Raw genomic sequence first — 104,895 nt, forward strand, 5'->3', positions numbered from 1 at the left:
AGCAAGAACTTATTCTGATTTAGCGAAAGCGATTGAAAATGCTTTTAGCCAAGTCTCATTAAATGACATTTATAATTGGTTTACACATTCTTGTTACTGCACCTCACCAGAGTAGAAAACGCTATATAAGTTCAATAGGCAATAGGAAATAATACTATTGCCGTTTACTGTCTCACTAGGGATTTTGTAATAATTAGAGACATAACCCCTAAGTTGTTCTTGACGACCTATGACCCCAGATGAGATTAAAACAGCATTGCAAACAGCCTTTAAGCGTTGTGATGTAGCCAGCTGTCCTCTCTCTGAAACGCAGAAACAGATATTACTGCAAGTAGTCAAGCAAATTTCTCAAGATTCCACATACGATATTGCTAACCCTTTAGACGAATTAGATTCCGAAGAACTGTTAGCATTCTTAAAATTTGTCAAAACAGAAGAACAACAAAACCGCACATGGAAAGTGCAACTACTCAATGATTGGCTGCATAGTCAAGACTCAGGCGCAGTCCAATTCATCCGCGAACGCTATGGTTTGCAATGGTTGAATCGAGTCGAGTCATATCATTTTGATAAATATGCTGATTTTGAAGATGCACTCAAGTTAAGAGTAGGCGATCGCATCGAAGTTTCCAACGCCCTCTGGGAATGGGTACAAGACAATGGCCCTTGTCCACGAGAATGGTTTCTCTGCACTGTAATTCACATCGATGAAATCAGCGATACTAACAACTCTTCTCAAAATTGCATTATTCGCTTTTATAACGGTTCTGAATTTGAAATTCAAGGCATTTATGATTGGAACCGCTATAATTGGCGCTGGCCTCAAAATCAAAAATGAACTCAATTTTTGTAGTATGTAGCAATCCTAAATCATTTGTGAAATTCTCTTTCTTTTCTTTCTTTTCTTTCTTTGTGTCCTTTGCGTCCTTTGCGGTTCGTTAAAAAGAATACTTTTTCACAACTCAGATAGGATTGCTATATATATTTGTTGCACTCCTCAACTTTCCTCCTGAAGCCTACGCCGTAAATCATCCAGTGATGATTCTACTTCAGTAATCTCTAAATCTTGACTATTATTTATTTCCACATCCTCTTCAATATAAAACTCAATGCTGAGTTTAAATTTTATTTTGCCATTTTTCCAGTTTTGCGAACCTAGTGTTAGGATTTTGCAGTCTATCCCTTTATGAGAGAAATAGTCACCTGATGGAAATTGAATTTTTTGATTATTTAATCCTTGTTGTAACTGATTTGATAAATTCTGATTAGATGATTGACTTGTTCCAGACTTAATTCGGCGGATTTTATAAATGTTATCTCCAATTTCTACAACGTCATCATCATTACATTCTATAAGTTTGAATATATCTTCCATATCACCCTCGATTTTAAAATTAATCATCGCTTTGATGGTCACAGATACCCAACTTTTCAAATAAGTCAGGTATCTTCTGATTCACCAATAAATTAGGCAGCAAATATCTCAAGTTTTACCTTGTTTTCATCGCGCTTAATCAATCTTGAATTTGTACCATCCCATCCAACAAACCATCAGAAATTACTACACCATTACTTGCAGCAATCTTTTCTACAGCATCTAATTCATTTAGATTAATTACTGGCAATAAATAGTCATATAATTGCATTGCCTGTAAACAACTATTCATTCCCGATACTGCTGTGTTATAACTCTCTATTTTTTGTTCCACAGCACTTAGCAAGCGGCGATTCTGCAAAATTTTCTCTTCTGCTTCGTGTTGTAAAGTCTGTTCTAAATAAACACGCGCTTGGGGATATTGCTGTAAAATATCATCCGCTTGTTGTTCCGCCATTGGTAACAATTGTGTTTTGAGAATTTGATTGATAGTTTGGCGAAAAGATGTCCGAATAGTATAGGAAACTTTAGGTTCAAAATCTAACTTTAACAATTGCCGAATTGCTGGTTCAGCTTCAATCATACTTTCACAGTCATAACTTTGGGAAGTTTGCTGCAAAGTTTGGCGAAATTGATAGATAGAAAAAGTGCCTTCATCATAAAATCTCGGACTTTCGCGCACGAAGCGATCGCATTCTACACTAGCTGCACTTACTAAAGCTAACGTTACCTGTTTTTCGATGGCTTTGATGTTTTGTTCAATCCCACCATCATTCCCCAATAAACGATATAACTGACGATAGTATTCAGTTTTGCGAATTGTCTCAATTAAGCGTTGAAAGAAATTAGCAACTAATTGTTCAGAGGAATTGACTAAAATATCTTCCAACTGATTGGATAAATAATAAAATGCCTCGACTAAAATCGCTAGTAATGGTGCAGTTGCATTCCGCAGATGACTCAAAGTTGCACGACGATAAGCATCAGCTACAGAAAACGTATCTAGCAATTCATCTAAACGCCGAATCATCCGTGATTGCAATTGACGGAAATCAGCTTCAAAGGTATCACAACTATTATTAATGACTTGGTTGATTTCTGCGATAATATGTTGATTAAAATCTTTACCAATTTCCTGTAGTTGTTGGTTGAGTCGCTGTAATTCCTGCGACTTCATCGCCTCAATTTCCCTTGGTTGACTGTCTAAATCTCGATAAACTGACTGATAATTTTTTTTCAGTTTAATACAAATGCCTTCTAAATCATCAGCCAGGTTTTGAAACAACATCGGCCGCTTTTCTTCTGTGAGATAGCGGGTAATAGCTGTGCGAAATTCTTCAATTCCACTATCGAGAATTAGTTGATTAATTAAAGGTGTACCTTGTTCAGCTAAGATACGCAAATAATTTTGATTGGGAGTTTCAAACCCATTCAAAGAAATCCGAAAGTTAGTATGAGAAAGCTTACCAGAAGTCACACAATAGTTATTAAATGCGTAGACAAACTGTGGTGTTTCTTCTTCTCCATTCAAACCTTTAACACTTTCTGCAAAGATAGAATCTAAACCAAATCTATTTTGTATGCTTGTCTGTTTAATTTGACTACCATAAAAACCAAGTAAGCCACTGGTTTTATAAACTCTGCTGGTATCACGGAACTGGCTGCTAATTAAATCATCCAATCGCTGCCTTAATTGGGTATTGTACCAAGTTTCGTCGATGCGGTTGAAGACATAAAAGACGCGATCGCGGATTCCACCATTTTCCCGCATTGTTTCTAAAAGCAGCGTTTCTTCTTTTGTCATATCACCAGCCGATGCAGGTTTCAGCACACACACCACTGCTGAAGTATCTGGATGTTGAATTTTAGCGTAAGTTAACTGTGCATCTTTCTCTACAGGTGCATCAATTCCTGGTGTATCAATAATAACGTTGCCATCTTCTAATAAAGGATGATTGCAATAATATTCAATTCGCTTTAAAACAGCACTATTACTTCCGCGTCTTGCATATCCTGCGGCTTCTTTTAAATTGGAAAAATTAAATGTCTCCATTGAATAAGTTGCATTATTAACTGTATGAATATGCTCCCGGTTTGTTTCATAACCTGCTAACAATAAAATTAATGCTTTGGCTTGTTTCGCTCGTTCCGAACGACTTTCGCCACCTTCCTGTTGTAGAATTAATTCACAGCCTTGATTGAGCAAAGTAATCACTTCATCTTGATTGATATTTACTGCTGTGGTAAATCCTAGTTGCTGACATAAATAACTTGCTTGTTCTCGAATTTCCGCTTCACTTAAAAACGTCAGTACGACTCTTTCTTGATCTAGTTCTGCATATTCAATTTTGCATTCTGTCCCTGTGGCATGACCTTCTGCACTATACAGTAATTCTCTCTCCAAGAGTGCATTAATTAGCATAGATTTACCTGCACTAAATGCACCTGCAAATACAATTTCAAACTTTGGAGAAATAGCCTTGCCTAAAGAAGTTTGTACAGGTGTGATATCCTGAGAACGTAAAGCAGGTTCTTGCTGAAAAAGTTGTAAGATTAATTCAACTTGCTCTTTTAAATTTGCACATTGAATCGGCAAGCTAGTCATTTTTAATACCCCGAAGATTACATATATATTAGTAATGATTAAATATGCAAAACCTCAGTAAATCTACTTGCATATAAATGACTTGACAAATCATCTCCTGACTGATTGAAGAAGTCGCAGCAAAAGAAACTAGAAACGAATATTATGTAGTCTTGAAGTAGGAAATCACCTTTGTCTCAGGTACTGATATGAGTCTTATCTTGATATCTGTATTCTGTTTTGGTAAATAATTTTGTTTGATATTTTAAATGAATGTATCAATTTTTGGGATGCTAACTAAATTGTCTACCTTCAATCTGAGCTAGTAATAAACTCTATCTAAAGAGAGATGAAATAAAGCGTATTATGATATAAGCAAATGCCGTTTTTGTTTATGTAATCAACGTCAACTATTGCCATTAACTCTGAGCGATAGATTTCATTTTGTTAGCAACCAACATCTTCTAGACTGCTAAGTTGAAAACTTAACTTAAAGTAACAGTTTGTATTTTAATTTTAACGAGCGCGGCAGGGTTCGAACCTGCGGCCGATTGCTTAGAAGGCAATTGCTCTATCCACTGAGCTACGCGCCCAAGCTAAAGTCATGGCTGTGACTAGAGCCATCAATAACAATTATATCGTTATCGCCCCTAAGAAGCAATCAAAAATTGCAGATTTGCCATAGCAAGGCTAAGATGCTAGTCGAACAAAGCAAATCAGTTATTGATTAGCTATATTGGGTGGTCAAGGCAAGTTATTTGCATTTTAGTGGAGATATCCTTTGGGTAGCTTACACTAGGGTGGCTAAAGAGCGATCGCGCCACTGACCCTAATTACGTACTAAGTAATCGCACTCTTGGCGATGTTACTAAATCAGATTATAGATCGCATATCCACAAAGCCCCTGTGAGGAGTTATTTTAGCGTGCCATGTTTATTCTCAAACGGCAGGATGTTGAAATATCAAGCATTCAGCACCCAAAAAGGGATCAGCAAGTGCCGATCCTCCATTATCAGGGGCAAACCTTTCGGTTGATTAGTTTATTTAAAGCTAATCAAGAAGAAGAAGCTCGCGCCTTGTGGAGAGATTTGACAGATAATCGCGGTAAAGCTTGTGTCTTACTAGAAGAGCCAGATCGTTTTAGCATCTGGGGTAAAATCCGCTTAGAACAGCTAGATGGTGATACTGGTGGTCATGGTAAGACAGACATACTCATTCAAGCCAGTATTTTGCTACTACAAGCGGTACATCTGGATATTGAAGAGTTTTTAGGCGCTCGTCAATTAACATTATTTGAAAAAGATATGGGGGAAGTTTTTCGACAGCAGAAATTTCCTGAAGCTTCTTCCCCCGAATCTGTTAAGCATTTAGTGACCATAGATCCCTTAGAAGACACCAAACTTCCAGCTTGGCAAGAAAATCATGTAACTACGTTTTTACAGGAACTGCACAAGCTAGGAAAAACTTATTTTGGTAATGCCAACTTTGCCAATAAAGTAGCCGATAGGTTACAGGATATGGCAGAAGGCGAGCGATCGCTATTTATCTCTTGGCTAAATCAATCTTCCCTCAACAAACTCTGGCAATAGCCAGCAAAACCATGAATTGTAAAGTATGAAGCCTGAAAAACTCACTTATATCCTGAATTTTTGCAAAAAAAGCTTTTTTGCTCCCATAGCGACCAAGGCACATACCAATAAATTCTCACTTTATCTTCAGACTTCAGACTTCCAACCTTCCAGCGTGCATATACATAGTCAATTCCTATGAGTAGCTCTTACAACAATTCTCTGCGTTCTAAATCTATATTCAGTAATCGTAATATTATCTTGGCCGGAATTGCCTGGGCGGTAGCGGCACTATTATATTTTTTGCTATTTAGTGCTAAAATTCCAGGAGCCAACGGCGTAGAAAGTCGTGCCGAATGGTATGTAATTGGCACAAATATTTTTGAAGCGTTAGCTTACTTGGGTGCTGGTATTTTATGCTTAAGGAATTGGCGTAGCCCCCAAATCGTCAGTAGTCGAAATGTGTGGTTGGCAATTGCCATTGGTATGCTTTCTTATTTCCTGGGAGGGATATTTTTTGGCTATACAGAAATAATTTTAAAAGAAGAACCGGATGTATCCATTGGCGATGTATTTTTTGTATTGACTTATATTTCCCTGGGCGTAGGCATGATCTTAGCTGTGGCATCAAGACGTATTAATCTCGAAAAATGGCAATGGCTGATTGTTGCAGCCATCGGAGTCTTTGGTAGTTTGGTGGCATGGTGGATTTCAATGCAACAAACAACACCAACAGAACTACTAGCCGCAATTTTGAATTGGTTTTACGTTGTGAGTGATGTATTGTTGCTGATTATTGCAACAACCTTACTCTTGGCTTTTTGGGGTGGACGGGTAGCTCAATCTTGGCGAATGATTGCAGCGGCCGCGTTTTCGCTTTACATTGCAGATATGTGGTTTAAATTCGCTCAAGGGCCTAATTATCAAAGTGGAGACATATTAGAAGTGTTTTGGGTGTTTAGTGGAGTGTTATTCGGTATGGGCGCAGTCCTAGAACATGACGCATCATTGAGCCGGACTCGCCGGGAGCGTGGACGTAAACGAGCTTAGATTTGGTGTCTACCGTGAGAAAACTAACAGAATCAGATAAACAAGAAATTCTTAAGTTATATCGAGAAACTGCTGAAACGACCTCGACTTTAGCAGAACGTTATGACGTGAGCAACTCAACCATCAGTCGTCTGCTCAAAAGTACCTTACCGGAAGATGAGTACGAATACTTAGTTTCTTTGAAACGGGCAGCTCGGACTCCTGAAGGCAGGGCGCAGGTAAATTATGAGCAGTTGCCTTTGCTGGTACCAAAAGAGCCAGAAATCGAACCGCCTCAGAGCGAAAGCAAACCAATAGAGTTGCCCAAGCTCAAGTCACAAGAGCCAGTCATTGAAGCCGCATCAGAATCAGAGGATGATGAGGACTCAAATTCTGGTGTTAGAAGAGTGCGGCGGCGTTCCTCGGCAACTACAGAAAAACCAAAGCCAAAATTGGTGAAAAAAGCTGAAATTCCGCCAGAACCAGCACCGGAAATTGCCAGCATTCCTAGTCCGATACCGGAAGAAGAACGTCCCAAAGTTGTGGCTTTTGCCGATATTCTGGGCGAAGAACTGCTCGATGAGTCTGAAGATTTAGATGATCTAGACGATGATTTAGATGATGACGATTTAGATGATGATGATTATGAGGAGGATGACGATGACTTTGACGAGCCAAGACCTTTAGTTACAAGACGCAGGTTAGGTGAAGCACCAGTCCAAGTTTTGCCATTGTCGGCGGCTAATTTACCGAGAACTTGTTATTTAGTAATTGACCGTTCTGCCGAGTTAATTACTAGACCACTCAAAGATTTTGGTGATTTGGGGCAAATTCCGACTCTGGAAACTCAACAGCGCACTCTGCCGATATTTGATAACCATCGCGTAGCCAAACGTTTCTCGACAAAGCGCGATCGCGTAATTAAAGTTCCTGATAGTAGAATGCTACACAAGACACGGACTCACCTCCAAGCCAAAGGCATCACTCGCCTGTTAATTGATGGTCAAGTCTACTCTTTGTCTGCACTTTAACTAAAAGGCAGGAGACAGGAGGCAGCAGGTAGAAGGACAATATTACTTACCTGTCACCTGTTCCCTGTTTCCTAATTGTGCGTGTAAACAGCAGCAGTAAAACGCTTCGCTAAATTCACAATGTCTTGTTTGCGAGCAACTTGATTTACCCAGAGTTGAGGTATACCCTCAATACCGTAGTAAATTCCCGCTAACCCACCCGTGACAGCCGCAGTTGTATCTGTGTGTCCGCCCAAATTTACAGCTTTTAACACTGCTTCTGCATAAGATGAGCTATTTAACAAACACCATAAAGATGCTTCTAGGGTATCAATGACATAGCCGCCAGATTTAATCTCTTCAATTGGTAAGCTGGCTATTTCACCACTGAATACTCTAGCAAAATGGGGCATTTCTGCCAGGAATTGCGGTGCAGAATAAATACTTTGAATTTTCTCTAAGCCTTGAGCGTAAGCGGTGGGTAAATTAGCGCCTTGCAGCAGTTCAATGGCGATACTAGTATAAATGCCGCAGGCCATTTGCGATCGCACATGAGCATGGGTAATGCAAGACACTTGATGCACCCGCGAAATCAATTCCGGGAAATCTAAGGTTTTATGGCAATAAGCCATCGGTAAAGTTCTCATCAAAGAACCATTACCATTACTCATTTCGCTGGTTCCCCCAGCCTCTAAAGGTGGAACCCCTTGGTTAATTCGCATAATAGCCGCATGAGTACTCTGGCCGATGCCAAATATTTCCCCTCTGGGAGTCCAGTAAGCTTGCTTGTACCACCGCCAAAAAGACAAAGCAATAGCATCCAAAGAATACCCTCGACAAAGGCTTTCTGCCAAGCAAAACGTTAGAGAACTATCATCAGACCAAGTTCCCGGCGGTTGATGCCATGTGCCGTAACCCAGCATCTTCGTGACAGGGAATTTCATTCGTTCAGCGCGGCTTGTAAACTCCACCGGCACACCCAAGGCATCACCGACACATAAACCCATCAAACCCGACAATGTTTGTGTAGCGGTTTGCATTATGCCATCTCCACGAAAATTGCCAAAACTTCATAGCCAGAACACAAGCAGCCCAATATCCACAGGACTTACGCATCAAAATTTTCTGTGGGGATTGGGTGTGAGGGTGAAAGGGGATGGGGTGTAAGGGTTTTGAATACTTACACCCTTACACCCTCATACCCCTGCACCCTGTTCTAAAACCTTATTTTTTCGTTTTTTTGCGTAAGTCCTAATCCATAAATCACACCCAACCCTGATAATCGCCTTTGGGTACTGAATTCTGATGAATTTACTTTATATATTTCTGCCATAGCTTATTGCTATTACTGCTACAGGCAATTGTTAGGCATTAGTTGAAATTGCAAAATTATCAATTTCCATTGAATCGTTCATGTAAGAAAAAATTCACTTTTCTTCCGTTTCTGTGCCAGTTTTTTAAGCGCCTACTCGCAAAAGTTCCGGTTGCGATAAATCTTGCTGCGAATATCAGCAAATTTTATGCCAGCTAAAATAGTAAATCTACTATTAGCTTTTGGGCATTAATCATCACAGCTTTTTTTGGGGAATCAAAAATTATTTGGAACTTTCATACACAATTTACGACTTAGAAAATAACAGTAATAATTAACAAAATTGAACAAAATTATGAAAGGTTTACTTCGGTCTTTCGTGGCAATTTCAGCATTGTCCTCTTTAGTTATTGCACCCTTGATGATGAATGCCGGACAAGCAGCAGCTCAAGATAAAAAAGGGACTGATGCTAGTTACATTGGTGCTGGTGTTGCAGCAGGTGTTACCAATGGCGGACTCAACAACGATGCGGCTAACTTAGGTGGTAATCTCACAGGTAGAGTCAAATTAGGCAACCTCCCAGTTTCTGCACGCGGTAATGTTCTCTGGAATGATCAGACGACTAGTATTATTCCAGAAGTTTCCGTAGACGTGCCTATTGCTAATAGAACTAATGCCTATGTTACTGGTGGTTATTCTTTTGTCGAAAAAGATGGTTCACCCAGTCCTTTAGGTAATAGAGATTCTGTTGTGGTGGGTGCTGGTGTCGAATCAGAAGTTGCGAATAATTTCTTGATTTACACAAATGCCAAAGTGGGACTACGTGCTTATCAAAATAGTCCAGCTTCTGCTGTTAGCATCAATGGTGGTATTGGCTATCGTTTTAAATAACTAACTCTCTCGGAAGTGAGAAGTTAATCTTTCAATAGACGTAATTTTTGTGAGTAGTTCTAACATTTATAAATGTTAGAAAATAAAGATTTATTAGCTACAACTCATACTTAAGGATGTTGGGATAATTCCAGTTCAACATGGTGAATGGTGTTGTTGAACTTTGAAGGTTGACGGAATATCAGACTTTATCCGTAAAAGTCAACGAAAACCAACAAACTTAAAGTTGATTTATACCACCTACTTCTATATGCTGGTTTTGTTAAGTGTAAAACTATCGACAAAGCCGGCTTTTCGCCGTGTTACAATTGTCGTATTCCTCATATTTCCGACCGAATTACCGGGAATCACTGAGCCAAAAACTTAGCCTTGGGTTTCATCCCTGCTTTATTGAGAATACTATACAACTCTCATGGTTAAATCTGCTCCTCCTCCACTCGCCAACCGTAAGCCCTCAAAAGTAGAAGGCATCAAAGAAAATAGTAATTTTTTGCGTGAACCTGTAGCAACGCAGATTCTTGAGGATACTACTCACTTTAGTGAAGATGCGGTGCAAATTCTCAAGTTTCATGGCTCCTACCAGCAGGATAACCGCGATAATCGCGTCAAGGGGCAGGAGAAAGATTACCAATTTATGCTGCGGACAAAGAACCCAGGGGGGTTTGTACCGCCACAATTATATTTGGCTTTAGATAAGCTGGCTGATGAATATGGCAACCACACATTAAGAGCTACTACTCGTCAAGGGTTCCAAGTGCATGGCATCTTAAAGAAAAATCTCAAGGCTGCCATTGCGACTATTGTTAAAAATCTAGGTTCGACTTTGGGCGCTTGTGGAGATATTAACCGCAACGTCATGGCTCCACCAGTACCTTTCAAAAATCGCGCTGATTATCAGTATGCTTGGGAATATGCCCAAAACATTGCTGACTTGCTATCTCCTCAAACTGGTGCTTATTACGAAATTTGGCTAGATGGCGAAAAAGCTATCAGTGCAGAAGAAAATCCAGAGGTGAAGGCGGCGCGGCAAAGTAATGGTAGCGGCACAACTTTTACTGACAGTGAAGAACCTCTGTATGGTACTTACTATATGCCGCGCAAATTCAAAGTTAGCGTGACAGTACCGGAAGATAATTCCATTGATTTATATTCCCAAGACTTGACTTTGGTAGTTATTACCAACTCTCAAGGGGAACTAGAAGGATTTAATGTCTTTGCTGGTGGCGGTTTAGGCAGAACCCATAATAAAGAAGAAACATTTGCCAGGTTAGCAGACCCCATTTGCTATGTAGATAAAGCAGATGTTTACGAAATTGTCAAGGCCATTGTGGCGACTCAGAGAGATTATGGCGATCGCACTGACCGCCGTCACGCTCGTTTAAAATACTTAATCAATGATTGGGGTGTAGATAAATTCCGCGCCAAAGTTGAGGAATATTTTGGTAAGCCAGTCGCCCCCTTTAAACCACTGCCAGAATTTAAATATGAAGACTTTCTTGGTTGGCAAGAACAAGGCGATGGCAAGTTATTTTTAGGTATCTCCATCGACAATGGGCGGGTAAAAGATGAAGGTTCATTGCAACTCAAAACCGCCTTGCGGGAAATTGTCGAAAAATTTCACCTACCTATCCGCTTAACACCCCACCAAAACCTGATTTTCTGCGACATTGCCCCAGAAAACCAAGCAGCCATCCAAGAAATTCTCGACCGTTGCGGTGTTGTCTCTGACCCCGGTAAAATTGAACCTCTGTTTCGCTATGCAATGGCTTGTCCAGCTTTGCCTACCTGTGGCTTGGCTATTACCGAATCAGAACGGGCAATACCAGGAATTTTAGAACGAGTCCGGGCGTTATTAGATAAAGTTGGTTTACCAGATGAGTCTTTTGTCATCAGAATGACAGGCTGTCCTAATGGTTGCGCTCGTCCTTACATGGCAGAATTAGGTTTTGTTGGTAGTGCGCCAGAATCTTATCAAGTTTGGTTGGGCGGTTCACCACATCAAACAAGATTGGCACAACCAATAGTCGAAAAGTTGCACCACAACGACATTGAAAGCTTTTTAGAACCAATTTTTGTTTTCTTCAAGAAATCACGCCAAGCAGAAGAAAGCTTTGGCGATTTTTGCTCACGGGTTGGTTTTGATGCTATTCGTGAATTTTCAGCACAGTATCAGCCGGAAACTATCGCCGTCACCACCGCAGAAACTTCAGCACCAGCCAAAAAGAAAGCTGCACCCAGCCGCTCCCGTCCCCGCATTAGCCTTTATGATGATGTTTACAGCAAGTTGAAGGAAACTGCTACCAGTCAAGGTAAATCAATGACAGAAATCGTCAATGAAGCCTTGAAGATTTACTTGCAGATAGATAAGTAACTAGGACTTACGCACCAAAATTGTCTGTGGAGATTGGGTGTAAGGGTGAAGGGGTATGAGGTGTAGGTATTCAAAACTCCTACCCCCCTACGGTGAAGTCAAAATTCAAAAGAAATAGAATTTTTGAATTTTGACTTGATTTTGCCCCTAAACCCTGCTCTAAAAACTTCATTTTTCGTTTCTTTAAACAATTAACTTGATTTCAGGATTACTCTATTTCTTCACAACGAATTAATAACTTTTCCATCGCCTCTGCTAAAGAAATTAAATCTTTCCAAGAAGAACCAGTGACTAAATTTTGCGCGTGTGCTAGTCGGTTGCGTAATTGTTCAGCAGATTTAAGGAAGCGTTCACCAAATCGTTTTGACTTTAATTCCAGTTGTTCCAGCAGTTCTGGTTGATTTAACACTAATTCTCGTTTGTCACAAAACTGGAGATAATCTAATAAATCTGTGGCTTCGTTTCTTTCTTGACTTTCTCGCCACAGCCGTTTAGCAATTTCTACCCGTTCTGGTTTGAGGAATTTTTGCCAAGAATCTTGGGGATAATAAAGCCTTACCAGTCGGAGTAAGTTCATTTCTAGCAATGTGACCAAGCCAAATAGTAGCATTCGCACTGGTGCTTTTTGTAAGTCGCCACAAGTCACAATTCCACTAACTTGATTGCAATCTAAGACAAATAAGCGAGGAGTTTGCCGCAAAATCGGTAATAACTTCATCAGTGGCGTAGAAATGGCTATCAGTTCTTGGGAATGAAACACTCGTTGATAGTCGCCGCATTTACCCGATTTTGCTTGGATTAAACAAGAGCGTTCAATATAACCAGTGATATTGTCTCCCGTTTCAATACCGACCACATCAAAATCCTGTGCTTCCATCCATTGCAAAACCTCTACTACCTCTGCTTGGGAGGACACAGCTTTTAGAGGTTCTGCTACATACTCGATTGTAATGTTGTTCTCAAACAAACTCCGCAGGTCTTGCGATCGCGATTTTAGGTGTTTCATCTACCTTGAGCCATAAGACATCCGCAGGATTAGTATTTCACTCTCGGCGGCTTTCTGTCAGTGCAAGCTAAGAACCAATCCTCTAATCAGTAGTTGCACAAAACTCAACTCATTCGTGGAGGTAGGGAACAGGTAACAGTTCGACAAGCTCAGGGTATCACTGGTAACAGGACAGGAATATGCGTAAATCTGTCTAAAGATATTAATAATAATTAATTGTTATATCACTTGATAGATACATCAAAATAGAAAATCCTGATATTTTTTCCTTAGTTTACAAATAGTCAAGGTAAAAAATATGAGTATCGAAAATCGCATCGAAGCAACTGCTAAAAATATTGAAGGTAAAGTACAGGAAGTAGTTGGTGAAGTTACAGGTAATCCCGCAGATAAAGCTGAAGGTAAAGCTAAACAAGCGGAGGCGAACGTAATTCACACCACAGAAAACATCAAAGATGAACTTAAAAAAGCTATAGACTAAGTTATAGAGTAAGTTCTGAGTGCTGAGGAGAAAGCTAGTATATTCAATGCTTTGAGTAATCAATACTGTACTCAGCTATGAGACTAAGGCTATAATTTTGTTGTTCAGCTTTTATTTTTATACAAAAAACTCCACTTTAGATACAAGTGGAGTTTTTGATATATTATGATTGATTGTAACAACAAAATCAGCCTAACCATAATTTTTTATTCAACTAATAACTGGGGCGATTAGTAAGTAAACTCCAGATAAAAATAGCAATAATTGCGCCAATAATGGCAACAATTACCCCCGGAATACTCAGTGTTGCCGCAGTAAATTGGAACCTGCCAGTTTCTAACAATGTCACCAGAGTTCCACCAATTAAAGCACCGATGATTCCTAAAACCATAGTTGCCAAAATGCCACCACCTTGACGGCCAGGATAAATAGCTTTAGCAATGGCTCCAGCAATCAAACCTAAAATAATCCAAGCAATAATATTCATAATTAATTCTGCAAAGATTCTCCCAGTATGTTATTGAGAGCTACTTGCTTTTCCTTCTACCTCAAGAAATAAGTATTATGGCAAGATAAGTATAATGTCTTCTTTAATCTACTTTTGTTGACAATCTATGTCGGATAATTTATGAATAAAACCCCCCGGATTCGGATACCACCTGAAGTTAGGCAATATGTATTTCAACGTGATAAATGTCAATGTCAAAGCTGCGGTAAGACTGATTTAGAAACTAATTTGACCATTGACCATATCATTCCTTTGGCGCGTGGTGGTCAAAATGATATCAGCAATTTACATACTCTTTGCTTGACTTGTAATCTCAAAAAATCCGACAAAACAGATCAGCGTTTTCGACGACATTTTCAAAGTTAGGCTAATCTAGAAGAGGCTGTTAGTTTTGAATTTGTATGTCTCGTAAAGTCAACAGCAATTCTCGTAGATTTGGTAAACTTAAAACCCCGGCATTGTATTTATTAGCTGCGATCGCTATTTTAGCGGCTGCCTTTCCTAAACTGTATGAAATTAAAACAAAAGCGGGGATTAACATCTCAGGTAGTTATCATGCTGGCACATTTTTAGAAAAGCACACGTTTGGTTTATTTAGGTGTGAATGGCTTTATCCATATCGCTGCGATCGCCGCAATGGCAAAGTTTAACAGCTAAACTATATTAGCCGTAAATCACTCCTCACAAACAAGATACCCGACTGATGAAATAAGTCGGGTATTTGAATGAGTATATTGTGACAAATTTAAAATTAGATTTTTACTAAACAGCGCCACTCTTTTTGTTAAACAAAATAGCAACAGTTTTGAAAATTAACTTTAAATCGTACAGCAAACTCCAATTTTTTTGATATTGCAAATCCAAGCGAATTACATCTTCAAAACTGCGGACTGTAGACCGACCATTAACTTGCCATTCTCCAGTCATTCCTGGTTTGACATCTAAACGTTGCCACTCTGGTACTTCATAACGTTCAACTTCATCAGGTGTTGGTGGTCTAGTACCTACTAAACTCATATCACCTTTGAGAACATTCCAAAATTGTGGTAATTCATCTAAACTTGTGCGCCGTAAAAATCGCCCAACCTTGGTAATTCTGGGGTCGTTGTCATTCTTAAAAAATGCCCCCTGGACTTGGTTTTTGACTAAAGCTTTTTTGGCTTCCGCATCTACACACATAGAGCGAAATTTCCAAATTTTAAATCGCTTACCCATCCAGCCACATCGGGTTTGACTAAAGAAAATCGGGCCAGGATCATCAATTGTAATTGCAATAACAATCGGGATCAGCAACATTCCTGTAATTACTAAACCCACTAGTGAACCCACTATATCAATCAAGCGTTTCATCCAAGAGGCTATAGAGGGGTGAGTAGTAGGAAGTTGCTCTAGTTTACGAGAACTATTTTTAGAGACTTCTATATCATTTTCTGCTGCGATAAATGCGGCTTCGCCACTAGACTCCATCGGAAAAACTTGATCTAATCCTGTCAGAGTTAGTACCGCCATAACTTGGGGGGTAACATCTCGCAGAATTAGGGTAATTCCTCTTTCTTGAGCAATTTTGTAATTACTAACCAGAGCGCCTAAACCACTACTGTCCATAAAAATCGTCTGGTGAAAATCAACGATGATTTTCTTCAGGTGTGGGTTAGTTGCGATGAGGTCTTGGCAGGTTTGTTTAAAGCCGACTGCTTCTATCACGCTTAACCGCGCCGATACCTGCACTATCGCCGTTTCATTGAGGGAAGTAACTGGGAAATTTACCTCTGTGGGTTGGCTAGTCATGAAGCTCTGCACTTTCGTTGCCATGTAAATTTAATCTGCCAAACATTATTTTGTCCTAGAAAATCACTGAACCTCAAATTTCAGGGGTAGGAACAAAGACTGAATTGTTTGCTGTAGTTGGAGTGGTGAGGACGTTTTAAAGCATAAGGCCAAGAAAAGTAATATTTTTACCTTCTGCTCCTTTTTGCTTTTGACTGTAGTTATCTAGGTTTAGAGCCGAGATTGCCAAGGACGATTCACAATAGAACAAGAACACAAAAATGTACTTGTTTTGATATCGCCACGGCGCGATCGCTTTGCTACTATCCCATGACTGCTAACACTACAGAACCTACCGCACGACTGATTGAGGTCTTTTCTGCTATTCAAGGGGAAGGATTGAATGTCGGGACACGTCAAATTTTTATTCGCTTTGCTTTGTGTGACTTACGCTGTCATTTTTGCGATAGCTCCCACACATGGAATGCACCCACTACCTGTAAGGTAGAACGATCACCTGGATCACGAGAGTTTGAAATTCACTCTAATCCCGTCCCCTTAACCATATTACTCGACTGGATTAAACATCAAAATCTACCGTTGCTACACGATAGCATTAGCCTGACTGGCGGTGAGCCACTTTTACATGCCCCTTTTTTGCATGAATTTCTGCCCCAAGTGCGATCGCTTACTGGTTTACCAATATACCTAGAGACTGGGGGACATCGCCCAGAACAACTGGCGATGATTTTGCCTTACCTAGACTCTGTGGGTATGGATTGGAAACTGCCTAGCGTTAGCGGCGAGACTTATTGGCAAGAACATACAAAATTTCTCCAATTATGCCACAACAACCCATCTTTAGATATTTTTGTCAAGATAATAATTTCGCAAAGTACCAATCCTGATGAGTTGCAAAGAACAGCTTTACTGATAGCAGATATCAATCCCAAGGTTCCTGTTTTTTTACAACCAGTTACCCCCTTACCGGCTTCTGAACAGTTCACTACTACCCCCTTACTCGCCCCAAATCCTGACCAAGTGCTGATGTGGCAAGCTTTAATGAAAAAGTTTGTGCCTCATGTCCGGGTTGTGCCGCAAACTCATAAAATGCTCAATCAATTGTGAAGAAAAAGTGTTGAGTGCTAAGTGCTGAGTCGTGTGAAACTTTGATGAAGATTTTCCTGTATCAAAACCGTATTCTATTAAGTAACAATGTGATATTGACTACCTTAATTTTTCGATAACCTTTCTTTAATCTAGAAGTCCAAAGCTGAAACCACTGTGTCTTTTTGCAAGGTATACATGATTTCTGTCAAGCATTGGATTTCTGGATTTAGTCTTTCCCTGGTCACTGCCATAGTTAGTGTTACAGGATCAGCCACAACTGCTAGTGCAGTTTCTTTGGTTAATGGCATCACAATTCCTGGTGGTAGTACAGATTTATCTGCTTCTAGTACGAATAGCGCCAACACTAATCGCCTGGGATTTTTCTCTGACCTGTACTACGATCGCTCCAATAATGTGTACTATAGCCTCGCCGATCGCGGCCCCGGTGGTGGTGTCATCAGCTACAACCCACGAGTGCAGAAATTTTCTTTGGATGTTGACCAAAATACAGGAGCTATCAGTAATTTCCAGTTACTAGACACGATTATCTTCACCCAAAATGGTCAAAATTTTAACGGATTAAATCCCGGAATCCTCAATGGAAATGCCAGCCTTCTTGGTCGCAGTTTTGACCCAGAAGGATTTGCGATCGCCCCGAATGGGAATTTCTACGTTTCCGATGAATATGGCCCCTCTGTCTACGAATTTAGCCCGACTGGTTCTTTTATCCGGGCATTTAACACCCCCAGTAATCTGATCCCCAGACAAAGTGACAATACAATTAACTACGTTGATGGTCGTCCCACAATTGCCACTGGTCGTCAAGACAATCGCGGCTTTGAAGGCGTAACCCTCAGCCCAGACGGTAGCCGCCTATTTGCCATGCTGCAAGACCCGTTAGTTAACGAAGGTTCCCCCGATGGACGGCGCAGTCGCAATTTACGGATAGTTGAATTTGACACCAACACCGGGAATAGTACTGCTCAATACATCTATCAATTAGAAAGCTTGACAGATATTAATGCTCGTATTCCTGGAACAAGTGATGATTTTGGAGCTAATTCTCAAGGGCGCAATATTGGTATTAGCTCCATTACAGCCTTGAACAATAACGAATTTTTAGTCCTGGAGCGGGATAATCGTGGTGTGGGTGTGGAAGATCCCACAGGTGCGACTCCTGTTGCTAGTAAACGCATCTACAAAATTGATTTGACTGATGCAACCAACGTGGCTGATATTAGCTTGACAGGCATCAATGATTTACCTACTGAAATCACACCAGTCACTAAGATTTTGTTTGCTGATATTGCCGAATTTCTGAGAAATGCTGGACAACCCATTCCCGAAAAATTTGAAGGTTTGGCAATTGGGCCGCAACTTGCTGATGGTTCTTACGCCTTGATTGTGGGGACAGATAACGACTTCAGCGTGACCCAAAATGGACAGAATGTACAATTTGACGTGTGTACAGATGGGACTAACTTCTCTCAAGTCCCCATTGATAGCGGTTGTCCTACAGGACAGTCTTTAATTCCGACCTTTGTTTATGCCTTAAAAGCTAGTCAACAGGAATTAGCTGGATTTGTACCACCAAAAAAAGTTCCTGAACCAACCACAACGGCGGGACTAATTTTACTGGCTGCTAGTAGTTTATTTGTGAAGCGACAGTTTAAATCTTTGCAAAAGTAAATAAATTATTTTTTGGGTGGGTACTGCCCACCCAAGATAATTCTTTGTAGTTACAGTCCGCTATCTTCGGGAGTGCGAGATTTAGCTTTTGCCTTGTTGGCGCTGCGTTTGAGGGCAGAAAGTCGTGCTTCATAACGAGACCGTTGGCGTTTGCTGGGAGTAGTATCAATTAAGGTTTTCAAGGCACTACCGAGACTCTTGTAAGCATTGGGGAGACTGTAACCAAAACGAGTTGCTAGTGCGATCGCTTTTTCATCAGCATCCAGCAATTCTCGCATTTGCTTTTCACCATTATTTTTTTGATAAAGTCGCCAACCAGAAACGCCACATAGCGCCAAGGCTAACACCAGCAACAATCCATCTTGTACCCACAATTCACCCACAGCACCGCCTAAACCAATAGCCAATGCTGCCATTTCCCAACCATCTTTGGGAATTGTGTCCATTTGAATGCGGGCAACTTCATGCCAGAACAGCAGATTACGCTGATCCATTGCGAGAGCATCCCATTTCACCAAGTCAATTTGAATTTCTACTTGGTCTTTACCAATTTCTTCGCTGCGGATCAGGGGTGGATTGACCTCAGTTGTGCCTTCAACTGTGACCCAGCTTTGCAATTCTGGTGGTAATAAGCCTTTTAATCGCCGGAGTTCACTCATTTCTGCTTTGGCAGAGGAGGTTGCATAGGATGTCATAAAATCCAGCCCTAGAAAATTTCAGTATATAGAGAGGGTATCACTTTGGAGTATAGCTATTTAAGTGGTGATCCGCCTCAGTCACTTGGAAAAGTCCCCCGCTTTTTTCTGGCCTCCATCGCCTTTTCTAACAGTTCCAGTAAACCGGGTGCTTCTTCCTGAATCGTGAGTAACATTCTTTCGCCAATTTCCACGTTTCCAGGATCTTCCCCTGTAGCCATTACTTCTTTCAACCGCGGAATAGCTATACCATCAACAATTTGAATTAATCCACTCAAACAACGTTGAAATTGCTTTTCTGTCAAAATCGAGTCTTCCAGGGGAAATTCAATAATCGCCCGGATTTCGCCATCAGATGGGTCATATTCCCATTGCAGCATTTTGGTTTCCCAAGAAATGGCTAACATAGTCTGGAGAATTACCGCTTTGTAAGGATGGTCTTGCACTCCAGCCAAAACTTGAGGCGCAAAAATGCGGAAAAACTTTCCCTCCTCATCCAGTTGAACAACTATCAGAAAATCTTCTAGGTTATCAGCTTCCACCCCTGTGATAATACGGTCTTCTTCATCATCAAAGCGGTAGTCCCAACCTAGTTTGTCTAAGTAACTGGCAATCTGTTCGAGATTTGCTCCCATAAAAGCCTCGTAAGAAATGGTGGAGCGGCTGTCACCAAAACTAGTGTAACCTGCTAGGGGTCTATGTTTAGGTTGATGTGGCGACTTCTGCTTGTTGAGAAGTATGCAATAAATTACTGCATAATTTCGCAATTTTTCGACTGATATGTCTAAATTCTATGAAATAAGAAAATGATGTTCGAGAAAGTACCCATAAGGACAAAATATTTTGCAATTTTTGTATCTCAATAATCAGTCTTTCAAGTAATAGCTAAAAACTCCAATATCATGAGTCATAAAAAACCAGATAAATTGCCAATTTTTAGTAAAAAATATACCCCATTATTTTTTAATAAGTCGGTGTAATCAAGCTTAATGATCACCAAAATCAAATAAAACTGCTCTACAACACAGGTGCTAAAAAACCTCCAAAAAGTTTTATATTACAAACATCGACTTATTTTTTACCAAAATATTGTAGTCGTCAACACATTTTTTAGGGTTTAATATTCACGAAAGTTTATGTGGAAATCAGCTTGGATTCTGGCGATCGCACCTTTAATCTTGACACTTGCTGCTTGTAGTAAAGAATCAGGCCAAACAGCAAATACAGCCACTACTCCTAGTAGTAGTTCTGCAACACAAGCAACTAGCAATCGTTGGAATACAATCAAAAGCCGTGGTCAATTGATTTGTGGTGTAAGTGGGGAAGTTCCAGGATTTAGTTTTGTAGCTACTGACGGTAAATACAGTGGGATCGATGTAGATATTTGCAGAGGTGTAGCAGCAGCTTTGTTTGATAACCCAGATGCAGTAGAATTTCGCAATCTCAATGCTAAAGAGAGATTTACAGCCCTCCAAACAGGCGAAGTCGATATTCTTAGCCGCAATACCACTTGGACACTCAGTCGTGATACCTCAGTAGGTTTAGAATTTGCACCTGTTGTCTTTTATGACGGTCAAGCCATTATGGTTCGCAAAAATAGCAATATTAAGTCCTTGGCAGACTTAAAAGACAAAGCAATTTGCGTGCAAACTGGTACAACTACCGAACAAAACTTAGCCGACCAGATGCGGAAACGCGGTATTACTTACAAACCCGTTGTTTTTGAAGATGTGAATGTTACCTTTGCGACCTACGCTGAAGGTCGTTGTGATGGAATTACAGCCGACCGTTCTGCTTTAGTTGCACGAGGTTCACTCCTACCTAAACCGGAAGATAATGTCATTCTTGATGAAGTTATCTCCTCAGAACCTTTAGCACCAGCAGTCGCCAAGGGAGATACAAAGTGGGGTGATGTTGTCAAATGGGTAGTTTATTCCCTTGTTAAAGCCGAAGAATTGGGTATTAATTCTCAGAATGTCGCTCAATTTGCCAATAGTAATGATCCAGATATTAAACGCTTTTTAGGTACAGAAGGCAACTTAGGTGAAGGACTCGGTTTAACTAACGATTTTGCAGCTAGAGTGATCAAACACGTTGGTAACTACTCAGAAGTATACGATCGCAACCTCGGCCCCAAAACTAAACTCAATCTTGCTCGTGGCCAAAATCAACTCTGGTCAAAAGGCGGGTTACTTTATTCTCCACCATTTAGATGAAGTATCAAGTGTGAAACTGCATATAACAAACAAGAATTTCTTGTTAGGTCGCTATGACGAAGGTTACACCAATCCCTAGTTAATTCTCACTGAATTTACCGCCTGAAGTTAGGAATTGAAACAGATGCTTATCCAGAGTCGCCCAGATCAGTAGACGTTCTGTTTGGCTACTCTTAAGCTACCTTCGTCATCACCGCCACAGTTTACAAATACCCCAGCATTAACTGTAAATCTTCAGGTGGATTTAGGTGGTGTGGATGAATAGTTAGCGATCGCCGCAATATAAACTAAATGCACTAACAACACTATTGCCCAACCTGCTGTTAAAAACGGCAACCATTCCCATTTAGCGGCTTTCAGGTTATGGAAGAACCACAGACCAGAATTAATTGTCGCAGCTACAGCAACATGAACAGCAAAATTCATCCGGTCATCTATTCTACGAAATTCAGGATCATTGCGATCGGGTTTGCGAGGCCAACGAGGAGGCATAAATATTTGTTACAAATTTGAATACACTTGATTATTTTAAGGTGTCAGGATGCAAAGCTGTTAAATCTTTGTGAGATCAACCACAATAAATTTAACTGAAAGAACTTTTGTAAGCAGACTCTATAGTTCTTAACAACTCTGGAATGTCATAGGGTTTAGCAATAAAATGAGCAATTCCCAAAGAAGAAGCTAATTCGTCTAGATAACCATGTGCTGTGGCTAAAACCACCGCTATTTTTATCCCCTGCGCTTGGAGGCGTTGATATACTTCAATCCCTGAGAGCTTGGGCATTCTATTATCTAAAATTAGTAAATCTGGTTGCTCCTGAATCACTGTTTCTAAGGCTTCTTCACCATTTCTTGCTTCTTTTACCTCCCAACCTTCCTCTTCCAACAGAAAACTCAGCATAGCTCGACTATCATCATCATCATCGGCAATGAGGATTTTGCGTTTATCTGTATTGTTACTGTTCATCTTTGATTTTTGTGATTGGTAGATAGATAACCTGGGAAGTTGATATTGATGGAGAGATATTTAAGCCAGAATTAACTATGAAACTGATTTGCGCTAATTCAGAGTGAGAAATTACCTTAACTACTACTTTTACTATTCCATTCTTCCCAGCAGAATCAAAAGCTTGCAGAAAATAATGTAGCAATTGGCGTAAAAGGCTTCGGGGATCAGCCACTACTGTGATTGGTTCATACCAGTCAGTAACTACTTGTACCTGACGAATGACAGCTTCGTTAGAAAGAAGATCCACTAAATCAGATATATAAGCAGTTAAGCAAACAGGTTGGAGTGTACCAATCTCGAAGGATGCTAAATTGCGCCAAATTTCCGCACGACGGCGAAATATTTGAATTGATTGTTCAGCTTGACGTAGCAATTGTATCGCGTAGTCTAAACGGTTAACTGCTACCATCCGCGAAATGACTTCCATTTTTAAGCGTGCAGCCTGATTTGCTTGGATGATATCTTGACGTAATTCTTCGAGTGGTTGGTATTCGTTAGGGTTAGACTCTAAAACTCGCCGCACATCTTTTTCTAAGTGGGCGATTAATAATTCTGCTTCAATACCATGAGAAGCACATAGCAATATTTCTTTTAAGCGTTGTCTAGCATCTGCACGCCGGAGGGAGATACTCAAAACTCCAATAATTTCTTGTTTGTCATCCCGTAGAGGAATTCCCTGACAAGTGAACGGATGAAACCCATCAATAAAATGTTCGGCACTAATAATTTCTATATAATCTGCTTCTGCTAATGGCGTACCAATACCATTGGCACCTGCTACAGCTTCTGATAGCAAGGAACCAGGCCCCGGAAAAGGTTCTGGCCCTTGTACAGTTTGTTTATCACCCACAACATCGAGTAAAATCGCATCACTGTTACCCAACATCACTGCATGGCGATCAGTCCCAGCTGCTTGTGAGAGCATCCGAATATAAGGTGCAGCAATTTGAATTAAAGTTTGCTTTTTCTCGATTAAACGCTCTGTATCTAGGATTGATAGTTTTTCCGCTTGCAGAGCCTGAGAGTTAGCACCTTGGAGATGCGATCGCTCCCAAGCACGATAAATGTTCGAGCGCAACATTTCAGCGGGAATCGCACCAGTCGATTTGTATATGCGTCGAGCTTCTAAGACATCAATTTCTAGAGGGGACATAAACAGTCAACATCCCTTAGCTGATCAATTTCAGCTTGATACTTTTATCTTAAGTTGTTATAGCAACTTTTTGATAACGCGCAAATTCTCTTACTAACCTCAATACCAAAGTAAACTTCTGTAACAGAAAGGCTTAATTGCTGATTTATTCTTGAGTTTTTTGTGATTAATTTATTATCAAAAATATTTAAAAATCTCTATTTTGTTGAGAAAAATTAGGAATTTTATAGTTCACAAAAACAAAATTATTTAATATTATATTTGCAAATTTTTATTTATAAATCCAATAAATATCTTAAAGTCCAAATATCCAATATTATCAGTAATACATCAACCATTTGGGTGACATCTGAATTTATTTGTGTCAGCAATCATTCTCCTATTTGATAGAGGAAGCCAATAAATCAAGTGGTGAATATGGTAATAACCATAAAATGTAGGTAGGTGGCAGCAATGGCTAAGGCAAACCCAGTAGAAATTCAAAAACACTTAAAGGGAATGGATTATCCGGCAAGTAAGCAAGAATTAGTTCAACATGCTCAAAAGCAAGGAGCAGATCGCAAAGTTCTATCATTATTAGAACAACTGCCAGATAATGAAGAGTTTGAAAATCCCACCGATGTCAATAAAGCCATAGGTGAGATTGAATAGACTAGTATTCAATGATTTGTGCAAGACTTTTTTGGCTGTCATTAGTGATTTATTCTGTGTAATTACAAATGACTAAGAACAACTGACTAAAGACAGCCATAACGCAAAATCTCTCTAATTTATAGTTCCGATGCAGAATAATCTCCAGATTTCCCACCACTTTTACTAATTAAATAAATTGACTCAATTTGAATCGACTTTTCTAAAGCTTTCGCCATATCGTATAAAGTCAACGCCGCAACAGACACAGCCGTTAAAGCTTCCATCTCCACACCAGTTTCCGCTTTGGTTCTAACCGTAGCTTGGATGTGATAACCAGGTAATTGAGAATCGGGGGTAATTTCCACAGTCACCTTCTGCAATGGCAGGGGATGACACAAGGGAATTAAATTCGATGTTTGTTTGGCAGCCATAATCCCAGCTATCCGCGCCGTGGCTAACACATCGCCTTTAGGCGTATTACCCTCCTGAATGGCATTGAACGTTTCTCGCAGCATCCGCACCTTGGCAACGGCAACAGCTTGGCGGACTGTAGACGCTTTGCCAGAAACATCTACCATCTGTGCTTGTCCTTGGGAATCTAGATGACTTAACTCGGCAGAAAAATTTTTTTGAGAATTGTCTTGCATTGTTAGGGAAGATGGTGCTAATATATTTTTCTGGCAGGGGCGTGTAGCTCAGTGGACTAGAGCACGTGGCTACGGACCACGGTGTCGGGGGTTCGAATCCCTCCTCGCCCGTTAAATAAAGTAAAAGAGCAAAAGGCAAAAAGATTATATTCTATTGCCTTTTGCTTTTTTTAATTCATAATTTATTATGCCTTAAGAGATAAGGTATATCTGCAAAATAGTGGAATAATATTAATGAATTCTAATAAGAATGCGGTCTATTCAATAGAGATGTATACCAAAAACTCAAGTTGTGATATTATTTATCGTGTTTAATAAAAATTAAAATTTTTGATTTTACAATAGAATTTAAACTTAGGCAAAGCAAAAAAATACGCCTAATGCTTACCCCCTGAAAACCAAATTTATCGAAAAATTAAATCACTAATGCCAAAAAAATTGGTACTTACTTTTTTTATTTATATAAATATTCTTTATAAAGATTTCATCATATAGTTAATATTTCAAGAGGCATAGTGTGAAACAGTTTCTTTTTATCACGGATCTGGACTATACACTTGTAGGTGATGACGATGCAATGGCAAAACTAAATCAGCAGCTAGAATTGCATCGTCAGCAACACGGTACTAAAATTGTTTATTCAACTGGTCGCTCACCTTTTCTTTATCAAAAACTTGCAGCAGAAAAAACCCTATTAGCGCCAGATATACTTGTTTGTTCTGTAGGGACAGAAATTTATATCAATGGTAGTCAAGACCCAGATGCCAGATGGTCTGATAAACTGTCTCAAGCTTGGGATAGAAATTTAGTAAAAACAATATCTGCAAATTTTACTGAATTGAAACCTCAACCAGAAAGTGAACAAAGAGATTTTAAAGTTAGCTATTTTTTGGATGAAAAAATAGCTGGAAAAATCGTACCAGAGTTAGAACGTGCTTTGTTAGAGCAAGGATTAGATATTCAAGTTATTTATAGCGGTGGACAAGATGTAGATATTTTGCCACGTCATGCAAATAAAGGTATGGCAATGACCTTTGTACGACAACATTTAGAAATAGATGTAGCAAAAACCGTTGCTTGTGGAGATTCGGGTAACGATATTGCTTTGTTTGCTAACAGGAAAGAGAAAGGTATTATTGTCGGTAATGCCAAACAGGAACTTCTAGATTGGCATAAGGCTAACCCAAATCAAAATCGTTATTTAGCAACAGCCAAGTTTGCCAGTGGTATTGCAGAAGGATTGCAGCATTTTGGATTTCTGGAGTGATTAACTGAAGAATGAAAAAACTGATTTTGGCAATGATGTCTGAATTTTAATTTTTTAGAGATTTGTAGAGAAGCAAAATTTTGCTTCTCTAAACTTCAAAACTTTTCAGCGACAAACATTTAACTCACGTCAACATTATTCAACGAAAAGGCATCTTCACCGCGGCCAAGAGCAAAGCGTAAGGAACTAGTGAGATTTTTGTTGGATAAGGTGAGGAAAATTAGTAGTGCTAAAAAGGTGAGTGCTGCACTATAACCAAACATATTACGATAGCCGACAAACTCACTGACATAGCCAAAAATCGGAGCAGCGATCGCAATTCCTAAGTCAAATCCAGCCATACAAATGGCAAAAACTTGCCCTCGTTCTTGGGGTAGTGAACGGTCTGCCATCATCGTGACGATCATTGAAATCATCGTACCACCACCGCAACCTTCGGCGATCGCAGAGATTAGAAAAGCATTGGTGCTGTTAGCTTGCCATAGTAATGCACAAGCCAAGCTGTAAGCTGCAATCCCAAAGGTAATAAACAAACCGCGACCGAAGCGATCGCTGGCTTTACCTGCAAACACCCTGATTGCAAAACTAGAAATGGCCGCAACTGTGAAAAACCAGCCGCCATTAAAATTTACTTCAGTAGATTTAATAAATAACGATACAAAGACATGCACCGCACCAACAGAACTACCCACCAGTAACATCACCAACGCGGGAACTCTTACCCTGGGACTAACCAAAATTTGCCAAAAATCAATGTGTTGGCGTTCTGATTGTGGTTGTGTGATGACGGGTGGATTGATAACTTGTGATGCACACAACAGTCCAATTACAGCGACTGCGGCGGTAAACAAAAATAAAGGTGAGTAGCCAAAACTGTCTTGTAAATATCCTCCCAGTGCTGGCCCAATGGCTAAACCAACGGGTGCGGTTAAACTCATATAACTAATAATTTCACCACGAATTGCCACGGGTGCTAAATCAGCTACCAAAGCACTGTAACCCGTGGTAAATGCTGCAATGCTAATGCCATGAAAAATCCGCAGGAAGAATAATATAGGAATCGACGTAAAGGCTAAATAACCAAAAGGTGCGATCGCTGCTACTGTGAGTCCAATCAATAAAACCAGTTTACGTCCACGCTGGTCGGCTAGTTTTCCCAGCATTGGACGAAACAGCAATAACCCAATGGCAAAGCTACCCATAACTATGCCAATTTCTTGCTTACTACCACCCACATCTTGAATGTATAGCGGTAGCGTCGGTAAAAAAGCAGCAGTGCTTGACCAGAATAACAAACCTGCCGTAAACAAAATCAGCAGGTTTCGCCGGAGTTCGGCATTAAATGTATTAAAAGCTTTCAAGGGAGATGCAAAGAACGCTAACTATCATTGTTCTAATATTTTTACGTAAGTTAAAATTTTTCGCCAACACTTCCCGTATTTGAGTAGGTATCAAAGCACATTAATACAAACGTGGGAGTATTAATGCAGAAGCAAGTAGGTTGGGTGAAGGCACATATAGAGATAGTGAAGACAAAACAGTAAATCTATATCGTGTCTTCCACCAACACCAAATCATGTTTTTTAGATGATTTCTTCTATAAAGAAAATAATTGTAGCGTTAATTTTACTCAGCGTTCTTCAAACACGACATCTTCGTAAAGTTCTGTAATTGTTGCCTCAAAATTAATACTCTTGAGTTGAACAGTTTGTTCTTGGGAAGTGTATGTTTGTAGAACCCAAAAACCATCATCATTCAACCGAAAACACTCAACTCGTTGGCGTTTTGTATTAATTAAAACGTATTCTTTTAAGGTTTCTATGGTTTGATAATCTGCGAATTTATCACCCCTGTCAAATGCTTCTGTAGAGTCAGATAAAACTTCAACAATCAAACAGGGGAATCTTTTATGTCCGGGTGTTTCTTGGTCTCTTGAATCACAAGTTACCATCACATCAGGATAGTAATATCGATTCAAAGATTCAATTCGAGCTTTCATATCAGCAATGTAAACCCGGCAACCAGAACCACGCACATGATTTCGCACAAGAGCAAACAGGTTGCCTGCTATGGTCACATGAGGGTCACTAGCTCCAGCAATTGCGTAAATGTAGCCGTCGATATATTCATGTTTAATGGAGCTTTTTTCCTCCATTTGCAGATATTCTTCGGATGAAATGTAGTTGGGTGAGGCTATCATAATCAGTTAAAAGATAAAACAGAAAAACCTACTCTTAATGTTAATTACCCATTAATCAAGTTTGGTTATTTTTATTTTCAACTACTTCTCTGACTCGATAAATAGGTCTTCCCTGAGATTCATGGTAGGTACGCATCAGTAACTCTGCCAACAGACCAAAACAAAACAGTTGCACACCAGTTACTAATAACAAAACTGCCAAAATCAACAATGGGCGATTGCCAATCATTTCACCCATTGCTAACTTGAGAAAAGTTAAATACATTCCTATCCCCACGCCCAAAACCATTGAACTCAAACCCAATAACCCAAAAACGTGCATTGGGCGGGTGAGGAACTTTTTCATAAACAAAATAGTTAACAAATCCATCAACACGCGAAAAGTCCTGGAGATACCGTACTTACTCCGACCAAATCGCCTCGCGTGGTGACGTACAGGCATTTCGGTAATTCTTGCCCCTTCAATATATGCCAGTGCTGGCAAAAATCGGTGCAGTTCCCCGTAGAGATTCATATCTGCTACCAATTCTGAGCGATAGGCTTTGAGGGAACAGCCATAGTCATGAATATAAACGCTAGTAGTGCGACGAATCAGCCAGTTAGCAATTTTAGAAGGAAGTAAGCGATTAACTGCCCCATCTTGCCGTTTTTGCCGCCAACCACTAACTAAATCGTAGCCTTCATCTAACTTAGCCAATAACATCGGGATATCAGCCGGATCATTTTGCAAGTCAGCATCTAAAGTGACAATTGCTTTACCCACCGCATAGTTAAACCCGGCAGACATCGCTGCGGTTTGTCCGTAATTGCGCCGCAGAATTACCGCCTTTAAATCACTGCGAATTTGCGCTTGTTGTTTGAGAAATTCTGCCGAACCATCTGTAGAACCATCATCAACACAGATGATTTCATAACTAATTTGACTATTAGATAAAATAGATGCGATCGCCTCGATTAAATGTGGTAAACTCTCTACCTCATCACGTACCGGCACCACCACCGACACCGCAGGTACATTTGCAGAAATCGCCTGATTTTCCTCACTCATTCTTTCTGGAATCAACCCACTCCTCATAACTCTCTGCGTCCTCTGTGTCTTTGTGGTTCGTAACTTTGCACAACTCGGCCAGCACCGCGTAGTTGCTGATAATATGACCGACTCACCGCATCTCCCTGTTCCGAGAGAACATCAATACCTATACCATTACGTCCTTGTGCTTTACCTGAACTATGAATATAAGCACCATGACCTAAATAAAGTCCGACATGGGTGGCTTTTTCTGGAGTACCAAAAAATACCAAATCCCCTGGTTCTAATTCCGTTAACTTGACTGGTTGGACAAAAGCTTCTTGCTGATAAGCGTCTCTTGGTAGCCAAATTCCCACCGAGACAAACGCCGCCTGCATCAAACCAGAACAATCATAATTTGGCCCCACTGTCCCGCCCCAAAGATACTCATTAGATTGCTCCATCGCTTTTTGGGTAAAAGCAATAATTTGGGGAAGTAATTTTTTAATTTCAGTTTCCGCCCATCTTGTAGCTTGATACTGTACAGTAGCAGGTTGTAATAAACCCAAATCTGCCAACGACACCCAGCCTGGATAATCATCCTCACATAAATACACCTCTACTGCTTGCCCTTGATGATTTGATGTTACCTGTAAATGTCGCCCAACAGCAGCTTGAGTTGCCAGACGTTGACACTCAGGAGAATCATATAAGTTGAGGTTAGCGAGACATTGATATTCAGAGGCTGTCAAATTGAGGATTTGGAATTCTGAATTAGAGAGCATTATTCGATGGTTTTCTTTAGAAAAGACGAACAACTAGAAAATTTGGGTAATGGCATTTTAGAAGCAACTTGGGCAACATTTCCGACATTAGCCCAAAATCAAATTGCTTTGACTTGGATTGTCTATGATCCACCAGCACCTGTAAATACTGGTGGCGCTTTAACTCCTGATGCCTTTTGGAATCACCCAGTCCGTGGTTTTACTTATCGCGGTGTAGAACGGATTTATCCCGCGAGTGTGGTTAAGTTATTTTACTTGGTAGCTGTAAATGAATGGTTAGAAAAAGGCATGATCCAAACCTCGAAGGAATTGGAGCGAGCCTTGGGCGATATGATAATTGATTCTAGTAATGATGCCACAAGTTTAGTTGTAGATATTTTGACTGGTACCACTTCGGGGCCAGAGTTACCACCAGGGCCGTTTGAAACTTGGAAGCAACAACGCCATATTGTTAACCGTTACTACCAATCTTTGGGTTGGGAAGAAATGGAGACGATAAATGTTTGTCAAAAAACTTGGGGTGATGGCCCTTATGGACGGGAACGGGCTTTTTATGGGGAGATGTTTGATAATCGCAATATGTTGACTACCCATGCGATCGCTCGTTTACTACATAGTATCGTGGGTGGGGTCGCAGTTGCGAGTGGGCGATCGCAAGCCATGATGAATCTACTCAAACGCAGTATCAACCCCGAAGATTTACCTAAAGATGTTGAAGAAGACCAAATCACAGGCTTTATCGGTAGTGGTTTACCGCAAAATTCCCAAATTTGGTCAAAAGCTGGTTGGACAAGTCAGGTTCGTCACGATGCAGCGTATATCGAAATACCTGATCAACGTCCTTATTTACTAGTGGTGTTTACTGAAGGTAAAGCCAACGCCAAAAGCCGCGAAATTCTCCCCTTTGTCTCAAAACTCATTGCCGAAGCCATTAGCAATCTTTAAAGTTTCTAGCAGTCTTGAATCAATTCCCAACCATTCTTCCCTACTCCCCACTTCCTACAACTTAATTTTTTCATATTTCACTTTCATCACCTACGTCCTTCTCAGGATGTAGCAAATAAATTTGTGCGTTAAAGTCTAGCCATTGCCGGATTTTGCGGAGTATAACCGTAAAATTCAGGATTTTGACGGCAATATTCTGTTAGGAGTGAATGTGAAAACTATTTTTCTGCGTAAAAGTGTTGTTTTATTACCGGGGTTAGTTACTTTTGCGGTCTTGAGTTGGATTTTTTCTGCTAATGCCCAGACAGTAGACACGGCAAATACTCAGCAGTTGACGGATTCTTCTATTACCTCATCCCAACAATTTCCCAGTACTTACACTCAAGAATCTTCGAGTCCCGTCCTCACACCGATTCCGGGAACAGTCGCCACCTCATCTACAGCCTTGATTCCTCAACCTGTTGAAGCCACTACTCAACCTTCAAGTGTTCCAGAAGTTGCCCAATCAGATGTTGTAAATGTCGGTAGACGTACTCGTGGCGGTAGAAGTTACATAGGTGTTGGCGCTAATATTGGCTTAAGTGGGGGTGAGACATCTTTAGGTGATGGTAACTTTGCCGTTCTGAGTAAGGTTGGAATCACAAATGCCTTTTCTATCAGACCTTCAGCCGTATTTGGTAACAACACCACAATTTTGATTCCCGTCACCTACGATTTTTCTCTGCAACAAGACGAATTTACTGAGCCTTTACCCATCGCTCCCTATGTAGGAGTTGGTGCTGCTATTAACACTGGTGATAATTCACAAGTTGCTTTCTTAGTATCGGGCGGTATTGATGTACCCCTAAACGCCCAATTTACAGCCACAGCATCTGTAAACGCCGGATTTTTTGATCAAACCGATGTGGGTTTGTTGGTAGGAGTTGGTTACAATTTCAGCGGCTTCTGATTACTGAAGTTAAAAGTAAAAAGGCAAAAGGCAAAAGAATTTTTTCTTTTGCCTTTTTATAGCCGTAGTCACTGAGCTTAGGATAATGTTAATGACTCAGAGCCTTATATTTACTGGTTTTATACTCAGCACTCAGCACTTTGCTACTTAGGTGTAACTTTATCAATGGCGGTGATTTTGCCGTTGTCTCCTACAGTCCAAACATCATACACACCAAGAACATCGCCGTTTTCGTCCACATCTACGTTACCGCTTGCACCTTGGTAGTTGATTGTTTTACCTTCTTTGAGTAGCTTTAACCCTTCACAAACATCAGTAACTTCGGTACCAGAGCCAGCGGCAACTTCTCGGATTTTACTGGAAATGCCCACACCTGTGTTTTCTTTAGCGGCTTGTGCTGCTAAGACTAGTAATGCAGCTGCATCCCAGGCTTGGGGTGCATATTCTCCAGGTGAACCGCCTTTTTTCTCTTTCCACAATTTGTTGAATGCTTCTAAGGCTTTACCATCAGAACCCGGTACTGTCCCTAACGCCCCGGTTAAGATAAATTTGCCATCGCTACCTTTACCCACTTGTTCAGGGAAGGTAGGTGATTTCACGCCATCGGTGAGCAGAATTTGTACGCCTTTGGTCAAACCTTGTTGATAGGCTGCTTTTAACAGCAGACTACCTGTTTCTGCATAAAGTACAGCGACTACTGCATCTGGCTTACCAGCAAACGCCGCCGCTGCTTCAGTATCAAAGGTTTGGGCTTTGGGGTCGTAACGAACTGGGTTATTTTTATTAACTACTGTGCCGCCTAATTTTTCAAAAGTTTCGACAAAAGCTTTTTCAAAACCCACACCGTAATCGTTGTTAATCACGACTGTAGAAACGCGTTTAAAACCTTTTTTGTTAGCTAATTGTGCTAGTGCTAATGCTTGGTAAGTATCGGGGGGTGCAGTCCGCGCCCAAAAACCTTTAAAGTCGCCTTTTTTCGCTTTATCCGTAAAGACGGGACTGGTGCTACCAGGAGATATAATCATGACTTTATTCGGTACAGCAACGGAAACTGCTGCTGTGGAAACACTACTAGCAAAGGAGCCAACTACACCAGCAACTTTATCTAGTGTTGCCAGTTTGGTCATCCCAGCCGCACCAGCTTTGGGGTCAGTTTGGTCGTCTACCTGTACGAGGGTGACGTTTTTACCATTGACTCCGCCACAGGCGTTAACTGTATCAACTAGCAATGGTACAGAACCTACCATCTGCTGTCCAATAGAAGCTAAGTCACCTGTTGTTGGTAATAGAGTGCCAATTTTTAACCCGTCAGTACTGCTGGTGGTAGTTGAGTTAGCAGTTGGGCTGGTGGTACTAGTGCTATTGTTGGTGTTGGCATTTTCGCAAGCTGCCATCAAAAAGCCTGTGGCTATGGTAGCTACACTCAAGGCTAGGGCTGTAGTAATTCTTGGCATAATTTACTTTCACTCCTCTGAAATGCGGGAGCCTGAAAGTCAGATTCAAACTATGTTTCAGATAGCTCAATCTTAACAGACTCCAAATGTTAAATAATAACATCTACCATGAGGAGTATCTGTGTTAATGCTGACATTAATATTAATATTTGTTTAATACTTAGCAGTACTGAGTGCAATTTACTGCCGAAAAACGGAGAGGGAGGGATTCGAACCCTCGGTACGGAGTTGCCTGCCGTACAACAGATTAGCAATCTGCCGCTTTCGACCACTCAGCCACCTCTCCAGGGTCACGAATATTTATGATAGCAGATTTTTTGGGAAAGTCAAACAATTTTTAGAAGGCAGTGACCAGGAGGCAGAAGGCAGGAGATAAAAACATTACTTTTCCTAATATTTAGGCTCTGAAAATGTCTTAATTTATGTAACTACAGGTATATGGTCAATAGTCATAAAAACAACTATTAACCATTGAATAGAAGGGCTGAAAGAAACCAAACTAAAAGCCTCTTAACTTCTGCTTTCTGCCTTACCTTAACGATCAATACTCACGCCAATTACTTATAGTACTTGCGATCGCATCCAAGCCAAGGGTAAGGTGCGGAATTTTTTCAATTGCGGCACATAAGCCCGTTGGCTGAACACATCATAATCATTGCGTTCAATTGCATCTAAAATCTGCCCGTAGAGCATGGAAGCTGCCCACACTGGCCAACGAGCATCGGGTGACAGATGACTAATACCTTCTTCGGCTTTGGTATAGAATTGCCTCGCCCGGTCAATTTGAAATTGCATTAAGGCACGCCAACGGTCATCGACTACACCTTGAAAGAATTCTGGCTCGGTGTAGTTAAATCGCGCTAAGTCTTCTAGGGGTATGTATATGCGTCCGCGTCGGGTATCTTCCCCCACATCTCGCAGAATGTTGGTGAGTTGATTGGCAATGCCGAGGGCGATCGCTTCTTCTGTGGGAATATACTGTGGTTTTTTCTGATTCCAAGGTGCCGTATTAGCTTCAGTATCTACACCCATTATGGCTGTTGACATTAACCCCACAGTCCCAGCCACACGATAACAATAGAGGTATAATTCCTCAAATGTTTCGTAGCGGCTGCGGTATAAGTCCATACGCTGGCCAGCAATCATATCCCGAAAGGGCTGGATGTCGAGGGGAAATTTTTGTAAACTATCCACCAAAGCAACATCGTAATTTTCTTGTGGGTGTCCTGCAAAAATCGATTCTAGTTGCTGCTCCCATAGGTCTAGGGTTTCTGGCGTGGTGATGGCAGATGCAGGCCCATCTACTAATTCGTCTGTACGGCGACACCAAGCGTAAATTGCCCAAACGGCTTGACGCTTTGCCGGACTCATCAGCAAAGTACCAAGGTAAAAGGTTTTGGCATACTTGGCTGTAAGTTGCCGACAAAGTTTATATGACTCGTCTACAGAGACCAGCGTTTTCATGCGCGGGGGGGAATCAGGCAGTTGCAGCATTCGTTGCAGGCGGTCGGGTTAGCGTTTGTAAGTTTGAGGCACTGGCCTCTGGCAGCGATTCACAAATCGCCTGCGCTGTTAGCTTACCAGAAAGTACGGCCCCTTCCATACTGCCTAGGTAGCGTTGCATGGTGTAACTCCCACTCAGAAAGAAATTGGCGATGGGCGTTTTTTGGGGCGGACGGTACTGTTGACGACCAGGAGTCGCTTTGTAAACTGAACGCGGCGTTTTCACTACATGAGATTTCAACAGTTTGGCTGGATTTTCTTTCCCAAAGTGATCGGGGAAGAGTTTTTCCAACTCGGTCATAGTTGCAGCCACAATTTCCTCGTCAGATTTGCTCACCCAATCTTTTGCCGGAGCTAAAACTAATTCCAGCATTGAGCGATCAGGGTTAGCATATTCTCGACAAGTGTTGCTCATATCAGCATAAACGCTGAGGAGGGGCGATCGCGAGAAAAGTAGGTGATCAATGTCTGTTAATTTCCGATCAAACCATAAATGAAGGTTAACTACTGGCACCCCTTCTAAGCCTTCTAGCTTTTGAAAGAATTCCATTTGCTGCCAAGGTTCAGGCAACATCACTTTTAACGGATCAACTGACATCGCTGATACGTAAAAGTCTGCCGTCACCACTTCATCAGGTTCGCCATTTAACCCACGCAGCAAAAATTCTTTGACTGTGCCATCAGGGTTCAGCACAATTTCTTTGAGGGGGGCATTGAGCCGCACTTGGCCACCACGTTCGGTAATGTAATCAACGATGGGTTGACACAATCTTTCTGTGGGCGAACCATCTAAAAAGGCGATTTTGGAGCCGTATCGCTCTTGCAGGAAGCGATTGAGGGCTGTTAATAAAATTGTTGAAGAAACTTCATCAGGGTTAATAAAGGTGAGGGCTTTAGAAGCAGCAATAAACACGTCACTTGCTACTCGTTCACCAACGCCTTGTCTTTTCAGCCATTCAGAAAAGCTGTACTTGTCCATCTCCTCAACATACTTTTGACCCCGGACAATGGCTGGCAGCAGGCCAATAGCAAACCTAATCTTCTGCTCCCAAGTCAACATATCGTTGTTACGCAGAATCGAGGCAATGATGTTAAACGGAGATGGAATGTCAGGAACATCAAACCGTGAGAGTGTTCCGGGCTTTTCTGGTTGATTAAAAATTAGTGTATGTTCTTTCCATTGGAGGCGGTCTTCAATGCCTAATTCCTTGAGCAATTGCAGCATATTGGGGTATGCCCCAAAGAAGGCGTGTAACCCGGTTTCGTACCAGTCGCCGTCAGAGTCTTTCCATGCCGCTACTAGGCCACCCAATACGTCCCGACGCTCTAAGACAATGGGGGTGTAACCTGCGTCTACAAGATATTTCGCGCAGGAAAGTCCTGCTAGACCAGCACCCGCGATCGCTACTCGCATTTAAACCTACTGTTGTTCAATATTTCTTAATGGTTTTGTCGTTCTCATTATACGTTGCAATCCGTTACATTTGGCAGTAATTGTGCGGTTGCTTGGGAAAAAACTTCTGTTAAGAGGTTACAGGTTATAGGTTATAGGTTACAGATTACAGGAAAAATTTGTATAACACCTTATTGCAAAGGTAGATTTTTATACAAAATTTTATTTAGAAAAACAGGTACAAAATTATGTCAATCTCACGAGAGCTAGAACTATTTGGAAATCACGTAATTTTGGGGGTTTCCGGCACAACATTGAGTGATGATGATAAGCGGGCGCTGGGTGAATTAAAACCAGTCGGAGTCGTATTTTTTGGGAAAAACTTTATAGATGGCGTTCCTTATGAGATTTGGTTAGAAAGTTTTCAAGAACTCATCGACCAAATTCGAGAATATGCGGAACGTGATTCGATGTTCATGAGTTTAGATCATGAAGGTGGGCGTGTAGTTCGCACACCTTTACCTATTACACGATTTCCTTATGCAATGCTATTGCGATCGCAAGCTAGAGAAGTAGCAAAAGCAACAGCTAGAGAGTTGAAATCACTGGGAATTAATATCTCTTGGTCGCCTGTGGCCGATGTTTATTCTAATCCTCTCAACCCAGTAATTGGGGCGCGTGCTTTTGGCAATACACCAGAAACCGCAGCCCAATATGCGTTGGAATATTATCTAGGGTTGCAAGAGTCTGGTATTTTAGGATGCGCCAAGCATTTTCCGGGACATGGAGACACCAGCACCGATTCTCACGTTGAGTTACCAGTGCTGAATTTAACTGTACAAGATTTGCGCGATCGGGAACTGATACCTTTCAAAGCTTTGATTGCAGCGCAAATTCCCTTAATTATGACAACTCATATCTTGTTTCCTCAAATTGACCCAGATGTGCCAGGCACTATCTCACAACCAATTCTGAAAAATATTTTACGAGAAGAACTAGGGTTTGAGGGTGTTGTCGTATCTGATGATTTGGATATGAAAGCAATTTCCGATATGTTTACCCAAAGCGGTACTGTCGCACGCGCCTTTAACGCTGGGTGTGACTTGTTTATTTTGTCGCGGAATATCAATTCATCGTCTTTGGAACGTACTTATTATATGGCGAAAGATTTTGCTGATGCTCTCAGTCAAGGTAGCTTGCAGCAAGAGGTAGTAACAGCCGCTAGACAGAGAATTGAAAATTTATTAGCCCAAACACCACAATATATTGTTCATGCTTTGGATAAAGCTACATTACTACGACACGCAGAATTAGCGATCGCTTGTACTTTCCAATAAAGCTATTTCAAACTCTTATCCTCTCTGCGACTCCGCGCGGCAGTCGCTTCAAGTCGGCAAAGCCGCCCAACGCGCTGCCTTGCCTCTGCGTGAGATAAATAATAATGACCAGATTCATTCACGACCAATTCGCTAAAGATTATCTAGAAGAATTACTCACCCCTTATGGCGAAGTTCAAGCAGCACGACGAGTTGCAGGCGAAGTTAGAGAAATAGACGTTTATTTCATTCCCCGACAACCTGGTAACATCTCAGAAACCCTTGGTTTATTGGGAAAATTCGCTACTACCTCAGCTTTATTTGAACCCTTTCGGAATCCTGCGGCGGCTACAGAAATCTGTGATTGTCTTTTAAAATTATTAGAGGTACGTGGCGATTTACAACGGCAAGCAAATCGAAACAACACCCGCATTCAAGAATCTGATTTACCAAAATTATGGATTCTTACGCCGACAGCATCAGCATCACTTCTATCAGGATTTGGTGCTAACCCCAAAGCTGGTTTTCTGCCCGGTGTTTACTTCATGGCAGAATACTTACGTACAGCCATAGTCGCAATTCATCAGTTACCTATCATTCCCGAAACTTTGTGGTTGAGAATTATTGGCAGAGGGAATGTACAGAAACAAGCAATTGATGAACTAGAAGCACTTTCTCCTGATAATCCTTTCCGAAAAGCAGCATTAGAATTACTGTACAACTTGCAACAAAATTTACAATTTACGCAAAATCAAGACCAAGAAGATAGGGAGTTAGTTATGCGGTTAACACCACTTTATCAACAAGATAGAGAACAGGCTACACAACGAGGAATTCAGCAAGGTGAACGCTTAGTTGTGGAGAATTTGCTGAAGGTTCGCTTTGGTGAATTAGATAATCAATTGCAAGCAATTATTGAACCTTTATTAGCTTTATCTCCAGAAGAATTTACTCCTTTGCTGTTGCAATTATCGCGGGAAGAATTAATTGCTAGGTTTTGTTAGGTTATACTAGATAAGGCTTGTAAATTTACTTTTAACCGCAGAGACTCGTGGAGGTAAACGCAGCGAAAAGTTGCGTGCGGGGGTTCCCCCCGTTGAGCAAACTTTTAAAGACAAAGGTATGCAGAGTCTTTTTTCTTTTTTTTGATATAAAAATTGGGAACAATCTAAAATCTAAAATTGCATGACATCATCTGTATTTGCTGCTGAACGACTTTTATTTACTCCTACTACTCCTGATACTGATGCGATACCTTTAATTTTTGCTTTTCCTAATGAGTACAGTGTGGGTATTACTAGCCTTGGCTATCAGATAGTTTGGGCAACTTTGGCAATGCGCGATGATGTGCAGGTGAGTCGTCTATTTACTGATATTCATGAACAACTTCCAAGACAGCCGGAAATTATTGGTTTTTCGATTTCTTGGGAATTAGATTATGTGAATATTTTAAATTTACTGGAATCTTTAGATATTCCGATTCGGGCAAAGTTACGAAATGATGCTCATCCGGTAATTTTTGGTGGTGGCCCAGTTCTCACGGCTAATCCTGAACCTTTCGCTGATTTTTTTGATATCATCTTGTTAGGAGATGGGGAAAATCTGCTGGTTAATTTTATTGAAGCTTATAAAGAAGTTAGACACGCTCCTAGACAAATTCAGCTAAAAAGATTGGCACAAGTACCAGGAATTTATATTCCGAGTTTGTATGAGGTGGAATATCAAACGTCTGATGGTGAGGTAAAGTCAATTCAGCCAATTGATGCAGATGTTCCGGCAATTGTGCAGAAGCAAACTTATCGTGGAAATATTCTCTCAGCTTCAACGGTGGTAACTGAAAAAGCTGCTTGGGAAAATATTTACATGGTGGAGGTAGTAAGAAGTTGTCCGGAAATGTGCCGCTTTTGTTTGGCAAGTTATCTGACTTTGCCATTTAGAACTGCTAGTTTAGAAGGTTCATTAATTCCCGCGATTGAACGAGGTTTAAAAGTTACAAATCGCCTGGGATTATTGGGTGCTTCTGTTACTCAACATCCAGAGTTTGAGGAGTTGTTAAATTATATTAGTCAGCCAAAATATGATGATGTGCGGCTGAGTATTGCTTCAGTCAGAACTAACACAGTAACGGTGCAGTTGGCGGAAACTTTGGCAAAACGAGATACGCGATCGCTTACCATAGCTGTAGAAAGTGGTTCTGATCAACTGCGGCAAATCATCAACAAAAAGCTGCAAAATGATGAAATCATCCAAGCGGCGATAAACGCCAAAGCTGGCGGACTCTCAAGCTTGAAACTCTATGGGATGGTGGGTATTCCTGGGGAAGAGGCGGAAGATTTAGACGCAACTGTGGCGATGATGCGGAGTATGAAAAAAGCTGCGCCTGGATTAAGGTTAAGCTTTGGCTGTAGTACCTTTGTCCCGAAATCTCATACACCATTTCAATGGTTTGGGGTAAATCGTCAAGCAGAGAAGCGGTTGCAGCTTTTACAAAAACAACTCAAACCGCAGGGGATAGATTTTCGCCCAGAAAGTTATAACTGGTCTATCATACAGGCTTTGTTATCGCGGGGCGATCGCAGATTATCCCAACTTCTCGAACTCACCCGCGGCTTTGGCGACTCATTGGGTAGTTATAAACGCGCCTTCAAGCAACTTAAAGGACAAATCCCCGACTTAGATTTTTACGTCCATACTAACTGGTCAACATCCCAAGTCTTACCTTGGAGCCACTTGCAAGGGCCGCTACCGCAGTCTACACTACTAAAGCACTTGGATGAGGCGACAAGTCATTTCCGTTCATCCTCTAAAGAACTACAACCGTTAAATTCGTAGTCAAAATTTGAATGCAAACCACTGCTGAGTATTACTGCGCCTTTTGCGGCGAACCAAACTTAACCTTTATTGACTTGAGTGCGGGGGGACAACAATCTTATGTTGAAGATTGTCAAGTTTGCTGTAACCCCAATATTTTGTATATCCGGGTTGATGAAGACACCTTAGATATCGAAATCGATACCGAATACGACGAAGGCTGATATATTTTGGATTTTAGATTTAGAATCGCTGTGTATCCCTTGGGTGAATCACTACCATCTGTCACCATCATTTTTTCTTGGTATGAGTTTTAGGTTTTGCTGTTCATGCTGCACTTCAACCATTCATCTGTAATTAATGCGCCAATAGAAGTAGTTTGGCAATTTCACGAAAGACCAGATATCCTGCAAATGCTAACTCCACCTTGGCAACCAGTCCAAGTAGTCCGGCGAGAGGGAGGACTGCAAATAGGTGCTATTACAGAGTTTCGTTTGTTTCTGGGATTAGTACCTTTAACTTGGTTAGCGCGTCACACCCAATGCGAACCATATCACCTATTTGTCGATGAACAAATATCTGGCCCCTTTGAAACTTGGATACATCGCCATGAATTTCTCTCCGAAGATGGTAAAACCAAGTTAACAGACGCAATTTCCTACTCTATGCCAGGGGGAGATACAGTTGAATTTATTAGTGGTTGGCTAGTACAAAGTCAACTAGAAGCAATGTTTCGCTACCGCCATTATGTAACGAAGCGTGAATGCGAGGGCAAAGGTAATAATTGGTGGTAAAAATAGAGATTAGAGGCTAGATCCTAGAAGCTATAGTAAGTTTTATCCTAATTTATGGAATTTCTCTCAAAATCGGTCAACTGGTAGAAGCAGAATCTATCTTATAAGAGAGGTTGAATTTTCCTAGATTGTTAATGATAGTAGCAAGACATTCAAACAAACTATCACTGACTTTTTAGGTAAAAAAATGTTGGGAACATTTCTTATAACTCTAGCTACCGCACTCAGCTTACTAATTGTTGACTTAGTTGTGCCTGGTGTTAATATTGCTAACTTTCCTTCAGCGTTAATTGCTGCTGTTGTTATTGGCTTACTCAATAGTTCTGTCAAGCCAGTACTTTCTACCCTATCTTTACCATTAAACTTGTTAACCTTCGGCGCATTCTCGTTGGTTGTAAATGGTATTTGTTTCACATTAGCAGCATTTTTAGTACCTGGGTTTAGCGCACATGGAATCCTCGCGTTTATTCTCGGCCCAGTAGTTTTATCTTTAGCTAACACCTTCATTGGTAACTATTTTGCTGAAAGAAATCTGTCTTTAACAGGCAACACTTCAAAAACAGGTGAACTACCTCAAGGTAATCCTCAGCAATAGTAGCAATATTATCGGCGGCAAAAACTATGCAGAATTAACATAATTCCTGAGACAGAGTTTGTCATGAAGTTAATTCTGGACAATATGAGTTAATCAATTTGAAACAGTAACAACAAACCCATGAAACTATTACGCTTTTTACTGGCTCTTTTATTGCCTCCTTTGGGCGTTTTCCTGACAGTTGGTGTTGGCCCAACTTTAGTAATTAACATTCTGCTGACTTTGCTTGGTTGGCTTCCTGGCAGCATTCATGCACTATGGGTAGTTGCTAAGAGAGAAGAAGCATTTAATAGCGGAACTTACTAAATTTAGTTAGGCAAGAGGATTTACATCTTTCTATCGAACAAACCTCTCTCAATAAGGACAATCAATTAAGGGTAGACTATGGAAATCTACCCTTTTTATTATGTTTTTCTTAATATTTAGATAGCTCCACTTACTTAAGCTAATATAATGTTGATTGCATATTAAATAAGACATATAATTAGATGCTATGCAAGCAAGCATAGTAAAGGTTTGTCAAAAGATATGCTCCAGTCAAGTACTAAGATTTCGCTTGCAGAGTTTCTTTCCCAACCTCAAATAGAAGCTTCTCCTGCATTGGAACTAATTGATGGGCGAGTTGTTCAAAAAACAATGCCAACCTTATTTTATTCCAGGCTACAACGTAACCTAGTAAATTATATTAACGATCGCACCGATAAATTTGAAGCTGTGCAGGAGCTACGTTGTATTGTACCGCCTTACTCACCAGTGCCAGATATTGCGATTATTGCTTGCGATCGCCTGAGTGATGCAGATGGCCCATTTAATGGAGCGCCAGATTGGTTAATTGAAATTCGCTCACCAGACCAAAGCACTTTAGACTTACAAAATAAGATTCTCCACTGTCTTAGTAATGGAACACAACTTGCTTGGTTAATTGACCTGGCTCGTCAGCAAATATGGGTTTGGCAAGGAGATGACTTACCGATAATTTTTGCAGGAGGAGATTTCCTCCCAAGTTTGGGTATTCTCCCAGAAATTACAGTTAATGCTGTTATGGCGATGACTAGGGGAAAATAGCTGTTGTATGAGTACGTTGTTAACTAAATCGTACTTACTCAGAACCCCGACTTCTTCAAGAAGTCGGGGTTCTTATGATTTTGATGTTGGTATCTAGTTTTTATCTGCGGGTTCTTTGTCTTTAAACAAATCAGCAGTTGCAAGGAGTAATTCGCGTAAGGTTTGTTTGAGTTGGAGTTCTTTTTTAGCGATGGCTGTACCAGCTTCGCCTAGTTTATCTTCTAACTGCGATCGCTTCTGTGATACCTGTGTCGCTAAAACTTCCGCTTGGGGACGAGCTTGGTCATACCAACTTCTGGCATCATTGAGATAATTTTGAATTTCGTCGGAACGTCCGCCATAACGTGCGGCTAAATTTGCGCGGACAATGGCTAATTGTGCTTGCAACTGAGCGTAACGTTTTCTTAGTAACGACACTTCATCACTATTTTTGACAGCATTCACAGCCGAGTCAATCACATTTTTGGTATCAGCCGTATTTTGTTTACCTGTTTCCTCAATCTCGGCTAATATTACATCTACGTCTTGCTGAAGTTTTTCTTCTTCACTATCTAATTGCGCCTGTAACCTTTGCAGTTCTGACTGAGTTTGAATAATAGTTTCGTGTCTTTTGTGGTTCACACCTTCCAACGCACCTTCTATAGAAGCTGTTACCTCTTCCTTGATTTCAGTTCCTCTTTCTTGCAGAGTTTCAATCACAGCTGCAACCGCATCTTTAACCAGTCCCCGTAATTCAGTTGAACCTTCTTTCAACTCAGACGCTACTTGCGAAACTGCTGATTTGACAATTTCTCTTACTCTTTCAGTCCGTAACTGACCAGTTTCTTTAGCTTGTCTCAAGTCAGTTTGAATTTGTTCTTTGATATTTTTAACCATTTTCAACTCGTGTTATTTAGCTAATTTGGATAAATTTATTTAGTTTAGTCATCTCTGACATCTAAATTCTGACGTATTCTATTGGGAATAGGCACTTCCTTTAGATAGAAAATGATAAATTATCATTATGTATCCGTAGTTTTATTGATATAGCAAATGTCGGGTATCACTATGCACATAATTATGAGAAGATAAACTTTGAAATTACAGTTACTCTCAAGCAATGATTACCGCCAAAGCACAAATTAAAGTGATGAGAACTAACTTGCTCAAAATGCTGCAAATCTTATGTTTAATTCTCTTGTTATTTACTACCACTTTTACCTTGCCAGCAAATGCGAGTGACACAGCTGACGGCGCACAAATATTTAGCGTGCATTGTGCTGGGTGTCATATTAACGGCAGTAACATTATCAGACGCGGAAAAAATTTAAAAAAGCAGGCACTCAAGAAATATAATATGGATTCCATAGAGGCAATTACATCTATTGTCACCAATGGCAAAAGTAATATGTCTGCTTACAAAGACCGCCTGAGTGAACAAGAGATTCACGACGTTGCGGTTTATGTTCTAGAACAAGCAGCCAAAGATTGGCGTTAGATAATTATCAATTCAATTAAGTAAGTCGGTGGGAAAAACATAAATATATCCATAAAAGTTACTTAAACTAAAACCCTCTTTCCTTCTGCCTTCTGCCTTCTGCCTCCTGCCTCCTGCCTTTTCTCAACTACAAATATTTACGTCGCTCTACTTATATGGTGCTACTACCTACAGAAAGTCGTTTGCAACTAACTCCTGATTTAAACATTTGTCGGATATTAAATGGAATGTGGCAAGTATCTGGCGCACATGGACATATTCAACCACAAGCGGCAATACAAGCTATGTTTCAATATATGGATGCAGGTTTTACTACTTGGGATTTAGCCGACCATTATGGCCCGGCTGAAGATTTTATTGGAGAATTTCGCCAGCAACTAATTGCGACTAGAGGGAAAGAAGCTTTAGCCAACTTACAAGCTTTCACAAAATGGGTTCCTCGTCCTCGGAAAATTACGAAAAAAGTAGTTGAGGAAAATATTAATATTTCCTTGCGGAGAATGCAGGTTGAATCTTTAGATTTAATTCAATTTCACTGGTGGGAATATAATGATAAAAATTATTTAGATGCTCTGAAGTTTATGGCAGAATTGCAAACTGAGGGCAAAATAAAACATTTAGCTTTGACAAACTTTGATACAAAACACCTGCAAATTATCGTCAATGCAGGAATTAAAATTGTTTCTAATCAAGTGCAGTTTTCTTTAGTTGACCGCCGTCCAGAAGTGGCAATGGTGGAATTTTGTCATGAACATAACATTAAACTGTTAACTTACGGGACAGTTTGTGGTGGTTTCTTATCAGAGAAATATTTAGGTCAGTCGGAACCCCGAAACTTTGATTTAGGTACAGCCAGCTTACGCAAATACAAAAATATGATTGATGCTTGGGGTGGTTGGCAATTATTTCAAGAATTGCTAGTGACACTGAAAGAAATTGCTGATAAATATGGTGTCAGTATTGCGAATGTTGCTGTACGTTATATTTTAGATAAACCAGCCGTAGGAGGTGTGATTGTTGGCGCAAGGCTGGGTGTATCGGAACATATCGAAAATAACGCTAAAGTATTTGGTTTTAGTTTAGATCAGGAAGATTGCGATCGCATTGATCAAATTTCGCAAAAATCCCGCGATTTATATAGAATTATTGGCGATTGTGGCGATGAATACCGCAGATAATTGGTAATTCTGAATGATACGTCAAGGCGATATCTGAAAAGCTGAATATACTAGTTATTTTATTTCAGACTTCAGATTTCATACATTTGTTTATGCCTAGCTAAAAGCTGAAGATATTTGGTATTTGTCTTCGCCTCTAGCCATTTAGCTTTAAAAATAGCGGCTGATTCTGCTTTTACTGGGTCTACTTCTAATGGTAATACTTCTTTGTTTGAACTTCCGCCGCCGGAAGTTTTTTTGTATTTTCTGCCGCTTTTATGATTAGCATAACGGCGAGAACGAGTATAACCCATTTGAATAAACTTCCGCGCCATATCTGCTCCCACAAAATCGTCTTGTTCGAGATAATGTAGAAACATCTCATAGATTTTTTCACTGGACTGTCTAGCAATTTCAGGTGTTTTGAACCGCCAATAAGGGAGAATTTCAGATTTATAAGGTTCAACCAAAAGTACACCCTGTTCGCCTTTACCAACGCGGTATAATTCAGGGTGTTGGCGAAAATCAATTTTTTGGAAGTCTAAAGAATAATCAAAATCCATAATAATTTAAAGTAAACTCTGTTTAAGAGTTCAACTTCTACCCTAGTAAGGAAATTTATTCTGCCCTCTTATCTAGCTGTCGTATGAAAAGTATCCTTGCGCCTGGACATTTGCGGAAAGTGCATCACATTGCTCTCAATGTCAAAGATATGCAAGCTTCCCGTCACTTTTACGGTAAGATTTTAGGCTTACATGAATTGACGGGTAAGCAAGTCCCCGCAACTTTAGTGGAACTTGTCGCTGAAGGGAAAGTTGCCAACTTTGTTACTCCCGATGGTGTAATTTTAGATTTATTTTGGACACCTGATCTCAATCCACCCCATCCAGACCCAGAACAGAGTTTTACAAGAGCCTATCATCTGGCGTTTGATATTGATCCGCGATTATTTGAGACGGCACTAGCAGTTTTAGAGGAGAATAAAGTAGCGATCGCACATGGGCCTGTTTCTCGTCCTACAGGTAAAGGTGTGTACTTTTATGATCCTGATGGATTTATGATTGAAATTCGTTGCGATCCTCAACCTGAACCAAAAGTACCGAGTGCTAATTACTAATTCAGTATTTCAATAATTCCTTTTCATTTAACAATGCAGATATTTCAAGTCATCGAAGCAGCACTCACAAAACCACCAATTCCCCACGAACCATACAAGCAATCACTCAAAGCTTGGGCGATGTATTGCTTGCGTGATAGAGGTTTCAAAGTTGTTTATGCTCAAAATGCTGATTTTGCCATTGAACCCAAAGGCGGAGATAAAATCTATTTTAAAGTGACCAATAATGCCGATGATGTAGATAAGTCCTGCGCTTGGATAGTTTGGGATAGTGTCGCTAAAACCGCCAGCTTGATTCCACCATCATCTTGATGAGGTTGACAAGGGAACAGGGAACAGGGAAGTATTTTTCCACACCACTTGAAACCCATGATTCTCAAAGGGTTTAGTAAGGGTTTTTGTTCATTTAGGGATCTGCGGGTTAATAGGGTTGCAACTAGACGGGTTTCGACACTTCGACAAGCTCAGTGCATCGCTTCGCTCAACCCTCGACCCTTGGGAGTTGAGCGAAGTCGAAACTCGGTTTACTGGTACTTTATTTTCATGCAAGTCCCTTACACCCTTACACTCTCCCCATAACCCAAAGCTAGAAGTTCTAAAATTACGCCATTAGTCCAACCGAAACCTATTTCATTGGAACTGTAACCAAAACAAATTTCATCAGAAACTTGAGCAGAACAACGCTCAACGTCATATTTTTCGACGAAGAAACCAAATCTAGTAAATTCTTTCATCGCCATAGCGAGGAATTTATCAGCAATATCTTGGCTTTCCGTATGATATCCATAGCGGCGCAGTCCCAGGACAGCAATTAATGTGAGGGGAGACCAGCCAAAAGGTGCGTCCCATTGATTTCCGGTGACATGAGAACTGGTAAAAATTCCCCCTGGCGCGGCGAATATTGGCAAATTCTGCACAATTCTTGCGGCTTGTGTGGGTGAAGCAAGTCCTGTCCAGAGAGGATAAAAGGTGGTAGCAAATTCATAATGACGACGATCGCCACTATGAAAATTATAGTCTAGGTACAGTCCTGTTTCTTCATCCCACAAGTATTGATTGATACGCTCACGGCGAAGACTGGCGCGATCGCTCCATTGTTTTCGCAGGTCTGGATTACCTAAAATCTCGTGAATTTGCGCTAAGTCTTGCTCTATTTGATACAGCAAACAATTTAAACAAACAGGCGCATAGTGGATAATATCAACACTGAAGGGGCCAAAGCGGTTGGAAATATCAAATCCAGACTCACGCATAGAGCGATCGCCTTTGTAAAATAAGTCTGTGAGTTCGTCTTTTTCGCGGTCATAATACAAATTCACATCATAATCATCAATCTCAAATTTTTGATAATACTCCTTGACACGTTCGTAGTGGCTGCGTCCGGCTTCATCCCGTTCCGAAAACAAAACTTCGGGGGCTGGCCCTTCTCCTAAAGCAAAATATCGGGATAAACCTGTGGCGGGATTGAGATGTGGCGGTACTACCCAGTAGTAATAAAACTGTTCTAATAAGGGCAAGGTTGATTTTAACCATGCTATGTCTTGGGTATGTTGAAACAACGCCAGCACCATCAAACTGAGGACAGGGGGTTGCGATCGCGTCAGCATATAGGTACGGTTGGCATTAAGGATAGTGCCGTAATGCTGGACTTGATAAAGTAATTGATCAACTTGACTTTGAGCTAATTCCCATTCTTCATCCCGCAGTAAGCCCAGCAAAATAAAATAACTGTCCCAGCCATACATCTCGTTAAAACGTCCACCAGGAACGACATAAGCGCCGGGGAGATATAACAAGCCGTGTTCTTGAATATCTGCAACTTCGTTGGGTAAGGTGCGAATTTCGATTTGCTGCATTTCGGTTGCAGATAGCGATCGCTCTAACACAGACTTGACTGTATTACAGTCTTCTTGGGGAGATATGTAAATTAACCACGGGGTATTGGCTTGGTGTTCTAGTTTGGTGTCTTGGGCTGATTCTAGTAAGTGTTGATGGGAACGGGTGAGGGTTTTCCAGGTTTGTTTGATGTAGGTGCGGACTTGTGTTTGTGTGGTGAGTTGTATAGTCATATTTATTTCACGCAGAGACGCATACTTCGACTTCGCTCAGTAACCAGAGGCGCGGAGAGGAATTAAGAGGGATTTTATTTGTATATTTAGAGATTGCTTTAACCTCTTGTGGGGTGGGCATCTTGCCCGCCACTGTTTTATTAATCACTCAGTAATTAGTAAGGCTACGGGGAAGTGGGAGAGGGTTTGGGAGATGGGGAGAGTGTCTCCAGGTTGTAGGGTTTGGTGGGTGAGGAGGTTTTGCCAAGTTTTGGCGGGGAGTTTTAGGTGTGTATCTTGCCATACTGACTCGCCTAGTGGGGGTTGTCCGGGTGGGGTGAGGCTGGTGAGGAAGCGGGGGACAATGGCGATCGCGGTTTGCTTGCCGTGTTGGCGGGCAAAGGCGATGATATGGTTGGCGTGAGTTCCGTGGACTTCTAGTGGTTGGTATTCGCCGTTTTGGAATAAGGAGAGATATTTTGTTCTGGCTTTGAGTGCTTGCAGTGTTAAAAACAGTTTGATTCTACCGTCGGTTTTCTGAGTTAGTAGTTCGGGAATGCAGTCGAGAATATCTGTTTTGATTTGTGCTTGGATGGTACTCAAATAACTACGTCGCAATTCAAAATCTACGGGACGGCGGTTATCGGGATCAACTAAGCTGAAATCCCACAGTTCTGTTCCTTGGTAGAAGTCGGGAACTCCAGGTGCAGTAATTTTAAGAAGGGTTTGAGAAAGAGAATTAAATATGCCATATTCGGCAATTTTTTCTTGAAAGGGACGGAACTTATCTAAAAATTCCCGTGATAAGTTGGGGTCTAGTATTTTCTGTACAAAGGTTGTACAAGCTGCTTCGTATTCGTTATCGGGGCGTAACCATGCGGTGTGAACTTTCGCTTCCCGGATGGCTTTAATCATGTATTCTTGCACTCGTTCCACGAAGGAGGCTTGTTCATGTTCTGCAAAGGGAAATGCGCCAACTAGGGTTTGATAGAGGAAGTATTCATCGTTGCGATCGACTAAGCTACGATGTGATTGATTAAGTTCACTCCAATGATTTACTTGTTGTTCCCATTCTTGAGGAATTTCTGACAACACATTTAACCTCGCTCTCACATCTTCGCCGCGCTTGGTATCATGGGTGGCGGTGGCGTTCATGGTATGCGGCCAGTTTGCTTGGTGCTGGTGGTTAAAGTTATGAAATTGCTCAATATTAATTCCAAAATGGCTGGGGTTTCCGCCGACTTCATTCAGTGAAATTAGACGGTTGTAAACATATAAAGTAGTATCTTCTACACCTTTAGCCATGAGTGGCCCAGTATATTGCTGCATTCGCAAAACAAAATAAATCCACTGTTCTTTTTCTGTTTGGCTGAGAGATTCATCAAACTGCAACAGCAAGACTTTTTCTAAAAAGTTCATTTCATGTTGCAACAGAGGTACTTGTTTTCTCGCTGTGTTAATTACTTGTTGAATGCAGGCTTTATCTGTGTCGGAAATTGCATCGGGAGTAATATAAGTACGGTAGATGGGGAATAATGTCAGAAGTTCTGCGATCGCTCGTTTCAAACCATTCAATGTAAAATCATTGCCATAGCGATATTTGCTGGCAATATTCTTCAGCAAACTAGCTAAATTATCCACATCACCCGCTAAATTCTTTTCTAATATGAGATGCTTTTTCTCTTTAACCAGTGATGGATAATTGACCCTTGCACCGATAAATGAATGGTAAATTTTATTAAATACAGCTTGATTTTGTGCTTGACAAAATACACCATTGACATAATTCAAAAAGTCATATCCCGAAGTACCTTGAATCTGCCAATTATTTGGTAAACCTTCTGTAAGTTCTAAAATCTTTTCCACTGTAATATAAACATCACCCATTTTTTCGCGCAGTCTTTCTAAATACTGCGTTGGGTTATATAGTCCATCAATATGATCAATTCTTAAGCCAGTAAATACACCGTCCTCTACCAGCTTATGAATCAAACTATGAGTGTTGTTAAACACGCGCATTTCTTCAACTTTCACTGAGATGAGTTCATTAACAGTAAAGAAACGGCGATAGTTCATTTCCTCTGCGCCAACTTTCCAGAAGGCGAGACGATAAAACTGGTCGTTGAGTAAGTCATCGAGTAAGTTAAAACTTTCCGAATTACCAGGTTCACCATTAAAACTTTTTAGGTTTTCGTCAATGAATTCCCGGATATCACCATTAGTGCTGTAGAGTTCCCAAATCAAACCTTTGATAAAAGCAATTTGGTCTTGACGCTGTTTACCAGTAACTTCCGAAGGTACACTTTTGAGAACGTAGAGAACGCCTAAAAGTTTAATAAATTCAGGATGATTTCTCCCCAGTGTGCGGGTGAGTTTACCAAGATTGTAAGTCAGAAATTTGCTATAAGACTCTAACCGCAATGGTAATTTTAAGCTGTAATAGTTAACAGTTAAACCATTCTGCTCATATTGAATTTGAATATCTCCCTTTTCTAAAGCTTCACCATAAAAATCTCCTAATAGTGGTGCAAGAATGCGCTCTTGGCTATTAGCAAAAGGCGAGTTCCAACAAACATCAAAATAATCGGTATAACTCGAATCTACACCATGTTCTAACACATCCATTAAGTAGGGATTTTCGCTACTATAAGCCATGTGATTCGGCACAATATCTTGTAGCCAACCCATCCCCAAAGCTTGTAATTCTGCCACTAAAGCTGCAAAATCGTCCGTAGTTCCCAATTGCGGATTTAACTGTGCAGCATCCACCACATCATAACCATGTGTACTCCCAGTTCTCGCCTTAAAAATTGGCGAAGCATACAAATCAGAAATGCCTAAATCTGATAAATAAGATGCGATCGCTCTAGCATCCTCAAAGCCAAACTGGGGTGTAAACTGAATTCTATAAGTTACTTTTGGGATTCGCATCATATTTTTACTTGATATAAATAGGTTGAAAAAGAGGTTCAGGGGAAAACACTCTGCGCCCCTCCGCGTTGACTTCACGTAACTCTGCGTTATAGTAGTCCTAAATCATTTGTAAAATTTCTATATCTTTTAGGACTTACGCAAAATATCTCTCAAACTCTCATTTCTCCGTGAACTCTGCGCCTCTGTGGTACCCTGCGGGAAGCCGCTTGCGCGTCTACGATTTTCCGTAGCTTGTGCGTAAGTCCTGTCTTTTTCTTCTTTCTTCCCTTTGCGTCCTTGGCGTTCTTGGCGGTTCGTTTCCATATCTATGTTTTTCACAACTCAGATAGGATTGCTATACAAAACTAAACTCATAGCCGCCAACACAACCTCCTCCCCCACAGAAAGTTTGTCAGGCGCTTGATAACCTGAGTCTAATAACTTCCGCGCACTTTGCTGAATTGGTAAACTCACCGCCACCGATGACGAATTAAAATTCATCGCAAATACCACCTCACCCGACTCGCACCAACGCCGGACAACAACTAATTTTTTCTCTTCATCACTAGTTGCTGCAATACTGTCGCGGTCATAATTCAATAACGCAGGATGAGTTTGGCGTAAATGAATTAACTGACGATACCAATTCCATAAAACCTTGTGTTTTCCTTGGTGACGCAATTCCCAGTTAAGTTTACACCGCAGAAATGTCTGTGCAGATTCGGGATCTGGTGGATCTTCCGCATAGTGGAACGCCTCAAACTCTTGCTTACGTCCAGCACGCACAGCTTGAATCAACTCAGGGTCAGAGTGACTGACAAAATAGATGAAGGGTGCAGTTTCGCCATATTCTTCACCCATGAATAGTAACGGTAAGTAAGGTGATAACAATACAGCACCAGCCGCTAATTTCAAACCTGCAAAGGAAATTCGCTCAGATAAGCGTTCCCCCTTCATTTGATTACCAATTTGATCGTGATTTTGAATACAAACTGAAAACTGAGATAATGGGCGATCGCGGCAAGATATCCCATGAAAACGCTTACGGTGGGGTGCATATCGCCAATCATAGACAAAAGTATCTTGGTAAGCTTTAGCTAAATCGGCACACTTACCGAAATCTTGATAATACCCTTGGCGATCGCCTGTTAACAATGTATGCAATGCGTGGTGGAAATCATCACTCCACTGTGCATCAATTCCATATCCTCCCAATTCTGGCGGACGTACAATTTGCGGGTTATTCAAGTCACTTTCTGCAATTAAATAACGTTTCCATGTCCCCCCTTGGCAAAAGTTATGCACAACTTCCGCCAATTCCCATAAAACATGCTTTGCACCCAAATCATAAATTGCTTGAATTGCATCCAGCCGCAAAGCATCTATATGAAAGTCTCCCAACCAATACAGCGCATTTTGAATAAAATAATTTCGCACACCTTGGCTATAAGAATCATCGAAATTCATCGCGTTGCCCCAAGGTGTCTTATAAGTTTTAGTAAAATAGGGCGCAAATTGACCCATATAATTACCTTCTGGGCCAAAGTGGTTATAAACCACATCCAGCACTACAGCAATGCCATTTTCGTGACAAGCATTCACAAACCGTTTGAAATCGGCTGGACTACCGTAGGAATTTTGTACCGCATACAGGTAAACGCCATCATATCCCCAGTTACGATATGCCAAATCAGGCTGAATATGATCATCGCCCGGAAATTGGGCAATGGGCATAATTTCAATCGCGTTAATTCCTAACTCCCGCAGTTCTGGTAAACGGGGAATAATTGCAGCAAAGGTTCCTTCTGGGGTGAATGTCCCGACATGAAGTTCATAAAAAATCATCGATTCTAAGGGAATACCCGTCCAGGTTGTATCTGTCCAATCAAAATGATGATCTACAACTTGAGAAGCACCGTGAACTCCTTGGGGTTGAAACTGCGAAGCTGGGTCAGCAAAAGCTTCTTGCTCATTTAATTTATATCGATACAGTGTACCTGGATACACATCATTGATTTTTACTTGCCAGTATCCTTCTGCTTGCGGTTTTAGCGGAATTAACTGCGGTTCTGGCGTTAAAATCTCTATCTCAACACTGTTTAATGTGGGAGACCAAACAGTAAACTCACACTCGCCGTTACCTAAGTAGTGAGCGCCAATTTTCACACAGCATCCTCCGCTTAAATGATGTTCTGGATAAGTGTTTGACAACTGTAAATGTCATCAAGTCAACATTTTTCAGTTATCTGCCAGATAGCATCATGGTATTTTTCTCAGTTATTCCACCAGTGCCAAAAGATATATTTGGTAGTAAGCATTTGGAAATAAAAAGACCAGCCTCCCACAGCTGGTCTATTAAATGTTTTTCGCGTTGTCTTCTCAATAGAGTTAAAACCCGATTGCGCGTTCCCAAAATGCAACGGGCAACTTTTCTTAACAATATTGTAACAGCCAACACAGTTTTTTCTTAAAAATTCACTAAAAAAAGATAAAGCCCGTTCAGATGGGCTTCCATCTTTGAGAATATTTCAACTAACCCGGAAGGTAGAGGGGATTTAGGGGACAAGGGGGACAAGGGAGACAAGGGAGAAGAATAGCAATTGATAACTTCTGCCTTCTGCCTCCTGCCTCATTCAATGACTATTGACTAACTGCGGTTTTCCCCAGAGAATGCGTTCTTGTTTATAAATAGCAATTCCTGGTTTGGCTCCTTTGGGTTTGTAGACGTACTTGGGCTGAGTATAGACTACTGGTACTTGGTCGCTTTGACGAGCGCGGCTGTAGTAGGCGGCGAGGTTGGCTGCATATTGCAGATCATCTGTGTCGGGGACAGCGCCCGCTTCTAAACGCATGAGAATATGGCTTCCGGGAATTTCTTGGGCGTGGAACCACAAGTCATAATCTCCCGCCACCCGAAAAGTTAATTGGTCATTTTGGCGATTATTGCGACCAATTAAGATTTCCCAACCGTTAGGAGTGCGATAACGACGGAAGTTGGCGATAGCAGTTTCGTTAGTGTTACGATCGCGGTATTGTGGATCTTCTAAATATTTTTGTCCAATTAGCTCATCACGGATTTCTTCTAAAGCTTGCAAATCTTCGGCTGTTTCGTAGTTTTCAATTTGCGCGATCGCAGCTTCTACTTGTTCTAAATAATCAATCTCTGATTGTACTTCTAACAATAACGGTTCCACTGCTAAACGAGCGCGTTTGAGTTTTTGGTGCTGCTTGTAAAAATTTTGAGCATTCTGCACACCGTTTTTATCTGGCTGAAGTGCGATCGCTACTGGTTCACCTGTTTCAAAATCAGGTAGGGTGATTTCTTGCATTCCCGGTTGCCAATTTTGCAAGTTAGCCATCAACAAATCTGCTTTTTGGCGATAATCATCCGCTTGATCTGATTGCTGCAAACGGGTGGTAAAGGCTTGGGCTTTGATTTTTAACTTCGTCAGAATATTTTGTAACTTCTGACTTAGTTGATGGCGCAATTGAGCAAATACCTGTTGGTTGAGTTGGTCGGTGTAATACTTATTCAGCAAGGCTTGGGTATCTTTGACTGGCGCAACCGCACCCCAACCCATCACGGTGTAACCAGTTGCTGTCCAAGCTGGTTGGAATTTACCAACATTTAAAGCTTGTAGCCATTCTTGCCAACATTCAAAGAGTTTTTGCCAATCGTCAGAACTTAGTTGATCAGTAGTTGTGTCTGGTGCAATACTCGCAGCTAACAGCAGAGAATCTACCAGTGATGCACTTAACCCGCTATAACTTTTGATGAGTTGACGCTTAATTGCACCGGGAACTAAACTCACCCTTTCTTGCCAACGTGCTTGAGATTCGCCCAAATTGGGAACCGGGCCTGTAAGTTTGGGGGGAAATTCGTAAAGCTGTCCAGTTTGAATTGGTCGGACACTCGATTGCTGCTCACTAACTTGATGGGCAGCCGTAATGATGAAATTATTGGCATCAGTCAAAATCGCATTACTGTATTTGCCCATAATTTCCACATACAAGTGATATAGGGCAGATTCTCCCGGACGACGGGCAAATTGTAAATCAATCGCCCTCTCCCAAGGTGCGATCGCTTCAATCGCAATTAAAGCCAAGCCACCCAATTGATGTACTAGTTGCTGGCTAAAAGTAAAAGTATCAGGCGATCGCGGCGGCGGATCACCGATGCAAATCCGTGCAGCTTGGGGATGCCAAGAAATTTCCAGCCAACCCCGTTGTTTCAGGGTGCGTAATGCGATAGAAATAGTGTAGCGATCGCGCTGATAAACTTGTTCTAAACGCGATGGCAGCCAGTAAGCGCGTAGTTCGCTACAAGCAGAAGTCAGGGTGGTAAAGTCAACTGGTTGCACAACAAATCATTGGCGTTCAAACGTCGATGCTCAGTATATGCTATCTTGTCTAGCTCTGATTGGCATACTATGAAAAAGATAAAATCTTCCACATCCTCCCGCCTTCTCATAGCTACAGTCGTCACTACAGGCGTATTGTCATTAATCACTCCAGTTAATGCTCAACAAACTCCTGAAACTGTAGCTAACGGCATTTACCATCCGCGAGAGGCAGAATTTTTCCGTGAGGGAAGGGACAAATTTGAACGAGAAATAGAATTTTTATCAACAAATAGCATTTCTGCTCCCGAAAACATCCTCAAAATTACTCCAGCAAAAACACCCGTAATTCAGCAACCAACTCTAGAAAACCCTCAATCTTTACCAGGTAAAAAAGCTCTACCGTCAAATTAATCACAACCTCATCTACCTGGATATTATTGCAGACAAACAAAAGAATTACCAAATTTATATCCCCGACTTTTTTAAAAAGTCGGGGATATTTTTTCTGATGAATACTTTCACCAGAATTTATAACTTTAAATACAATGCCATCTTTCTAGAGATACTAAAATTTTCCCTAAAGTTTGTCTATATTTTGAGCATAATTTTGTTGCTAAAAGGTAGCAAAAGTTAACTAGTGATTTCTAGAGGATTAAAGTATGAGTTTGCTACTTACAACATTCACCCAACACCTAAACTTTTCCCAAACACAACTAGAATCTATCCTGTTAAAATCACTGAATGAAGTACTAAATTTGCCGGAATTGCAACAAGAATTAGCAAGTTTAGATATTAAATTACTCAAAGAAACATTACCCACAGCCGGAGCAGTTTTAGCCCAAGAATTACCACCTTTTTATAACTGGTTAAAAAATGAGTTGGGTGTTAAACGTGTTCCCGAAAGTCCAGATCATGCAACTGCGTGGGTAATTGGTTTTGTGAACAATCAAGAAAGTTTAACTCACTTAGTTGAATTACACCGTCCAGTACCACGTCTAGCTTTAGAAGCTTCAGTTCCTCGCCTGATAGGGTTGTTTGACGGTGTAGAAAATGCAGCAGTTAGAAAAGAATGGCAAAAAGCGATCGCAGCTTTATGCTTAGTCTTAGTAGTCGATGCTCGTGAACAAGAGAAAATCTCTGTCGCAGCTTAAAAACTTATGCCGTGAACAACAAGAACCCCGAATTCTTCAAGAAGTCAGGGTTCTTGGTGCTGTAACCTGTCACCTACAACCTATCACCTACTACAATTTACCGCTTAGGCGCACCAAATCCACGACGCTCAAGCACACTCCGCACCTCTGGGCTAGGTGTGTAATTGTACCCGTAAGAAGAATTTTCCGAATCATCCATAACTTGAGGTGTAAGTAATACAATTACCTCATTACGCTGATTATTTTTGTTTGTTCTTCTAAACAATGAACCAATCAGTGGTAAATCTCCTAAAATGGGTATTTTAGAAACAGTTACCCGGTCTTGGTCTTGAATAATCCCTGAGAGAATTAAAGTCTGACCATCACGTAAACGAATCAAGCCAGAATTGAGCGATCGTTCAGAAACTAAGAATATACTTTGACTATTACCACCAACATTAATTTCTGCGGAAGATTGAGGAGCTTTAACAATAGGGGCTACAGATAATGAAACAAAACCATTATCATCAATTCGGTCAACTTTGACAGCTAATGTTAAACCCACACTTGTTTTTTCAGCAGTAACAGTTTGTACAGCAGTATCACTACCACGAGTTATTTCATTTCTAATGTTTCCTACTACTTCTTGAGTCAGGTTAACATTGGCAGTCTGACCTTCTTGCACAATCAATGTCGGGTCGGTCAAAATTTTGGCATTGCCACTTGTCACCTGAGCTTGCAAACTAGCCAAGAAACGTTTAGGGAATTGATATAAAGAAGGTAGTCCGTATGTGTAGGTATCTGGTGTCTGACCAGTGACTTGGCTAGTGTATCGAGTTGGTTCGCCAGTAACAGGATCAAATGCAGTGGGGACAGCAGTAACTGTTCCAGGAGTTCCTTGTGTAAATGCTGTCAGTCCCGGTTGTAATGGATTTGTACTTACACCAGCACTGGGAGTTCCTGTATTTGGGTTATTTTGGTTAAGGAAAATATTTCCTCCTTGAAGTGGGTTACTAGTAACGGGAGTACCAGTCACGTTATTTGCTACTTCAGCACTAGTAGCTGGTCTAGAACCACCAAAATTTAGAACTGCTGCACCACCATCATTAGTAAAGTAATTATTGCCAACCCCAAAAGAGAAACTAGTGTTAGTGTTATGGGTGTTTAAAAGGTTAACATCAATAATTTTGACATTGACTACTACTTGACGACGGCGAACATCAAGTTGAGTTAGTTGAGAAATTGCTATATTAATTTGTTTGGCAGGGCCAATCAATGTTATGGAATTTGTCCGCTCATCACCTAATGCTTGTAAACCTCGTAGCAAAGGTGTTGTATATTGAGAATCAGCAAGCGTGAGACGTTCAATTCTTGTTTCAGTGGTTGTCTGACTTTGAGTTACTGGAGCCGCACTACTACCCACAGGCACAGCAGTCACATTGGTTACTTGCCGTTCTCTGGTGACAGCACTTTCAGCCCCCATCCCTACTAAAAAGTTCAAAGCAACTCCGACATTGACCTGATTCAGCCGCAAACTACGTACAATCACATCACGGGTTGAATTAGGTAATTTCGCTCCTACAAAAACTGTACGACCATTTCGATTCGCTTCTAACCCACTTAAACGCAAGACATAGTTAAACACATCTTGCACAGGCTCGTTCTCTATGTCCAAAGAAATTGTTTGAGAGCCAGCAGCATTAGGAGCAGCACCTTGCTGACCTCCAGCAGCATCACCACTGATATAAGCCAAATTCAAATTAGCTGCACGGGCCAAAAGTGATAATACTTCGCGCACTGGTGCATCTCGCAACACCAGCCGTGGCACACGTTCTTGGGTTCCTAAATCAATCACACTCGGAGAAGCATCTGTAGCAGAAATAGCGATGTCTCCGACCGGTGGCGCAACGGCTCTGGGCAAGAACGGCGGTGCTTGGCTGACAGGTTGACCAGGCCCAGCCGCTTGGGCTGGTCTGCCATCAATACTAATTTCTGGGTTAGGAACCAGAACATCTGGCCTTTGGCTTGGTTGCACTGGCACAGACACATTTGTTGCAGGTACTGTTGGTGTTGTAGGTGTTGCCGCTACTGTACCTGTGGATGGTGTAAAGCCAAGGGTGATTCTGTCATCTTTGCGTACTACTGGTTGACCACTAGGTGCATCGTTATCACCAGTGACGATGACTCGAATGCTATTAGCATCTAGCTGCACAACTTCGACAGAGGCAATTCCTGATGCAGGTTTATCTTGACGGAAGTTATTACCACCTGCCAATCGTAGTTGAGCGTTAATTACATCAGAAACTAAAGTTTTACCCCTTTTGGTTGTAAAAACCTGGGGGCGAGAAGTTGAAGATGTTTTTAAAACTACGTTAATGCCACCATCAACAGCATTTAACTTAACATCATTAACTTGAGTTACCTGCGCCCATCCTGGTTGAGCTGCCAAAAATGTTAAAGCAGCAGCACCCAATATTAAGCTATTACCGTGAAGCTGTTTCACAGTTCATTCCTCACTTTATAAACATTTTTAAGCAACAATTTTTGAGAAAAAGCACTTTAGCACTGCTATTACTTTTTAGGAGGCTCTTTCGGAGCAAGTGCGGCTAAGTCTTCTGGTGTAAGTGGCATCAAAGCCTGTAATTGGAAAGATGTAGTTAAAGGTGGCGGCCCTACCTGACGTATGGCTTTACCTGTTTGGGATGTAGCTTGTACTGGAGCTAGTACTGACTGATAATCTCTAACGATTAACAAAGGCTGCAAACGCTCTATATTCCGCAAAATTGATTGGGTTTGTTCATAAGTACCAACAAATTCAACATTAATACTTATGCGTTTAAGTTTGTTATTTACTGCTACACCTAATGAACCATCTATAATTGGTTCGGCTTTAGTAGTAGCAGGGGCAAACTTCTGGAGTTTAGCTTTGACAGCATTGGGAGGAACTTGAGCATTGCCAGACTCAATCAACCGATTTAAATCTAAGAGCAGAGTATCTAAAGTTTTTTCATTAGCAAACAAACCTAAAACCTGAATTTGCTGTTGTTTGGCATCAGCTAAATCTTTTTTTACTTGGTCAATTTGTTTGAGAGTAGCTTTTTTCTGGTCAATTTGCCCTTGTAATTCTCCACTTTTGGCTTGCTGTTGCTGATAGGTATCCCATGCTGGCATAACAAAGTTCAGCACTATAAATAAGGCTCCAGCAAGACCTACTACCCCCGCTATACCTCCAATAATTTGGGGAGTGAAGGCAATACCAAATAGGACGGGGTAGGGCGATGCTCCTGAGTCAAATTCCTCACCCTGATCTGCAAAATTCAAATCTTCACTCAGCGTCATTTTGGGATGACTCCTGTTTGTTGCATAGTGCGAATTCGAGCTACTAATCCTACCGTGCCTTTTTGTTCCAACTCCCGAACTAAATCGGAAGCAGGAACATCGCTTAAACTCGATTGGATTGTATATTTAACTATTTGTGGCGGTTTGATGGGAACTTTAGATGTACTCGCAGTTGGTGGTAATGGTGCATCTACTAAGTTGGCAGTGGTAATTCTGCTGTCGGAAGCTTTCAAAAATTGAGACTGTTGCAGACTCAATAAGAAATCGTTGACATCGTTAAAAGTCCGCGCGACTCCGGTGATTTCGATACCACCAGCCGGGTTTGCGGGTGGCTGACCTTCTGCGGCTGGAGTAGGTGGAATTTGTTTGACGTTTTCTATTTGTACTGTAGCTGGAATGCGATCGCGCAAATCTTGTAACATCGCTGACCAAGGTCGAATTTGGTCAAATACAGTGACTAAACTTTGAGTTTCCCCTTTAACAGCATTTGTTTCTTCCTTGATTTTGTTAATATTTCCTATTTCTGTATCTAATCTAGTGACTTCTTGCTGTAACTGTGCTATGTTCTGCTCTAGTTCACCGTTCTTCCCTTGCAGTATCCACCAACCAGCCCCAGCAAAAATCGGTAAACATAAACCCAAACCAACCCCTAAGAAAATTGGTTTCGGATCGCCCACCGAAAGCTTTTTACCGGCTTTTTTGTCACTCTTGTTTTGGTAAATCGGTCGGTCTTTGAGAAAGTTAACATCTAAACTGTACATTCTGTTACACCTCCCGCATTCCGAGGCCAAGTACGATCGCTAAACCAGAACGTTCCAAAGCTGGATATTTTTGTTCATCAACCTGCAAAGACAATGCCCCAACTGGGTCTATTTGTACAGTTGGCAAGCTTAAGCGTTGTGTGAAGAACTCGTCTAGCTGTTGCAGTCCGCCACCTGGCCCAGCCAAAAGGATCTGCGCGATTTCCAAATTTTCACTTTGATTTAAGTAAAAATCGATAGAACGGCGCAGTTCATCCGTTAGTTCTCCTACAACTCTCATCATCGCTGCCATCCCAGGGTTGATTCCTGTCACCCCTGTTTGTCCACCATCCATAGGAGTCGCAGGAATAATCATTTCCCGTAAAAGTTCCATATCTCGTGATGTAGGTACACTCATTGCCCTAGCTAGGGCTTCTTGCATTTGATAAGTGCCAATTGGCACAGTCCGCGAAAATTGAGGTACTCCGTTCACAATGATGGCTATTTCTGTACTGTCGAACTCAATGTCAACTAGTACCACCGCTTCCTGTGGCCCAAATTGCCGCAGTTGGTCGCGGATTGTCCGAATCAGCGCAAAACTGTTAATCTCTAAAACATCGATTTGCAATCCAGCTTGCTCAAAAGTACTTAAATATGTATCAGTTACCTCCTTGCGGGTGGCTACTAATAATACCTGTACTTTTTCGATGCCGTCCTCATCTACAAAGTACCCAAGTTTTTGGTAATCTACATCAGCTTCTTCACGAGGATATGGTAAATACAAACCAGCTTCATGATTTAACACCATGTCCCGTAATTCTTTGTCATCTAACTCAGCTGGCACTGGAATCAGACGTACGATAGAATCTCGTCCAGGTACGCCGGTCGCAACACGAGAAGCTTTGATTTTACTTTCAGCTAATCCTTGCTGAATGATTTGCGCCATTGTCGGGGGGTCAGTAATTTGACCATCTGTCACCACACCTTCGGGAACTGGAACAGATGTAAAAGATTCTAGTTTTAAACCTTGGCGTTGCTTGCGTAACTGAACGATATTTACCCGTTCTGATGCAAGTTCGATGCCAACCCCTTTATTAGATTTGCCAAACAGACTATTGAAGCTTTTCACCACAGTTCCGCCGGACTACTAAATAGAAAATTTCATTTGTCAACGCAGTATATTGCGTTTTTACGGGTAATTGATTTAGCCTATAATCTCGTTAATTCTCCATAAGCTTTTCATTTCTATCAAGGGTGAAAATACTGGTAAAATGATTCGATTGCAAAAATTCAAACAACTAACAGCTTGGGCAATAATTGGTTTATTGACTAGTTGGATTGTTAGTTGCAGCACAGGTAACGTTGGCACAAGTCCAAAAACAGGCACAACAGAAGCAGCCAACATTGAGTTTTGGACAATGCAACTCCAACCTCAATTTACTGACTACTTTAAAACTTTGATTTCTGATTTTGAGTCACAAAATCCCGGTGTAAAAATTAACTGGGTTGATGTGCCTTGGGCAGCTATGGAGAACAAAATTCTAACAGCTGTCTCTGCAAAAACGCCACCTGATGTTGTTAACCTAAATCCAGATTTTGCATCCCAACTGGCGGGGCGAAATGCTTGGTTAGACTTAGATACAGCAATTCCAAAAGATGTGCGTTCGACTTATTTACCAAACATTTGGAAAGCCAGCACACTCAATGGCAAAAGTTTCGGAATTCCCTGGTATCTCACAACAAGGCTAACTATTTATAACACTGAATTATTAAAACAGGCAGGTATCAGTAAACCACCAACTACCTACGTAGAATTAGCACAGGTAGCACAACAAATCAAAAATAAAACTGGTAAATATGCCTTTTTTATTACTTTTGTACCGCAAGATTCCGGCGAGGTGATGGAGTCTTTGGTACAAATGGGGGTGACTTTAGTTGATGCTGAAGGTAAAGCCGCTTTTAATTCACCACAAGGTAAAGCTGCATTTCAATATTGGGTTGACTTGTACAAAAAAGGACTACTACCAAAAGAAGTGTTAACCCAAGGTCATCGTCATGCTATTGATTTATATCAATCTGGTGAAACTGCATTTTTAGCTTCAGGGCCAGAATTTCTCAAAACAATAGCTAACAATGCTCCAAAAATTGCTCAAGCTTCCGCTATTGCACCACAAATTACTGGTGATACAGGTAAGAAAAATGTGGCTGTGATGAATATAATTATTCCTCGCGCCAGCAAACATCCTGAAGCAGCCACAAAGTTTGCTTTATTTGTCACAAATGACGCAAATCAATTATCGTTTGCAAAAGCAGCAAATGTTTTACCTTCAACTACTAAAGCATTATCTGATAGTTACTTTAAAGATATGCCAGCTAATGCTTCTACTGTTGAAAAAGCCAGAGTTATTAGCGCAACTCAATTACAGCAAGCTGAGGTTTTAACCCCGACCCTAAAAGACTTTAATAAATTGCAAAAGGCAATTTATGAAAATTTGCAAGCAGCTATGTTAGGTCAAAAAACTGTTGATCAAGCTGTTGAAGATGCCGCCCAACAGTGGAATAATCGCTAAATTTTGAAAGTTTCAGATTCCCGACTTCTTCAAGAAGTCGGGAATCTTTTTATTTATGAAGGATTTAATTTTCCTAAAAAGTGTCCAATTAGATAAAGAGAACCACACAAAACCACTAAATTATTTGTATTAGTAAAAGCTGATGCCAGTGATGATGATACATCTGGATATGTTTGACACAAGTTTAGTTTTGGGCAAATATTATTAGCCAGATTTGCTAATTCTTGAGGATTAGCTGAATTATTATCTGGTACTGGTACTAAATATAATTTATCGTTTGTTTGTAGCAGGGCTTGGAAAATTTCGGTATGGTCTTTTGTCGAAAGCATACCAATTACCCAAGTTACATTTTGGGGATTTAGACTATCTACGTAATTACGTAAGACTTGGGCTGCTGCGGGGTTATGTGCGCCGTCAATTAATAATTTATGATTCTTCCAAGTTAGCCATTGCATTCTTCCTGGCCATTTGGTGTTTGCCATCCCATTGATAATGGCTGATTCCAGAATTTGCCAACCTTGTTGTTGGAGAATTTCTAAGGTTGCTAAAGCTAAAGCTGAATTAGTTAATTGAATTTGCCCTTGTAATGGTAGAGGGTATTGAATGAAATTTTGAGGATATTGAAGAAGTGTTTGATATTCTGCCCAGCCTGGAGAGATTTGTTGTGCAGCTTGGGGTGTAAATATTGGGCATTTTAATTCTTCGGCACGCGATCGCACAACTTTTTCCGCATCGGCTGGCAATGAACCCATGACAAGCGGACATCCAGGCTTGATAATTCCGGCTTTTTCTCTAGCGATATCAGCCACAGTGGGGCCTAGTTGTTGCCAATGTTCGCGGCTAATGGAAGTAATTACTGTCACCAAAGGTTCAGAACAAACATTAGTCGCATCTAAACGTCCGCCTAGCCCAACTTCTATTACTGCAATATCAACTTGCTGCTGGGCAAAATACAACCAAGCAGCCGCAGTAATAATTTCAAACTGAGTCGGATATTCATCATCACCAGAAACAGCCGCTTGGACTTTTTGTAAAAGCTGACTTAATTCCTCAGCCGAAATTGCTTGTTCATTGATACAAATCCTTTCTGTCCAATCAATTAAATGCGGCGAAATGTAACGTCCTGTCCGATAACCAGCTGCGGTAAGTACTGAAGAGAGGTAAGCGCAGACAGAACCTTTCCCATTTGTCCCAGCAACGTGAATGACTGAGATGCGTTCATGCGGGTTGCCCAGGTTTGCCAATAGTTTGACAATACGTGACAGTCCCAGATTTACACCAAAATGTTGTAAAGGTTGAAGTACAGAATCGATATTCACTGGAAGGAGTGGGGAGTGGGGAGTGGGGAAGTAAGGGGGCAGGGGTGCAGGGTGCAGAGGAGTTTAACTAATGACAAATGACAAATGACAAATGACAAAACCGACTGCCCAGATTTCCTAGAAACAGTCGGTTGTAAGGTGATAATGTAAATTTATGTTTATGCTTCTCTGTTCAAAAAGTTTTGCACTTGTCTTAAAGCTGCTGCACCGATGTTAAAAACAGCCCAGCCAGCCGCAACAGCAATAGGCGCTAAAACGATCGCTACACGAAAATCGATATCCATAATTTAGAACCCCTCTGTTAAGTAGAAATTAAAGTTTTATCAACTCTTCTCATCTTTATTTTTAGCCCAAGTGGGCATTTTTTCCAACTAGGTATGTAAAGAAAGATTACAGTGGAGTCAAGAACCATTTGTTCATCTTCCTTGTCTCCCTTGTCTCCCTTGTCTTCCTTTCTCCTTCACCCAGCATTAAAACCCAAATCACTGCCTTTCCCCGCATGAACCAAAGCTAACTTTTTGTAACGTTCAGCGTGTTCTATGAGTTCGGCGGCTTCGGTGGCGCTAATTTGACGCAACACTTTGCCAGGAACGCCGACAACTAAAGATAAAGGCGGTACATCTTTTGTCACAACTGCGCCTGCACCGATAATACTGCCACTGCCTACTCTGACACCATCTAAGACTACTGCCCCAATACCAATTAAACAGCCGCGCTCAATATGGGCAGAATGTATCACAGCACGATGTCCGACAGTCACATAATCTTCTAAAATGGTGGGCAAACCAGGATCACCGTGCAGAATGGCTCCGTCTTGGATATTTGTGCATTCACCAATCTCAATCCGCTCTACATCAGCTCTAACTACTGCTCCATACCAAATGCTGGCTCCGGCTTGGATGTTCACAGCACCAATGACAACAGCATTGTCGGCAACGAAGGCTGCTGGAGAAAAATCAGGAGATGGCCAGTAAGAAGCGGTAGACACGATAGAATAGGAATATGGTACCCAGGAACACTGGAGAAACTCCAACCTTTGAGAAACTGGTTGCACAACCAGAATATCATGTTGTTAGGCCTCTACACTGAGGAAAACACAGTTTACAATTGTTCTAAACTGCAACTACGTTTCCGTGCAGTTACGAACAATTAACTTAAAGTGGAGGAGCCGAAGTGTAAAATCGAACCTAATGGTGCTAGTGAAGAAGAAATTATGTTTGTACGCACTTCATGATGAATCCAGGTTTGCAGTACCCAATATTTGGTCACGAAATTCAGTGTCCCCACTGTCGGCAGACTATTCCGGCTTTGACACTTACTGATACTTATCTTTGTCCTCGTCATGGCGCATTTGAAGCCAACCCTAAGACTGAGGAGTTAATTCATCTACAGTCAGGTCGTCATTGGCGCAGATGGAATGGGGAATGGTATAGACAACACACTCATCCTGATGGGATACGGTTTGAAATTCACGAAGCTTTAGACAAACTGTATACCCAAGGCTACCGAGCAACAAAGGTAATTATTGCCAGACGTTATCAGGAATTGATGAGTGGTTATTTAGAACGCAGTACCCCTTGGCGTTCTGGACAGCCAGAGACGACATCGGCGCGACTTTATGGCTTACCAGTAGAATTTAGTCCCGATTCCTCAGAAGAACCTTCCTGGGAAGTGATTAATTTCGATTTGGAAAAAGAGCCAGGAGTGCCTGTGCGCTACCCTTATTTCAGGTTGTTTGAGTAAAAATCAATGGTCAATGGTCAATTCAAATGACTATTGACCATTGACAAATGACTATTGACAAATTATGCACCACGCCTCTATCCGCACTGCGAATATTCATCGCGCGATCGCTTTTTATGAATTGTTGGGGTTTACCGTATGTGAACGCTTCACTACAGGCTATACCCTGGCTTGTTGGATGGAAGGCTTAGGCGGACGCATTGAACTGATTCAAATTCCCCAACCCAAACCTGCGCCTGATGCGTTTGATGATGAGCATTATGTTGGGTATTATCATTTGTCTTTTGATTTAACGGCAGTCACACCAGATTTACCTAGCTGGTTAATAAATTTAAAAACCAGCTTTGCATTAGCAGCACAAAACCAGCCAGAACAATTCTCACCCCTGAAAATCCTTTTAGAGCCGACACAACAGCAAATAGGCGATCGCATCTGGGAAGTTGCCTTCATTGCAGACAGTGATGGTTTACCTCTAGAATTTATTCGGACTTTAACTAAACTCGGTTAAATAAACTTGGCTCTTTATATAATTTTTGTTACTAGACTAAATATACTCTTTGTTACTAGACTAATTTTTCTCTGGTAGTGTCTCTGATTTCAGTGATCCCGAAGAAAGAATAGACTACTAATAATCACGCTTATAAATATATAATTGCATTTAATAAAAACATCTACCAAAAAATGTCTCTGTTTTTTATAGGGTATAGATATCGTTGGTCATTCTTATTTTTAAGTCTGTGGATAATCACAGTATTTTGCTTAAGTACTCAACCCGCTGATAGCAAATATATAGCTAAAATCAAATCAGACAATACTCACACACAATTGATTGCAACTCATATAAATAACCCAACAATTACAGCCAACGTTCGTAAAACAGTATTAGAAAATGGTCTGACTGTTTTAACAAAAGAAGTGCATACTGCGCCAGTTGTCAGTGTGCAAATGTGGTACAAAGTTGGTTCACGCTATGAAGCACCAGGAACTAACGGGATTGCACATCAACTTGAACACATGATGTTTAAAGGTACAAAAAATCGTCCAGTGCAATTTGGTCGATTATTTAGTGCTTTAGGTAGCGACTCCAACGCTTTTACGAGTTATGACCAAACAGCTTATTACAACACTGTAGAACGGGAAAAACTCAAAGCACTGCTAGTTTTAGAAGCAGATAGAATGCAAAATTCTCTGATGGAACCAGAACAACTAGCAACAGAAAAACGAGTAGTAATTTCAGAATTACAAGGTTACGAAAATAGTCCAGAATACCGCCTCAACCGTGCTGTTATGCACGCCTTATTTCCCAATCATGCTTATGGATTACCTGTGGGTGGTAACAAAGCAGATGTTGAGAAATTTCAAGTTGAGCAAGTCAAGGAATATTACCGCAAATTTTATACTCCTGATAATGCTGTATTAGTAATTGTGGGAGATTTTCAAACGAGCAAAACCCTAGAAACTGTCAAAGAAATATTTGGTAAGTTACCGAAGAGGCAGGAGGCAGAAGGCAGAAGGCAGGAGGCAGAAGTAGATAGTTTATTACTCAGCACTCACACTTCAAGTTCGCTCAGTGTACAGCACTCAGCACTCAACACTCCCCTAATATTAAGAGAACAGGGAGCCGCAGCGATGCTGCAAGTGGTTTATCCACTGCCTAATTTGCATCACCCAGATATTCCTGCTTTGGAAGTGCTGGATTACATTTTGACAGAGGGGAGGAACTCACGGCTTTATCAGACATTGGTGGAATCTGGTTTAGCAAGTGAAGTGACTGCTTCGGTTTCTAGCTTGCAAGAGGCTGGCTGGTATGAGTTGTTAGTGACAGCAGATGATCATCAAGATTTGAAGAAGATTGAAAAAATACTAAATCGTGCGATCGCTAATTTAGTCCAAAAAGGAGTCAAACCAGAGGAATTAACCAGGGCTAAAATGCAGGTAGAAGCTGGGGTAATTTTGAGTAATCGGGATATCACTAGCCAAGCAATGCAATTAGCTAATGATGAAATAACTGCTGGTGACTATCGCTATACTGACTGCTATTTAGAGGCTGTTAGTCAAGTGACAGATGCGGATATTGTCAATGTAGCCAAAAAATATCTTCAACCAGAAACCCGCGTTGTTGGATTATTTCAGCCGACTGAACAAAATGTAACGGAAACGGGTAAAAAATTTAACTTAAATCAAACTAAAGAAAATTTATCTGCTGCTACACCTTTGGCTGTATCAGAAATAGATAAATATTTACCACCGCTAGAAGAAACAACAGATATTGTTAAAAAAGTCTCCCACAACGCGAGTCAAAAAAATTCTACTCTGGCGTTACCAGAGCAATTTACTTTAGCTAACGGTTTAAAAGTATTACTATTACCTGATAAAAGTACACCCACAGTAACTTTAAACGGTCACATCAAAGCCGGAAAAGAATTTGATGCGGAACATCAAGCAGGATTGGCATCTTTGGTGGCTGATAACTTAATGAGTGGGACAAAAAGCAAAAATGCTTTAACTCTGGCGAAGGCTTTAGAAGAAAGAGGCGCATCGTTGGATTTTACAGCTTATCGTGAAGGTGTGCGAATTGAAGGCGATGGTTTAGCCGTAGACTTACCGATTCTGATTGAGACTTTAGCAGATGCGGTGAAAAACAGTACATTTCCCAAAAAAGAATTGGAATTAAACCGCCAGCAAGCTTTAACTGACTTGAAACAGGAATTGGATGATCCCGCAGAAGTCGCAAAAAGAATTTTTGTTCAATCTCTTTATCCGAAACAACATCCTTTACATACTTTTCCGACAGAAAAGAGTCTGAAACAAATTAAGCGAGAGGATGTAATTGCGTTTAAAGCTAAATATTATCGTCCAGATACAACAGTGCTGGTGATAGTAGGAGATTTTGAACCTACCCAAGTGCGATCGCTCATCGAAAAATCATTAGGCGATTGGCAAGTGAGTGGTCAACCACCAACAATCCAATATCCAAATGTAAAATTACCAGATAATCTCTTACGTGTAAACCCGGTGATGGCAGGGAAAGCGCAAGCGATTACTTTTATGGGTAACACAGGTATTAATCGTCAAGACCCCCGCTATTATCCGTCTTTAGTCTTAAATCAAATTTTGGGAGGCGATACATTATCTAGTTATTTAGGTGCAGAAGTGCGCGATCGCCAAGGGCTAACTTATGGTATTTATAGTTACTTGCAAGCGCAAAAAAATGCTGGGACATTTTGGATAGAAATGCAAACTAGTCCAGAAGATAGCAACAAAGCGATCGCTAGTACCCGCAAACTTATACAAGAAATTCATCAGCAAGGTGTCACAGCCAATGATGTAGAAACAGCTAAAAACACCTTAGTTAGTAACTACAAAATTTCTCTCGCTGACCCTGAAGAATTAGCACATACAATGCTGATGAATCAGGTATATGGAATGGACATTACAGAACTAAATTCCTTTGCTGATAAAATCAAACAAGTTTCTCTTACTCAAGTAAATCAAGCAGCTCGTGAATTACTCCACCCAGATAAAATTGTGGTGGTGACAGCAGGCCCGGCTGTAATTGCAGATAAAAATCATGAGTGATTTGAGGAATGCAAAAGTAAAAAGGTGAGCCATTGCGGTGGACGGGTTTCCCGGCATAAAGCAAATGGTGAACCCGAAGGGCAAAAGTAAAAAGAAAGAATATTTATACCAAAATCCCAACCTGTACTAGAGGCTAGGGGTTAGATATTATGAGTAATTAATAATTTTATACAGGGGTTAAAAAACTAATGAAAATTTCTTTAATAACAAAATTCAGACCTCAGACTTTATACTTCATATTTCAATTTTCTTTGCTACTTAGCCTGAGTTTTGTTAATTTTATGCCATCAGCCATTGCAGCAAATATTCCTAGCGATTTGCTCAAGCAACCAGCTACAGAAATTACAGTTAGCTTGGGTAATGCTGCTAACGAACTCAAATTTGAACCAAATCATTTAGAATTAATCGCAGGTAAACGCTATCTACTGCAACTCAAAAATCCTAGCCAATTAAAGCATTATTTTACTGCTAAAGATTTTTCTGATGGCATTTGGACGCAAAAAGTAGAAGCCGGAAAAGTAGAAATTAAAGGGGCTATTCACGAATTAGAATTAAAACCCGGTGCTGAGGCTGAATGGGTTTTTGTTCCTTTAAAAAGCGGCAAATATAACTTACACTGTACTATACCAGGACATACAGACGCTGGGATGACAGGGGAAATCATCATCAGTAATTCATAATTACTTTTGCCAATCAGTTATCTTTCCTTAGTTAGATATAGCTTGTCCTCTTCTACTCAGGGAAAAAATTTATCTGCGTCCATCTGCGGTTAATAACTCTAATCCTCCAACCACAGACACTAACAAACTTTCAAACCTATTAACTGCTATAACTTAAATATAGATATAGTTTCTCAATTATTCTATAAAAAGCACGGAATCCGTAGCGACAAAGCATCAGCAATTATTATCAGCACATGAACATTTTTAGCAACTTGCTTTCTCAACCAGTTAAAGTCACACCGTCACCAAAACAGCGTCGGGGAATTGAAATCAAATCGCCGCGTGAAGTGGAAATTATGCGGCAATCTGCGAAAATTGTCGCAACGGTGCTGAAAGAAATTTCTGAATTGGTCAAACCAGGGATGACAACAGCCGACTTGGATGCTTACGCGGAAAAGCGCATCCGGGAAATGGACGCAACACCCAGTTTCAAAGGATATCACGGATTTAAAGGCTCTATTTGCTCCAGTATTAACAATGAAGTCGTGCATGGTATTCCTAGTCCGAAAAAAGTCATTCGTGCTGGGGATGTCTTAAAAGTAGATACAGGTGCTTATTACCAAGGTTTTCACGGCGATTCTTGCATTACAATTGCTGTGGAGGAAGTCACTCCAGAAGCCGCTAGACTGATTCGTGTAGCTGAGGAAGCTTTGTATAAAGGTATAGAACAAGTGAAAGCAGGTGCATATCTGCTTGACTTAGCTGGCGCGATCGAAGACCATGTAAAAGCCAATGGTTACAGTGTGGTAGAAGAGTTCACTGGACATGGCGTTGGTCGGAACTTGCACGAAGAACCATCAGTGTTTAACTTCCGCACCAGAGAAATGCCAAATGTAAAATTGCGTGCGGGAATGACTTTGGCAATTGAACCAATTTTAAATGCAGGTTCTAAACATACACGTACATTAGCTGACCGTTGGACTGCGGTAACGGTAGACAATTCTCTATCGGCTCAGTTTGAGCATACGGTGTTGGTGACGGAAACTGGTTATGAAATTTTGACCGATCGCACTAAAGTATAGTAGGTAATAGGTGACAGGTGACAGATTTAAAAGTCTTTTGCTGTCGTTGATATGTCCTAATTTCCTAATTATTGCTATAAGTTACAGCGATCGCAATTCATCCCAACAGCACAGTTGATAAATTAACGTTGGGATGAATTTTTGCTGTTTAAGTTCTAATACGGTAATGAGAGTTGATTTCTCAATTTTTGTTTTACCTGTTAGAGAATGAGTAAGATTTGGGGGATTCTCCCCCACACCCCCGATTGGGGGACGGTTGCGTCCCCCAAACCCCCTCCAAAATCATTTTTTCGTTTTTTATTAGTTTTGTTGTAATTTAGTGTTCTTTAGGACTTACGCAACTGGCATATTTTTTCTGTAGGGTGTGTGACGCAACGAGAAAATTTGAACGTAGTCATCAGATTTATAGCGTCACGCACCAACCACCAATTTTGACACTTACGTAAGTCCTGTCTGAACTGTATTGGTATAAGTCCAATATCGGAAAAATTCATCCCACAGGAACTAAACACAGAAACTAGAAATGAGTTCAATCAAGAAATAGGTAAAACTTTAGCATTTGCGAACATGACCACCATTGAATGTCAAAATCTAGGTAATCAACAGCGATCGCCTCAAACTATTCTGCCAAACTTAGGTTTAGTTTGTATTACAATTTCTCAAAAAGTCCGCTTTAAAACAATCACACGCACACGCTATTTAAAACTATCCCTAAAAGAACGGGAAAGTATCTTACGAGAGCTTTATCAACATAACTTACAGCGATTGCATGATGCGTTGACTTTTTGTGAACAGAATCAAATTCGCCTTTATCGTATGACTTCTAATTTATTTCCGATGAATGATTTAGAAGACAAAATTGGCGAAAATATCTTAGAAGAAATGGCTGATGAGTTGAGTAAAATTGGTCAACGTGCAGTCGCCCTTGGTATCAGAATGGTATTACATCCTGATCAATTTGTAGTGCTGAGTTCCGATTCACCAGAAGTTGTACAAACTAGTATCAATATCTTAGCCAGACACGCGCGAGACTTGGATTTACTGGGTTTACCTCGTTCGCCTTGGTCGTTGATGAACATTCATGGTGGTAAATCGCAACGCGCCGAAAAGTTAATACAAGTAATTTCAGAATTACCAGAAGCGATTAAAAGTCGCTTAACTTTGGAAAACGACGAATACGCCTATAGCGCCAGTGAAATTTTAGCAGTGTGCCAAGCCGCGAAAATTCCCTTGGTATTCGACGCTCATCACCATATTTGCCACGAAAATTTAGACAGCTACAATGAGCCGAGTGTGGCTACGATGTTTGAGGCGGCGAGGGAAACTTGGAAAAACCCAGATTGGCAATTAGTTCATATTTCCAACGGTGAAACAGCCTTTAAAGATAGAAAACACAGTGATTTCATTAATGCTATGCCTGATATCTATCATCAAGCACCGTGGATAGAAGTGGAAGCTAAACGCAAAGAAGAAGCGATCGCCCATTTGCGTAGTTGGTGGCTTGTGGGACAATAATATTTTTGTTGAGAAAATTTTGCCCTACCTTGCCTTGGCATGGAATAATTAAGAGACTATGGCGATCGCAATCGATTTTGGTACTAGCAACACAGTCATTGCCCGTTGGAATCCCGTCACCCAGCAGGCGGAAACTCTGAGTTTACCTGGTTTATCAATTCAACAAAGTCTCAATCCTCCACTTATTCCCAGTTTGGTATATGTGGAGGATGCAGCCCAGAGTAAAGTTTTAGTAGGGCAGCAAGTACGCGATCGCGGTTTGGATCTCAAAGGCGAATCTCGATTTTTCCGTAGTTTTAAGCGTGGTATCGGTGCAGAAATTCAAGGCTTCTTACCAGAATTAGACGGAGAAACCGTCACCTTTGAACAAGTTGGACAATGGTTTCTCAATCAAGTAATTGAAAAACTAGCACCCTTAGAAGGTGGATTGGACTCACTGATCTTAACCGTCCCCGTCGATAGTTTTGAAGCTTACCGCCACTGGTTAGGTCAAGTTTGCCAAAGCCTTCCAGTCGAACAAGTGCGGATGTTGGATGAACCCACAGCCGCCGCCTTGGGTTATGGTTTGGCTGATCAAGAAAATCTCTTAGTGATTGACTTTGGTGGCGGTACTTTAGATTTATCTTTAGTCAAGTTAGATAAAGGCGCACAAGGTAATACTAAACCCATCGGATTTTTGCTCAAATTTGGTAATAAATCCCTAGCGGAAAATTCCAAGCAAAAAGTCAAAATGGCGCGTGTGTTGGCAAAAGCTGGGCAGAATTTAGGCGGAACAGATATTGATAATTGGTTAGTTGATTACTTTGCTAAAACTCAAGGCTTGCTAGTAAGTCCATTAACAACGAGATTAGCGGAAAAAGTCAAAATTCAGCTATCAACTCAAAACCAAGCCAGCGAAGTTTATTTTGATGATGAAACATTTGAAAGTTACGAATTAAATTTAGACCGGGATAATTTAGAAAATATCCTTAAAGAACACGCATTTTTTGAGCGACTAGATGAGTCAATGACAAATCTGTTGCAACAAGCACGCCGCCAAGGAATTGAATTAGCAGATATTAATGCTGTGTTGTTAGTTGGGGGAACTGTCCAACTACCAGCAGTGCAGACATGGGTAAAACAGTATTTTGCGCCAGAAAAAATCAGGTGTGAAAAGCCTTTTGAAGCGATCGCCCAAGGTGCATTACAGTTATCTCAAGGCGTGGAAATCAAAGACTTTCTCTACCACAGTTACGGGATTCGTTATTGGGATCGACGCAACCAGCGCCACAGTTGGCATCCGATTATTAAATCAGGGCAAGCTTACCCGATGAATCAAGCTGTAGAGTTATTTTTAGGCGCATCTGTGGAGAATCAACCCAGCATTGAGTTAATTATCGGAGAATTAGGCGCAGACACAGGTAATACCGAAGTTTATTTTGATGGCGATCGCTTAATTACCCGCCGTCTGGATAGCGGTGAAACCACTGTTAAACCTCTGAATGATAGCGCAGGCGCGAGAACCATTGCTCAACTCACACCGCCAGGGTATCCGGGGAGCGATCGGGTAAAAATCCTCTTTCAAGTTGATGAACAACGCTTTTTACGCATCACTGTTGAGGATTTGTTGACGAATGACACCTTGTTAGAAAATCAGCTTGTGGCGCAGTTGAGTTAAAGTATTTATACGATAGCGATCGCATAAATACTTTAAGACTGTTTTGGATATTTGGCGAAAGAAACACTCATTTTATATTTTTAAGAAGAGATACGATGATTTCATTTCAAAAGAATAAACCACCAACTGAACCACCGATGGAAGCCCTAAAGGCATATTTTAATGTAGCCTTCAAAGCTACTACAGCAACCTGCATAGCCAATTTCTGAACTTCTTTTTCTAATTCCAGCCATATCTCGTCATTCAGAAATTCTCCACTGTATAACGATTGCTCTTGATCATCAAGCTCATCTTCTATACTCTCTAGCTCAAATTCCTCATTTTTTTCTACACAAGCACTTTCGGCTTTTTCTATTTCATAAGAAAGTTCAATTTCCCGCTTCAACCATTCAAGTGCTTTCTTAGTTGCTTCATCTTTAGTATGACCTACTGCTGTTGCTTCAAATTCTTCATAACTAAGTGTTGCCTGGAACAATCCATTAACAATTGGTTTGATTTTTAGCTTCATGTCTACAAATTTTGTCTCTTAACAGTTTAAGCTTGGATATTTCAAAAGCATAATCTTAGTAAAGTGACCCTTCCTATTCTTTGCAGTCCATTTTTAGCGATCGCCATTTTGTCTCATTTCCCGTTCAATAATTTCCTTGATAAATTCAGGAATTTCTTTTTCCAGCCTGATAGCCTGTTGTTTTAATTTTTCATAAATCTCAATGTCATCTCCTTGCCACATTAAATCTATTCTCCTAATCTCTTGCATTGCGATGTGTGTGTAATTTTCTGGATACGCCCAATAACATGACAAACAAATAGATTTATCCTTAATGCTATTCCAATTTTCACAATGCTCACATGACCAAGACTTAGCTCGATTAGCCGAACCACAAAGTAACATAAAACTTTCTGGTGCTAGTTCTGGTTCTCCATCAACTTCAAACGGAACACGATGATCAATCTGTAACTCACGCTCTTCAACTTTTTCTAAATAGATGAAGCATTTACAACCATATCTCCTGATTAATTCGTTTTTAATCTGTTTTGATAAGCCTGTTCTACCAGATAATCTAGAAAACCTTGCCTTACTAACATCTCCAAATCTGTAGGCTGCTATCTTTCTTCCATCACTTCCTGTTACACGGAAAGTTTCTAGAGGAATTCCATGTTCTCGAACATCTCTAGCTGCTCTTGGAGGATGATTGTAACCATATCTTTCCTTCAGTTCTTCCGTTGTAATAAAACCATATTGCAAAATATGATCAATAACAGCTTTTGGCCTTTTGGCTGTTACTGACTGACAAAGTTGTATGAAATCATTAGGTAACTGCTGAGAACTGTCCATACATTTCCAAAAGAGTAAGCTGTCTCGCTGCTTTGCTAATATAGCTCTCTAGCTCTGAAGATTGTCCATTTAGTAGATTTGGCGACAAGTATAAAGACTCTATTGTTATTTCTGCTCTTCCTAGTAGTGTTGCTTGCGATGATCTACCAACTTCAATCTCAACCTTCCTGAGTCCTAACTCTTGAGGTAATGGCATACCAAAAGTTTTGTTGCCAAGTTTGCCATCATAGCTAATTGCAAACGGTACTCCACGTTGATTTAATTGTTCTATAGATATAACAAAATCATCAAAATTAATTCCTGAGAAATATCTTGAATCTCTATTTCCACACACGCCCTGATAGGGAGGATCTAGATATACAAAATCACTGCTCTTTACGGTGGTTAAAACTTCTCTATAATCCAGACTGGTAAATTGACATTTACCTTTTAATAATGCAGAAACTCCTTCAATATTTTTCCGCATTTTGTGAGGCTGAGTTCCCCTGCGCCTCTTATCAGGACTTTGATTAAATAAACCTTCAGAATTATATCTAACAGAACCTTTCACACATCGAGCTAACAAATATAAAAAAAGCTTTGGGTCATTAGTTTGATTAAATTTATTTCTAACTTCAAAGTAATGCCCTATAGAATCATGATTTTGAGCATTCCATATATTTGTATAGTAACTTACTATCTCATCTGATTGTTCTACAATTATCTCTAATAATTCAATAAGTGGTTTATTAATATCATTCAGCCAAAAGCATTGAGAAATATTTTTAGACGCAACAGCTATACTAATTGCTGCTGTACCTGCAAATGGTTCTACAAATCTTTCTATTTTGTTAGGCAGAAAACTGAGAATTTTTGACGCAAGCTTTCTCTTACTACCCTGATATTGAATAGGATGCGGCAAGTTAACCATCTCAACAGCAAAACAAATGATATTAACTTCTTAGCTTATCATAAAGGTTAAATTACTCCGAATTATACAATGTAGCCTGATTGAGATGGCTGAGTGCGATCGCCTCACTTAAAATTACGATTCTCAATTAGTTGCTGAAACGCAACTAAAGTTTTTTGATGTTGTTCGTTTGCAACCCAAGTAAAATCATCATGACCTGCACCATCTACCCACAATGACATTTTAGGATCAGGTGCGGCTGAGTATAGTGTATATCCATGTTGGACAGGGATAGTTTGGTCAGCTTGACCGTGCATCACTAAGATTGGACAGTTAACCTGCGGAAGTTTTTTCAGGTTAGAAAACTTATCGAAGGGAAGTAAGGGAAAAGGTACAACAACGCGAAAAGCGGATGTAAATGTACTTTCCAAAATTAAACCAGCCACAGAATGACGAGTTGCTAAATCAACAGCTGATCCTCCACCAACAGAACGTCCATAGACGATAATTTTCTTCGGTGGTACTTTTAGCTGCTGTGTGAGATAAATGTATGCGGCTTCAGCATCTTGGTAAGCATTAGATTCGCCAGGTTTACCATCGCTTGTCCCAAAACCGCGATAGTCATAGGCAAAAACGCTAAATCCCCATTGATGTAGACGTTCTAAAAACGGCTGAATATCACCAATATCTTCGGCATTACCGTGGATGTAGAGGATTGTATACTCTCCCCTGGGATTAGGTAGATGCACAGCCGAAATCTTTTGTTTGTCAGTAACGGGTACTTTCAAAATACTGGCACTGTCTTGATAAGTAGCAGGTTGAGGCAGAAAAATCATGCTATCTGCTCTAAAAAAAACATAAAACGCGAAAAAGCCGTAAATAAACAACAAGGAGCGAACTAGCCGTTTCCAACTGAGTTCACCAATCAATAGCTTTCTAAGTTGCGATCGCTGCATGAATTTATGAGAACTTTATAGGGTAATAATCAATTTTTCCCAAAACCTCTCGTCTAAACAACTATGAAGAGCGTTATTTAATTTACGTTCGTTTCTTTGCAAAAGTGGGTAACTTGAGTAAGTAACACACGGAAATGAATCCATGCTCATGTTACTCTTTAAAATTGGCAATGAGCGGTATGCGATCGCATCTCAAGAAATTGTAGAAGTTATACCCCTGCTTGTCCTCAAAAACTTGCCACACACACCAGAATATCTAGCTGGTGTATTTAGCTATCGTGGTCATGTTGTACCAGTCATCGATTTATGTCAATTGATGCGGGGTAAAACCTGTGGCAATAATTTGAGTACACGAATTATATTAGTTAACTATTGTAGAGATAATCATACTCAACATATTTTGGGTTTGATGGCAGAACAAGTAGTCGAAACACTACATCTATCTACAAATAAATTTGTTGATTCTCATCTTCCAATAGAGGCAGCGTCATATTTGGGCAAAATGACTGTAGATGAACGTGGAATAATTTATTGTCTTGATATTAAATACTTGTTATCTGAAACAGAGCAAATAAATTTATCTTTTAAATAGAGTCTAGGGATTAGAAATTGTATCAATATTTTTGTTAATTGATATTAATAATTCTAAATGAGAAACTCTAATCTCTAGCCATAGTGGATGTAGGTTAAAAACATTAATAATGGTGCAATCTGTAATTGAAGCTTTACTGAGAAGTAAAATTGGTTTAGATGTTAACTCAATTGGTTCTGGTGCGATCGCTAGTGCTATTCATCACCGAATGGCAGATTGTGGCATATCAGAAATGTCTAACTATTTGGGGTATTTACAAGATTCTCCCCAAGAATGGGAAGCACTAATTGAGAATGTAATTGTCCCAGAGACATGGTTTTTTCGTGAGCTGGAATCATTTGCGCTGCTCAAGAGCTATGTATTATCAGAATGGTTGCCCAAAAAACCGCAAGGTGTGTTGCGGGTTTTAAGTGTACCTTGCGCCACAGGTGAAGAACCATATTCAATTGCGATCGCTTTATTAGAAGCAGGTTTAACATCTACTCAATTTCAAATTGATGCTGTTGATATTAGCAAACAATGTTTGTCAAAAGCCCAAACAGCAATTTATGATCAACACTCATTTCGTGGATATAATTTTGCTTCTCAAGAATACTATTTTCAACTAATTAATTCAAAATATTACCTAAAATCATCAGTAAAAGAAAGGGTAAGGTTTATCAATGGCAATTTAGCCGATGCTGATTTTAGCCTTAGTCAACAAAAGTATGATATAATTTTTTGCCGCAATTTATTAATTTATTTTGATAGTATTACTAAAGAAAAAACTATTAAAATTTTAGAAAATTTACTAGCTATTAGAGGCTTATTATTTGTTGCATCTGCCGAAGCTCCATTACTCATGAAAACTCAATTGGCAGCTATACGTCAGTCTTCAGCTATTGCTTATCAAAAGTTGAGTAACCACCAAAATTTTATAACCGACACATCAATAAATTTTCCTCAAATAAAAACACAAAAATCATTTGAATCGGCTATCAACAACAAGGTAAAAATTTCGCCAACCCAGCAGCTAAATATAGCCAATCCTAACAGCAATTTATTAGATTTAGCTAAAACTGCGGCTAATCAAGGTCGCTTAGAAGATGCAGTTCAACTATGTAACAACTATCTCAATCAAAATCAAATCAATGCAGAAGCTTATGTTCTGCTTGGTGAGGTACAGCAAGCAATGGGAAAAAATGAACCAGCTGGAGAATCTTTTCGTAAAGCCATTTATCTGCAACCTAATCACGAAGCCGCATTGACTCATTTAGCCTTACTCAAAGAACAGCAGGGAGATAAAACCAGTGCTGATTTACTTTGGCAACGCATCTACAGATTACAGCATGAGAAATCCCTGAATCAAGAACAGGGGTGAGACACTAGTATTGCAAGGCAAAAGGCAAAAGTAAAAAGAAGAAATATTTATACCACAGGTCTTTTAGCGATTTATTATGGTTAATAAGCGTGGTCGAAGTGTGGTCTGTTTATTTACACCACAACCTATCTAGGCAGAAAAAATTGATCTAACAGGCTTTTCACTTCTTTAGAATAGTTACTTGATTTACTAACCTCAAGTCCCTAGCCTCTCTTATCCAGCTTAATTTGGCAAATCTTCACACTTATTTAAGTAAATTAATAACATTAGAGGAAATTTAAATATCTTAATTGTTAGTTTGCTTTTTTATTGGGGAATTTTAGTATTTGTGAGCTTTGATGAGATAAATCCAAAATAACAATGCTAAATAATTGGAAGCTTAAAGATAGAACCTTATTAGGATTTTCTATCCCGACAATTTTAATATTTGTTTTTAGTGTGATAGTTTACGCGACTAGTAATCAGACAAGAATTATTTATAAGCAAGTGGGAATGTCAAATGAAGCCATTATAGCGACAAATAATATGGCTTTGAGTATGGCAAACATGAATCTCGCAATTCGGCGATATTTATATAATCCTAAAAAGTATCCAGATGCGCTGGAAAGATATGATTTCTTTTATAAACGCTTTCAAGAGGGATTGAATATTGCCTCTAAGGTTGCTGAAGACAAATTGCAGGAACAAAGATTAAAAATAATGCAAAATATGTTCGATGAATTTGATAGGTTGGTTAAAAGTACAATCACAAAACCAAATTTTGAGAACAATAGATTGTTAATTGAACAATATCTAGAAAAATCCGGGGATATGAGCTATGAATTTCGCCAAATTCATGAGCAGTTTGCTAAAAACCAAAAAGAAATTATGCAAAACCGGATTGAAGGCACAAAAGCAATGCTCAACTTAATGAGTTTATTAGCTGTGTTAGTAACTCTATCAACTATAGCGATCGCATTTTTTGTAACTTCGGTCATTTCGCGGTCTTTGGGTAGCCGAGTATCTACGGTTGTTGATGTCGCAGATCAGATTTCTGCTGGTGATTTCACTTTATCTTTGCCTGAGAGTGAATTGAAGAGCAAAGATGAAATTGGTCAAATCATGGCATCTTTTCAGATTATGTTGCAAAAGTTGAGTACCTTAATCCGTCAAGTCCAAGGTTCAGGTATTCAAGTCACAACCTCCGCCACCCTGGTAGGCGCAGCCGGTACACAATTAGAAACAACACTAACAGAACAAGTAGCATCAACAAACCAAGTCACAGCAACAGCCAAAGAAATCGCCGCCACCTCAAAAGAACTAGCACACACAATGGAACAAGTGGTGACAATGTCGCAAGCAACAACCACAGCAGCGAACATCAGCCAAACAGACTTGCAGCGGATGGAAACAAGTATGCGCCAGTTAGCAGAAGCGACAAACACCATTGCCATGAGACTAGGAATTATCAGCGAAAAAGCTAACAACATTAATAATATTGTCTTAACAATTACCAAAGTCGCTGACCAAACCAACTTGCTCTCGTTAAACGCCGCCATTGAAGCGGAAAAAGCCGGAGAATATGGCTTAGGTTTTGCAGTAGTCGCCAGAGAAATTCGCAGATTAGCAGACCAAACCGCAGTCGCCACATTAGATATTGAACAGATGGTTAAACAAATGCAATCTTCGGTATCAACAGGGGTAATGGAAATGGACAAATTTGCCGCCGAAGTCGGGCGGAGTGTGGCAGATGTCAGTCATATTAGTAGCCAAGTTGGACAAATTATCCAGCAGGTGCAAGACTTAAACCCACGTTTTGCCACGGTGAATCAAGGAATGGAAATGCAGTCATTAGGAGCGCAACAAATTAGTGATGCAATGGTGCAGTTAAGTAGTACCTCAATGCAAACTGCCGATTCACTGCGGGAAATTAATCAGGCGCTTGCCCAACTTAATCAAGTCGCCCGTGGTTTACGTCAAGAAGTTTCTGTGTTTAAAGTTAACAACAATGCTATAGCACCGCCTTTATCGTAATTTCAAAATAATTATCCTCGAATTACGGATGCCAATCTCCCTCAATAAAGGCTATGAATGGCTAATTAACAGCGATTTAGCTGTTGTAGCAGAATCAAATTCCTCAATTATGAATCTTTTGATTTTTTAGTTATCGGTTTCTATTTCTAGAATAGCAAATAATTACAAAGGAAAATAATATGCCGCGAGGTATAAAAATCAATCATTTTGTGATGGGTGGATGTGCGATTATTGTTAGTTTAACAGGGGTTGCCAGCTATATTTCCAACTCAAATACTAACTCCCTTATAGAATCGAATAATTGGGTAAATCAGACTTATGCTATCAAAGCTCAGTTAAAAGAACTGGAAAAATTCTTACTTGATGCCGAAACAGGACAAAGAGGCTTTCTTCTTACTAAAGAAGAAAGATATTTAGAACCATATAAATTAGCCAAGGTTAAATTAAAAGATACTTTTATTCAAATCAGAAGCAAAATTATAGGTAGTTCTCAACAAATTAAAACTCTAAATGAAATTGAAAAATTAAGCCAAGCCAAAATGGCTGAACTAGAAACAACTATTAATCTGAAGCGAGTTGGACAAGAAAAGGAATTATTAGCTCTGATTTTATCCGATAAAGGCAAAAGTGTAATGGATGAAATCAGATTTAAAATGAATGAGATGTTAGCAGTGGAAGACCAAAGTTTAGTCGAAAGAAAAAATCAAGCTAATCAAATTCAAAGCGTTGCTGTCTTGGTAAACTGGGGAAGTTTTTTCGGGATTGTGAGTGTGACGATCGCTGTTTGTTTAGGAATTATCTTAATTCCAAGTCGGGAGTTAGCGCGGTCTTTGCAAACAGCTTTTCATTTAGCTGACAAAGTAGCGACTGGCGATTTTACCAGTAATGTAGAAATCACTGCCAATGATGAGATTAATAAGTTAATGGCAGCACTCCAAACAATGAAACAGAAATTGAGTACCTTGATTCGTCAAGTCCAAGGTTCAGGTATTCAAGTCACAACCTCCGCCACCCAAATAGCCGCAGCTGGCAAACAATTGGAAACGACAATTTCTGAACAAGTAGCATCAACAAACCAAGTCACAGCGACAGCCAAAGAAATCGCCGCCACCTCAAAAGAACTAGCACACACAATGGAACAAGTGGTGACAATGTCGCAAGCAACAACCACAGCAGCAAACATCAGCCAAACAGACTTGCAGCGGATGGAAACAAGTATGCGCCAGTTAGCAGAAGCGACAAACACCATTGCCATGAGACTAGGAATTATCAGCGAAAAAGCTAACAACATTAATAATATTGTCTTAACAATTACCAAAGTCGCTGACCAAACCAACTTGCTCTCGTTAAACGCCGCCATTGAAGCGGAAAAAGCCGGAGAATATGGCTTAGGTTTTGCAGTAGTCGCCAGAGAAATTCGCAGATTAGCAGACCAAACCGCAGTCGCCACATTAGATATTGAACAGATGGTTAAACAAATGCAATCTTCGGTATCAACAGGGGTAATGGAAATGGACAAATTTGCCGCCGAAGTCGGGCGGAGTGTGGCAGATGTCAGTCATATTAGTAGCCAAGTTGGACAAATTATCCAGCAGGTGCAAGACTTGAATCCCCATTTTGCCACGGTGAATCAAGGAATGGAAATGCAGTCATTAGGAGCGCAACAAATTAGTGATGCAATGGTGCAGTTAAGTAGTACCTCAATGCAAACTGCCGATTCACTGCGGGAAATTAATCAGGCGCTTGCCCAACTTAATCAAGTCGCCCGTGGTTTACGTCAAGAAGTTTCTGTGTTTAAAGTCAAAAGTGATGATTTTTCATCCTTTAACCCAGTTGATGTAGCAGCTTAATCAAGACAAATGGCCATTGACTTATGACCACTCAAGTAGAAAGTTGTTGGAATGTAATTGGCATTGAGGGCGATCGCACTTGTGCGGAATTATCTACACATACCCATTGTCGCAATTGTCCGGTTTATTCGGCGGCTGGTCGCTGTTTACTAGAACGCCCAACACCAGAAAACTATCGTCGTGAGTGGACACACTTGATCGCGGAATCTCCCGCCCAGAAAAAACCGCATCTACCTACCTACGCTGTGCGAACCAGCGAAACTTTAACAGTCGTGATTTTTCGGTTGCATCAAGAATGGCTGGCACTTCCGGCGCAAGTTTTTAAAGAAACTACGCCTCCGAGTGTGATTCATACCCTACCCCACCGCCAAAACCAAGTCTTACGAGGATTAATTAACATTCGTGGTGAATTGCTTTTATGTGTTTCCCTAAGTCATTTTTTAAATATTGAGCCAAGTGAATCACCCCTACCAGGGCTGAGTCCTGTATCCCATTCCCGAATGGCGGTGATTGAAAAAGCTGGTAATGCTTGGGTGTTTCCAGTGGATGAAATATATGGTGTCCACAGATTTCATCGGCGGGAATTGCGCGATGTTGTGCGAAATGTCACTCAAATAACCCAAACTTATACTAAAGGTTTATTTTCCTGGCAACCACTGAATCTGCCAACAGTGCGTACTGTCAGTTATTTGGATGATGAATTATTATTCACCAATTTGGCGAAGAAGGCACAGTAATGAACGAAGACGCTGACCTTAGCCAATTATCGTTATTTGATTTGTTCAAAATGGAAGTCACAACTCAGGTTGTGGTGCTGAACAATTGTTTACTGGCGCTGGAAACTAATCCTGATCCTAAATCAGAATTAGCGGCTTTAATGCGGGCAGCCCATTGTATTAAAGGTGCAGCGAGAATTGTCCAAATTGAGCCAGCCGTCACCTTAGCCCATGTGATGGAAGATTGTTTTAGTGCGGCACAAGTTGGTAAAGTGAATTTAACCGCAGATGATATTGATGTGTTGTTGCAAGGGGTGGATATGTTGCAAAACATCGCCACTAATGCCGAACTACAACAAGGAAATCAACCGCAAATTCAATCTTTGGTAAATGCGATCGCAAATATTTCCACTACTGTGAATATCCCGGCAATTGTCCCAGCCTTAGATATTTTACAGCCCCCGCCCCAAAGTGAAGTCCGTCAACCAGAAGCCTTAGTAAGTCCCCAAAATCAAACCGTGCGGGTGAGTACAGATAATCTCAATCGCTTGATGGGATTAGCCGGGGAAACCATTGTTAGTAGTAAATGGTTAGAGTCATTTACCGAATCATTTGTCCAAGTCAGAAGCAATCAAATCGAGTTATCGAAATTAATAGTTAAATTACAAGAATTAGTTAGCGATCGCCCCTTAGATAAACATCTTCAAGAACATTTAAGTACAGTACATCAAAAAACCAGCGAATGTACTCGTTTAATTAGCGATCGACAAACCGAGTTAGAATCCTTTTCCCAGCGTTCAGGCAACCTCGCCCATCGTTTGTATCGAGAACTAATTGTGACCCGGATGTGTCCCTTTACCGAAGGCTGGCAAGGGTTCCCGCGTATGGTACGTGACCTAGCCAGACAGTTGGGTAAGCGCGTGAACCTAGAAATCAAGGGTCAGCATACCTTGGTAGATCGGGATATTTTAGAACGATTAGAAGCTTGCTTAACGCAAATTCTCCGTAATGCGGTTGATCACGGCATAGAATCTCCCCCAGAACGGATAGCCCAAGGTAAACCAGAAGCAGGCACAATTGGCATTGAAGTTGTCCATCGGGCGGGGATGTTATTTATCACCATCTCTGATGATGGCCGGGGAATTGATCTGGAGTTTTTGCGTCAAGAAGTTGTCAAAAAACAACTAGTAAACGCAGATATAGCAATGCAATTAACTGAAGCAGAGTTAATGGAGTTTTTGCTGTTACCAGGATTTTCCACCACACAAACTATTACCGAAATTTCTGGCCGGGGTGTGGGTTTAGATATTGTCCATAATACAGTACGGGAAGTTGGCGGCACTGTCAGAGCAGTTTCTCAACCAGGAACAGGCATGAGTTTCTACTTGCAGTTACCCCTAACTCTATCTATTGTGCGTACCTTATTAGTAGAGATTGCCGATGAACCTTACGCCTTTGGGTTAACCCGAATTAATCAAGTTTTGATGTTATCGCCATCAGAAATTGCGATGTCAGAAAATCGCCCGTTTTTTTGGCTAAATCATCAGCCTGTAGAATTGATTTCCGCGCGGCAAGTTTTCGAGTTACCCTTACCTACGGCAAATCCAGATTCATTAGCAGTGGTGGTAATTAGCGATCGCCTCCATCATTATGGATTAGTTGTTGACCGCTTTATCGGTGAATACACTTTAGTTGTCCGACCTTTAGATTCCAGGCTGGGGAAAATTCCCAACATTAGCGCCGCCGCCCTCATGGATAATGGGAATCCCGTATTGATTATCGATGTCGAAGATTTAGTTCGTTCTATGACCAAGGTGGTTGCTAGTGGTCAACTAAGTCAAGTAAATCAATCAACACAGCAGACATTGAGCAGAACTCACAAGCGTATATTAGTTGTAGATGATTCAATTACCGTCCGGGAAATGGAACGCAAGCTTTTAGAAAATCACCATTACCAAGTTGATGTCGCCGTCAATGGGATGGATGGTTGGAACGCCCTACGCACTAGTGATTATGATTTAGTCATTACAGATATTGATATGCCCAGGATGAATGGTTTTGAACTCACCAGCCAAATCAAAACCCATCCCCAGTTAAAAAACATCCCCGTGATTATTGTTTCTTACAAAGACCGCCAAGAAGACCGCATTCAAGGCTTAGAAGCAGGTGCAGACTACTATCTCACCAAAAGCAGCTTCCATGATGACACTTTATTACAAGCCGTAATTGACCTGATTGGTCAGGGTTAAGACTTTATGAACAGCATTCACCAACAAGATATGAAAATTTCTTACCCCACTCCCCACTCCCCATTCCCCAGTTTATGAGAATTGCCATTGTCAACGATATGCGGATGATGGTGGAAGCACTGCGGCGAATATTAGCCACAATCCCGGAGTATGATTTGGCTTGGGTGGCTTACGATGGTGCAGAAGCGGTGAGCAAATGTGCAGTTGATACTCCTGACTTAATTTTGATGGATGTTTTAATGCCTTGTATGGATGGAGTGGAAGCCACAAGGCAAATTATGAGTCAGTCGCCCTGTGCAATTATTATTGTGACTGCGAGTATTAATCGCTATGCGGCTAAAGTCTTGGAAGCAATGCACTATGGTGCTTTAGATGCTATCAATACGCCTGCTGAGGGTAGTACAGGACTGTTAAACAAAATTCGTACCATTGCTAAATTAATTGGTAAATCGCCCCAGGTGCGAACAGTCAAAAAACTGCCATCTTTGCCGAACTTATTACCACCGCTTATTGTCATTGGTGCTTCTACTGGCGGCCCCCAAACATTGGTGAAGATTTTGGGGCAATTTCCCCAAAATTTTGCAGCTGCTATTGTTATTGTGCAGCATTTAGATGCTCAATTTGCTCCCGGTTTTGCAGCTTGGTTAAATGAACAAGTTCTCTTACCTGTAGAAATCGCAACTACAGGCTCTAGACCACAACCAGGAAAAATTTTTTTAGCTGGGACAAATCATCATTTGGTAATGACGGCTAACCTGAGTTTTGATTATGTGGAACAACCTGCAAATTGCCTTTATCGTCCATCTATTGATGTTTTATTTCAAAGTGTGGCAAAACATTGGCTAGAGTCAGGAATTGGGGTGCTACTGACTGGGATGGGACGAGATGGCGCTCAAGGTTTGAAAGTTCTACGCGATGCAGGTTGGCATACGATCGCCCAAAATCAAGAAACTTGCATTGTTTATGGAATGCCAAAAGCGGCTGTAGAATTAAAAGCGGCTGTGGAAGTTTTACCAGTTGAGGCGATCGCTTCTGCTTGTACCAAGATATTACGGATATCGGCAAATTAAACCTCAATCCCATCAATTTAACTATAGTAAATCTACTAGATTCTTGAAGAAAGAATACTGAAATTTTTGATTTTTAAGTTGTTTTTGGATCTCTTAACTTTTAAGCTGATTATATCTAAAGTTATATTTACTTTTGTATACATTAAGTTATAATAAATTTACAAAAAAATAGAATTAATAATTTTTGTTTGACCTCATCATTTGTCGCTACCAAATCAATATTTCTATCTTGAAATCCAGAGATATCCAATGCTATTACCTAACTTAAATATGCAGTTAGCATCACCAAATTTGCTTAATGAACTGAAATTGCAAACAGAAGATGTCAAAATTTTGTTAATTGATGATCAGGCAATATTTGGTGAAGCAATTAATCGGATGATTGCCAAGGAAACAGATATTACTTGCAATTATGTTAGTAATCCTTCACAGGCTTTGCAAAGTGCGATCGCCCTTGAGCCAACAGTCATTTTGTTAGATTTAATTATGCCAGATATGGATGGCTTAATGCTATTGCGTTGGTTTCGTTCTCATCCATCAACGCAGGAAGTTCCCATCATTATGTTATCCAGTAAAGAAGAACCAATACTCAAAGCAGAAGCCTTTGCTGCGGGAGCTAACGACTATTTAATTAAGTTACCAGATGCTATAGAATTAATTGCCCGCGTTCGTTATCATTCCAAAGCTTACAATAATTTCAAGGCACTCTCAACTGCCACAGCAACAGCGAAATTACAAGCACAAGAACTAGAAAATACACTCCATAAACTGCAAACAACTCAAGTGCAACTTATTCAAACAGAAAAAATGTCTAGTTTAGGCAGAATGGTTGCAGGTTTAGCACATGAAATTAATAATCCCGTGAGTTTTATTCATGGCAATTTTAATTATCTCAACGAACATATTCATACTATTTTACGACTAGTCGAACTTTATCAAAAAGAATACCCTGAAGCTGAACAATTGATTCAAGATAAAATTGGTGATATAGACTTAGATTTTATCGTAGAAGACTTTCAAAAAATTCTCTCTTCTATGAGGGTGGGAACTGACAGAATTAAAGATATTATACTTTCTTTAAGGAACTTTGCTCGCCTTGATCAAGCTGATAGAAAAGCTGTCAATATTCATGAAGGTATTGAAAGTACATTATCTTTATTAAATCATCGTCTCAAACAAGAAATAGAGATAGTTAAAGAATACTCAACATTACCTCTAGTTGAATGTTATGCTGCCCAATTAAATCAAGTATTTAGTAATATTATTAATAATGCAATTGATACTTTGTTAGAAAGTAAAAATTCAGAAAATCCAAAGCAAATTATTATTAAAACAGAAGCTACAGATACAGAAACTATTAAAGTTAGAATTATCGATAATGGCTCTGGAATAGAACCAGAAATTCAAAGTAAAATATTCGACCCTTTCTTTACAACTAAACCTGTGAACAAAGGTACTGGTTTAGGTTTAGCAACCAGCTATCAAATTATCGAAAGTCATCATGGTAATATTTCTGTCAAATCTGAGCCAGATAAGGGATCAGAATTTATTATTGAAATTCCAGTCAGATTTAACAATAACAGGTGACAGGTGACAGGTGACAGAAGAGAATATTTAACGGCCGATAAACGCCAATAAATTAAGGATTTAATTGATGGCATTAGTAGAGACGTTACATGTAACGTCTCTACTGCATTCTGTACATACAACGTCTCTACAGTATTCCGTGAATATGTAAACTACTGTATTTTTTGAAACTAACCAAAAATACCAGCAAAAAAGTCAATAGTTTCCTTCAATGCTTTGATGAACACATCAATTTCTGCGCGGGTATTGTAGAAAGAAAAACTTACCCTTGCGGTTGCTGGCAAACCTAAATAGCGGTGTAATGGTTGGGTGCAGTGGTGTCCAGAACGGATGGCAACGCCTTCTTGATCTAATAATGTAGATAAGTCGTTAGCGTGAATATCTCCGGCTGTGAATGCAGCTAAAGCGGCTCTCCCTTCTCCATTTGCATCAGGTTTAGGGCCATAGATCCGAATTTGGGGAATTTTCTCTAATTGTTGGAATAAATAAGCGGTTAACTCAGCTTCGTAAGCATGAATTTTATCCATACCAATACTTGATAGATAGTCTATCGCAGCACCGAGAGCGATCGCTTCCCCAATTGCAGGTGTCCCGGCTTCAAATTTATGGGGTAATTCGGCATAAGTAGAATGATCTAAATATACCTCGGCAATCATTTCACCACCACCAAAAAATGGTGGCATTGCTTCTAACAATTCCAGCTTGCCATATAAAAAGCCTATACCTGTTGGCGCACACATTTTATGTCCCGAAGCTACCAACCAATCACAGCCGATGTCTTGGACATCCACAGGCATATGAGGCACACTTTGACAAGCATCAACTAAGAATTTCGCGCCGTATCTGTGAGTAATATCAGCAATTTCTTTCACTGGGTTAATACAACCCAAAGTGTTAGAAACATGAACAATTGACACCAGTTTTGTTTTCTCAGAAATCAGTTGTTTAAACTGTTCCAAATCAAACGTTTCTTCTGGTGTTAAGCCAACAAACTTTAGAACTGCACCCGTTTTTTGCGCCACAAATTGCCAAGGCACAATATTACTGTGGTGTTCCATCACCGACAGAATAATTTCATCGCCTGGATGTAAATTATTCATTCCCCAGCTATAAGCAACTAAGTTAATTGCTTCGCTGGCGTTGCGGGTGTAGACAATTTCTTGACGAGATGCAGCATTAATAAATTTGGCAATTTTATCTCGCGTTGCTTCGTAAGCATCTGTCGCTTTTGCACTCAGGGTATGAGCGCCACGATGCACATTGGCATTGTACTGCTCATAATAATTTTGTAGAGCATTTAATACCAGCAAAGGTTTTTGCGATGTCGCCGCATTATCGAGATAAACCAAGGGTTTACCATTGACTTCCTGATGTAATATCGGGAAGTCAGCGCGGACTTTATCGGCAAGAGTTTTGGTAGCTGTAAAAGTCATTGGTAATTAGTCAATAGTCATTAATTATTAGTCATTAGTCATTAGTCAAAGACTTAAAACTAGTGACGGTGTTTAGCAATATGTCTCTGAGGGAAGCAAGAGGAACTTTGTTGATGATTTCGGTGGCGAAGGCGTTAATTAATAAATTACGTGCTGCACTTTCATCAATTCCCCGGCTTTGTAAATAGAAGATTTCATCATCTTCTAACTGACTCACAGTTGCACCGTGAGCGCATTTAACGTTATCGGCGGTAATTTCTAATTGGGGTTTGGTATCTACTCGCGCCTTGGAGGATAGCAGTAAATTGCGGTTTAACTGGGCTGCGTCAGTTAACTGGGCTGGTTTAGGTACAAATACTTTACCATTGAAGATTGCATGAGCGCGATCGCCAACAATACATTTGTGCAATTGTTCACTTTTACCATAAGGATAATTCAGAGCGATCGCACTATGAGTATCCGCCACCTGTTTCCCAGAAATCATCGCCAAACCATTGAGCGTAGTTTCAGTTTGCTCACCAGTTTGCAAAACCTCTAAATTGTGCCGTGATAACTTTGCCCCTAAACTAAAAGCATTACAGGTATAGCGACTATAACGAGCTTGGTTAACAGCAGTCTTACCAATGTGAAAAGCCTCAGCACCTTCTCGCTCCAACCGAGTATGGCTCACCGACGCATTCTCACCAACCCAAATTTCTGTAACTGCGTTGGTAAAGTATACTTTCTTGGCGCTCTCTGCGTCTTGGCGGTTCGTAAACTCTTCTATTACAGTTACCTGCGAACCAGTTTCCGCCACCACCAAACAACGCGGCTGAGAAATCGTCGCTCTCTCACCAGCAACCGAAATAAACAGCAGATGAATAGGAGTGTCAACCACAACATTTTTACCCACCCATACAACTGCTGCATCAGTCAAACCAGCAGTATTGAGAGCAGTGAATACCTCCAAAGCGCCCTCAGCTTGAGCGAGGTATTTGCGGATGCGATCGCTTTCAATTGTTAACCCAGTCAAATTACCAACTACAATACCATCAGGTAAATTAACAGCAGATAACTCCGGCGCATAAACACCATTAACAAACACCAATCGATTATCAGTTAGAGATGTTAAGTTTAACCCCTCTAAATTATTAACTGGTTGCGCCTTGCGAAATTCCACACCCCGCAAATCTGACAAATCAGTAAACCGCCATTCTTCCTCGCGGGTGGTAGGGATAGTTGAGTGACGTACCCAATTTGCAGCTTGTTGGCGTAATTCCTCTAACCCATCAGCTTGAGAAACACTAACTTGATTTAACAACTGGGTTAAATAACCATCTCTATCCAACAGAGAAGACACCAAACTGACTGCATCCGAGTTAGGAATAGCACTAGGAGAAACTTGAATAGACATTACACACCCACCTCAACAGCGCTTTCCTCCAAAATCCAGTCATAACCGCGCGACTCCAATTCCAGAGCCAATTCCTTACCGCCACTGGTGAGAATTCTGCCCCGCGCCATCACATGAACAAAATCCGGCACAATATAATTCAGCAGACGTTGGTAGTGGGTAATCATAATTGTCGCATTTTCAGGACTAGTCAGTTGATTTACCCCATTAGCGACAATCTTCAGCGCATCAATATCTAAACCAGAGTCTGTTTCATCCAGAATTGCCAACTTTGGTTCTAACAAAGCCATTTGCAGAATTTCATTCCGCTTTTTCTCACCGCCAGAAAACCCTTCATTCACACTCCGACTGAGGAAAGCTGCATCCATCTTCACAACTTCCAACTTTTCCTCAATCAAATCATCAAAATCAAACGCGTCTACCTCTTCCAACCCTTGCGCCTTCCGCCGAGAATTGTAAGCTACCCGCAAGAAATCCAAATTACTCACACCAGGAATCTCTAACGGATATTGAAACGCCAAAAACACCCCACTTCTAGCGCGTTCTTCCGGCTCCATTTCCAATAAATTCTGCCCTTGGAAAATCACCTCACCGCCAGTCACTGTATACGCCGGATGTCCCGACAAAACCTTAGATAAAGTACTCTTACCAGAACCATTCGGCCCCATAATCGCATGGATTTCACCAGCGCGAACTTCCAAATTCACACCCTTCAAAATCGGCGTACCATCAACCTCAGCCGTCAAATCTTTCACTGACAGCACAACTTCACTATTCTCAATGATCATGTTCTCTCTCTCTTCTCTCTCTGCGTAACTTTGCGCGTACCTCCGCGCCCCTTTGCGTTTAGAACCTAACCCACACTACCCTCTAGTTTCAGACTCAACAACTTATCAGCCTCCACCGCAAACTCCATAGGTAGCTGATTAAACACATCCTTACAGAAGCCGCTAATCATCATCGAAATCGCATCTTCTGAAGAAATGCCGCGTTGAGCAAAGAAGAATAGCTGATCTTCGCCAATTTTAGAAGTTGAAGCTTCATGCTCCACTTTCGCAGCTTTATTTTGTACTTGAATATAAGGGAAAGTATTGGCGTGGGCATTATCCCCAATTAACATCGAGTCACACTGAGAATAATTTCTCGCACCTTCAGCCTTCGGGTTGATTTTTACCAAACCGCGATAGCTATTACTAGAATTACCTGCGGAGATTCCTTTAGAAATAATCGTACTGCGAGTATTCTTACCGACGTGAATCATCTTCGTTCCGGTGTCGGCTTGCTGCATATTGTTGGTTAACGCCACCGAGTAAAATTCACCCACAGAATTATCGCCAACTAACACACAGCTAGGATACTTCCAAGTAATTGCAGAACCAGTTTCTACCTGAGTCCAGGAAATCTTAGAATTTACGCCTTGACACAAACCGCGCTTAGTCACGAAATTGTAAATACCACCTTTACCGTTAGCATCGCCAGCGTACCAGTTCTGCACAGTAGAGTATTTAATTTCCGCGTTATCTAAAGCCACCAGTTCGACAACTGCGGCGTGGAGTTGGTTGCTGTCATACATTGGCGCGGTGCAACCTTCTAGGTAAGAAACGTAGCTACCTTCTTCAGCGACAATCAAAGTCCGTTCAAATTGTCCCGTATCACCAGAGTTGATGCGGAAGTAGGTAGACAATTCCATTGGGCATTTCACACCTTTAGGAATGTAGACAAAAGAACCATCGCTGAAAACGGCGGCGTTCAATGCAGCAAAATAATTGTCAGCGATGGGAACAACGCTACCCAAATATTTTTTGATTAATTCTGGATGTTCCCGCAGGGCTTCCGAAATCGAGCAGAAGATAACACCATCTTTCGCTAGTTTTTCTTTGAAGGTAGTAGCGACGGAAACACTATCAAAAATTGCATCTACCGCCACGTTTGCGAGGCGCTTTTGTTCAGAAAGGGGAATACCCAGCTTTTCAAAGGTTTCCAGGAGTGTCGGATCTACTTCGTCCAAGCTGTTGAGTTTTTCTTTCTTTTGCTTGGGGGCAGAGTAGTAAATGATATCCTGATAATTAATTGGTGGATAGTTGACGTTCGGCCATGTTGGTTCGGTCATTTTTAGCCACTGGCGATAGGCTCTCAGACGAAATTCCAGCATGAATTCCGGCTCGTTCTTCTTCGCGGAAATCAAGCGGATAACGTCTTCATTGAGTCCACGCGGGATGGTATCGGCTTCAATTTCGGTGACAAAGCCGTACTTGTAAGGTTGGTTAACTAGGGATTTGACAGTGGCACTCATCTGTAATAATCTCTTGTGTTCCGAGGGATCTCTTTTAAGGATGGAAGACGGGCTGGGTTTCGCCGATGCCGGTCTTGTTTTACCGAGTGGTTTACACGGCTGTTACAATAAGGATGAAGATTAAAACAACATCCATGTTGTTTAACGTATCTTCATTTTACGCTAGATTAACAACAATGATGTTGTTAAAGTCAAATTTTCTCAAAAAAATTTAGGACGACGATGGCGACTACCCAGCAGTCCTCAACCAAGCAAGAGATTCTCGAATATCTGCTCAAACACTCACAAGCAACTGCTTTTGAGCTTTCCGAAGTTTTAAATGTTACCCCCCAAGCGATTCGTCGCCATCTCAAGGATTTAGAGGCGGAAGAATTGATTGTCTACGCCTCAACGACGCAGGCGGGAATGGGGCGACCACAGCATATTTATCAGTTAAGTCGTCAGGGACGCGATCGCCTGCATCGGACAACCAGCGATCGCTTCGGTGATGGTTACGGTGAATTCGCAGTTTCGCTGCTGGATACCCTAGCCGAAACCGTTGGTCACGACAAAATGAAAACGATTTTACAAAAACAATGGGAACGCAAAGCCCAAGAATACCGCGATCGCTTGGGTAAAGGTTCGTTAAAAGAGCGGGTGGAAACTTTAGTTGAGTTACGCAAAGCCGAAGGATTCATGGCAGAGTATCACTCTGTGGAAGCAGATAATGATCACCCGACTGATAGAATAGGCGATCGCTTTGTTTTAATAGAACATAATTGTGCAATTTCCAACGTTGCCGAGTCTTTTCCTAGCGTTTGTGGTCATGAACTAGAAATGTTTGCGGCTGTACTACCAGACTGTATAGTAGAGCGTACCCACTGGATTATTAACGGTGAACATCGTTGTGGCTATTTAGTTCAAGCTCGCAAGCAAGAACAGAATTAATTTATAAAGTCTGAAGTCTGAAATATTAAGAAAAATACTTACTCAGCACCAATGATAGAGGCTAGAAGATAAAAAACAGTTACATATATAAAACCAAGAGACTGGAAATCTAGGTCTATACAAACAAAGCCTGCCTTTGCAGGCTAGTTGTATGCTTTTTTATATCGATTTGGTATAAGATGATTCCAAACTTTATACTTCACACTTCAGACTTCACACTTGTCTATGGATTTACCATCACAGCAACCATCAACACAGTTTTTAACTTTGGAAGAATCAGCACAAGTTGATGCTGCTTTACTATCTTCCCCAGAAAAGTTTTTAACAAGATTGACTATTTCATCACAAAAACTCTTGCAGCAAATTGCTCAAGAATACAATGTGAGTATTGAAGATTTAACTACAAAGCAAATAATTAGTTGGTTTGAGAAAGATAGCAAAATTAGACGGGAGCAAGGAATTGAAGCTTCATTTTTGAAGTGGTAAATACTTGAAAAAAAGAGGCTAGTAGCTAGAGGTTAGGGGCTGGAAATAAAGATTTTTACTCAGCACTTATGACCTCAAAGAAATATATTGCACTAAAAATATCATCGTTATTAATGTCTAAACTTTTTGCTGTTGTAGTTGCGACTGTTCCTGAATATTATGAGTATAAACAGGCTCACCCAGAACATGACCAAAATCAACTAGCTTGGTTTCGTGAGCAACAAGAAAAAGGAATTTTACTCTGCTGTGGGCCTTTTTTTCCCCATGATGGAACAGGATTTTGGGTGATTCAAGCAGAGAATCTCGAACAGGCTCAAGCAATTGTCAAAAGTAGCCCTCGTGCTAAAGATGGTATGTTAGCAGACTCCGCCAGGGTTGTGGAATGGGAAGTGCATATTGGACGCGATCGCTTTTTGTCTGAGTAAATTACCTGTCTTAATTATGATTCAAGGCAGATTTTCGAGAGGTTACAGCATCGCTATAGTTGGATTATTAGGATTAACTATGATTCGTTGTAGTCATCCTAGTAATAGCAAAATTGTTGTAAGTGATCGCAACCAGTCTCATCAGGAAATCAAAAGCATGAAACTAGCCAGCACAGCCTTTAATCCTAATGCTTTAATTCCTTCTCAATATACCTGTGATGGTAAAGATATTTCCCCGCCTTTAGCCTGGAGTGACGTACCAAAAGATACACAAAGCATAGCGTTAATTGTAGATGACCCCGACGCACCAGGAGGAACATTTGTGCATTGGGTTGTTTACGATCTTCCAGCTACAGTTAGTCAATTATCCGCAAAAATTGCATCCCAAGATTTACCAGGAATACAGGGAAAAAATGATTTTGGTAAGCTTGGCTATGGTGGCCCTTGTCCACCAAGTGGAACACATCGCTACTTTTTTAAACTTTATGCTTTAGATAAAAAGTTAGGTTTGACACCAGGTGCAGCAAAAGAGCAAGTTTTGACAGCAATGAAAGGTCATGTTTTAGCACAAGCAGAATTGATAGGAAAATATAGCAGGGAATAGGAAACAGGTGACAGTAGCAATTATCACCTTTGCCCGATGGCGATCGCACTTTGAGATCCAAATTAGTATCTGCGGCGTATTCTCTAGATAATGATTCTATGAGTAAAAAGCTATGTCTGAAGTAGCCCCTCTTTCGCCAGAAATTATCCAAACTGTAATTACCCAATATTTTGCCGCTACTCGTTCCGCTAATAAAGCAGATGAGATGGTAGCCTGTTTTGCCAAAGATACGGTGAGTTACGACCCAGTAGGAACACCAGCAAAACAAGGTCATGCTCAACTGCACGCATTTTTCCAACAAATAGCTGCTTTATTTGTCAAAGTAGAACTCTGTGAAGAGTTTATCACCATTAATGGAGATGAAGCGGCTGTAAAATGGACAGGTCGGGGGATTGGTCACAATGGTCGAGCCGTCACATTTGAAGGAATTGATTTGTTTGAGTTTAATAATGAAGGGAAAATTCAATCTCTCAAGGCTTACTGGAATCCGGCGGTGATCCTGGCAGAGTTACAAGAGGGTTCTGATATTTCTTGAACATTCATTACCTTAATTATTTCAGTATGTTTGCTAACTCTTAAAAATGCTTGGAAAGTAGTCGAAAGCTCGGTATACTTCGCAGTGATACCCAGAACTCAATTACTAACCAACTCTGAATGGAGAGTTTATTTACTACTACCGATGTTTTACTGATCACCAAAATTGCCCAAAAAGACCAATCTGCGTTATCTGCTCTCTACGATCGCTATGGCAAAATTATTTATGCGATCGCCTTTAAAAGCCTGAAATCACCAGAAGAGAGTGAAGAAGTTGTATTGGATGTTTTCGCTCAAGTTTGGCGAATTGCCGAGCGATACGATACACAAAAAGGTAGAGTGGATACTTGGTTATTTACCATTGCACGTAGTCGCATCCTTGATCGTCTACGCAAACTGCAACGCACTCACGTATCTACTACCTTTTCTTTAGATACAACAGAAATTCAGCCCAAAGCCGATAACATAGACTTGTTTGAGTCAGTATTTATTGCTGAACGGCGGAGTCGGGTAATCGCAGCCATGAAAAAATTACCAGATGAACAACGACTGGTAATTGAATTAGCATATTATCAAGGATTGACTCAAAGTCAAATTGCAGAGGTAACAGGTGTATCCTTGGGAACAGTCAAAACTAGAATTCGGCTAGGATTAAAAAAGTTACAATCTATTTTTGTCACTAAGGAAGAATTTTAAGTTAGTGTCTTGCCAAATATATACACGACTTATTTAGTATTAAATCAAATTAGAACTCGATGATGCACCGCAATTCTGAAAACTACTGCTTTTGTGAACTAGCTCCCCTGTATGCCCTTGATTTATTGGATGAACAAGAGCGAAATTGGGTTGAGCAACAAATAGCAGAGTGTCCAGAATTAGCCGCAGAGTTAGCAGAATATGAGTTAGCAGTGACAGCAATTCCTTATACTACGCCTACTGTGCCAATGGCGACAGATTTAAAAAATCGCTTGTTTGAGCGTTTGGATTTAGATACTCCAGAACCACCACAAGTCAAGGAAGCAGCCACAGCGCCGGGATGTTTCGCGGTGCGATCGCAAGATTTGAATTGGCAACCACATGATGTCCCTGGTGTTAAAATCGCCATCTTACACATTGATCAAGTCAAGCGCGAAGTCGTCGGATTATTTCACGCCGATCCTGGTATTCATTATCCTTGTCACCGTCATGCCGCAATTGAAGAAATTTACATGATTTCTGGGGATTTGATGGTTGATGAGCAGGTTTATGGTGCAGGAGATTACATCCGTTCTGAACCAGGTTCAGTGCATAGCCCCTATACGAATGGTGGTTGTATGTTTTATTTTCATACCTCAATGGATGATGAATATCCTAGTTTGAAAGTGCTGAGTGCTGACTGCTGAGTTTGGTTGTGGGTTTTTTCCATGAGGGACTAGTGGTCTATCGCATTAATTTTGATGTGTGGCTAGATCCCCGACTTCTTAAAGAAGTCGGGGATCTGACCACCACCAACGCCTAACTAATTTTCCCAACGATAGATCCAACAGCAAATATTTGACGTATACCTCTGTAGTTCAAGCAACGCAGAGGTTTTAAATTTATGAATCAGACTCAAGCTTGCTCTCATCTATTCATTGGTGGTGCGATCGCTCATATTTATCGAGCTTTGGAGATTAAAACTGTAATTAAATTTAATTTTCAAATTTATAGATCCAAGTTGCTGTTCTTGACGTATTTAATCTTGAAAACCAAACAAGTATTCTGCATCAACAGAATACATAGTAACGTGGAGTATTTACTAATATGAAAAGTCAAACAACGACCAATCAAAAAAATTGGCGGCACTTTAGTTTTGCTAATATCAAAGTTCTTATAGGTGTCAGTTTATTGGCTTTAGGTTTAACAGTAGGTTGGACAACTTTAACACCAAAATCTGTAACCGCTTCTGATCACGATGATGGGGAAGTGGATACAAAAGGACGCAATTTAAATTTGACTGATTTATATGTCTTCCGCGAACAAGACCAGAACCCAGCCGCGCGTAAAGATGATTTGATTTTAGTGATGAATACAAATCCGCGATCGCTGGCTCGGCAACAGTATTATTTTAGTACGAATGCTCTATACGAATTCAAAATTAGCCGGGTTGCCAATCGAGATGCTACCCCTACAGGTCGAGAAGATGTGATCCTGCGCTTTCAATTTGATGAACCCAACAGCAGAGGCGAACAACCATTTAAATTGACTGTGATTGCTGATCGTCATAGAAGTAGCGATCGCGGTATCACGACTCCTTTAAGTGTTAATCCCAACAACCCTACTATTAACAACTTATATTTGCGTAAAACCCCAGTCACTGTTTTTGCTGGACTGCGTGAAGACCCCTTTTTCTTTGATGTTGAACAGTTCTTCCGAGTGCGTGCAGGTGCTTTAGGTATCGGCCCGGCTGTGGGTTTTCGTCCGGCTGATCAAGCCATTGATTTTGCCAAAGGCTATAACGTCAACTCCATTGTCGTCAGAATACCCCGTTCTCTAATCGCCGGAAATACAAACGCCACAGTATTTGATGTCTGGCAAACTATTTCATTTAAAAACTATGCCTATGGTAGATTCCAACAAGTCGAGCGTCTAGGAAGACCTGGAATTAATGAAGGTTTAGTAGTCACTAACGATTTTCTCAACGCCTTTAATAGCATTCCCCCAACAGCCGATTTAAGCCAAGCCGCAGCACCTGTGGGAGCAGAAGCCAGGAAGACACTCAAAGCTTTGGGTAATAGTGACCAACGTGCTGATGCACTGCTCGCAGCATTTCTCCCTGATGTGATGCGAATAGATACCAACGTCTCCAGTGGTTATGCTAATGCTCTCAATGCTAAAGGCAGTCCTGTTGCTGGACGTAAGCTAACAGATGATGTAATTGATACTACACTCAGCGTTTTGACTAACGGTGCTGTGACTAGCGATAACGTGTCTTATGCAGGAACTCCCGGCAACCCATCCCAAGGACATCAACCTTTAGTACCGCAATTTCCTTACCTAGCATTACCAAATTAAGGCAAGGGTGCAGGGTGCGGAGAGCAGAGGGGAAACATCTCTCCCGGCTCCCTGTCCCCTGCCCCTTGTCCTCTTCTGTTCTTAGCGTATGTCTGCGTAAAAAAATGCAAATACAGCTTTTCCACTACAAATTCCCCAGAAAAATCCTTTGGGTATTGATTACCGCCCCTATATTGTTCATCATCGCCCCTTATCTCAACTCGCAACCAAATTCGCCCTACCGCTATAACTTTTCTCTCTCCTTACCTGGTACGGAAAATAGCCGTGCCACATTACAACAAGAAATCGCCTTTTACCAAACTAAAGTACGACAAAGCCCTGATAGTGGTTTGAATTTAACTGCATTAGCGCAAGCCTACTTAAAAATGGCCAAAGCTACGGGCGAAAGTAATTGGTATTTATTAGCAGAACAGGCAGCTAATCGCTCTCTGTCTCATTTACCATTCCATAATCATGGTGCAATTCTGGTTCTGGCTCGTGTTGCTCAAGCTAGACATGACTTTGCCGCAGCGATTCGTCTATCTGAGAAAGTCTTACAATCTCAACCCACTAACGATCATGCTCTGGCTATCTTAGTCACATCAAATTTGGCGACGGGTAATTTAACTGCTGCTAGAACTGCCGCCGATGCCCTAGTAAACAAAATTCCCACCCAAGGTAACTTAACTTTACAAGCTTTGGTATTAGTTGCCCAAGGTCAAGATCAAGGTGCGATCGCCACTTTTAAAAATGCTTTAGCAACTGAAGAACCGGGAGAACTCGGTACTTCCGCTTGGACAAGGGTTGTCTTCGGTCAATTTTATAACAAACGGGGACAGCCAGATTTAGCCACCAGTCTCTACAAAGAGGCTTTACGCATTATACCGAGGTATCCTTTAGCATTGCTGCATCTAGCAGAACTAGCAACGCGCCAAGGCAATTATCAGCAGGCGGAAAGTTTTTACGCCCAAGTTTTACCTAATTCACAAACATCATCCACCATTTTTGACCATGCTGTGTTGCGAGGTAGGGCGAAAGTTCTGCAATTACAAGGTAAAGCCGCAGCCGCACAAACACTGTTAACTCAAGCAGAAAGCTTACTGCGAGAAGAAAACGCCGGACACACCAACGGTTCCTTTGGACATCGGCGAGAGTTAGCCAGGTTGTTATTAGAAAAGAATCACCCTGAAGATACGGCTGAGGCTTTATCGCTGATGCAGGCGGAAATTAAAATTCGCCGTGATGCTCAAACACTAGATACCTTGGCTTGGGCTTTGTTTCGCGTCGGACGTTTCCGGGAAGCGCAACAGCAAATACAAGCCGCCTTGCAATTAGGTACGCGAGATGCGGCTATATTTTACCGGGCGGGGATAATTGCCAAAGCTTTGGGAAATCAACAGCAGGCTTTGAATTACGAGAAGTTAGCCCAACGTGTCGATCCGACTTTTAACGCCAAGGCGCGGCTGATATCAGGACTTGGTTTGGAGAATTTAGGAATTTAGGAACGATGACAACTATGTGGCGCAGATACCGAGTGGCTTTCATCTGCTTGATTGCAGCATTTTTAGTAGTAATTGGTTGGGCTAGTCCTAGTCAAGCACATTGGGCTGATTTGGCGGTGGCGGAGGTGACGGTAGAACAGACAAAAACAGCAATGATTTTGACCTTTCCGACAGCTTTAGTACCTGGGGTTGATGATAACCGTGATGGACAACTCTCCATTGATGAAGTTACCACCCATCAATCAGAGTTAGAAAAATTTTTTGGCGATCGCATCCGTCTGATTGACGCACAAGGGGAAGTTGGAAAACTGGCGGTGGCTGCAACGAATAATTTACCTGTGAATATTGCGAGTAATATTCAGACTCACAGCACTTTAGAGCTAACTTATACTTGGGCGCAACCAGTCACTGGACTTGTAATTAACTACAATTTATTTCTCCCCAATGTCGCCACTGCTCGATGTCTAGCCACCGTGATGCAAGGAGGAAAAATTCGCAATTTAGTCTTTACTCCCGAACAACGAGAATTTACTTTAATTAACCCTCCGGTATGGCAACAAATTAGTAGCTTTGTGTGGCTAGGAATTGAACATATCTTGACAGGTTATGACCATGTTTTATTTTTAATTAGTTTATTAATGCTGGGTGGTGGTTTTGGTTATTTAACTAAAGTAGTTACAGCTTTTACTATTTCTCATTCTGTGACTTTGACTTTAGCTGTATTGGATATTGTGACTTTACCAGTTAGGTTTGTGGAAAGTGCGATCGCCCTGACTATTGTTTATGTAGCGGCGGAAAATTTCTGGCGCACGAGTTTACGCTGGCGTTGGTTACTCACCTTCATTTTTGGATTAATTCACGGGCTAGGCTTTGCTGGAATTCTCAAAGAAATTCATCTGAATCAATCTAATTTGGCTTTATCCTTAGCTAGTTTCAATGTGGGTGTAGAAATCGGTCAAATAGTTATTGTGACTATTGCTTTTTTGATTTTCCGTACCATTAAAAAATATCCTGGGGAATTAATTGTACGTCGTTGCTTATCTGCTGGCGTTGTGGCTTTGGGATTAATTTGGTTTGTAGAACGAGCTTTTTATTAAATCCAATCATTCAGAGTTCAGGGTAGCACTAAAGGGTATAAGGGTGTAAGCGTTCAAAACCCTGACACCCCCACACCCTGACACCCATTGTTAACAACTAATAACCTTTCTACGTAAGTCCTGCTGCTATGTGAAATAAAATCTTTTCTAAGGACGATAAGTATTAGTCCGAGGGCTACGAACGCCAGCAATAGCACCTATTAATGAAGCAGCCAAACTTAATAAAGAACCAAGAACAAACCACCATAAACCTCTAGAAGTAGCAGCAGCAGCTTCACGAGTTTGTTGAGCAGTTATGTTAGGGACATTTTGGGGTACTGCTAAACCACCAGGTTGTTGTACTTGGTTGATAACTTCACCAGCATTAGAAGCAGCAATTCCAAAAGCACCAGATACTCCACTAGCTAATAGCCAAGAACTCAACGCCAAAGTAGTAGCCCAAAGAATTGCGCCATTTAGCAAAGCTGTATTCCGGTTCATCGGGCCACAAGCACGACTGGTTATCCATCCCCCAACAAACAGTGACAGTAGCAAAGCTACTGTTGACCAAATTCCGACATTACCAGCCACATCAGGTGCTACTGTTCTGGGTGCGCCAGAATTAGCTATGCTACCTGCACCGATCGCCGCAAAAAATGCACTTAAAATTAACTGTGTGGCTAAAGCAATTAACACCCCAGAAATTATCGGCCCCCAGCGAACACGGTCATGATACTCACCGACTCTAGTTACTACCGCTGGATCAGTAACAATATCATCACCTGTGCGATTTACGTATGACATAGTTTATTGGCTCCTTGACTATTTTTTAGTAAAGTTTTCTGGCTATATTCATGCTTACGTTTAAAATTAAATTGCTCTTTTCAATTTTTAATATCTATCAACAGAAAGACTTATTTTATCTATCTAGGGTAAGCTGTTCAGCATTTAAATTGTGTATAATAGAAAGCTGAATTAAGTAAAAAAAAGGAATAATGCCAGCAAAAAATCATTTAACTTCTCAGCAAATAGAGAAACTACAAAAAGCCTTAAAACTGGA

General features: G+C 40.8%; 99 protein-coding genes and 3 tRNA genes. 58 read left to right on the forward strand and 44 right to left on the reverse strand.

Annotation, left to right across the window (positions count from 1 at the left end):
- Positions 1-229 precede the first annotated feature (229 nt).
- Positions 230-838 carry a hypothetical protein gene (locus tag H6G75_RS17035; RefSeq protein ID WP_190981212.1) on the forward strand — a complete coding sequence of 203 codons (609 nt, stop codon included), beginning with the start codon at positions 230-232 and terminating at the stop codon, positions 836-838.
- Positions 839-997: 159 nt separating this feature from the next.
- Here H6G75_RS17035 and H6G75_RS17040 read toward each other — a convergent pair whose 3' ends face one another.
- The 3 genes from H6G75_RS17040 to H6G75_RS17050 form a co-directional block, all read right to left on the reverse strand.
- Positions 998-1,417 (reverse strand): KGK domain-containing protein, encoded by a 420-nt coding sequence (locus H6G75_RS17040; RefSeq protein WP_313934861.1) that lies wholly within the window; start codon positions 1,415-1,417, stop codon positions 998-1,000.
- A gap of 97 nt (positions 1,418-1,514) precedes the next feature.
- Entirely contained in the window at positions 1,515-3,980 is a 2,466-nt protein-coding gene (locus tag H6G75_RS17045) for a dynamin-like GTPase family protein (protein ID WP_190981213.1), read from the reverse strand.
- A gap of 499 nt (positions 3,981-4,479) precedes the next feature.
- A tRNA-Arg gene (locus tag H6G75_RS17050) sits at positions 4,480-4,552 on the reverse strand.
- A gap of 336 nt (positions 4,553-4,888) precedes the next feature.
- On the opposite strand from H6G75_RS17050, the gene H6G75_RS17055 reads away from it, so the two are divergent.
- The 3 genes from H6G75_RS17055 (at position 4,889) to H6G75_RS17065 (ending at position 7,587) form a co-directional block, all read left to right on the forward strand.
- Complete coding sequence (locus H6G75_RS17055) at positions 4,889-5,548, forward strand: Npun_F0813 family protein (RefSeq protein WP_062287103.1); 660 nt, start codon at positions 4,889-4,891, stop codon at positions 5,546-5,548.
- A gap of 177 nt (positions 5,549-5,725) precedes the next feature.
- Positions 5,726-6,577, forward strand: coding sequence for a hypothetical protein (locus H6G75_RS17060; protein WP_190981214.1), 852 nt, complete (start codon positions 5,726-5,728; stop codon positions 6,575-6,577).
- A 14-nt stretch (positions 6,578-6,591) separates the two neighbouring features.
- Complete coding sequence (locus H6G75_RS17065) at positions 6,592-7,587, forward strand: transposase (RefSeq protein ID WP_190981215.1); 996 nt, start codon at positions 6,592-6,594, stop codon at positions 7,585-7,587.
- A 71-nt stretch (positions 7,588-7,658) separates the two neighbouring features.
- Here H6G75_RS17065 and H6G75_RS17070 read toward each other — a convergent pair whose 3' ends face one another.
- The gene (locus H6G75_RS17070; RefSeq protein ID WP_190981216.1) at positions 7,659-8,606 is read right to left on the reverse strand and encodes an ADP-ribosylglycohydrolase family protein; all 948 of its coding nucleotides are present in this window, start codon (positions 8,604-8,606) and stop codon (positions 7,659-7,661) included.
- Positions 8,607-9,233: 627 nt separating this feature from the next.
- Here H6G75_RS17070 and H6G75_RS17075 point away from each other — a divergent pair.
- A complete protein-coding gene (locus tag H6G75_RS17075) occupies positions 9,234-9,770 on the forward strand; it encodes an outer membrane beta-barrel protein (protein ID WP_190981217.1) in 537 nt (178 codons plus the stop codon).
- Positions 9,771-10,182: 412 nt separating this feature from the next.
- The gene (gene sir / locus H6G75_RS17080; protein WP_190981218.1) at positions 10,183-12,141 is read left to right on the forward strand and encodes a sulfite reductase, ferredoxin dependent; all 1,959 of its coding nucleotides are present in this window, start codon (positions 10,183-10,185) and stop codon (positions 12,139-12,141) included.
- 208 nt (positions 12,142-12,349) lie between these two features.
- Here the strand turns inward: sir and H6G75_RS17085 are convergent, their stop codons facing one another.
- Positions 12,350-13,147, reverse strand: coding sequence for a hypothetical protein (locus H6G75_RS17085; RefSeq protein WP_190591445.1), 798 nt, complete (start codon positions 13,145-13,147; stop codon positions 12,350-12,352).
- A 298-nt stretch (positions 13,148-13,445) separates the two neighbouring features.
- Here H6G75_RS17085 and H6G75_RS17090 point away from each other — a divergent pair, with 298 nt between their 5' ends.
- Positions 13,446-13,628, forward strand: coding sequence for a CsbD family protein (locus H6G75_RS17090; protein ID WP_062287092.1), 183 nt, complete (start codon positions 13,446-13,448; stop codon positions 13,626-13,628).
- 214 nt (positions 13,629-13,842) lie between these two features.
- On the opposite strand, the gene H6G75_RS17095 is transcribed toward H6G75_RS17090, so the two are convergent.
- A complete protein-coding gene (locus tag H6G75_RS17095) occupies positions 13,843-14,115 on the reverse strand; it encodes a GlsB/YeaQ/YmgE family stress response membrane protein (protein ID WP_190591443.1) in 273 nt (90 codons plus the stop codon).
- A 141-nt stretch (positions 14,116-14,256) separates the two neighbouring features.
- Here H6G75_RS17095 and H6G75_RS17100 point away from each other — a divergent pair, with 141 nt between their 5' ends.
- Entirely contained in the window at positions 14,257-14,502 is a 246-nt protein-coding gene (locus tag H6G75_RS17100; RefSeq protein ID WP_190981219.1) for an HNH endonuclease, read from the forward strand.
- 35 nt (positions 14,503-14,537) lie between these two features.
- Positions 14,538-14,786, forward strand: a complete 249-nt coding sequence (locus tag H6G75_RS17105) for a hypothetical protein (protein WP_190981220.1) — start codon at positions 14,538-14,540, stop codon at positions 14,784-14,786.
- A gap of 112 nt (positions 14,787-14,898) precedes the next feature.
- Here H6G75_RS17105 and H6G75_RS17110 read toward each other — a convergent pair whose 3' ends face one another.
- The gene (locus H6G75_RS17110) at positions 14,899-15,948 is read right to left on the reverse strand and encodes an anti-sigma factor antagonist (protein WP_190981221.1); all 1,050 of its coding nucleotides are present in this window, start codon (positions 15,946-15,948) and stop codon (positions 14,899-14,901) included.
- 285 nt (positions 15,949-16,233) lie between these two features.
- Here H6G75_RS17110 and H6G75_RS17115 point away from each other — a divergent pair, with 285 nt between their 5' ends.
- Both H6G75_RS17115 and H6G75_RS17120 read left to right on the forward strand, forming a co-directional pair.
- Positions 16,234-17,031: a 7-carboxy-7-deazaguanine synthase QueE gene (locus H6G75_RS17115; RefSeq protein WP_190981296.1), complete on the forward strand. Its 798-nt coding sequence runs from the start codon at positions 16,234-16,236 to the stop codon at positions 17,029-17,031.
- Positions 17,032-17,208: 177 nt separating this feature from the next.
- Positions 17,209-18,702 carry an esterase-like activity of phytase family protein gene (locus tag H6G75_RS17120; protein WP_190981222.1) on the forward strand — a complete coding sequence of 498 codons (1,494 nt, stop codon included), beginning with the start codon at positions 17,209-17,211 and terminating at the stop codon, positions 18,700-18,702.
- Between the two features lie 50 nt (positions 18,703-18,752).
- On the opposite strand, the gene H6G75_RS17125 is transcribed toward H6G75_RS17120, so the two are convergent.
- Together H6G75_RS17125 and H6G75_RS17130 are read right to left on the reverse strand one after the other, a co-directional pair.
- Positions 18,753-19,397, reverse strand: a complete 645-nt coding sequence (locus H6G75_RS17125; protein WP_062287077.1) for a DUF3318 domain-containing protein — start codon at positions 19,395-19,397, stop codon at positions 18,753-18,755.
- 77 nt (positions 19,398-19,474) lie between these two features.
- Positions 19,475-20,032, reverse strand: a complete 558-nt coding sequence (locus tag H6G75_RS17130) for a hypothetical protein (RefSeq protein ID WP_190981223.1) — start codon at positions 20,030-20,032, stop codon at positions 19,475-19,477.
- A gap of 501 nt (positions 20,033-20,533) precedes the next feature.
- On the opposite strand from H6G75_RS17130, the gene H6G75_RS17135 reads away from it, so the two are divergent.
- On the forward strand, positions 20,534-21,613 hold the full coding sequence (locus tag H6G75_RS17135) for an amino acid ABC transporter substrate-binding protein (RefSeq protein ID WP_190981224.1): 1,080 nt from the start codon (positions 20,534-20,536) through the stop codon (positions 21,611-21,613).
- 234 nt (positions 21,614-21,847) lie between these two features.
- On the opposite strand, the gene H6G75_RS17140 is transcribed toward H6G75_RS17135, so the two are convergent.
- From H6G75_RS17140 to H6G75_RS17150, 3 genes are all read right to left on the reverse strand, one after another.
- A complete protein-coding gene (locus tag H6G75_RS17140; RefSeq protein ID WP_190981225.1) occupies positions 21,848-22,105 on the reverse strand; it encodes a 2TM domain-containing protein in 258 nt (85 codons plus the stop codon).
- Between the two features lie 91 nt (positions 22,106-22,196).
- Entirely contained in the window at positions 22,197-22,580 is a 384-nt protein-coding gene (locus tag H6G75_RS17145) for a response regulator (protein ID WP_190981226.1), read from the reverse strand.
- Complete coding sequence (locus H6G75_RS17150) at positions 22,570-23,775, reverse strand: sigma-54-dependent Fis family transcriptional regulator (RefSeq protein WP_190981227.1); 1,206 nt, start codon at positions 23,773-23,775, stop codon at positions 22,570-22,572. The genes H6G75_RS17145 and H6G75_RS17150 overlap by 11 nt, the downstream gene beginning before the upstream one ends.
- Positions 23,776-24,228: 453 nt before the next feature.
- Between H6G75_RS17150 and H6G75_RS17155 the strand changes: the two genes are divergently transcribed.
- Positions 24,229-24,426, forward strand: coding sequence for a DUF2795 domain-containing protein (locus H6G75_RS17155; protein ID WP_190981228.1), 198 nt, complete (start codon positions 24,229-24,231; stop codon positions 24,424-24,426).
- Between the two features lie 119 nt (positions 24,427-24,545).
- Here the strand turns inward: H6G75_RS17155 and moaC are convergent, their stop codons facing one another.
- Entirely contained in the window at positions 24,546-25,055 is a 510-nt protein-coding gene (moaC, locus tag H6G75_RS17160) for a cyclic pyranopterin monophosphate synthase MoaC (RefSeq protein ID WP_190981229.1), read from the reverse strand.
- A gap of 37 nt (positions 25,056-25,092) precedes the next feature.
- On the opposite strand from moaC, the gene H6G75_RS17165 reads away from it, so the two are divergent.
- Positions 25,093-25,166, forward strand: a tRNA-Arg gene (locus H6G75_RS17165).
- Positions 25,167-25,572: 406 nt separating this feature from the next.
- Positions 25,573-26,322, forward strand: coding sequence for a sucrose-phosphate phosphatase (locus tag H6G75_RS17170; RefSeq protein ID WP_190981230.1), 750 nt, complete (start codon positions 25,573-25,575; stop codon positions 26,320-26,322).
- Between the two features lie 119 nt (positions 26,323-26,441).
- On the opposite strand, the gene H6G75_RS17175 is transcribed toward H6G75_RS17170, so the two are convergent.
- From H6G75_RS17175 to H6G75_RS17190, 4 genes are all read right to left on the reverse strand, one after another.
- The gene (locus H6G75_RS17175; RefSeq protein ID WP_190981231.1) at positions 26,442-27,683 is read right to left on the reverse strand and encodes an MFS transporter; all 1,242 of its coding nucleotides are present in this window, start codon (positions 27,681-27,683) and stop codon (positions 26,442-26,444) included.
- A gap of 269 nt (positions 27,684-27,952) precedes the next feature.
- A complete protein-coding gene (locus tag H6G75_RS17180) occupies positions 27,953-28,522 on the reverse strand; it encodes a Uma2 family endonuclease (protein WP_190981232.1) in 570 nt (189 codons plus the stop codon).
- A gap of 55 nt (positions 28,523-28,577) precedes the next feature.
- Complete coding sequence (locus H6G75_RS17185) at positions 28,578-29,597, reverse strand: glycosyltransferase family 2 protein (protein WP_190981233.1); 1,020 nt, start codon at positions 29,595-29,597, stop codon at positions 28,578-28,580.
- Positions 29,594-30,316, reverse strand: coding sequence for a C40 family peptidase (locus H6G75_RS17190; RefSeq protein ID WP_190981234.1), 723 nt, complete (start codon positions 30,314-30,316; stop codon positions 29,594-29,596). The genes H6G75_RS17185 and H6G75_RS17190 overlap by 4 nt, the downstream gene beginning before the upstream one ends.
- A gap of 6 nt (positions 30,317-30,322) precedes the next feature.
- On the opposite strand from H6G75_RS17190, the gene H6G75_RS17195 reads away from it, so the two are divergent.
- Positions 30,323-31,261: a serine hydrolase gene (locus tag H6G75_RS17195; RefSeq protein WP_190981235.1), complete on the forward strand. Its 939-nt coding sequence runs from the start codon at positions 30,323-30,325 to the stop codon at positions 31,259-31,261.
- Between the two features lie 211 nt (positions 31,262-31,472).
- Positions 31,473-32,210: a hypothetical protein gene (locus tag H6G75_RS17200; protein ID WP_190981297.1), complete on the forward strand. Its 738-nt coding sequence runs from the start codon at positions 31,473-31,475 to the stop codon at positions 32,208-32,210.
- Positions 32,211-32,353: 143 nt separating this feature from the next.
- On the opposite strand, the gene H6G75_RS17205 is transcribed toward H6G75_RS17200, so the two are convergent.
- The 4 genes from H6G75_RS17205 to pds all read right to left on the reverse strand — a co-directional run bounded on the left by H6G75_RS17205 (position 32,354) and on the right by pds (position 36,581).
- Entirely contained in the window at positions 32,354-33,664 is a 1,311-nt protein-coding gene (locus H6G75_RS17205) for an ABC transporter substrate-binding protein (RefSeq protein WP_190981236.1), read from the reverse strand.
- A gap of 194 nt (positions 33,665-33,858) precedes the next feature.
- A tRNA-Ser gene (locus tag H6G75_RS17210) sits at positions 33,859-33,950 on the reverse strand.
- A gap of 275 nt (positions 33,951-34,225) precedes the next feature.
- The gene (gene crtB, locus H6G75_RS17215; RefSeq protein ID WP_190981237.1) at positions 34,226-35,158 is read right to left on the reverse strand and encodes a 15-cis-phytoene synthase CrtB; all 933 of its coding nucleotides are present in this window, start codon (positions 35,156-35,158) and stop codon (positions 34,226-34,228) included.
- Positions 35,142-36,581, reverse strand: coding sequence for a 15-cis-phytoene desaturase (gene pds / locus H6G75_RS17220; RefSeq protein WP_190981238.1), 1,440 nt, complete (start codon positions 36,579-36,581; stop codon positions 35,142-35,144). Before pds ends, crtB begins: the two co-directional genes overlap by 17 nt.
- Positions 36,582-36,808: 227 nt before the next feature.
- Between pds and H6G75_RS17225 the strand changes: the two genes are divergently transcribed.
- The 8 genes from H6G75_RS17225 (at position 36,809) to H6G75_RS17260 (ending at position 43,141) form a co-directional block, all read left to right on the forward strand.
- Positions 36,809-37,897: a glycoside hydrolase family 3 protein gene (locus H6G75_RS17225; protein ID WP_190981239.1), complete on the forward strand. Its 1,089-nt coding sequence runs from the start codon at positions 36,809-36,811 to the stop codon at positions 37,895-37,897.
- Between the two features lie 104 nt (positions 37,898-38,001).
- Positions 38,002-38,880 (forward strand): hypothetical protein, encoded by an 879-nt coding sequence (locus tag H6G75_RS17230; protein ID WP_190981240.1) that lies wholly within the window; start codon positions 38,002-38,004, stop codon positions 38,878-38,880.
- 181 nt (positions 38,881-39,061) lie between these two features.
- Positions 39,062-40,708 (forward strand): radical SAM protein, encoded by a 1,647-nt coding sequence (locus H6G75_RS17235; protein WP_190981241.1) that lies wholly within the window; start codon positions 39,062-39,064, stop codon positions 40,706-40,708.
- 11 nt (positions 40,709-40,719) lie between these two features.
- Positions 40,720-40,911, forward strand: a complete 192-nt coding sequence (locus tag H6G75_RS17240) for a CPXCG motif-containing cysteine-rich protein (RefSeq protein ID WP_062287893.1) — start codon at positions 40,720-40,722, stop codon at positions 40,909-40,911.
- Between the two features lie 105 nt (positions 40,912-41,016).
- Positions 41,017-41,481, forward strand: a complete 465-nt coding sequence (locus tag H6G75_RS17245; RefSeq protein ID WP_190981242.1) for an SRPBCC family protein — start codon at positions 41,017-41,019, stop codon at positions 41,479-41,481.
- Between the two features lie 187 nt (positions 41,482-41,668).
- Positions 41,669-42,076: a phage holin family protein gene (locus tag H6G75_RS17250; protein WP_062287899.1), complete on the forward strand. Its 408-nt coding sequence runs from the start codon at positions 41,669-41,671 to the stop codon at positions 42,074-42,076.
- Positions 42,077-42,196: 120 nt separating this feature from the next.
- On the forward strand, positions 42,197-42,382 hold the full coding sequence (locus tag H6G75_RS17255; protein WP_190981243.1) for a YqaE/Pmp3 family membrane protein: 186 nt from the start codon (positions 42,197-42,199) through the stop codon (positions 42,380-42,382).
- 222 nt (positions 42,383-42,604) lie between these two features.
- Positions 42,605-43,141, forward strand: a complete 537-nt coding sequence (locus H6G75_RS17260; RefSeq protein ID WP_190981244.1) for a Uma2 family endonuclease — start codon at positions 42,605-42,607, stop codon at positions 43,139-43,141.
- 93 nt (positions 43,142-43,234) lie between these two features.
- Here the strand turns inward: H6G75_RS17260 and H6G75_RS17265 are convergent, their stop codons facing one another.
- Positions 43,235-44,017, reverse strand: a complete 783-nt coding sequence (locus H6G75_RS17265) for a histidine kinase (RefSeq protein ID WP_190981245.1) — start codon at positions 44,015-44,017, stop codon at positions 43,235-43,237.
- A 274-nt stretch (positions 44,018-44,291) separates the two neighbouring features.
- Between H6G75_RS17265 and petJ the strand changes: the two genes are divergently transcribed.
- Positions 44,292-44,618 carry a cytochrome c6 PetJ gene (gene petJ, locus H6G75_RS17270; RefSeq protein WP_242051564.1) on the forward strand — a complete coding sequence of 109 codons (327 nt, stop codon included), beginning with the start codon at positions 44,292-44,294 and terminating at the stop codon, positions 44,616-44,618.
- Between the two features lie 158 nt (positions 44,619-44,776).
- Entirely contained in the window at positions 44,777-45,796 is a 1,020-nt protein-coding gene (locus H6G75_RS17275; protein WP_190981298.1) for an aldo/keto reductase, read from the forward strand.
- Between the two features lie 71 nt (positions 45,797-45,867).
- On the opposite strand, the gene H6G75_RS17280 is transcribed toward H6G75_RS17275, so the two are convergent.
- On the reverse strand, positions 45,868-46,338 hold the full coding sequence (locus H6G75_RS17280) for a DUF4385 domain-containing protein (protein WP_190981247.1): 471 nt from the start codon (positions 46,336-46,338) through the stop codon (positions 45,868-45,870).
- A gap of 83 nt (positions 46,339-46,421) precedes the next feature.
- On the opposite strand from H6G75_RS17280, the gene H6G75_RS17285 reads away from it, so the two are divergent.
- Both H6G75_RS17285 and H6G75_RS17290 read left to right on the forward strand, forming a co-directional pair.
- Positions 46,422-46,892, forward strand: a complete 471-nt coding sequence (locus H6G75_RS17285; RefSeq protein WP_190981248.1) for a VOC family protein — start codon at positions 46,422-46,424, stop codon at positions 46,890-46,892.
- Positions 46,893-46,925: 33 nt separating this feature from the next.
- Positions 46,926-47,204: a hypothetical protein gene (locus H6G75_RS17290; RefSeq protein WP_190592465.1), complete on the forward strand. Its 279-nt coding sequence runs from the start codon at positions 46,926-46,928 to the stop codon at positions 47,202-47,204.
- A gap of 242 nt (positions 47,205-47,446) precedes the next feature.
- Here H6G75_RS17290 and H6G75_RS17295 read toward each other — a convergent pair whose 3' ends face one another.
- From H6G75_RS17295 to H6G75_RS17310, 4 genes are all read right to left on the reverse strand, one after another.
- Positions 47,447-48,961, reverse strand: coding sequence for a trehalase family glycosidase (locus tag H6G75_RS17295; RefSeq protein WP_190981249.1), 1,515 nt, complete (start codon positions 48,959-48,961; stop codon positions 47,447-47,449).
- Between the two features lie 144 nt (positions 48,962-49,105).
- Positions 49,106-51,871: a malto-oligosyltrehalose synthase gene (gene treY / locus H6G75_RS17300; protein WP_190981299.1), complete on the reverse strand. Its 2,766-nt coding sequence runs from the start codon at positions 51,869-51,871 to the stop codon at positions 49,106-49,108.
- Between the two features lie 324 nt (positions 51,872-52,195).
- Positions 52,196-54,019, reverse strand: a complete 1,824-nt coding sequence (gene treZ, locus H6G75_RS17305; RefSeq protein WP_190981250.1) for a malto-oligosyltrehalose trehalohydrolase — start codon at positions 54,017-54,019, stop codon at positions 52,196-52,198.
- Positions 54,020-54,486: 467 nt separating this feature from the next.
- The gene (locus tag H6G75_RS17310) at positions 54,487-56,214 is read right to left on the reverse strand and encodes an NFACT family protein (protein WP_190981251.1); all 1,728 of its coding nucleotides are present in this window, start codon (positions 56,212-56,214) and stop codon (positions 54,487-54,489) included.
- A gap of 69 nt (positions 56,215-56,283) precedes the next feature.
- On the opposite strand from H6G75_RS17310, the gene H6G75_RS17315 reads away from it, so the two are divergent.
- Both H6G75_RS17315 and H6G75_RS17320 read left to right on the forward strand, forming a co-directional pair.
- Positions 56,284-56,607, forward strand: coding sequence for a hypothetical protein (locus H6G75_RS17315; protein WP_190981252.1), 324 nt, complete (start codon positions 56,284-56,286; stop codon positions 56,605-56,607).
- Between the two features lie 248 nt (positions 56,608-56,855).
- The gene (locus H6G75_RS17320) at positions 56,856-57,347 is read left to right on the forward strand and encodes a hypothetical protein (RefSeq protein ID WP_190981253.1); all 492 of its coding nucleotides are present in this window, start codon (positions 56,856-56,858) and stop codon (positions 57,345-57,347) included.
- A 97-nt stretch (positions 57,348-57,444) separates the two neighbouring features.
- Here H6G75_RS17320 and H6G75_RS17325 read toward each other — a convergent pair whose 3' ends face one another.
- The 4 genes from H6G75_RS17325 to pilM all read right to left on the reverse strand — a co-directional run bounded on the left by H6G75_RS17325 (position 57,445) and on the right by pilM (position 62,537).
- Positions 57,445-59,829: an AMIN domain-containing protein gene (locus tag H6G75_RS17325; protein WP_190981254.1), complete on the reverse strand. Its 2,385-nt coding sequence runs from the start codon at positions 59,827-59,829 to the stop codon at positions 57,445-57,447.
- 68 nt (positions 59,830-59,897) lie between these two features.
- On the reverse strand, positions 59,898-60,665 hold the full coding sequence (locus tag H6G75_RS17330) for a GspMb/PilO family protein (RefSeq protein WP_190981255.1): 768 nt from the start codon (positions 60,663-60,665) through the stop codon (positions 59,898-59,900).
- Entirely contained in the window at positions 60,662-61,426 is a 765-nt protein-coding gene (locus H6G75_RS17335) for a PilN domain-containing protein (RefSeq protein ID WP_190981256.1), read from the reverse strand. Before H6G75_RS17335 ends, H6G75_RS17330 begins: the two co-directional genes overlap by 4 nt.
- Positions 61,427-61,430: 4 nt before the next feature.
- Positions 61,431-62,537 (reverse strand): type IV pilus assembly protein PilM, encoded by a 1,107-nt coding sequence (gene pilM, locus H6G75_RS17340; protein WP_190981257.1) that lies wholly within the window; start codon positions 62,535-62,537, stop codon positions 61,431-61,433.
- A 139-nt stretch (positions 62,538-62,676) separates the two neighbouring features.
- Here pilM and H6G75_RS17345 point away from each other — a divergent pair, with 139 nt between their 5' ends.
- Positions 62,677-63,975 (forward strand): sugar ABC transporter substrate-binding protein, encoded by a 1,299-nt coding sequence (locus tag H6G75_RS17345; RefSeq protein ID WP_190981258.1) that lies wholly within the window; start codon positions 62,677-62,679, stop codon positions 63,973-63,975.
- Positions 63,976-64,028: 53 nt separating this feature from the next.
- On the opposite strand, the gene H6G75_RS17350 is transcribed toward H6G75_RS17345, so the two are convergent.
- From H6G75_RS17350 to H6G75_RS17360, 3 genes are all read right to left on the reverse strand, one after another.
- Positions 64,029-65,294 (reverse strand): glutamate ligase domain-containing protein, encoded by a 1,266-nt coding sequence (locus H6G75_RS17350; protein WP_190981259.1) that lies wholly within the window; start codon positions 65,292-65,294, stop codon positions 64,029-64,031.
- Between the two features lie 158 nt (positions 65,295-65,452).
- Positions 65,453-65,578, reverse strand: a complete 126-nt coding sequence (locus H6G75_RS17355) for a photosystem II protein Y (protein ID WP_096581838.1) — start codon at positions 65,576-65,578, stop codon at positions 65,453-65,455.
- A 176-nt stretch (positions 65,579-65,754) separates the two neighbouring features.
- A complete protein-coding gene (locus H6G75_RS17360; RefSeq protein WP_190981260.1) occupies positions 65,755-66,282 on the reverse strand; it encodes a gamma carbonic anhydrase family protein in 528 nt (175 codons plus the stop codon).
- A 242-nt stretch (positions 66,283-66,524) separates the two neighbouring features.
- On the opposite strand from H6G75_RS17360, the gene H6G75_RS17365 reads away from it, so the two are divergent.
- The 5 genes from H6G75_RS17365 (at position 66,525) to map (ending at position 72,360) form a co-directional block, all read left to right on the forward strand.
- Complete coding sequence (locus H6G75_RS17365; protein WP_199331560.1) at positions 66,525-67,037, forward strand: TIGR02652 family protein; 513 nt, start codon at positions 66,525-66,527, stop codon at positions 67,035-67,037.
- Between the two features lie 64 nt (positions 67,038-67,101).
- Complete coding sequence (locus tag H6G75_RS17370; protein WP_190981261.1) at positions 67,102-67,545, forward strand: VOC family protein; 444 nt, start codon at positions 67,102-67,104, stop codon at positions 67,543-67,545.
- 173 nt (positions 67,546-67,718) lie between these two features.
- Positions 67,719-70,616 carry a pitrilysin family protein gene (locus H6G75_RS17375; protein WP_190981262.1) on the forward strand — a complete coding sequence of 966 codons (2,898 nt, stop codon included), beginning with the start codon at positions 67,719-67,721 and terminating at the stop codon, positions 70,614-70,616.
- A gap of 188 nt (positions 70,617-70,804) precedes the next feature.
- On the forward strand, positions 70,805-71,296 hold the full coding sequence (locus tag H6G75_RS17380; protein WP_190981263.1) for a cupredoxin domain-containing protein: 492 nt from the start codon (positions 70,805-70,807) through the stop codon (positions 71,294-71,296).
- A gap of 236 nt (positions 71,297-71,532) precedes the next feature.
- On the forward strand, positions 71,533-72,360 hold the full coding sequence (gene map, locus H6G75_RS17385) for a type I methionyl aminopeptidase (protein WP_190981264.1): 828 nt from the start codon (positions 71,533-71,535) through the stop codon (positions 72,358-72,360).
- 81 nt (positions 72,361-72,441) lie between these two features.
- Here map and H6G75_RS17390 read toward each other — a convergent pair whose 3' ends face one another.
- Positions 72,442-72,597: a hypothetical protein gene (locus H6G75_RS17390; protein ID WP_190981265.1), complete on the reverse strand. Its 156-nt coding sequence runs from the start codon at positions 72,595-72,597 to the stop codon at positions 72,442-72,444.
- 330 nt (positions 72,598-72,927) lie between these two features.
- On the opposite strand from H6G75_RS17390, the gene uvsE reads away from it, so the two are divergent.
- On the forward strand, positions 72,928-73,875 hold the full coding sequence (uvsE, locus tag H6G75_RS17395) for a UV DNA damage repair endonuclease UvsE (RefSeq protein ID WP_190981266.1): 948 nt from the start codon (positions 72,928-72,930) through the stop codon (positions 73,873-73,875).
- Positions 73,876-73,933: 58 nt separating this feature from the next.
- Complete coding sequence (locus tag H6G75_RS17400) at positions 73,934-75,532, forward strand: Hsp70 family protein (RefSeq protein ID WP_190981267.1); 1,599 nt, start codon at positions 73,934-73,936, stop codon at positions 75,530-75,532.
- A gap of 106 nt (positions 75,533-75,638) precedes the next feature.
- On the opposite strand, the gene H6G75_RS17405 is transcribed toward H6G75_RS17400, so the two are convergent.
- The 4 genes from H6G75_RS17405 to H6G75_RS17420 all read right to left on the reverse strand — a co-directional run bounded on the left by H6G75_RS17405 (position 75,639) and on the right by H6G75_RS17420 (position 78,713).
- Positions 75,639-76,040, reverse strand: a complete 402-nt coding sequence (locus H6G75_RS17405; protein ID WP_190981268.1) for a hypothetical protein — start codon at positions 76,038-76,040, stop codon at positions 75,639-75,641.
- A 93-nt stretch (positions 76,041-76,133) separates the two neighbouring features.
- A complete protein-coding gene (locus H6G75_RS17410) occupies positions 76,134-76,868 on the reverse strand; it encodes an HNH endonuclease (RefSeq protein WP_190981269.1) in 735 nt (244 codons plus the stop codon).
- The gene (locus tag H6G75_RS17415) at positions 76,843-77,778 is read right to left on the reverse strand and encodes a DNA adenine methylase (protein WP_190981270.1); all 936 of its coding nucleotides are present in this window, start codon (positions 77,776-77,778) and stop codon (positions 76,843-76,845) included. The genes H6G75_RS17410 and H6G75_RS17415 overlap by 26 nt, the downstream gene beginning before the upstream one ends.
- Positions 77,779-77,882: 104 nt before the next feature.
- Complete coding sequence (locus H6G75_RS17420; protein ID WP_190981271.1) at positions 77,883-78,713, reverse strand: alpha/beta hydrolase; 831 nt, start codon at positions 78,711-78,713, stop codon at positions 77,883-77,885.
- A 142-nt stretch (positions 78,714-78,855) separates the two neighbouring features.
- Between H6G75_RS17420 and H6G75_RS17425 the strand changes: the two genes are divergently transcribed.
- The 8 genes from H6G75_RS17425 (at position 78,856) to H6G75_RS17460 (ending at position 90,150) form a co-directional block, all read left to right on the forward strand.
- Complete coding sequence (locus H6G75_RS17425) at positions 78,856-79,305, forward strand: chemotaxis protein CheW (RefSeq protein ID WP_190981272.1); 450 nt, start codon at positions 78,856-78,858, stop codon at positions 79,303-79,305.
- A gap of 109 nt (positions 79,306-79,414) precedes the next feature.
- Entirely contained in the window at positions 79,415-80,665 is a 1,251-nt protein-coding gene (locus H6G75_RS17430; protein WP_190981273.1) for a protein-glutamate O-methyltransferase CheR, read from the forward strand.
- Between the two features lie 360 nt (positions 80,666-81,025).
- On the forward strand, positions 81,026-82,678 hold the full coding sequence (locus tag H6G75_RS17435; RefSeq protein ID WP_190981274.1) for a methyl-accepting chemotaxis protein: 1,653 nt from the start codon (positions 81,026-81,028) through the stop codon (positions 82,676-82,678).
- Between the two features lie 179 nt (positions 82,679-82,857).
- The gene (locus tag H6G75_RS17440; RefSeq protein ID WP_190981275.1) at positions 82,858-84,528 is read left to right on the forward strand and encodes a methyl-accepting chemotaxis protein; all 1,671 of its coding nucleotides are present in this window, start codon (positions 82,858-82,860) and stop codon (positions 84,526-84,528) included.
- Between the two features lie 23 nt (positions 84,529-84,551).
- Positions 84,552-85,265 (forward strand): chemotaxis protein CheW, encoded by a 714-nt coding sequence (locus H6G75_RS17445; protein WP_190981276.1) that lies wholly within the window; start codon positions 84,552-84,554, stop codon positions 85,263-85,265.
- On the forward strand, positions 85,265-87,493 hold the full coding sequence (locus tag H6G75_RS17450; RefSeq protein ID WP_190981277.1) for a hybrid sensor histidine kinase/response regulator: 2,229 nt from the start codon (positions 85,265-85,267) through the stop codon (positions 87,491-87,493). The genes H6G75_RS17445 and H6G75_RS17450 overlap by 1 nt, the downstream gene beginning before the upstream one ends.
- Positions 87,494-87,567: 74 nt before the next feature.
- Positions 87,568-88,563: a chemotaxis response regulator protein-glutamate methylesterase gene (locus H6G75_RS17455; RefSeq protein ID WP_190981278.1), complete on the forward strand. Its 996-nt coding sequence runs from the start codon at positions 87,568-87,570 to the stop codon at positions 88,561-88,563.
- A 249-nt stretch (positions 88,564-88,812) separates the two neighbouring features.
- Positions 88,813-90,150, forward strand: a complete 1,338-nt coding sequence (locus H6G75_RS17460; protein ID WP_190981279.1) for an ATP-binding protein — start codon at positions 88,813-88,815, stop codon at positions 90,148-90,150.
- 170 nt (positions 90,151-90,320) lie between these two features.
- Here the strand turns inward: H6G75_RS17460 and H6G75_RS17465 are convergent, their stop codons facing one another.
- The 4 genes from H6G75_RS17465 to sufB form a co-directional block, all read right to left on the reverse strand.
- Positions 90,321-91,583, reverse strand: coding sequence for a cysteine desulfurase (locus H6G75_RS17465; protein WP_190981280.1), 1,263 nt, complete (start codon positions 91,581-91,583; stop codon positions 90,321-90,323).
- Positions 91,584-91,617: 34 nt separating this feature from the next.
- A complete protein-coding gene (sufD, locus tag H6G75_RS17470; RefSeq protein WP_190981281.1) occupies positions 91,618-92,976 on the reverse strand; it encodes a Fe-S cluster assembly protein SufD in 1,359 nt (452 codons plus the stop codon).
- Positions 92,976-93,764, reverse strand: a complete 789-nt coding sequence (gene sufC / locus H6G75_RS17475) for a Fe-S cluster assembly ATPase SufC (RefSeq protein ID WP_190981282.1) — start codon at positions 93,762-93,764, stop codon at positions 92,976-92,978. The genes sufD and sufC overlap by 1 nt, the downstream gene beginning before the upstream one ends.
- A gap of 65 nt (positions 93,765-93,829) precedes the next feature.
- Positions 93,830-95,269 carry a Fe-S cluster assembly protein SufB gene (gene sufB, locus H6G75_RS17480; protein ID WP_190981283.1) on the reverse strand — a complete coding sequence of 480 codons (1,440 nt, stop codon included), beginning with the start codon at positions 95,267-95,269 and terminating at the stop codon, positions 93,830-93,832.
- A 222-nt stretch (positions 95,270-95,491) separates the two neighbouring features.
- On the opposite strand from sufB, the gene sufR reads away from it, so the two are divergent.
- The 11 genes from sufR to H6G75_RS17535 all read left to right on the forward strand — a co-directional run bounded on the left by sufR (position 95,492) and on the right by H6G75_RS17535 (position 103,856).
- The gene (sufR, locus tag H6G75_RS17485) at positions 95,492-96,196 is read left to right on the forward strand and encodes an iron-sulfur cluster biosynthesis transcriptional regulator SufR (RefSeq protein ID WP_190981284.1); all 705 of its coding nucleotides are present in this window, start codon (positions 95,492-95,494) and stop codon (positions 96,194-96,196) included.
- Between the two features lie 225 nt (positions 96,197-96,421).
- The gene (locus tag H6G75_RS17490) at positions 96,422-96,682 is read left to right on the forward strand and encodes a hypothetical protein (RefSeq protein WP_190981285.1); all 261 of its coding nucleotides are present in this window, start codon (positions 96,422-96,424) and stop codon (positions 96,680-96,682) included.
- Positions 96,683-96,795: 113 nt separating this feature from the next.
- Entirely contained in the window at positions 96,796-97,107 is a 312-nt protein-coding gene (locus tag H6G75_RS17495; protein ID WP_190981286.1) for a YciI family protein, read from the forward strand.
- A complete protein-coding gene (locus H6G75_RS17500; RefSeq protein ID WP_242051560.1) occupies positions 97,079-97,711 on the forward strand; it encodes a YbhB/YbcL family Raf kinase inhibitor-like protein in 633 nt (210 codons plus the stop codon). The genes H6G75_RS17495 and H6G75_RS17500 overlap by 29 nt, the downstream gene beginning before the upstream one ends.
- Before the next feature lie 112 nt (positions 97,712-97,823).
- Entirely contained in the window at positions 97,824-98,246 is a 423-nt protein-coding gene (locus H6G75_RS17505; protein WP_190981287.1) for a nuclear transport factor 2 family protein, read from the forward strand.
- Positions 98,247-98,365: 119 nt separating this feature from the next.
- Complete coding sequence (locus H6G75_RS17510) at positions 98,366-98,941, forward strand: sigma-70 family RNA polymerase sigma factor (protein WP_190981288.1); 576 nt, start codon at positions 98,366-98,368, stop codon at positions 98,939-98,941.
- Between the two features lie 59 nt (positions 98,942-99,000).
- Positions 99,001-99,627 (forward strand): cupin domain-containing protein, encoded by a 627-nt coding sequence (locus H6G75_RS17515; RefSeq protein ID WP_190981289.1) that lies wholly within the window; start codon positions 99,001-99,003, stop codon positions 99,625-99,627.
- Between the two features lie 197 nt (positions 99,628-99,824).
- Positions 99,825-100,031 (forward strand): hypothetical protein, encoded by a 207-nt coding sequence (locus H6G75_RS17520; protein WP_190981290.1) that lies wholly within the window; start codon positions 99,825-99,827, stop codon positions 100,029-100,031.
- Positions 100,028-101,278: a DUF4331 domain-containing protein gene (locus H6G75_RS17525; RefSeq protein ID WP_190981291.1), complete on the forward strand. Its 1,251-nt coding sequence runs from the start codon at positions 100,028-100,030 to the stop codon at positions 101,276-101,278. Before H6G75_RS17520 ends, H6G75_RS17525 begins: the two co-directional genes overlap by 4 nt.
- Positions 101,279-101,382: 104 nt before the next feature.
- The gene (locus tag H6G75_RS17530) at positions 101,383-102,759 is read left to right on the forward strand and encodes a lipopolysaccharide assembly protein LapB (protein ID WP_190981292.1); all 1,377 of its coding nucleotides are present in this window, start codon (positions 101,383-101,385) and stop codon (positions 102,757-102,759) included.
- Positions 102,760-102,773: 14 nt separating this feature from the next.
- Positions 102,774-103,856: a HupE/UreJ family protein gene (locus tag H6G75_RS17535; protein ID WP_190981293.1), complete on the forward strand. Its 1,083-nt coding sequence runs from the start codon at positions 102,774-102,776 to the stop codon at positions 103,854-103,856.
- 147 nt (positions 103,857-104,003) lie between these two features.
- On the opposite strand, the gene H6G75_RS17540 is transcribed toward H6G75_RS17535, so the two are convergent.
- Positions 104,004-104,639, reverse strand: coding sequence for a hypothetical protein (locus tag H6G75_RS17540; protein ID WP_190981294.1), 636 nt, complete (start codon positions 104,637-104,639; stop codon positions 104,004-104,006).
- Positions 104,640-104,895 lie beyond the last annotated feature (256 nt).

The sequence above is a fragment of the Nostoc sp. FACHB-280 genome (genome assembly GCF_014697615.1).
Lineage (GTDB): Bacteria > Cyanobacteriota > Cyanobacteriia > Cyanobacteriales > Nostocaceae > Nostoc_B.

What these genes read in the sequence shown, in the direction of transcription:
- H6G75_RS17035 (WP_190981212.1), top strand. Translation starts at nt 230, where the DNA reads ATGACCCCAGATGAGATTAAAACAGCATTGCAAACAGCCTTTAAGCGT.
- H6G75_RS17045 (WP_190981213.1), bottom strand. Translation starts at nt 3,980, where the DNA reads ATGACTAGCTTGCCGATTCAATGTGCAAATTTAAAAGAGCAAGTTGAA.
- H6G75_RS17055 (WP_062287103.1), top strand. Translation starts at nt 4,889, where the DNA reads ATGTTTATTCTCAAACGGCAGGATGTTGAAATATCAAGCATTCAGCAC.
- H6G75_RS17060 (WP_190981214.1), top strand. Translation starts at nt 5,726, where the DNA reads ATGAGTAGCTCTTACAACAATTCTCTGCGTTCTAAATCTATATTCAGT.
- H6G75_RS17070 (WP_190981216.1), bottom strand. Translation starts at nt 8,606, where the DNA reads ATGCAAACCGCTACACAAACATTGTCGGGTTTGATGGGTTTATGTGTC.
- H6G75_RS17075 (WP_190981217.1), top strand. Translation starts at nt 9,234, where the DNA reads ATGAAAGGTTTACTTCGGTCTTTCGTGGCAATTTCAGCATTGTCCTCT.
- sir (WP_190981218.1), top strand. Translation starts at nt 10,183, where the DNA reads ATGGTTAAATCTGCTCCTCCTCCACTCGCCAACCGTAAGCCCTCAAAA.
- H6G75_RS17085 (WP_190591445.1), bottom strand. Translation starts at nt 13,147, where the DNA reads ATGAAACACCTAAAATCGCGATCGCAAGACCTGCGGAGTTTGTTTGAG.
- H6G75_RS17090 (WP_062287092.1), top strand. Translation starts at nt 13,446, where the DNA reads ATGAGTATCGAAAATCGCATCGAAGCAACTGCTAAAAATATTGAAGGT.
- H6G75_RS17095 (WP_190591443.1), bottom strand. Translation starts at nt 14,115, where the DNA reads ATGAATATTATTGCTTGGATTATTTTAGGTTTGATTGCTGGAGCCATT.
- H6G75_RS17100 (WP_190981219.1), top strand. Translation starts at nt 14,257, where the DNA reads ATGAATAAAACCCCCCGGATTCGGATACCACCTGAAGTTAGGCAATAT.
- H6G75_RS17105 (WP_190981220.1), top strand. Translation starts at nt 14,538, where the DNA reads ATGTCTCGTAAAGTCAACAGCAATTCTCGTAGATTTGGTAAACTTAAA.
- H6G75_RS17110 (WP_190981221.1), bottom strand. Translation starts at nt 15,948, where the DNA reads ATGGCAACGAAAGTGCAGAGCTTCATGACTAGCCAACCCACAGAGGTA.
- H6G75_RS17115 (WP_190981296.1), top strand. Translation starts at nt 16,234, where the DNA reads ATGACTGCTAACACTACAGAACCTACCGCACGACTGATTGAGGTCTTT.
- H6G75_RS17120 (WP_190981222.1), top strand. Translation starts at nt 17,209, where the DNA reads ATGATTTCTGTCAAGCATTGGATTTCTGGATTTAGTCTTTCCCTGGTC.
- H6G75_RS17125 (WP_062287077.1), bottom strand. Translation starts at nt 19,397, where the DNA reads ATGACATCCTATGCAACCTCCTCTGCCAAAGCAGAAATGAGTGAACTC.
- H6G75_RS17130 (WP_190981223.1), bottom strand. Translation starts at nt 20,032, where the DNA reads ATGGGAGCAAATCTCGAACAGATTGCCAGTTACTTAGACAAACTAGGT.
- H6G75_RS17135 (WP_190981224.1), top strand. Translation starts at nt 20,534, where the DNA reads ATGTGGAAATCAGCTTGGATTCTGGCGATCGCACCTTTAATCTTGACA.
- H6G75_RS17140 (WP_190981225.1), bottom strand. Translation starts at nt 22,105, where the DNA reads ATGCCTCCTCGTTGGCCTCGCAAACCCGATCGCAATGATCCTGAATTT.
- H6G75_RS17145 (WP_190981226.1), bottom strand. Translation starts at nt 22,580, where the DNA reads ATGAACAGTAACAATACAGATAAACGCAAAATCCTCATTGCCGATGAT.
- H6G75_RS17150 (WP_190981227.1), bottom strand. Translation starts at nt 23,775, where the DNA reads ATGTCCCCTCTAGAAATTGATGTCTTAGAAGCTCGACGCATATACAAA.
- H6G75_RS17155 (WP_190981228.1), top strand. Translation starts at nt 24,229, where the DNA reads ATGGCTAAGGCAAACCCAGTAGAAATTCAAAAACACTTAAAGGGAATG.
- moaC (WP_190981229.1), bottom strand. Translation starts at nt 25,055, where the DNA reads ATGCAAGACAATTCTCAAAAAAATTTTTCTGCCGAGTTAAGTCATCTA.
- H6G75_RS17180 (WP_190981232.1), bottom strand. Translation starts at nt 28,522, where the DNA reads ATGATAGCCTCACCCAACTACATTTCATCCGAAGAATATCTGCAAATG.
- H6G75_RS17185 (WP_190981233.1), bottom strand. Translation starts at nt 29,597, where the DNA reads ATGAGGAGTGGGTTGATTCCAGAAAGAATGAGTGAGGAAAATCAGGCG.
- H6G75_RS17190 (WP_190981234.1), bottom strand. Translation starts at nt 30,316, where the DNA reads ATGCTCTCTAATTCAGAATTCCAAATCCTCAATTTGACAGCCTCTGAA.
- H6G75_RS17195 (WP_190981235.1), top strand. Translation starts at nt 30,323, where the DNA reads ATGGTTTTCTTTAGAAAAGACGAACAACTAGAAAATTTGGGTAATGGC.
- H6G75_RS17205 (WP_190981236.1), bottom strand. Translation starts at nt 33,664, where the DNA reads ATGCCAAGAATTACTACAGCCCTAGCCTTGAGTGTAGCTACCATAGCC.
- crtB (WP_190981237.1), bottom strand. Translation starts at nt 35,158, where the DNA reads ATGCTGCAACTGCCTGATTCCCCCCCGCGCATGAAAACGCTGGTCTCT.
- pds (WP_190981238.1), bottom strand. Translation starts at nt 36,581, where the DNA reads ATGCGAGTAGCGATCGCGGGTGCTGGTCTAGCAGGACTTTCCTGCGCG.
- H6G75_RS17225 (WP_190981239.1), top strand. Translation starts at nt 36,809, where the DNA reads ATGTCAATCTCACGAGAGCTAGAACTATTTGGAAATCACGTAATTTTG.
- H6G75_RS17230 (WP_190981240.1), top strand. Translation starts at nt 38,002, where the DNA reads ATGACCAGATTCATTCACGACCAATTCGCTAAAGATTATCTAGAAGAA.
- H6G75_RS17235 (WP_190981241.1), top strand. Translation starts at nt 39,062, where the DNA reads ATGACATCATCTGTATTTGCTGCTGAACGACTTTTATTTACTCCTACT.
- H6G75_RS17240 (WP_062287893.1), top strand. Translation starts at nt 40,720, where the DNA reads ATGCAAACCACTGCTGAGTATTACTGCGCCTTTTGCGGCGAACCAAAC.
- H6G75_RS17245 (WP_190981242.1), top strand. Translation starts at nt 41,017, where the DNA reads ATGCTGCACTTCAACCATTCATCTGTAATTAATGCGCCAATAGAAGTA.
- H6G75_RS17250 (WP_062287899.1), top strand. Translation starts at nt 41,669, where the DNA reads ATGTTGGGAACATTTCTTATAACTCTAGCTACCGCACTCAGCTTACTA.
- H6G75_RS17255 (WP_190981243.1), top strand. Translation starts at nt 42,197, where the DNA reads ATGAAACTATTACGCTTTTTACTGGCTCTTTTATTGCCTCCTTTGGGC.
- H6G75_RS17260 (WP_190981244.1), top strand. Translation starts at nt 42,605, where the DNA reads ATGCTCCAGTCAAGTACTAAGATTTCGCTTGCAGAGTTTCTTTCCCAA.
- H6G75_RS17265 (WP_190981245.1), bottom strand. Translation starts at nt 44,017, where the DNA reads ATGGTTAAAAATATCAAAGAACAAATTCAAACTGACTTGAGACAAGCT.
- petJ (WP_242051564.1), top strand. Translation starts at nt 44,292, where the DNA reads ATGCTGCAAATCTTATGTTTAATTCTCTTGTTATTTACTACCACTTTT.
- H6G75_RS17280 (WP_190981247.1), bottom strand. Translation starts at nt 46,338, where the DNA reads ATGGATTTTGATTATTCTTTAGACTTCCAAAAAATTGATTTTCGCCAA.
- H6G75_RS17285 (WP_190981248.1), top strand. Translation starts at nt 46,422, where the DNA reads ATGAAAAGTATCCTTGCGCCTGGACATTTGCGGAAAGTGCATCACATT.
- H6G75_RS17290 (WP_190592465.1), top strand. Translation starts at nt 46,926, where the DNA reads ATGCAGATATTTCAAGTCATCGAAGCAGCACTCACAAAACCACCAATT.
- H6G75_RS17295 (WP_190981249.1), bottom strand. Translation starts at nt 48,961, where the DNA reads ATGACTATACAACTCACCACACAAACACAAGTCCGCACCTACATCAAA.
- treY (WP_190981299.1), bottom strand. Translation starts at nt 51,871, where the DNA reads ATGCGAATCCCAAAAGTAACTTATAGAATTCAGTTTACACCCCAGTTT.
- H6G75_RS17315 (WP_190981252.1), top strand. Translation starts at nt 56,284, where the DNA reads ATGAAAAAGATAAAATCTTCCACATCCTCCCGCCTTCTCATAGCTACA.
- H6G75_RS17320 (WP_190981253.1), top strand. Translation starts at nt 56,856, where the DNA reads ATGAGTTTGCTACTTACAACATTCACCCAACACCTAAACTTTTCCCAA.
- H6G75_RS17330 (WP_190981255.1), bottom strand. Translation starts at nt 60,665, where the DNA reads ATGACGCTGAGTGAAGATTTGAATTTTGCAGATCAGGGTGAGGAATTT.
- H6G75_RS17335 (WP_190981256.1), bottom strand. Translation starts at nt 61,426, where the DNA reads ATGTACAGTTTAGATGTTAACTTTCTCAAAGACCGACCGATTTACCAA.
- H6G75_RS17345 (WP_190981258.1), top strand. Translation starts at nt 62,677, where the DNA reads ATGATTCGATTGCAAAAATTCAAACAACTAACAGCTTGGGCAATAATT.
- H6G75_RS17355 (WP_096581838.1), bottom strand. Translation starts at nt 65,578, where the DNA reads ATGGATATCGATTTTCGTGTAGCGATCGTTTTAGCGCCTATTGCTGTT.
- H6G75_RS17365 (WP_199331560.1), top strand. Translation starts at nt 66,525, where the DNA reads ATGATGAATCCAGGTTTGCAGTACCCAATATTTGGTCACGAAATTCAG.
- H6G75_RS17370 (WP_190981261.1), top strand. Translation starts at nt 67,102, where the DNA reads ATGCACCACGCCTCTATCCGCACTGCGAATATTCATCGCGCGATCGCT.
- H6G75_RS17375 (WP_190981262.1), top strand. Translation starts at nt 67,719, where the DNA reads ATGTCTCTGTTTTTTATAGGGTATAGATATCGTTGGTCATTCTTATTT.
- H6G75_RS17380 (WP_190981263.1), top strand. Translation starts at nt 70,805, where the DNA reads ATGAAAATTTCTTTAATAACAAAATTCAGACCTCAGACTTTATACTTC.
- map (WP_190981264.1), top strand. Translation starts at nt 71,533, where the DNA reads ATGAACATTTTTAGCAACTTGCTTTCTCAACCAGTTAAAGTCACACCG.
- uvsE (WP_190981266.1), top strand. Translation starts at nt 72,928, where the DNA reads ATGACCACCATTGAATGTCAAAATCTAGGTAATCAACAGCGATCGCCT.
- H6G75_RS17400 (WP_190981267.1), top strand. Translation starts at nt 73,934, where the DNA reads ATGGCGATCGCAATCGATTTTGGTACTAGCAACACAGTCATTGCCCGT.
- H6G75_RS17405 (WP_190981268.1), bottom strand. Translation starts at nt 76,040, where the DNA reads ATGAAGCTAAAAATCAAACCAATTGTTAATGGATTGTTCCAGGCAACA.
- H6G75_RS17410 (WP_190981269.1), bottom strand. Translation starts at nt 76,868, where the DNA reads ATGGACAGTTCTCAGCAGTTACCTAATGATTTCATACAACTTTGTCAG.
- H6G75_RS17415 (WP_190981270.1), bottom strand. Translation starts at nt 77,778, where the DNA reads ATGGTTAACTTGCCGCATCCTATTCAATATCAGGGTAGTAAGAGAAAG.
- H6G75_RS17420 (WP_190981271.1), bottom strand. Translation starts at nt 78,713, where the DNA reads ATGCAGCGATCGCAACTTAGAAAGCTATTGATTGGTGAACTCAGTTGG.
- H6G75_RS17425 (WP_190981272.1), top strand. Translation starts at nt 78,856, where the DNA reads ATGCTCATGTTACTCTTTAAAATTGGCAATGAGCGGTATGCGATCGCA.
- H6G75_RS17430 (WP_190981273.1), top strand. Translation starts at nt 79,415, where the DNA reads ATGGTGCAATCTGTAATTGAAGCTTTACTGAGAAGTAAAATTGGTTTA.
- H6G75_RS17435 (WP_190981274.1), top strand. Translation starts at nt 81,026, where the DNA reads ATGCTAAATAATTGGAAGCTTAAAGATAGAACCTTATTAGGATTTTCT.
- H6G75_RS17440 (WP_190981275.1), top strand. Translation starts at nt 82,858, where the DNA reads ATGCCGCGAGGTATAAAAATCAATCATTTTGTGATGGGTGGATGTGCG.
- H6G75_RS17445 (WP_190981276.1), top strand. Translation starts at nt 84,552, where the DNA reads ATGACCACTCAAGTAGAAAGTTGTTGGAATGTAATTGGCATTGAGGGC.
- H6G75_RS17450 (WP_190981277.1), top strand. Translation starts at nt 85,265, where the DNA reads ATGAACGAAGACGCTGACCTTAGCCAATTATCGTTATTTGATTTGTTC.
- H6G75_RS17455 (WP_190981278.1), top strand. Translation starts at nt 87,568, where the DNA reads ATGAGAATTGCCATTGTCAACGATATGCGGATGATGGTGGAAGCACTG.
- H6G75_RS17460 (WP_190981279.1), top strand. Translation starts at nt 88,813, where the DNA reads ATGCTATTACCTAACTTAAATATGCAGTTAGCATCACCAAATTTGCTT.
- H6G75_RS17465 (WP_190981280.1), bottom strand. Translation starts at nt 91,583, where the DNA reads ATGACTTTTACAGCTACCAAAACTCTTGCCGATAAAGTCCGCGCTGAC.
- sufD (WP_190981281.1), bottom strand. Translation starts at nt 92,976, where the DNA reads ATGTCTATTCAAGTTTCTCCTAGTGCTATTCCTAACTCGGATGCAGTC.
- sufC (WP_190981282.1), bottom strand. Translation starts at nt 93,764, where the DNA reads ATGATCATTGAGAATAGTGAAGTTGTGCTGTCAGTGAAAGATTTGACG.
- sufB (WP_190981283.1), bottom strand. Translation starts at nt 95,269, where the DNA reads ATGAGTGCCACTGTCAAATCCCTAGTTAACCAACCTTACAAGTACGGC.
- sufR (WP_190981284.1), top strand. Translation starts at nt 95,492, where the DNA reads ATGGCGACTACCCAGCAGTCCTCAACCAAGCAAGAGATTCTCGAATAT.
- H6G75_RS17490 (WP_190981285.1), top strand. Translation starts at nt 96,422, where the DNA reads ATGGATTTACCATCACAGCAACCATCAACACAGTTTTTAACTTTGGAA.
- H6G75_RS17495 (WP_190981286.1), top strand. Translation starts at nt 96,796, where the DNA reads ATGTCTAAACTTTTTGCTGTTGTAGTTGCGACTGTTCCTGAATATTAT.
- H6G75_RS17505 (WP_190981287.1), top strand. Translation starts at nt 97,824, where the DNA reads ATGTCTGAAGTAGCCCCTCTTTCGCCAGAAATTATCCAAACTGTAATT.
- H6G75_RS17510 (WP_190981288.1), top strand. Translation starts at nt 98,366, where the DNA reads ATGGAGAGTTTATTTACTACTACCGATGTTTTACTGATCACCAAAATT.
- H6G75_RS17515 (WP_190981289.1), top strand. Translation starts at nt 99,001, where the DNA reads ATGATGCACCGCAATTCTGAAAACTACTGCTTTTGTGAACTAGCTCCC.
- H6G75_RS17520 (WP_190981290.1), top strand. Translation starts at nt 99,825, where the DNA reads ATGAATCAGACTCAAGCTTGCTCTCATCTATTCATTGGTGGTGCGATC.
- H6G75_RS17525 (WP_190981291.1), top strand. Translation starts at nt 100,028, where the DNA reads ATGAAAAGTCAAACAACGACCAATCAAAAAAATTGGCGGCACTTTAGT.
- H6G75_RS17530 (WP_190981292.1), top strand. Translation starts at nt 101,383, where the DNA reads ATGCAAATACAGCTTTTCCACTACAAATTCCCCAGAAAAATCCTTTGG.
- H6G75_RS17535 (WP_190981293.1), top strand. Translation starts at nt 102,774, where the DNA reads ATGTGGCGCAGATACCGAGTGGCTTTCATCTGCTTGATTGCAGCATTT.
- H6G75_RS17540 (WP_190981294.1), bottom strand. Translation starts at nt 104,639, where the DNA reads ATGTCATACGTAAATCGCACAGGTGATGATATTGTTACTGATCCAGCG.